The sequence below is a fragment of the Chryseobacterium scophthalmum genome, assembly GCF_900143185.1.
In the GTDB taxonomy this organism is placed as follows: Bacteria; Bacteroidota; Bacteroidia; order Flavobacteriales; family Weeksellaceae; genus Chryseobacterium; species Chryseobacterium scophthalmum.
Map to the genome: position 1 here is coordinate 115,344 of NZ_FSRQ01000004.1, position 115,343 is coordinate 230,686.

The following is a 115,343-nucleotide window of genomic DNA, read 5'->3' on the forward strand; positions in this document are numbered from 1 at the left end:
GTTCGGGGAAACGTTCTCAGTCTTTTGAATATATTTTGAAATATTCCGGACGTTTTAATAATGAAAAAGATTACGGGAATATTATTCTTAAAGCTAAATCTGCCGGAGAATTTGTACGACTAAAAGATGTTGCCGATATCGAATTTGGTTCTTCGATGTACGATATTTATTCTACATTGAACGGAAAACCATCTGCAGCGATTACGGTAAAACAATCTTACGGATCAAATGCGAGTGACGTTATCAAAAATGTAAAAACCTTAATGGCTCAATTAGAGAAAACCAACTTCCCGAAAGGAATGCATTACGACATCAGTTATGACGTTTCAAGATTCTTGGATGCATCAATTGAAAAAGTTGTTCATACTTTATTTGAAGCCTTTATTTTGGTGGCAATCGTGGTATTTTTATTCTTGGGAGATTGGCGTTCAACATTGATTCCGGCAATTGCAGTTCCGGTTTCATTGGTAGGAACTTTTGCAGTAATGTCCGCATTTGGAATTACTTTAAATATGATTTCGCTTTTCGCTTTGGTAATGGCAATTGGTGTCGTCGTCGATGATGCGATCGTCGTAATTGAAGCAGTTCACGCTAAAATGGAAGAAAAAGGTCTTTCCGCATTAAAAGCAACTGAAGAAGCAATGCACGAAATCAGTGGAGCAATTATCGCAATCACTTTGGTAATGGCGGCTGTATTTATTCCGGTAGCATTTATGTCGGGTCCGGTGGGAGTTTTCTACCGTCAGTTCTCGATTACAATGGCTTCATCGATTATTCTTTCTGGAGTTGTTGCTTTGACTTTAACTCCGGCTTTATGTGCTTTAATTTTAAAAAATAACCACGGAAAGGCTAGAAAGAAAGGTCCTATTACGATTCTTTTAGATAAATTCAATGGTTTATTTAACAAAGGAGCTGGGAAATATGAAAAGTTATTGAATAAAACAGTAACTAAAAAATTTATTACACTTCCTTTGTTATTGATCTTCTGTGCTTGTACTTACTTTTTAAGCAACTCATTGCCTTCAGGATTTATTCCTAGTGAAGATCAGGGGATGATTTATGGGATTATCCAGACTCCTCCTGGTTCAACATTAGAAAGAACGAATCAGATTGCAAGAGAGTTGTTGAAAGAATCTGAAGATATTGATGGTGTACAGTCTGTTTCATCTTTGGCTGGTTACGAAATTCTTACAGAAGGAACAGGTTCAAACTCTGGAACGTGTTTGATCAACCTTAAAAGTTGGGAAGAACGTTCAGAGTCTGCCGCCGAAATCATCGAAAAATTGGAAGAAAAAGCTAAAAATATTCCGGGAGCGAATATTGAATTCTTCCAACCGCCTTCTATTCCTGGTTATGGTGCTGCAGGTGGTTTTGAATTAAGACTTCTCGATAAAGCCGGAAGTGGTGATTACCAAAAAATGGAGCAGGTAAGTACTGATTTTGTAAAAGAATTGAAGAAACGTCCTGAATTAGGTTCCGCATTTACCTTCTATTCTGCGAGTTTCCCTCAATATATGCTTAAAATCGATAATGATTTGGCCGAACAAAAAGGGGTAAGCATAGAAAAAGCAATGGATAATCTTTCCACCTTGATTGGTTCAAACTACGAAACAAGTTTCATCCGTTTTGATAGACCTTATAAAGTAATTGTTCAGGCTGGTCCGCAATATCGTGCTTTACCGAGTGATTTGTTGAAATTATATGTAAAAAACGATAAAGATCAGATGGTCCCGTATTCAGATTTTATGCATTTAGAAAAAGTATATGGTCTTTCAGAGATTACGAGACATAATATGTACAATTCTTCCGAAGTAAGTGGAACTCCGGCTCCAGGTTACAGTTCCGGACAGGCGATTAAAGCTATTCAGGAAGTTGCCGATAAAACGTTACCAAGAGGTTTCGGAATCGACTGGGCGGGAATTTCAAAAGATGAAGTAGGCCGTGGAAACGAAGCGGTTTATATCTTCTTGATCTGTTTAGGATTTGTTTATTTAATTCTTTCTGCGCAGTATGAAAGCTTTATTCTTCCTTTACCGGTAATCCTTTCTTTACCTACAGGTATTTTCGGAGCATTTTTATGTCTAAAACTTTTAGGTTTAGAAAACAACATCTATGCACAGGTTGCAATGGTCATGTTGATCGGACTTTTAGGTAAAAATGCGGTATTGATTATTGAATTTGCCGTTCAGAAAAAAGCGGAAGAAGGAATTTCGGTGACGAAAGCAGCAATTGAAGGAGCAGCAGTTCGTTTCAGACCTATTTTGATGACTTCATTTGCATTTGTTGCAGGATTAATTCCTTTGGTAATGGCAACCGGACCGGGAGCTGTAGGAAACAGAACTATCGGAACTGCTGCTGCAGGAGGAATGCTTTTAGGAACCGTTTTCGGACTGATGATTATTCCAGGATTATATTACATTTTCGGGACCATTGCCGATAAAACAAGATTGGCAAAATATGAAGAAGAAAATCCTTTAACAGAACAAACAGAACCTTATCAACACGATGATAAACATGAAGATTTATAATAAATATATTGCTGCCATTGCCGTATCGCTTGTTTTAGCAAGTTGTAAAGCTCCGATGGCAACGGTGATTCAGGACGACGTAAAAAATAATATTCCTGAGAATTTTAAGCAAGATGAACAGCAGGATGTTAATAACAACAGCGGAACAACACCTTGGAGACAGTTTTTTACCGATCCGAATCTGGTAAGTTTAATTGAAACTTCTCTTAAAAATAATCAGGAGTTGATGATCACGCTTCAGGAGATCGAGATCGCCAAAAGTGGGGTCGTTGCTAAAAAAGGAAAGCTTTCTCCAACTGTAAGAGCAGGTTTAGGAGCAGGAGTAAAAAAAGCGGGTCGTTACACCAGCGAAGGAGCAGGTGATGCTTCAACGGAAATCGAGCCAGGAAAAGAAATGCCCGATCCGCTTGGGAATTTCGAAGGAGGTTTGATGGCCAACTGGGAAATCGACATCTGGAAAAAACTCAGAAATGAGAAAGATGCTGCCGTTGCGCATTATCTTTCAACCGTTGAAGGAAAGAATTTTGTGCTTTCTAATCTGATCGAGGAAGTTGCCGATAATTATTACGAATTATTGGCGTTGGATAATCAGCTGGATATTATTCAGCAATATATCAAACTGCAGACGAGAGCTTTAGAAATTTCAAAAATTCAGAAACAAGCAGCTGCAGCAACTGAATTGGCAGTGAAAAAGTTTGAAGCTGAATTGGCAAAATCAAAAGCGACAGAATACACAATTCGTCAGCAGATTACTGAAAAAGAAAATCAGATCAATGCGCTTTGTGGTCGTTATCCGCAACCGATCGTAAGAACTAAGGAAAGCTTTATGTCGACCATTCCACAAACGGTTTACACGGGAATTCCATCTCAGTTATTAGCAAACCGTCCTGATATTAAACAGGCTGAATTAGAATTAAAAGCTGCAAAATTAGATGTTGAAGCGGCAAGAAAAGAATTCTATCCAAGTTTAGAAATTTCTGCAACTTTAGGATTGGAAGCTTTTAAACCTTCTTATTTAGTTAAAATGCCGGAATCAATTGCTTACAATTTGGTTGGAGAATTGGCTGGTCCACTGATTAACAAAAGTGCGATTAAAGCAAATTTCCAAACAGCAGATGCGAAACAGATTCAGGCTTTGTATGAATATGACAAAACCATTCTGAATGCGTACTTAGACATCTCAAACTTAATGTCTAAAGTGAAAAATATCGATCAGTATTATCAGTTAAAATCTCAGGAAACACAAGCTTTAGACCAATCTATTGATATTGCCAATCAGCTTTTCAAAAATTCGAGAGCAGACTATCTGGAAGTTTTACTCAACCAAAGAGACGCTTTAGATGCGAAAATGGAATTGATCGAAGCCAAAGAAAAGCAGTTAAGTACTGTAGTTGACATCTACAAAAGTTTAGGTGGCGGCTGGAAATAGGTTTAGTTTTTTTATTCATATCATTATTTCATTCGTTGAAGTCCGGTTCTAATTTTTTAGAGCCGGACTTTTTTATTGAAAATAATTTATATCGAAATAAAACGCGTCAAGTTTTGGCGCATTACAGCTATAGCTTTGCAGTATAAAATATTGAGAGTTATGGAAATCCCGTTTTATTTAAGCTTCAGAGAATTTGAAAATGATTATTATAACAATCTTGAAAACTGGTTTGAAAACAATCGAAATACCAATGAGACCGATTTTCTTCTTCATCTGAAAGAGATGTATAAGCCGTATTTATGCTATAATTTTTCGAAAGACAGATTACAGGCAGATGCAGTGATCGAAATAAATAATTGTTTCTTTCCATATCATGAAAACTTTGGAATTTCTTTTAATATAAATCATGAAAACGCTAAAAATTTCAAAACCGGAATCAGCAATATTTCTGAAATAAAAAGCATCACGATGATGGAATATGCTCAACATATTTTAGACAGAATCCATCAATATTTTCAGAAAAATAAAATTTCAATGAAAGAAAATGAAACGATTCTGGATTACATCAATCATTATGAATTGATCACTGCAAAAGAAAAAACTGGCTATTATCCTAACTATGATTTGCATCAGAAAAAACTTCCGTTTTTAAAGGCTTTTCTTCCTCGCTTCGGAAGTACGGTGGATATGTCTTTATACCGAAATTTTTATTTTTCAGTGGTACGAATTGCAGATTTCATAGACTCAAAATTGAATGAAGTTCAGGCTTTTGATCAAAGTATTTATAGTGAATTAAAATCTGAAGCAATGATAAAAGTTCACATGAGAGGTCATAGTTTTTTGACTATTTGCAATTGATTTTTTTTTTAGGAGCTTAATCCCGCTTTCCGCACTCGCTATTTTTTAGTTTCGGCGGCGGCTTTGCCGCCGCCGAATCCAAAAAAATGAGCTCAAACAATTGCTCCAATCGGGGCTAAGAAATGAGGTTTCCAAAACCCGAATTTAAAAATTAAAACAAATTGCCCGATTTAGAAAAGAAATAAAAGATTAATCCATTAAATAAAATTCCCATTGCTTGGAAGCGGTTAAGCTAATAACCAATTACAATAAATAATCCGCACGGGTTTTGGGAATTTTAGGATTAATTATTAATTTTTAGCGAAAGATTCCAGTTTTGAACTTTTGTTTCTTTTGCTTTAAAATGAAAGAATATTTATTGAACATTCATACACATCATTATATTGTCGAAATGCATTTTGAGCTATTAAATTTGAAAAGTTTTGTAAGTCATTCTGATTTTCTCGACTTAGGAAGCTGAAGCGTTAAGAAAATTAAAAATTAATCCGTTAAAAAATTCCCACTGTTTGAGTGCGGGACAAAATTAAGAACCCAATCACTAATATATGATCCGCACGAGTTTTGGGGATTTTAGGATTAATTATTAATTTTTAGCGAAAGATTCCAGTCTTGAATTTTTGGTCCGTTTGCTTCAAGGCAAAAGGACGAAATAATCAAATTTGAATTACTAAGTAGAAACAATTTTTATAGAACAGGTTCATTTCAAGCAAAAAACCAGATCAATTGATCTGGTTTTTGTTTTTGTAGAGAAGATGGGATTCGAACCCACGATACAGTTACCCGTATACCACCTTTCCAGGGTGGCTCCTTCAACCACTCGGACACCTCTCTATGTTTGAAGACTGCAAAAATAGGCTATTTTATTGAATCTACAAATTCTTAATTTAAAATTACTCGCTTATTTCTCCACAGATATTTCTTGCAAAATTATCGGCAAAACTTCCGTGATAATTAGGATTGTCAATAAGATGCATTGCCTTAGTAATCGCAGATTCTGCGGTCATATCTCTTCCGCTGATTGCGCCGATTCTTGAGAAAATATTAGAGTTCTCGTATTTTCCAAACGATATTCCGCCTGAAATACACTGACTTACCACTACGATTTCGGTTCCGTTATTTCTGATTTGCTGTAAAGTTTCCAAGGTTTTTTCGCTGCTGAAAATTGTTCCCGAACCAAAAACCTGTAAAATCAAAACCTTCATTTTCGGAATTTCTTTAAAATGATTCAGCTTCATTCCCGGGAAAATTCTCCAGAACAAAACATCTTCAGAAATATGTTCATCTACATGAAATTCAATTCTGCCGTCACAACGGAAAAGATTATCCTTATCAATTTTTAAATGAACTCCAGATTGTCCTAAAATAGGGTAGTTTGGACTTGCATACGCATCAAAATACTCCGCTGAATATTTTAAAGTACGGTTTCCTCTCAATAATTTATATTCAAAATAGATCGCAACTTCCTGAATAACCGCATCGTTTTGTTCATACAGACTTGCATAATACAAACTCGTCAGAAGATTTTCTTTGGCGTCAGTTCTCAAATCTCCAATTGGAAGTTGTGAACCGGTTAAAATAACGGGTTTTGTCAAACCTTTCAACATAAAACTCAATGCAGAAGCAGTATAAGACATCGTATCTGTCCCGTGAAGAATCAGGAAGCCGTCATATTTCTTATAATTGTCGAATATTAAATTGGCAATCATTCTCCATTCTTCAGGTCCCATATCGGATGAGTCGAGCGGTTGTGCAAAAGGATGTACGAAAACTTCGCATTCCATCAATTTCATTTCGGGCATTTTCTCAAAAATATTTCCGAAATCAAAGGCACGGAGACTTCCGGTTTCGTAATCTTTTTCCATACCAATCGTTCCGCCGGTATAAATCAGAAGGACTTTTCGCTTCATTTTTTTATTTAAATTAAAGATTTTGAGTTTCTTTTCAGGTTCAGAATTTCAAAATTACGTTAATTTGCAAAGATTTGAAAGAAGATGAAAGATTTAGAGAAAACTTACGAGTATTTACAGCAATTTTTAACGGAAGAAAGATTAAGAAAAATCGAACATTTTGCTCCTGAAAGTTCAGATTTTATACTTCCGGTGATTGAAGATGTTTATCAATTCAGAAACGCAGCGGCAATTGTACGTTCTGTTGAAGCCTGTGGTTTTCATAAAGTTGTTGCTTTGCAGGAAGAGCATAGTTTTGAGCCGAATTTAAAAGTCACAAAAGGAGCAGATACGTGGGTTGAAGTAGAAAGACTTCCAAGAAATATGGAGTCTTTTCAGAATATTAAAGACAGAGGTTATAAAATGGTGGCTGTTTCTTTAGAAAAAAATGCAAAATTTTTACCTGAATACGAAATTACCAAACCGATTGCTTTGGTTTTCGGAACTGAAATGGAAGGCGTTTCTGAAGAAATTTTAGATTTTGCAGATGAAACTTTGGCGATTCCAATGTATGGTTTTACAAGAAGTTTTAATGTTTCTGTTGCTGCCTCAATTTGTATGTATGAATTAAAGCAAAAGCTTATAAAATCGAATATTGATTATAAATTAAATGAGGAAAAACTCCTGAGAATGAAAATTCGTTGGGCAGTAAACTCGATGAGAAGCGGGAATCAGGTTTTTGAAAAATATTTAAAAGACAATAATTTTAGCTTTTAAAAGTTATTATTAAAATTTTAAATCATCATGGCGAGATTATTGCTTGTTTTATTTTTGCTTTTATCCGGTAGTGTATTCTCTCAATTGAAATTTGATACGCTCTCTCATAGAAAATTAAAAACTACGGTTACTCCTGCAATATTAGCTGGTTATCATTATGCAGGTGATGCAAAAGATAATACAGAAACATTCAGAGCGTCGCAAATGCACATCATTGAAGTTGTTTTTGCCAAAGTCATTGAGTATGGAGGAAATCACGGTGCTGCAAAAGTATATTATGCAGGAAGTGATTTTATTTTTAATAACCGATATGATTTTTTTATGGCTCCAAAAATCGGAGTAAGCTCAAGTGCAGGAATTGCATTGGGTGCAGAAGTGCAATTCCAGACTAATTTTGAAAAAGTAATTCCGCGAGTAATGCCATATTTTGGATTTGGCGGCGGTGGCGGAAAACTGACTGTCGGATATAATTTTAGACTATTAAAAGCCGAAAATTTTCCGATCAATACTCTTCAGGTAGGAATTACCTGGCCGATAAAAAGGTTTAAGGAGAAAATTATTTAATCATCTTATTATAGTTCCAGGCGGCAACAAAAACTCCGGCAGTTTCTGTTCTCAATCTTTGATTTCCTAATGAAACCGCTTTGATTCCTTTTTCTGCTAAAAATAGAATTTCCTTATCCGAGAAATCACCTTCAGGACCAATCAGAAAAGTATAGTTTTCTAATTTTGGAATTTCATTTAAAGCGATTCTCTCTAAATTTTCATTACAATGAGCCACAAAAGTGGTTTCAGAATCAATCGTTTTAAGAAAGTCCTGAATTTTAATCAAATCATTTATAACAGGAAAATGAAATCTCAAACTTTGCTTTGAGGCTGCAATTGCCTGTTTCCTGATTTTATCAATATTCAGATTTTTACGTTCGGTTTTTTCGGTTTGAAGAATCGTAATTTCAGAAATTCCCATTTCTACGGCTTTTTCTACGAAAAACTCGATACGGTCAATATTTTTTGTTGGAGCAATGGCAATGTGAAGCTTAGGACTGAAATCTGGAGTTTCCGTTTTAATTTCAACAACTTCAATTCCTGCTTTTTTACCTTCAATAATCAATGTTCCGGAAGCAAGATTTCCCTTTCCGTCAGTCACATGTATTTCTTCACCGTCTTTCATACGAAGAACTTTTACAATGTGTTGCTGTTCTTCGTCATTGATGATTGCTTTTCCGTTATTGATTTCTCCAAAAAAAAGTTTCATAAAATGGAATATTTAGAATCTGTCTGAGTTTAATTAAGTTAATATTCTTTAAAAAAAGATTTCATTTTCACTTATAAATGCTACTCCGGTTTTTATCGTGGTATAAATATCGCCTTCACAATCTCTGTAAGAACACATGTAGATTTCCTCAATCCAAACATTATTCATAAAAATCATATTCAGATATTCATTTTTTCTTAAATTATTTTTGATGGATAAATAATCTCCTTCTTTTGGTTCGAAATCAAAACTGAAAACATTTTCAGAATTTATTTTCTCAATAATTTCTTCTTTTATATTTTGAATATATCCAATTTCTGAACTCGCCATTAAATAATCTTCGTCTTCAGATGGTTCTGTCACTTCATTTTTCTCGGTAATGGTTTCTAAAACCCAATAATATTTTGAGTTCTTTTTAGATTGTGTTCCCAGTACTTTTTCTTCTAATAATATCTTCATTATAAATCGTATTTTGAGGTTGCTGTTGTTCTTAAATCTGTAAATTCTCCTCTTTCAAATTTAAGCTGAGCAACCATTGCAATCATTGCTGCGTTATCGGTAGTATATTCAAATTTTGGAATGTAAATATTCCAGCCTAATTTTTCGTGATTGTCCTGCATTACTTTTCTCAATGCTGAATTGGCAGAAACTCCACCGGCAATCGCAACTTCTTTTATGTTTAAATCTTTTGCAGCTTTTTCTAATTTATTCATTAAAATTTCGATGATACATTTCTGAACCGAGGCGCAAAGATCATTCATATTTTCTTTAATGAAATCAGGGTTTTTCTTGACTTCTTTCTGAATAAAATATAAAACCGAAGTTTTAATTCCGCTAAAAGAATAATCGTAGTTGTCTAATTTAGGTTTATTAAATTTAAAAGCATCAGGATTTCCTTCCTTGGCTAATCTATCAATGATTGGACCTGCAGGATAATCTAAATCAAAAATTTTCCCGATTTTATCAAAAGCTTCACCCGCTGCATCATCAATTGTTTTTCCGATAATTTCCATGTCAAAATAATCTTTTACCAAGACAATCATCGTATGTCCGCCACTTACGGTTAGACACAAAAACGGGAACTTTGGCGGCACAGGATTTGCATCGTCAATGAAATGCGCTAAAATATGCGCCTGAAGGTGATTTACTTCTATTAAAGGAACATCTAAACTCATAGCGAGCGACTTAGCAAAAGAAGTTCCTACAAGCAAAGAACCCAAAAGTCCGGGACCTCTGGTAAAGCCTATGGCTGAAATTGCATTTTGTTGTATATTTGCTTTGAGTATAGATTTTTCAACTACAGGAATAATATTCTGCTGATGGGCACGAGAAGCCAGCTCTGGAACTACACCACCATATTCTTTGTGGATTTCCTGATTGGCTGCAATGTTTGAAAGAATAGAATTTCCTTTGATAATAGCTGCTGAAGTGTCATCGCAAGATGATTCGATACCTAAAATTATAGAGTCGCTCATAATAATGGCAAAGTTAGAGAATAATAACGAAAATGAGAACAAAAAATCGGTAGCTGAAAACCTGGGAGATCAGGTACAAAAGACCGTAGAAAATGTTCAGGAGACTGTGAAAGAGGCTTCTGAGCTGGCTTCAGACGCTATAAATCACCCAATAGATACCGCACAAGAATTTGGTAAACAGGCAGCTAAAGATGTTGTAAGCTATTCTTGGTGGGCAAAACTTTTATTGATTCTTTTCTGGACGCTTCTTTCAATTATCGTTCTTGTTTTTATTGCAATTAACTTACCGGTTACCAAAAGATGGGCTGCAGATCAGGCTTTACAGATTGTCAACAGAGATTTTAAAGCTAAAATGTCTACCGAAAGTGTAGAGGTCGATTTCTTTGGAGATGTTACCATTAAAGGTTTAAGGATAAAAGATTATAAAAATCTAGACTTTATTAAAGCAAGAGAGTTTAAAGCCAATTCCGATTGGTTTTCTTTGGCAACCAATATAGGGAAAAACAATTCTTTAAGTTTTAACGGTTTGACGCTTAATGATGCAGACATTAAAGTAATTACGTATAAAGGCGACAGTATTTCAAACTTCATCCGTTTTACACAACTTTTTGACAGCGGTAAAAAGAAAGACCCTAAAAAGCCACCTTTCCAACTGAACGCACGTTTAGAAATTTTAAATTCAAAAGTTTCTATTGTTAATCAAAATTCTCCGGGAGAACCAGGGAAATGGTTGACAGCGACTAATGTAAATCTGATTGCTCCAAAAGTTAAAGTTAATGGCGCAAATATTAATGCCCGAATTGACAATTTTACTTTCATCACCAAAAGATGGGGGAAATCTCATTTTGTAGAAACTTTTTCTACCGATTTTTCAATGACCGAAGATTTTCTGGCTTTGGGGGATCTTACTTTAAATACCGATCATTCGCTTCTTCAGGGAGATATTAAATTTAATTTAAATAAAGGTTCGTGGGCAGATTTTACCAACAAAGTAAAGTGGGACATGAATATGAAACTGGGAAGCCAGATAAGTGGTTATGATATTTCTTATTTTGTGACCAACTGGGATAATTTTATTCCATTTAATGCAAGCGGAAAAATGACGGGGCCGTTAAATCATTTTACTTTAGAAAACTTTCTGATCAGAAATCCTTCGGTAAATATTGCAACAAAAAAACTGAAAGCCAATCATTTGCTGAAAGGTGATTTCACGATAGAAACTGAAAACCTTTCAGCAGATTTTACGTATAAAGATTTGAAAGCAATGATGCCGACTTTCGTTTCCTCAAAGATGAAAAACTTTGCGGATGATTTCGGTAAACTAAAATATAGCGGAACTGCGAAAGTAACTCCGAAGCAGGTTTATGTTTCTTCAGGAAATCTGATGACAGGAATCGGACAGGCAAAAATTTCTAATTTTTACTTAACAGATTACAGCTCACCTTTACCTAAATATAAAGGATACGCCGAAGTTAATGACTTAAATACTTCCGTCATTACCAAAAGCAAAGCAGTTGGTTTGATTTCTGGTAAATTTAATTTAGATGGACAAAGTTTTGATGTCAATACAATGCGTCTGAGTACAAAATCTCAAATTTCCAGCATTGAAATCATGAATAAAGAAATCAATAATGTGGTTTTGGATGGTCTTTTAGATCATAAAAAATACAACGGATTGATTACCGTAAATGACGAACAGGCAAAAGCAACAGTAAAAGGTTTAATAGATTTCAGTACCTCAAGAATTTCTGCCAATGTAGATGCTGATGTTGCTTATTTAAATATGAATTATTTTACCGACAAAGCTGGAAGTCAGATTGTAAGTGGTAGAGTAAACGGGAAAATGGCAATGTCAAATATCAATGATTTGAATTTGGATGTTGAAGCCTCCAATGTAAATTTCGCAACAGCAGATCAAAAATATCATATTCCGAATGCTAAGCTGAAAACTTTTGTGGAAGGTGGAAGCCGTTCTATTTTGGTTGATGCTCCGGGCGCAGTAAACGGAAAAATTTCGGGGAAATATAATCTTGCTGATTTGGCAGGAATGGTTGAAAATGGTTTAGGGAAAATTTTGGTTGGTCCTGAACCAAGAAAATTATACCGCGGACAAACTTTCGCCATGGATTTTGATGTTGAACAAGGTTTGGTTGCCTATTTTATGCCGGATTTAAAACTTCCTCAAGGCGCGAAAGTGGAAGGAGAATATGACGGTAATTCAAATAATCTGATCTTAAATCTGGATGCAGCTTCTCTGAAATACATTATGACAAAAAAGGAGGAGATTACTGAAGCAGATCGTGCTTTGGCAGAAGCAAATCCTGATTATAAAATTGATGATAGAGTAGCGGTTACAAGAGACAGCGCCATGGTTGACAGTGTGATGGTGAGAATTAATACTGCCAATACTGAACAACAGCTTTATGCAAAAATAAGCAGACTCGAATACAATAAAAATATTCTGAAGGATGTAATACTTACTGGCAAAAATGAGAATAATTCAGTTTTAAGAATTGCTACCAATTTTAAACATGGAAGTCCGGAAGATGAACTGAATGAAACTCTGAAAGATTATGCGATTAATTTTAATCAGTCCACGAATCCTGCAGGAGATTATGTATTCAGATTTGAACCTACTGAAGTCAATTTAAATAATGTGAAATGGTCAATAGACACAAGTCCGGAGCTCGATCATTATATAAGTTACCGTAGAAAAACATCTGATTTTGAAATTCATAATTTAAAAATTTATTCAGACGATAGCTCATTACTTGTTAACGAATCTATCTTTAAATCTATTAAAGATTTTTATGTGGATGCGGAAGTTCAGAACTTTGCCATAGAAAAACTTTTAGAAATGCAGTCGGGCGGAAATCCTATGGATATTAAAGGTTTGGCCAATGGAAATGTGAAAATCAAGATGGATAAAAACACATTGCAACCTTTGGTTGATCTTACTGTAGACAACATCATGATGAATGGCAATGATATGGGAGATGTGACGATTTCTGCAGTCAACGGCTTTTCTCTGAACGTTTACGATGTTGATGTAAGAGTTGCTTCAGCGGGAGTAATTGGAAATAATAATCTGCATTTAACAGGAACGGTTAATAACAATACACCATCTCCAACCATTGATTTAACAACAGAATTAAGAGATTTTGATCTTGCATTTACGCAACAGTTTGTACAAAGTATTTTTGGAAATTTAAGAGGAAAAGCAACGGGTGATCTGAAAATCAACGGTACTCTTAAAAATTTAGATTACAGCGGTGATATTGCTTTAAAAGAATTTGGTTTAAAATTATTATTTACAGGAGTTGATTACTCGTTTGATGATACGGTGATTCCGCTTTCTAAAGGTTTGGCGATTTTAAACAATATTGGAGTTCACGACGGAAGATCAAATTCTTCAGGATCAATTTCGGGGGCGATACAGTTTGAAACTTTATCTTCAATGGGAGTCAACCTCGTTATGAGAGCCGATAATTTATTAATGCTAAATACAACTCAGAAAGACTATGATCTATTTTGGGGAAGAGTTTACGGACAAGGCGATTTATATGTCGACGGACCTGTTTCTGCTTTAAATCTTTCTACTCCAAACATGAAAGCTCTAAATGGAAGTACATTTACTTTCAACTCAAGTTCTACTTCTAATGTTGAGGAATTTAAAATGTTGAGGTTTTTGAAGGAAGGAAAAGATGGCTTAGTTACTTTAGAAGAAAAGAAAAAGACCGGCGCCAATATGAATATCGATTTCAGTTTGGATGTTGATAAAGGTACCACGGTAAACGTTCTGGTAGGTGATGATGTTGGAAATATTACGGTGAAAGGAATGGCGAATAATCTGAGATTTCAGATGAGCCGACAAGGAAATATTGCCATGAACGGATCTTATATGGTCGACAGTGGAACTTTTGTGTCTAAAGCGATTCTTAACAGAACTTTCCAGATTCAGAAAAACAGCAGCATCAGATGGGATGGTGATGCAATGAAGCCAGCTTTGGATATTTCTGCCAATTATGTGAGAATGGTTTCCAATGCTGGAGATTATTTAAATATGGGACAATTACAGCCAATCAGTGTACTGTTGCAGGCAAATATTACCAATACCTTAAATGATCCTAAAGTTGCATTAAATGTAACCGCACTTGATGTTTCGAGTCAGGTGAAAGAAACTTTGGCAGCGAAAATTAATCAAACAGAAGGTGAAAATGTCTTACAGTTTGGTTCTATTTTGTTGCTGAATATGTTTAATGTAACTAATTCGGGAGGTGGGCTAAATATAGATGCTGCAGGAATTGCGGAATCTTCCGGTTATAATATGCTATTAAAACAATTGGGTTCTGTTTTGAATACAGTAAGTAACGAATTTCAAATTGATTTGAATTACGTAAAAGGAAACGATCAGTTTTCTAACAGTGGAGACAGAGCAAATGCCGGAGTAAGTTTTGATTTATCACCAAGAATTACGGTAAAAACAGGTTTGGGAATCCCACTTTCAAGAACAGAAAATACTAGTAACAATTATCTCTCTGGTGAAGGGTCTGTAGAATATGATATTTCTAAGAAAAACGACGGTACACTGGTCTTGAGAGGTTATTCTAAACCCACCAACATCGGAATGGGTGTAGGAACTGTAGGTACTAATGGTTCTGCAAATCAGGCTTATGGTGGTGGTATCGTTTGGAGTAAAAGCTTTAATTCTTTGTTCAAAAAGAAGAAAAAAGACAAAAAGTCAGCTACTGACAAAGTTGAAATAAAAACAGATTCTGTAAAATCAAGTGGCAAATAGCTGTAAATTTTTAATGATTTTTATCATACGTGTTAATTATTGTTAATATTTGATATTATTTTTTTAGTTTAATTATTTTTTTTAATTTTGTAAAAAATTTATTGATTTTTTAGGAAAAATATAATTTCACTAATATGAACTATCAACTGGACGAAATAGACAAGAAAATTCTTGATTTCTTAGTAGAAAACACAAGAATGCCTTTTACAGAAATTGCTAAGCAGATGGATGTTTCTGCGGGTACAATTCACGTAAGAGTGAAGAAAATGGAAGATGCAGGTATTATTTTAGGATCATCTCTTAATCTTGATTATGGTAAACTAGATTACCATTTCACAGCTTTTATCGGAATTCTTTTAACAAAATCAAACCGTACGCAAGAGGTTTTGAAAGAGTTAGGAACAATTCCAAACGTTATCGAAGCAAGTGTTATCTCTGGAAAATACAACATTTTCTGCAAGGTAAGAGCTAAAAATACAAACGACGCAAAAAGAATCATCTATCAGATTGACGATATTCAGGACGTAATGAGAACTGAATCTATGATCTCTATGGAAGAATTCTTAAGCGATAAAAACAGGTTGATCAACGCAATCTCAATTTAATCGAATTTTAGACGATATAAATACTAAAGAACTTATGAAATCATTCATAAGTTCTTTATTTTTGCAGTATGGAAAAGGAATATAAAGAATATAGCTATTTTGATGTAGATCCGAAGAAAGGATGGGGTTTTATTTTGGCTTTGGCTTCTCTGCTTTTGTTTACAGTTATGGGCATGGGAATCGATATTGACGAGTATCTTCAGCATGAGTACCTCAATATACCAAGATGGTATTTCTACGTGATTTTCACGATCGATGCTTTGATGATTATAAGTCTTGTTCTGATGTTTTTTTACAGAAAAATAGGGATGTTTGCCTTTCCTGTGTTATTGGTTCTTCATTTCCTGATGCATAATTATTATTTGTCAACTTTCTTATATACGGATGTCACCAATCTTTTCCTTTTTACAGGATTTGGAATGTTGGCAATTATTCCAAAGTGGAAATTTTTCAAATAATCTTTTAAAGATATTTTTATAAATAAAAGCCGGCACTCGTCGGCTTTTTTAATGTAATCTTATCTTAAATGTATCAAAGAGACTAATGAATGAATTGCTCCGTAGGAGCAAAATCTGTGTAGCAATAGGATAGAATGAATACTTAATATGCGCTCCGTAGGAGCGCTACCTTTGTAATCAAATAAAAAAGCATCCAAATTTTGGATGCTTTTCAATAGTATCGAGGATAATATTATGCTAAAATTCTTTTCACCGCTTCTTTTACAGCAGCAGAGTCAATTTTATATTTTTTCATTAATTCAGCTGGTGTAGCAGATTCTCCGAAAGTATCGTTAACCGCAACAAATTCCTGTCTTGTAGGTCTTTTTCTTGCCAACATTCCTGCAACTGATTCACCTAATCCACCTAAGTAATTATGTTCTTCAGCAGTTACAATTTTACCTGTCTTTTCAACAGATTTTAAGATGATTTCTTCGTCTAAAGGTTTAATTGTATGAATGTTGATTACTTCACAAGAAATCCCTTCTTTCTCTAATTCATCTGCAGCAACCAAAGATTCCCAAACTAAGTGACCTGTTGCAACAATCGTTACATCAGTTCCTTCTTGCAAAAGAATTCCTTTTCCGATTTCGAAAGGCATATCTTCCGGAATGAATACAGGAACAGTTGGTCTACCAAATCTTAAATATACAGGACCGTGGTGGTCTGCAATTGCCAATGTTGCAGCTTTTGTCTGGTTGTAGTCACAAGGATTAATTACCGTCATTCCAGGAAGCATTTTCATCATCCCGATGTCTTCTAAAACCTGGTGTGTTGCTCCGTCTTCTCCTAAAGTAAGACCTGCGTGAGAAGCACAAATTTTTACATTTTTATCTGAATATGCAATTGACTGACGAATTTGGTCATACACTCTTGATGTAGAGAAGTTAGCAAAAGTTCCGGTAAAAGGAATTTTTCCCGTGATGCTTAAACCTGCAGCAAGACCCATCATATTTGCTTCTGCGATACCAACTTGGTAAAATCTTTCAGGAGCTTTTTCGATGAATTTTTCCATTTTCAAAGAACCGATAAGATCTGCACACAATGCAACTACATTTGGGTTTTTATCAGCCAATTCAGCTAAACCAGCCCCAAAACCTGAACGTGTATCTTTTTTTTCTGTATATGTATATTTCATGAGAATTTAAATTTTGATAATTGATAAATGATGTGTGATCAATGATATTGAATCGTATCATTTATCGATGATAATTTATCATTTATAATTAATAATCAGCTGGAGCTTCTAAATACAATTGTTTGAAAGCAGTATCCAATTGCTCGTCATTTGGAGCTTTTCCGTGCCAAGCGTGAGTTCCCATCATGAAATCTACACCAGCTCCCATTTCTGTATGAAGGATAATTACTACTGGTTTTCCTTTTCCTGTTTCAGTTTTTGCTAATTCTAAAATTGCAATTACAGCTTCAAGATCGTTACCGTTTTTCTCTTCCAAAACTGTCCATCCGAAAGATTCCAGTTTTGCATGAAGATTTCCTAATGAAAGTACATTTTCTGTGCTTCCGTCAATTTGCTGTCCGTTGTAATCGATGGTAGAAATAATGTTGTCTACTTTGTTTGCTGCAGCATACATCAAAGCTTCCCAGATCTGTCCTTCCTGCAATTCTCCATCTCCGTGAAGAGAGTAAACCAAAGAGGTATCACCATCTAATTTTTTCCCCTGTGCAACACCTAAAGCTACAGAAAGACCTTGTCCTAGAGATCCAGAAGCAATTCTTACTCCTTCCAAACCTTCGTGAGTGGTTGGGTGACCTTGCAATCTTGAATCTAATTTTCTGAAAGTTTTCAATTCGTCCACCGGAAAGAAGTCGAATCTAGCCAATGTAGAATAGAAAACTGGCGAAATATGTCCGTTTGAAAGATAGAAGTGATCTTCATTTTTACCTTCCATTGTGAAAGGAAGATTGTAGTTCATTACTTTACCATACAATGCTGTGAAGTACTCAGTACAGCCCAAACTTCCACCTGGATGCCCTGAATTTACAGCGTGAACCATTCTTAAAATGTCTCTTCTGATTTGTGTTGTAAGAGATTTCAGCTCTTCAATACTTTTACTCATATATTAGGATTTATTTGCATGCAAATTTACAATTTTTTGTCGGCTTATGGAAATGCAAAAATCCGGACTTTGAATCCGGATCTTATTATGCTTCACTTTGAGAAAATTTAGATCATTAAACAAAGTTTTTATTATGACAAATCTCGCAGCCCGACTTGAGCGGAGCTCTTTTTGTGAAACAAAAAAGCGGGAGCGGAAGGCGGAAAAGCTGCCCAAATTATTCTAAACTACTTTCAAATAATTTTTATTCTTCACCAGCCACAATCCAATGAAAGTTAGTAATCCGTTAAGAATAATCAGTTCTACGCCAATTCGATAATCTGTATAAGTTGTTACAGCTAAATTAATAAGATAAGTAATAACGGGAGCCAAAAGCGTTACGGAAAGAATTGAATATTTTTTTGAAATTTTAAATTTGGTGAAAATTCCGAAGGCAAAAAGTCCTAAAAGAGGTCCGTACGTGTAACCAGCGATTTCCATGATTAAATAAACAATCGACTTGTCATTCATTGCTTTGAAAACCATAATTAAAATAAAGAAAACAACCGTAAAGATCAAGTGAACTTTCATTCTCAAGCGTTTTTTCTCTTTTTCAGTTTTGCTTTTGTCTTCATTAAGATTTAAAAGGTCAACGCAATATGAACTAGTCACCGCCGTTAAAGCTCCATCCGCAGAAGGGAATAAAGCGGAAATTAACCCAATAATAAAGATGACCGAAATGATCATTGGAAAATGCCCTTGAAGAGATAAAGATGGGAATAAATCGTCGCCCATTACGTTCTTGATATTTCCTGCAGCATCTTTGAATCCAAAAATATTAGAAACGACTTCTTTTCCATCTACCATATTTGTGATTTGAGAATATTCTGCCCCATTTTGTAAAGCAAAAAGATAAAGCAAACCTCCTAAAAATAGAAATGCAAGATTTACAAAAAGCAAAGTTCCCGCAAAAGTTAACATGTTTTTCTTTGAATTCTGAAGATTGTCAACTGAGATATTTTTCTGCATCATTTCCTGATCCAATCCGGTCATTGCGATGGTAATAAAAATTCCGCCTAAAATAGTTTTGAGGAAAAATGTCTTGGAATTCGGATCAAAATTGATGAAATGAGTATAATTTTTCTGTTCTAAGATCGTGTAAGCTTCGCCAAAAGATAAATTTAAATTGGATAAAATGTAAATAATACATGCAATTAAACTGATGATCATAAACGAAGTCTGCAATGTATCGGTAATGACGATCGTTTTTACACCGCCTTCAAAAGTATACAAAAGCACCATTAATAGAAGCGCCAAAGCGGTTACCCAAAACGGAACGCCTAAACCTTCCAATAAAAATATCTGTAAAACATTGACTACCAAATATAATCTTGCCGTCGCTCCGATTGCTCTTGAAACGATGAAAAATACAGAACCAATTTTGTGTGCTTCTACATTGAATCTTTTTCCTAAATAGGTGTAGATCGAGGTCAGATTCATCTTATAATAGAGTGGAAGTAATATTGCTGCCACAATAAAATAACCGATGAAGAACCCGATCACCATCATGTAATATTCAAAGCCGCCGAAAATATATTCGCTTCCGGTCATTTTACCGACCGTTCCAGGAACGGAAATAAACGTAACTCCACTTAAGCTGGTTCCGATCATCCCGAAAGCAACGAGCCACCATTTACTTTTTTTGTTTCCAATGAAAAAAGATTGGTTATCAGAATTTCGGCTCGTAAAATAAGAGATCACCAAAAGACCAATGAAATAAACAAAAACAAATAGCAAAAGTATAGTTCCGGAATTCATGTTTACAATTTAAATTTCAGCAAATATAGTTTTTTTTCGAATGTAGCGGATGTTGGATGTTTAATGATGAAAGTTTTGGATAAATTGTAATTTACATGAACTAAGATTTGATCTAAAATAAAAGATCCGTGAAGAAAAAACTTTAAAATCAATTATAATTCTTTCTTCACGGAGATAGATAACTTGTGAATTTTTTTGTCACCAATGCACGAATTTTTGTTTAATGAAAATAGTAACGGTTAAATTCGTGTATTCGTGGCGATCTATTTTCTTCTCACAGATTGCACAGATTAGCACAGATTTTATTCTCAATCATCTGCGAAAACCTGCGAGATCTGTGGGAGTTTAATATCCCGCTTTATAAAACATCACGCAAGTCTTCGTTTTTCTGGAAAGTTGCTTTTGCAAACGGACAAAGAGGAATAATCTTTTTACCATTTTCTCTTGCAAATTCTACCGCTTTTATCAGCATTTCTTTTCCTACACCTTTTCCGTTGTAGGCTTCTTCAACTTCGGTGTGATCGATGATGAATCGGTCTTCACCTGCCCAAGTATAGGTCATTAATCCCGCTCTTCTTCCATCGATCAATGCTTCAAAGCTTCCGTGTTTTTCGTCGTTGTTTTGTTTTACGTCTATCATATTTAAGAAAATTTGGTTTGTATTTCTATTTCGTTATTTAACATTTTGTGTACCGGACAAGCATCTGCAATGGTGTGAAGCCTTTTCAGTTGTTCTTCACTCAAATCATTTCCTTCAAAACTAATGTTTCTTTTAAAAACTGCTAATTTTGTTAAAGGAAAATTTTCCAGTTCTACTTCTACGTCGATTTTTTCAACGTCCCATTCTTTTCTCTCGATGTACATTCTTAAAGTGGCTGCAGTACAGCTTGCCAAAGAAGTTGCAAGAATTTCAAAAGGATTAAACCCCTTGTTTTGTCCGCCTTTGTCGATGGGTTCGTCAGTGATCAGACTGTTTTCGCCTGCGACAACTTCCGTGTAATATTTTGTTTTGCCTAAACTAGCTTTTACAGTTACAGCCATATTTTTGTTAGATGTTAGATGTTAGATGTTAGATGTTAGATGTTAGATGTTAGAAGATCTTTGATCTTCCAAACTTATGTGTTCTTTATCAACATTATTATTTTACTTAAAAACCTATGTGACTTATATGTCTAAAGCTTTTGTGCCTTTTGTGGTTAAAAAAGTCCCACAGATTTCACAGATTCTCACATATCTTAATTAAGCAATCTGATTTTTAAAACTTTCTATTTTATTATTTAAATCGTTCAGCATTTCAGGATTGATAACTCCGCTTTCCAAATCGAAATTTTCGTAAAATTTAGGTAATGAAAAAGTTTCTTTTACCTCTGCAGCAAACTGCGGGAAGAAAGTTTTTGCAGTATTCATTACATTTCCACCGCCATAACCTCCCGGAGAAGTACTCATCAAAAACATCGGTTTATTTTGAAAAACTTTTACATTGATCCTCGAAGCCCAGTCGAATACATTTTTAAAAGCCGCCGAATAAGAACGGTTATGCTCTGCTAAAGAACAGATAATGACATCGCATTCTTCAAATTGCTTTAAAAAATTATGCGCTTCATCCGGAAAACCTTTCTTTTCAAGATCAACAGAAAATACAGGCATCGTGAAATCATTAAGATCGATTAAATTAATCTCGTGTTCCTGAAAGTTTTTCAGAACAAATTTTACCAGCTCTCTGTTGATAGATGTGGAAGAAGTACTTCCTGCAAATGCTAATATTTTCATGTTTATTTGTTTTAAATTTAAAAAAAGAAAATCCTGAATTATTTATTTTTTCGCTGAATCTTCTTTTACTTTTTCCAGATAATCGTTTTCCAGTTCTTTAAGCCTTTTAAAATAATTTTCTTTATCCATAAACAACTTTGGGTTGTAAGGATCTCCTTCTTTTCGCTTTTTATGAAGATCAAACTGACTTGCATGTGAAGCTACCCAAACATCGAAATTTATTTTTTTCATCGCTTCAAAAGTATATCCATAATCTTTTTGAATAGTAGGATATTTCTTTACATCCGAGAATTTATGGTCAATAATAATTGAAGGTAAATTGGCGATCAAAACTTTATAGTTTTTATTTCCTTCTTTGGTTTCAAATAAAAAACTGCAAGATCCTTTTGTATGACCGGGATGATGAAGTAAGGTTAATACTGAATTTCCCAATTTTATTTTAGCATTATTTTTTAAAAGAAGATCAGGATGTACAGGTTCGAAAGTTACTCCGTATTTTCCCATTTCGTAGTCAGATTTCCCACCACTTTTAAGTTCTGAAGCATCTTTTTCGTCAACATAAAGTTTTGCACCGGTCTCTTTTTTTATTTGAGCCATTGCTCCCATGTGATCATAATGAGCCTGCGTTAAGGTAAGAATTTTAATGTCTTTATACTTAAAACCCAACTTTTCGATATTTTTTTTAATGGTAGAATAAGAATCTGCCAAACCTGTGTTGATCAAAATATTGCCTTTATCGGTCACGATGAGATAAGATGCAAGATCGTAAGTTCCTACATAATACAAATTACCCACAATTTTGAAAGGTTCGTAATCTTTTGACCATTCTGCCGGATTATTTTTAGGCTCTGTTACGGTTTGTGCAGTTCCAAAAAAAGATAGACATAGTAAAAATAAAAGTGTCAGGTTTTTCATCTGTAAAATCGAACTGTTTATAAAATATTGTTTTATTTTCTGTTTAAAATGGCTTTAGGAAGCGGAACATATTCCTCTTCATCTCCGGGAACCAAAGGAAAAGCATCGTGATTCTGGTCATTCCAGTTTACTTTTGCTTCGTCAATTATTTCTTTGTCTGAATTTACAAAATTCCAGAAAATGAAACGTTCTTCATCAAAAGGTTCGCCTCCGAAAAGATAAACGGTTCCGTTTTCACTCATTTCAAACTCACAAAGTTGCGTGTTTTTGGCGATCAGCAATTGTTTTGAACCGTAAGAATTATCTTCAATATTTACCGTTCCGTCTAAAACATACATCGCTGCTTCACCGTAAAGATCTTTTCCGATGCTGATCTTCTGTGCAGTTTTAGTTTTAATTTCGATAAAAAATAATTTACTGTGAACTGGAACGGGAGATCTTTTATCGAAAGCTTCACCAGCAATCAATTTATACTGAATGTCGCCATCTTCCCAAACAGGAAGTTCGTTGGCTTCAATATGATGAAAAGTAGGTTCGCTTTGTTCCAAATGTTTTGGAAGACCTACCCAAATTTGAAAACCATGAAGTTTTTTATCTGTATTCCTTAAATATTCAGGAGTTCTTTCTGAGTGTACCACGCCTTTTCCGGCAGTCATCCAGTTCACAGCGCCCGGTTTTATTTCAAGAGCGCTTCCAATGCTGTCTCTGTGAAAAATAGATCCTTCTAAAAGATAGGTTAAAGTAGAAAGACCAATGTGTGGATGTGGCGGAACATCAAGATTCTGATAATCTTTTAATTCTGCAGGTCCCATGTGATCGATAAAAACGAAAGGACCAACCGCTCTTTTTTCACGGAAAGGCAATAATCTTCCCACTAAAAAGTTTCCGATATCTGCGGATTTTTCTTCTAATATAAGTCCGATATTTGACATAAATATTGTGATTTTAGTTTTTGTGGATAGCTAATTTAATTAAAATTTATTCTATTTAAGGCTACTTTAATAAAAATTAAAGTTTATCGTAGCCTTCAAATTTTTCGTCTACAATACGTTTCCAATCTGGATTTTTTTTGATGTATGCAAAAACATATGGACAAAACGGAAGCAGCTTTTTGCCACTTTCTTCAATATAGATCAACGTTTTTTCAACGACTGCAGCGGCAGCTCCGGTTCCTGCTAATTCCGGCTCAGCTTCTGTATGAATTAAAGCGAATCGCTGACTTGTTTCTTTATAATCGATAAAAGCAAAATGACCGTTTACTTCGATCTCAAATCTCTTTTTATCTTCGTTTTTTACTAATGGAATGTTTTCAAATTCTGGTTTCATGATGTTTATATTTTTTAAGTTTTATAAAAGAGAATAATGTTTGTCATCCTGAAAGGATCTTGACTTTCAAAAAATAAGGTTAGATTCCTGCGGAGTGACAAACATTATTCTAATTTTTATGAATATGATTTTATTTAATTAGTCTTCCAAATACCCGAATTTTCCGGTATTGAAATCTTCAAAAGCCTGCATGATCTCTTCTCTGCTGTTCATTACAAAAGGGCCATGAGGGAAAATGGGTTCATTTAAAGGTTCGCCACTTAGAATTAATATTACAGAATCTTCTGTTGCTTCAATCGTAAAGCTTTCGCCTTTATTTTTAAACAAAACTAAATGGTCAGTTTTTATTTTTTCTTCACCATTCACTAAGATGTTTCCTTCAATCACTAACGCCGCGGTATTAAAATTGGCAGGAAAATTAAATTCTGCTTTTCCTCCTGATTTTAATTTAGCATTCATCAAATTCACGGGACTGAATGTAGAGGCAGAACCTTTTATATTTTGATATTCTCCGGCGATGATTTCCACAAACCCGTTTTCACCTAGATCTGCTTTTTTTATTTCTGAGTTTTTAATGGCCTGATATTTTGGCGCACTCATTTTATCTTTTGCAGGAAGGTTTACCCAAAGCTGTACCATCTGAAAAATTCCTCCGGTTTTTGACCATTCTTTTTCGTGATATTCTTTATGTAAAATTCCGCTTGCAGCAGTCATCCACTGTATATCTCCTTCACCAATAATACCACCGCCTCCTGCACTGTCGTGATGTTCTACTTTTCCTTGGTAAGCAATGGTTACTGTTTCAAAACCTCTGTGTGGATGTACACCAACTCCGCGAGGTGTTTCTGAACCGTTAAAATGAAATTTAGAATTATAATCAAGCATGATAAACGGATCCATTCTTTTCATATCTAAATGATAAGCACCCGGAATAAAATTGTGCACTCTGAAACCATCACCTACAAAATGAGCAGGTTTTGGTGGAACTACGATCTCTATTTTTTTTGTTGTCATAATAGATGTTTTAATTTTAAACAAAATTAGAACAGTCTGAAGAGAATTACATTGATGTGTGGTAAGTAAGTTTGAGGGTTGGAGCGTTTTAGTGAAAGAGTGTTTTTTTTTCTCTCGCAGATTGGGCAAATTTTGCAGATTTTAAAAATGTAATCACCTGCTGAATATATCTAATCCATGAAACTTCTATAAATAATAAAAATTTAAAAAGCTCTAAATTGAAATTTTATTCCTGAGACTTCATGTTTCTGCCGTCGAACGTGTGAAGTCTTCTGAAAACTAAACTTGATAAAATGGTTAAAATTCCTACGGTAAGGAAAGTGTAGCGAAATGCGTTGTGAGTTTCATGTTTAATTAATTCGGGGCTGTTTTCGTAAATTTTTAAAACAATTAAACCAAAAGCAATTCCAAATCCGATGGCTAACTGTTGATTCACGGAAATCAAAGAATTTCCGCTGCTTGTTTGAAAATTTCGTAGATCTGCGATAGAAATGGTATTCATCGATGTAAACTGGATTGAATTGAAAAATCCTAAAATAGCGATCACAGGAACAAACCAGAAAATAGAAGTATGGATATCCGGAATGGCAAGGCAACAAATTAAAACTCCGATAATAAATGTATTCACCATCAAAGTTCTTCTATAACCAAATTTATTTAAAATTTTAATGACGGAAGATTTTCCAAACATTGCTGTTAAAGCCATTGGTGCAATAATCCAACCTGAAGTTACGGCTGATTGACCGTACGCGATCTGAATCATCAAAGGAAGCAATAATGGAACCGAGCTGATCCCTAATCTCGTCGCAAGATTTCCTACAATCCCAACACGGAATGTACGAACCTGAAATAAGCTTAAAGGAAAAATAGGATTGTTACCTCTTTTTGCGTGTCGGTAATAATAATACAGGAACAAAAATCCTAAAATGAAAACGAGTAAAACCGGTGTAATATTCTGCATATCTCCGAAAAGTTCCAGTGAAACAGAAAGCAAGAGAGAAGCTGCTGCAAAGATCATAAAACCTTTCAGGTCAAAATCAGTTTCCCGGGAGTTGTAATTGGGCATATATTTTAAGCCTAAAATAATTCCTAAAACCCCAATCGGAATATTAATGAGAAAAATCCAATGCCATGAAAGATAATCTACCATATAACCTCCTACAAGCGGACCGAGAACCGGACCAATTAAAGCAGGAACTATTGCAAAATTCATAGCTTTAAGCAATTCATTTCGGTTGAAAGTTTTTATTAAAGCCAGTTTTCCAACAGGAGTCATCAAACTTCCACCAACTCCTTGGATCACCCTTGAAATCACCAAATGCGTAAGATTTTGTGAAAGCGCACAAAATACAGAGCCTAAACTAAAAAGCACCAAAGCAAAGATGAAAACTCTTCTCGTTCCGAAACGGTCGGCCAAAAATCCGCTTGCGGGCATGAAAACCGCTAATGTTAAAACATAACTGATAATGGCATTCTGCATATTCAACGGAGATTCATTTAGATCTCTTGCAATCGAAGGAAGGGAAGTATTCAGGATCGTAGAATCGAGCATCTGCATAAAAATAGCAGTCGCTAAGATCAGCGGAAGAACTTTTTTTACAGTTTGGCGTGGAGAAGTTTGTGTGGGCATTTATCGAAAAATTGATATGATTTGCCATACCAATTTACGAAAAATTACAGGACGAAAGTTTTTAAGCTTAACATAATTACAGACTCATATGAATCAACGGGTAATCTTTACCCTAACCATCTTTCTCTGACCTTCCGATTTTTCTGAATCCCATTTTTTCATAAAATCCTATTGCCTCCGGATTTTGCTCGTTCTTAAAGTTTACAAGTAAGAGTCTTGAGGATGTGATCTACTCGTATAAGTTTTTACTAAATTTGTCAAACAAAAGAAATGGTAGAAATATTGAGGCAAATAAATTTGCTGTTTGAAGCCTAAAAAGATCTTCATCTAATCAACCTGATAAATAATGAAAATTTTAAAGATATTTTTATTTTTAATGTTGGTGCCGATTTTTTGTCTTTCACAGATGAAAACCGGCACTTTTTCGGATTGGGAAATTCAGCAACAGAAAGAAGCAAAGCCTACAATTATTCACATTTATACCGATTGGTGCGCCATCTGCAAGATTGAATCTTTTCAATTAAATAAAGATAAAGAATTGGTTGAAATAATTAATGAGAATTTTGATTTCATCAATTTTGAAGCTGAAAAAACAAAAGAAAAAATCATTTTTCAAGGGAAAGAATTCAATTATTTACCCAACGGAAACTCCGGAATTCATGAACTGGCTTTGGCTTTATCTAAAAATAAAACTCAACCCATTTATCCGCTGTGGATCATTTTAAATAAAAATCAGGAGTTGGTGTATTATCATGAAGGAAAAATCAAATCAAATGATTTGAAACAAAAACTTGATGAAATCTTAAAACTTTAATTTTATTTCTCGCAGATTTTGCTGATTTAGCAGATGATTGTATAAAGATTTTAAAAAAAGAAATCTGCATTATTCGCAAAATCTGCGATAGAAATTATTCTGCATCAATCAACACCGCCAATTGAATACAAGCTTCGTCAGAACGATTGCTCCAGGCGTGATTGGTCCCTCTTTGGATAACAATATCTCCGGCTTTCAACAGCGTTTCTCTTTCTTCCATGATCAAATACAATTCTCCGGAAAGTATAATGATGTAATCTAAAGTCTGAGTTTGATGCATCATCGGGTGAGGTTCTCCAACTTTGAATTCTAGACCCAGATCTTTGTCAGGCGGAATAGAAACATATCTGAAGTACGTTCCATTTTTCGGTGTTTGCGGAAATCCTGTGTTGGGAATTTGAGTCTCAAAATCTAAACTTACAGGCATTTTCTGAGTATTCCAGATGTCCGAAATAATCAAGCCCGGAAGATGTTCTACAACATTTTCAATTGGTTGATCTTCGATGATGGTTGATCTTCCGTTCTCAATTCCTGTTACAATTCTTCTTGGTATTTTATTCATGAGTCATTATTAATTTATTTCCTTGGGTTTGATTGTTTTTTAGCATCGAATGAGCTTTCAAGACTGTTTCCAGAGAAAGACTTCCTATATTTTTATAATTGGGAGGAGTGATGATCTCGTGTTCAATCAATTTTGAAATTTCATTTAAACTGTTTTGATAATACTGATAATTCTTGGTCATTGCATATGCATAATTTGAAATATTCATGATTATATTTCCTTTATTGAAAAGCGTTTCGCGCGATTGTTTATTGGTTAAAGCCGTTACATCGACATAAGTTCCATTGATCTGTAGAACTTTTGCGGTGATTTCTGACATATAATTTCCAACCAGATCAATTCCAACATCAAAAAAATGATTGTTATTGGCATTGAGAATATTTCCGACCAGATTTTCGTTCTTATAATTAATTATTTGATGGTCTTTCAATCCCATTTTCAATAGAATGTTTCTGTTTTCTTCAGTTCCGACCGTTGCAGTTATGTTGCTGAAATTATGAGCCAATAAAAGTTTAATTAAAAAAGATCCAACACCGCCAACGGCTCCTGTAATGAAAACAGAGTCATTTTGGTCAAACTTTAAACGATTGAAAATCTGTAAAGCAGTCATTCCAACTGACGGAATTGCGGCTGCCTGTTCAAAAGAAATGTTTTTAGGTTTCAAGGCTACGATCGCTTCCGGAACAGCGATGAATTCTGTATAAGTTCCATTGCTTCCCATAGAACCACTTCCACAAAAAACTTCATCTCCAATATTGAATTGAGTAACATCGTTGCCTTTGTCGACAATGATCCCTGAAAGTTCACGTCCTAAAATTGAGGAGTTGATGAGCTTTCTTTCCAACTCGTTTTCCAGCATTTGATAATCGATCGGATTAAAACCGCTGGCTTTAATTTGTATTAAAACTTCGTTACTTTTTGGTTCAGGTTTTTCGACAAAGCCATCTTCCAATTGTAAATTTTTATTTAAAATAACTACTTTCATAATTCTCCATTGAAGTACAAATGTAGAAACAGAATAGTTTATATTTGTTATTAGTTAACTCTTGGTAACTAGTAACATTAAAGTAACTATCGATGGCAAAGATCATAGAAAACGGAGTAGAAAGGGAAGCGAATTGTACAGAAGAACTATTCGCAATGCGCGACAGTCTAGATGTTTTAGGTGGGAAATGGAAGCTGATGATTCTACGATATTTAACCAATCGTACAGATCAAAATATTCATTTCAAAAAACTGGAAAGAGGAATTGACGGGATTTCCACAAAAATGTTGAGCAAAGAATTGAAAGAGCTGGAAATAAATTTATTGATCACCCGAACGATTCAGGATACAAAACCGATCACCGTAACATATGCTGTTACAGAATATGGGAAATCTGTTTTTCCGGTTACTGAAACTTTGGTGAATTGGGGACTGATCCACCGTGAAAAAATTAAGGAATCGATGAGCTCTTGAGAATCAGGATTTTATTGGAGTAAATATAAGATCTCTCGCAGATTAGGTTGATTTAGCAGATGATCCTTTCTGAAAAAATATGTGCTATCTGCAAAACCTGCGAGAGAAACTAAAAAATAATTTTATTAAGATCAGTTTTTATCTAACCAGGAATTGACGAGTTCAGAATGGTCTTTAACCCATTCCTTAGCTGTAGTTTCTTTGTTTTTGCTGTTTTCCATTTTAGTCAGGAGATCGGTCATGGTTTGGTCATCAAAATACATTTTCGAAAAGAACTGCGTTAATTCCGGATGGTCTTTTCCAAAACATTTTCTGCTGTAGGTTTTAATTTTTTCTGCTTCCCCAAATGTTTTTTTGGGATCATCAAGAAATTTTAATTTCATTTTACCAAACATCCAATGAGGTTGCCATCCAGCAATAACAATCCATTCTTTACGTTTTATAGCATTCTGAAGTTCGGTAATCATAGTGATTGTAGAAGAATTGATCTGTCTATAATTTAATTTGTAATCAATAATGGCTCTGTCTGTTGCAGCGGTCATTCCGGCTCCTTTTTCTATACCGATGATCCTGTTTTTGAATTTTTCCTCATATTTTGGTAATTCTTCAATAGATTTTATGGGAATATAATCGGGAACTACTAAACCGATCTTTCCGTTGTCGTAATTTGTTCCAAGGTTGGTCAACTCCGGGAACTTAGCTATTTTACTTGCATGAGTATAAGGTAACCAAACTCCCAGAAAAAGGTCTGTGTCTTCGTTATTCATTGAAGCTAAAATCATATCTGTGGAAGCTTTCTGAATGACAACATGATAACCCTGTTCATCCAAAATAGCTTTTACAACGTGTGTCATTGCGACGTCTTCTGCCCAACCATCAACCATTCCAATGTTGATGTATTTGGAATTTTTTATGTTTTTACAAGAATTAAATACTCCTAAAACGAGAACAGAAGTAAGTAATAATATATAATTTATTCTTTTCATTTTGCTGTTTTTTTCTTTACAAATCCTTGAGTGATCCGGTCGAGAATAATGGCTAAAATCACGACTGATAAACCACTTTCAAATCCTAAACCGATATCCAGATTATTAATTCCTTCCAAAACTTTTTCACCCAAACCACCTGCTGCGATCATTCCAGCGATTACAACCATTGATAATGATAATAAAATAGTTTGATTGATCCCTGCTAAAATTGTGTTCGTAGCCAAAGGAAGTTCTACTTTAAATAAGATTTGACGATTGGTGGCTCCGAAAGCTCGGGCTGCTTCTACAATATCTTTAGGGACAGATTCAATTCCCAATGTCGTTAAACGTACTGCAGGTGGCATCGCAAAAATGATCGTTGCAAATGCACCGGGAACTTTACCGATACTGAAAAATAATACAGCAGGAATTAAGTAAACAAAAGCAGGCATTGTCTGCATTAAATCGAGTAATGGGCGAATAACTTTTGCCGCAAATTGATTTTTTGCTGCCCATATTCCAAGAGGAACAGACAGAATTAACGCGGTAAGTGTTGCCACAAAAATAAGTGCTAATGTTTCCATGGTTTCTTTCCAGAATCCCATTAAAAATATTAAAGTAAGTCCGGCTGCCGTCATAATGGCGGTTCCTTTTCCTGCTTTCCATAAAGCTAATAACGTGAAAAGTAGAATGATGATGTAAAAAGGCGTGTTGACTAAAGCCCATTCAATTCCTAAGATTGAGGAGTTGCCGACATTTTTTATGACGTCAAAGAAAGGTTTTGCGTTATCGGTGAGCCAATTGATAGCAGTTTCTACATATTGACCTATATCTATAGTTTTATTCATCTTATTGGTTGTTTGCGATTTCTTTTAATTCAATGATCTCTTCTTCATTATATTTGGTAGCCTCGATGATGAGTGATAATTGAGTGACCAGTCCTAAAAATTTATTGGTTTCATCTACCACAGCGATCGCTGATTTGCTTCCCGAAATTAAAGGGAGCATTTCTTCAACGGTGGCTTCCTGATATACCGAAGGAACATTACTGTTAATAACCGATTCAACAGTTGGTTCTTTTTTCTTTGCGATTTGAACAATATCACTCAGCGTCACAAAACCCAGAAATTTATTTTGAAGATCTACGACTGGTAAAGTTTCCAAACCTGTGGTTCTCATTTTTCTGAGGGCACCTTCCGGACCATCTTTTCTGAAACGAACTACAGTTGGCTTGTCGAACATTAGAGATTTCGCTGTAATAATCGTTTTACGGTCAACTTTTTCTACAAAAGCTTTTACATAATCACTTGCCGGATTGGTTAAAATATCTTCTGCAGTTCCTATTTGTTCGATGACACCGTCTTTCATAATAACAATTCGGTCTCCGATCTTGATGGCTTCATCCAGATCATGAGTAATAAAGACGATCGTTTTCTTTAGAGTTTCCTGTAATTCGAGAAGCTGATCCTGCATTTCAGATTTTATCAGCGGGTCGAGTGCTGAGAAAGCCTCATCCATCAACAAAACTTCGGGATCGTTTGCTAAAGCTCTTGCCAATCCCACTCTTTGCTGCATACCTCCTGAAAGCTGTGAAGGCAATTGATTTTCAAAACCATTTAAACCAACGATATCTAATGCTTTTTGTGCTTTTTCCTCACGAATCGTTTTGCTTTCTCCGCGTATTTCGAGTCCGAAAGCAGCATTGCTTAAAACAGTATGATGAGGTAGCAACCCAAATTTTTGAAATACCATACTCATTTCTGTTCTTCTTACTTCTAGAAGGTCTTTATTATTTTTATCGGTAATATTATCGTTATTGATATATACTTTTCCTGCTGTCGGCTCATTCAGTCTGTTCAGACAACGCAGCAAAGTTGATTTTCCGCTTCCTGAAAGTCCCATAATGACAAAGAATTCCCCTTCATAAATTTCAAAGCTGGCTTTGTTAATTCCCACCGTGCATCCAGTTTTTTCAAGAATCTCTTTTTTAGAAAGACCTTTATCCAGAAGTTCTAACGCTTTTTCTTTATTTTTCCCGAAAATTATTGTCAGATCTTCAACTTTAAGTTTTACTTTTAGATTAGTATCAATTGTATCCATATTCAGATTTTGTTAATGTATTTGAAAATAAGAAATTGAGACAACGATGCTTTGATGAGTGATATCACCGCATGCAAAAATGTTCAGTATGATTTTTACAGTAAAATCTTTTTTAATAACAAATAACATACAAAATCATATCAAATGAATGATCGTGTTTATTGTCTTCAAAAGGTTTTACTTTGACAAAGAATGTATTACGTAAAAAAAGAAATCAATCTTTTTTAAATTGAATCAAAGAATAATTATCATCAGGATAATTAAAGATATTTGCCAGAACAACTCGAATTTATGATTATGCTGAAAGCATAAAAAAAGCTGTACATCAATTTCTTATGACGGTGCAAATTTACGGATTTTATATTTAATGAAAATTTTAGATTGTAATATATTGAATTACAATTGGTTATTTTTAATATGTTTTATGATTTGAAGAAAGCTGAATTTTGTATAAACGATAGAAAAAATGCTGTTCTCAATAATAAATATTTTTGGACTAAATTATTTTAACAAAACAGCAATAATCGCCAAAATTGCAGGCAAAGCTTGAACAAAAAATATTTTCTTAGTTGCAGAAATGGCACCATAAATTCCTGCAATCGCTATACAGCCCAAGAAAAATAAAGCAATATTGGTTTGCCATCTTTCATCTTCAATAAAAAAAGACCAGATCAATCCTGCTGCCAAAAAACCATTGTATAAACCTTGATTGGCGGCCAAACCTTTTGTGGGTTTAAACATTTCGGCAGGTAAAGCAGCTTTGAAAACTTCCTTTCCTTTCGTTTCCCACGCAAACATTTCCATCCAGAGAATGTAAAGATGTTCCAGAGCGACAACTGCGATTAAGATTTTAGCAACGATTTCCATGATTTATTGTTTGTTATTGTAAAACTAAAAAAATAAAGTTAAGTTTGGTTACACAATTTAAAAAATGGAAACTTTTAAAGCGCATTTAGATAAATTTATTACCATCAGTGACGAAGAATTTACTTCTGTATTTTCTTTTTTCCATGTTTTAAAAACAAAAAAGAAAGAAAATCTGATGCTTGAAGGAGATGTTTGTAAATTCAAATATTTCGTTCTTGAAGGTTGTCTGAGAAAGTTTTTTGTAAATGAAAAAGGGGTGGAACAAACCACAGAATTCGCCATCGAAAACTGGTGGATTTCCGACACTTTTGCTTTTGAAAAACAGGTGAAAACAGATTTTAATATTCAGTCTGTTGAAAATTCTATGATTTTGGCGATTGATTTCCATTCTCAGGAATTGTTGTTGCAAAAACATCCGGTGATGGAACGTTATTTCAGAATGGTTTATCAAACTGCTTATGCAGCTGCCGAAAAAAGAATTCGCTATATTTATGAGATGACGAAAGAGGAATATTACGTGCATTTCAGTACTTTGTATCCTTGGTTTATCCAAAGAATTCCGCAATATTTACTGGCTTCATTTTTAGGTTTTACACCGGAATATTTAAGTGAAATCAGAGCAAAATTACGTTCTTAAACCAGTTTAAGATTTTTACGATTCTTAATTCGCAACTTTGTCCTGTTCATAAAAACAAACGCAATGACAGGCAAAGATTCTATATTTCCACAGTTATTTTTAAGATTGGCAATTTCGGTGACAATGCTTTCTGCAATTGCAGACAGATTCGGTTTTTGGGGTGACAACTCAGCTTGGGAAAATTGGGAAAACTTCGAAAAATACACTCGACAATTAACGTTTTTTCTTCCTGAAACTTTAAGTACATTTTCAGCTTACACGGCTACTTTTTTAGAAATACTTTTTCCATTGATGTTGATCTTAGGTTTCAAAACAAAAATCGCAGCTTACGGAACCGGAATTTTATTGCTTGTTTTCGCCTTATCAATGAGCATTGCTTTAGGGATAAAAGCGCCTTTGGATTATTCGGTTTGGGTAGGAAGCGCAGCGGCTTTTTTATTGGCAACACAGAAAGAATTTTATTTTTCAATAGATACATTAACTAAAAAATCATAAACAGTATGAGTGCAAGAATTAATATGGCAACTGTAGACACGGCCGCTTACAAAGCAATGATGGGATTGGAAGGATATCTTCAAACCATTTCTTTAAACCATATTCAGAAAGAATTAATCAAAATCAGAGCGTCGCAAATCAACGGATGTGCTTTTTGTCTGGATATGCATACAAAAGATGCAAAGAAATACGGCGAAACTCCTCAAAGAATTTATCTTTTGAATGCATGGAGAGAAGCGTTGGAGCTTTATACGGAAGAAGAACAGGTACTTTTAGCAATGACTGAAGAGATTACTTTGATTAGCAAAAAAGGTTTGACTGAAGAAACGTATTATAAGGCTAAGCAATTATTTGATGAAGGTCAGATTGCTCAAATTATCATGGCAATTGTTACCATAAATGCTTGGAACAGAATTGCAATTTCTACACATTTGCCAATTGCAAAGTAAAATTTTAAATCGATTAAATTATTAACGAAAATCGCTTCCCAATTATTGAGAAGCGATTTTTTTTGCCATTACCACGATCGAAGTAATCTTTTAAAAATTTGAGATTGCTTCATTTTGTTTGCAATGAAAAATGTTATATTGATCAAAGTTGAGATAGCTCAGAATTAATAAAATTCAATTCTTCCTGAGATAGATCGAAAGACATCGCTTTTGCATTTTCAATGGATTGTTGAGCGTTTCTTGCTCCTGCTAAAACTACTGAAATTGCGGGTTGTAAAGTTGTCCAACGCAATACCAGTTGAGAAAGAGTAGCTCCTTTGTCTTGTGCAATAGGTTCTATTTTTTCTAAGAAATTTTTTACTTTATCTAAATCGAATTGTGAGAAATATCCGTTTCTGTGATCGTTTTCTTTTAATTGATCTTCTTTAAAATATTTTCCGGTTAAAAGGCCTCTTTCCATTGGACTGTAAACGATAATTCCCGAATTATTTTCTAAAGAATAGGGAACTAAATCATTTTCAATTACCCGGTTCAGCATGCTGTAAGAAACCTGATTGCTTGCTAATTTGAATGTTTGATTGGCTTCTTCCATTTGCTCAACAGAATAATTACTAACACCTGCTGCACGAATTTTTCCTTGTTGAATCAGCAATTCCATCGCTTCCATCGTTTCACTGATCGGAGTTGTAGAATCTGGCCAATGCAATTGTAAAAGATCAATGTGATCTGTTCCCAATCTTTTTAAACTTTCCTCAACTTCTTTGATAATGTTTTCTTTTGAAGCAAACTTGTACACGGGAATTATTTTGCCGTCATCATTTGCATCGAAGAAAAATTCACCTTTTCCATTATTGCTTCCATCCCAAACCAATCCGAATTTTGTTAACAACTGAATTTTCGAACGGTCTTTTCCTTTGATAGCTTCACCGATCATTTCCTCACTCAATCCGAAACCATAAAAAGGTGCGGTGTCAATGGAAGTTACACCATGATCTAGAGAAGCATGAATTGAGTTGATTGAATCTTGTTTTTCATTTCCACCCCACATATTGCCACCGATTGCGAACGCTCCGTGAGTGATCACTGAAAGTTCTAGATCTGTGTTTCCTAATTTTCTATATTGCATTTTTGTTCTAATTTTTAAATTTATTTAACCACAAAAATTTTCCATTTCGTTTGTCATTCCGTAGGAATCTCAGCAGAATCAATTTAATCTTAAGAGCTTAGATTCCTACGGAATGACAAAAGGATGGTCAAATAATTATGTATTATTTTTTTAATTCCTTTAAAATAGCCTCTCCCACACTTTTTGCAGATTGCGGATTTTGTCCTGTAATTACTCTTTGGTCTGTCACGACATGATTTTGCCAAAGTCCAGATTTTTCAAATTTTGCATCTCTTTCTTTCAATTTATCTTCCAAAAGGAAAGGAACTACGTTTGTTAATTTTACTTCAGCTTCCTCTTCATTGGTAAAAGCGTTGATTTTTTTACCATCAACCAAATATTTACCGTTATCCAATTTAATATTGACCAAACCGGCCGGACCGTGACAAACTGCAGCTACAATTCCTCCATTCTCATAAATTTTTGAAGCAATTTTTGATAATTCTGTATTGTCTGCAAAATCCCACATTGCGCCGTGACCTCCTGCATAAAAAATGGTAGAATAATCATTTGGATTTACTTGTGAAGGCTGTAAAGATTGGTCGATTTTACTTTTGTCTTTACTTTCCCAAAACTCTTTGTTGGCAGGGTCTTTTAAATCAAATCCATCAACAGGCGGAGTTCCGCCTTTCGGGCTTACAAAATCAATTTCGTAACCGGCTTTGTGAAGAACTTCCCAAGGATGCGAAACTTCACCAAGATAATATCCGGTTTCTTCGCCGGTGTCACCTTTTTTGTCATGACTGGTCACGACAAACAGAATTTTCTTTTTCATATTTTTAGATTTTTTGGTTTGTGATTGTACGAATCCTACTGTAAATAATGCAAGAATTAATAATGCTAATTTTTTCATATTTAATAATTTTTTTACCATTAAGAGAATTTAAGAAGTTTAGAATATATAAGATGTAGCTGCGTTTTAAGCGTGTGATTTTAAAAAAAATCTGTTGATTTTCCTTAATTAATCTTAACATCTTAAATTCTCTTAATGGTTTAATGTTTAAATAATTTCGGTTAAATAAATCTGTGGTTTTTCCTGCAACTTTTCATCAACCAAATCTCCAAAGGCTTTAATGTAAGGTTGCTCATTATGCTGTTTCAATCCTTCTTTGCTTTTCCATATTTCGTAGAAAACAAAATGATTTTTATCTTCAATTCCTTGATGAAGCGTATATAATTCGTTGGCTTCTTCTTTTCTGGTTTCTGTTACCATATTTTGAAGAACTACCAAAACTTCGGTTCTGTGCTCTTCTTTTGCTTTTATTATTGCGGTAAGATAGATTTTCATTAGACTAATTGTGGTTTTAATTCTTTTTCAAAAACGTTTGTAAGATGTTCTCTGTATAATTTCATATCGCGCTCGATATTTGCATTTTTCTCTACATCATGGAAGTGGAAACTTTCCATTTTTTCTAAAGAAACGAATGCATTCATTCTGTGAAAACCAAATAATGGTCCATTGTCTACACTTGTTTCATTGAAAAATTCTCCGGGAAGAGTGAAGGCTGTTTCCGGCGCATTCCAGCTTGTAGTAACCATATATTTTCTTCCGCCCAACATTCCTCCGGTTCCGTAGTTGATTTTTGGATTTTCAGAAGTTCTACCGTCACTCATGTAAATTCCTTTTGCATGACCGGCTGTAAAAACTTCATCGATATATTTTTTCAAACCATTCGGCAACTGAAACCACCAAATCGGAGTGTGATAAATGATATAATCTGCCCAGACAAATTTTTCTACTTCCTCATTTTTATTGTAATTGTCGCTTACATTGCTGATTTGCACTTCTACATTTTCGAAATTTTTTAAAACTTCCAATGTGTTTTCTGCAATAGTCTGATTATATTTTCCTCCTGAATGTCCGAAGTTTTGTCCACCGTTGATGATTAATACTTTTTTCATTTTGTATGATTGTTTAAATTTTACTCTGCAAAGTTATGTCGGGAATTTGTATAATTAAAATAATATAAATTATATTAAACTATCAGAATAATGATGTTTAAAAATGTTGATTTTAAAAACTCTTCATTTATTGCGAAGCAAATTTATTATTGCATTTTATCTTTTACGAATTCCATTTTCATGGTTAAAAGTCATAGTTTGTCTGTATTAAAATTATTTTCTGTCATGTAAATTTGTTTGATAATTAAAAGAATAATGATTCAAATTGCGGTTTTTGGTGATGTGCATGGAAATCTTCCAGCTTTGGAGGCGGTTTTAAATGATATTGAAGAAAGAGGAATTCGTCAAAAATTTTGTTTGGGAGACCTCGTAGATTTTGCTCCTTGGGGAAATGAAGTAATTGAAAAAATGAAGAGTCTGAACATTCCTTGTTTAATGGGAAATCATGATGAGAGAATTGCTTTTGATATCTCTGTAATTCCTTTAAGCAAGCATTCTGAAGAAGAAACAGCTGCAAGATTTTTAGCTATTGATCACTCCAAAAAATATATTACAAAAGAAAACAAAACATTTTTATCAGAATTGCCTTTTAATTTAAAACTAAATTATAAGATAGGCGAAAAACATTGGAATATTCAGTTGGTGCATTCCAGTTTAGAAAGTAATGATACTTATTTGTATGAATCAGAAAATGATGAGGTTTTTCAAAATATGCTCAGTGAATCTCAATCTGATGTAATTATGATGGGACACACTCATGTTTCATTTAAAAAATATTTTAATGGAAAATGGGCAATTAACAGTGGTTCTGTTGGTCGCTCGAGAGAAGAAAACCGTTTGGCTTCTTATGTAATACTGACTTTGGATGAAGAAAAAATCACTCCTGAAATTATTCAATTAGATTATCCGCTTGAAAAAGTTGCTCAGGAAATCGAGAAAAGTGAGATCCCGAATTATTATGCTTCTTTCCTAAGAAACGAAAAACTATCAGTATTCTGATTATTTCGTAATTTTGTATCATAATTAAAATAACTAGTATGGTTAATTTAGAATGGTACCGCACTTTTAAAGCGATTTATAAAACCGGAACGTTAACCGGAGCGGCAGATTCTCTGTTTATTTCGCAACCCGGAGTAAGTTTGCATTTAGGCTCATTGGAAGCGTATGTTGGATACAAATTATTTGACAGAACCGGAAGAAAAATGATTCCAACTGAGAGAGGAAAGGTTTTGTTTAATGCAATTTCAGAACCTTTGACAAAACTTGAAGAAGTTGAAAAAAACTTTCAGAAATCTACCGAAAAACATACGCCAACCATCAGTGTCGGAATGTGTTTTGAGACTTTTCAAACTACTTTAGAACAGTATGTTTCGACGCTGGATTTTAATTTAATTATCAGTTTTGGTGAGTATCCTGAAATGCTCGACCAGTTGGATAAAGGAATTTTAGATTTAATTATCACTCCTAAAAAAGGAACATCGCCCAATATTCTGCACGAAGCATTTTCTTCTGAACAAATTATTTTGGTAGGCGGAAAAGATATTGATACAGAAAGTTTTGGTGAGGTTTTAAAAACCAAAGATTTTCAAAAAATTGAAAGCTGGCTGAAAAACGAAAAATGGTACGGTACAACTGGTGATATGGAACATCTTTTTCAGTTTTGGCTAATGAATTTCGGGCATAAACCTAATTTCAGACCCAATTATATTGTTCCAAACTTAAATTCGATTATCCGTTGTCTGAAAGGCGGAACGGGATTGGCCGTTGTTCCTGATTTTTTATGTAAAAATGAAATTGAAAGTGGTGAAATACAACTGATTTGGGAAGGCGATAAAAAACTTGAAAACACTCTTTACTTTGGCTGCAGAAAAAAGACAATGTATCAATCTGAAATCGACCACATCAAAGGACTTTTCAGACAGGTGATGAGTGGAGTTGAGGTTTAATTTTTAGTGATTTTTTTTGTTGTACAAGAAATAAAAAATCAGTTTTTTGTACTAAAAAGGTTTGTTTTGAGATTGCTTTACTTCAACAAGTTCGATAAAAGCTCACTGCAACTTCTCGCAATGACGATAATAATTCCCCTCCTTTGGAGGGGTGGCGAAAATTTCAAAGAAATTTTTGACGGGGTGGTTCTTTAACTTCAAGATTTTTCACACTATAATTTTTATTCTGCAAGGATCTAAATTTTTATGATAAAGATTCGTATAGGGATTCCTACAGAATGACAAACTGTGTATTTATGACAGAATTTGAAATGAAAGACCGAAAATCTAGCCCAGATTGCAGTGAAAATCCTTTTTTTGAAAAAAAAGATTGTAACGAAAAGCGGGAAAAAGCTCCTAAAAAGTACGGAAGATGAAAGCGGGAATTTTATAGGTTTGAAAATAGATTTCTCCTTTGTCGAAATGACAAACTCAATGTAGAAAAAGCTTCGAAAAATAAATTTCATTATCTTTGCATCACACAAAACCCAAAACATCAGACATGTAGAATTTAATTTCTTTCAAATTTAATAAACAATAACGGAAAATGTTATTGCAGTTTAACCTTACTAAAAGAAAGAAATTATGCTTTTTCTACATAATATATCCTTTGGGTTTCCAGCGGGGAATCTGCTTTTTAATTCTATCAATTTAACGATACCTACTCATTCAAAATCGGCTTTGGTCGGAAGTAACGGCATGGGGAAATCTACCTTGCTGAAAATTATTGCAAACGAAATTGAACCTTTGGCAGGAAATGTCAATATTCATGGAGATATTTTCTATGTTCCACAGATGTTTGGAAATTTTAATGATTTGACGGTTGCGGAATGTTTGAAAATCGATCAAAAACTTGATGCACTTCAAAAAATAACCAATGGCAAAGTGGATGAAATTTATTTTGAAACTTTAAATGATGATTGGGACATTGAAGAACGCTGTCAAAATGCCTTGAAATATTGGAAACTTGAAGATTTAGATTTAAACCAAACTTTGGAAAGTTTGAGTGGCGGACAAAAAACAAAGGTTTTTCTTGCAGGAATTCAAATCAATCAGCCTGAAATTATTTTACTCGACGAACCTACGAATCATCTCGATTTGGAAGGTCGAAATCTGTTGTACGATTTTATTGAAAAAACAAATTCAACGGTTGTGATTGTGAGTCATGACCGAACTTTGCTGAATTTAGTTGATACTATTTTTGAACTGAGCAATCAGGGGATTTCAACATATGGAGGAAATTATGATTTTTATGCCGAACAAAAAGCAATTGAAAATGAAGCTTTGCAAAACGATATTCATTCTAAAGAACGTGCTTTGAAAAAAGCTAAAGAAAAGGAACGTGAAACTTTGGAACGCAAGCAAAAACTCGATGCACGAGGAAAAGGAAAGCAGGAAAAATCGGGTGTTGCAAGAATTATGATGAATACACTTCGTAATAATGCGGAGAAAAATTCCTCAAAATTAAAGTCTGTTCATGCCGAGAAAATCAATGATATTTCTGGTGATTTGCGGGATTTGCGTTCGTCGGTGAGAAATGCTGACCAGATGAAAGTGAATTTTAATGATTCGAATTTGCATTCGGGAAAAATCTTGATTTCGGCGGCGGAAATTAATTTTAAATATCATGAAGAAAATCTTTGGAAAGAAAATCTCAATCTTGAAATCCGAAGTGGAGACCGAATTTCTATCAAAGGTTCGAATGGTTCTGGGAAAACGACTTTGATAAAACTGTTGTTGGGAGATTTGCAACCTTTTGTCGGAACTATTTCGAAGTCAGAGTTTCAGACAATTTATATTGACCAAGAATATTCTTTAATTGATAGAAATGCAACGGTTTATGAATTTGCTGAAAAGTTCAATGATAATGCAATGCCGGAATCTGAAGTGAAAACTTTGCTTTCAAGATTTTTATTTGGAAAGGAAACCTGGGATAAAATAGGTGATGTTCTGAGCGGTGGAGAACGTCTGCGACTTTTGCTTTGCGGACTTTCCATCAGTAATAAAGCTCCCGATATGATTATTCTCGATGAACCTACGAATAATTTAGACCTTCAAAACGTGGAAATTCTGACGAATTCTATTAAGGATTATCATGGAACTTTGCTGGTGATTTCGCATGATGAAGTTTTTTTGGATGAGATTTGTGTAAGTTGTGAGATTTTGTTGAAATTTTAATTATTATTTATTGTCGTAAAATTTAAAAACGAATGATAAATTATTCAATTTTGTCATTCGTTTTTAATATAGTTGGTATTTTCAATTAGAAATTTTATTAACCATCAGATTCATATAAATAATCATTTAATTTATTAGGTATTGTTAAAAATTTTGGATTATTTATTCTTATATCTTCTTTTATCTTGATGAAAAAATCTTCATCTAAAAATAATTTGCTAGATAAGTTATGAATCATTCTGTAATCGCTGAAAAATTTATTGTCTTCCCATGCTTTTCCATATCCTGAAACCCAATTATAGAATAACATAACTTGTTCAAAATTGCTGAGTTGAGCTCTGAGTAATTGTAAATATTTTCTTTTATTTGTATAGTCAATAATCTTATTATCATAATTAACAACGAATTTAACTGTATGATACAAATGTCTGTAGTAATGTCCTAGATTATTTTCATGTCCTTCAAATAACGGAAATGTAGATTTAATAGTAATACCATCAATTTCGTTAGATGATTGTTTTGTTTTAACTGTTCTATCTATAAATTCAGTTTTATGTATATTTTTAATTGCTAAAAGTTCATTAAAAAATTTATCCTCTTTTTCTAAACCGTTAAAAAATGTTTTATATGCTTCATCAAAAGCAATTTCTTTATCAAAATTAATTTTTAGAATGGTTTTATAAGCAATTTCTAATTCATTTGAGAAATAAATAAATACGTCTCTTCCCTTTATTTCATTATAAGATTTAGTCCAATTAATGTGTACTCCAGCTGAAGTTCTATTTGAAACTAAAGTGGTTTGTTCGATTTGAATTTCATTTACATTTTCTTTATGTAGTCTTAGCATTTCATAAAAATGAGATTCAAATTGTTGAACTTTAAATTGATTAGTAATTTGCTTATTAGCAACGAATTGAATATAGAATGCTAAAAAGGTTATAAAAGCTGCGCTTAGACCTATTATTGGATTCATAATTCCTCCAAAATAGTCGCCAAATTCATTAGCGTCTAAAATCCTCTTGTTTGATATTAAATAATTTTTATAATCCATTGAGCATTCTGTATTTATGAAGTAATTAATTAAATAAAAGCTACAAATAAATAGTAAAAGAATGCTAATAATTGCGAGAATAGTTGTAATTGTCTTATCGAATTTCATGGATATTAATTGTTTTAATTCCAAATATATATAATAATGTTATTAATAAAAAAAGGTAAACCGTAATGATTTCCACCCCACCCAAAAATAAAAATTTCTTCGTAACTTTATAAATGGGAGTAGCTGAAGTTATTTTATTTTAAAAGTTTCAAAATCCATTGATGAATTTCATTCAACACGTTTTCTCTGATTTCTTCATTCAGTATTTCATGACGCATTTCAGGATATATTTTCATATCTACATTTTTAAATCCGTCGAGCTTTAAATTATCAACAGTCTTCGTCACGCCTTTTCCAAAATCTCCGATGGGGTCATTTTGCCCGCTTACAAAAAGAAAAGGGAAGGACTTCGGAATGGTTTGTGCCCAATTTCTCGCAGTTGCTTTTTTATATATATTGAATAACGCATAAAACGCATTGTTGGTGAACGGAATTCCACAAAGTTCATCCTTAGAAAACGCATTTCTATTGGCTAGATTCAGGCTGAGCCAGCTTGTATCGCTAAAATCTTTATCTTTTTTAAATTGTTTGTTGTTGACAATATTAAAAATGTTATTGAAAAAAGTTCGTTTTTGAGGAGCTAGTTTATTAGCTAAAGAAAAATAGGTTTTCACCAAATTAATTCCTGTTAAAGGTCCGCCCGTTCCTGTAATAATAGCACCGGAAAACTTATTGCTTGTTTTTTGAAGAAGACACCGCGTAATAAAAGAACCCATCGAATGTCCCAAAATGAAATGTGGAACATCAGGATATTGCTCCATCAGAAATTTGCTCATCTTTTCGGCATCAGTAATCAGTTTTTCATCCGGATTGTTGCGTTGAAAAAATCCAATATCTTTCTTTTCTTTTACCGATTTTCCGTGTCCTAAATGGTCATAAGTCAACACCGCAAATCCTCGATTGGCAAAATATTCTGCAATTTCTGAATATCTTCCACTGTGTTCCTGCATCCCATGAACGACTTGTAAGGTTGCTTTTACAGGAATTTCTTCGGGATAAAATAAAGTGTAAAAGAGTTGGGTTTGATTGGTGGTATTTTCAGATAAGTATCCTGATTTTTGTAGTGATTTCATGGTGTGGATTATCTTTGGTGGATAATCAAAGATATGGTAATTATGGGAAAGTTTAAGTTTAATAGAAATTCTGACGAATTCTATTAAGGATTATCATGGAACTTTGGTGGTGATTTTGCGTGATGGGAGCCTTTGGAGAATATTGGAGTGAATGGTGAGGTTATTTTGTATTAAAAAATGTCTTTGTAAGCTCTAAACCTCATAGGTTTTTAAAACCTGTGAGGTTTGTTTCCCTAAACATGTTATTTGTCATTCCGCAGGAATCTAAGCTGTTGAAAGGTTTATACGGAATGATAATGATTATTGAGACTCTTGTAAAAGTGTAAACTCACAATATGGATACTTGTTGATAAGTTCAACAAGTACATTATAAAGGTAGTCATTAAATCGGTTTCCTAAATTCAAGGGTAATTTTTTAAATTTCTTTTGGAGTTGTTCTTTATTATAATAGTGATATGAGTTCTCTTTGTTTTGATTTGTAAGAACATATTGAACTTTATATTTCAAAAGAAGTGAAATTACTCCCTCCTTATCATCTTCATGAAGTTTATTAATTACCCAACTATAATTGTCTTTCCAAATATCGTAATCTTTTTGAAAAATTCGGACTAATCTTTCTTTATTTAATTTATTTATAACGTCAATTCTTGCTGTTTTACTTCCAAAAGCACTTCCATAATTGACTATTCTTCCATCTTTTTTAATAATAAACATTGGACCTTGTCCGATAAGCATGTCTTCAAAATCTGCAGTCATCAAAAATTCTTTTGATTGATATGAAAAATAAAATAAATCTTCAAAATTTTCTGCATATTCTTCAACAACATCTACATCATCACCAATGTTTTCTAAAAGATATTCTCTTGCTATTTTTAAATATTCATCTTTTGAGTTTTCTTGCATTTTATTTTACGTATTTTTTGTGAAGATTGTTTAAGAATTTTGTGCGGTTGAAGTTTTTAACAAAACCTGAGTTTTCGCCTTTTTTGAGTTGAATAATTAAATTAGATTTTATTTTCATCGTTAATTTGGAATATTCATTTCTTGACCATGCTTGTAGTACTTTAATGTATAAGAAGGTTTTGTGCCAACAATTATCTTTACAAAAACCCCTATTTGGTAATCTAAATTATTATCATAATCTTCAGAAGTGTAACTTTTAAGCTTTAAGTCATCATAAACAAAAGGAATGTTACTTGAACTTTTTTTAACTTCTATTATACATAAATTATATTTTAGGCTACCTCGTTTATGTATAATTATATCTGGAAATACAGCTCGATTTGTATATTCTTTTTCTAAATCATTTTCTTCTTTTTCCTTTAATAATTTTAAAGCCTTTAATTCTGATTTGAGAATTGAAATTGACTTTCTTTCGTTATCTCTAGTGATATCTCCGTTATATTCACAATCAATATCTAAGTCGTAGCCATTAAATTCATTCTGTATATAAAGAGCAAGTTTATGACAAATTGATTGTTCACTTAAATCCTTTTCTATTAACCAGTAATCTTTTTCTATAAGGGATTTTAAAGAGTTTTCTATTTTTTCTATTATAAATTCGTCTTGCATTTTACTTGTAATCAATTTATCTCAAATTTAAAAAATAAATGTTTAACGAAAAATTTCTCAACAAGATGATTTCCACCCCACCAAAAAATAAAATCTATCACAAATTTGCCCACCCAATTTTTTAAAAGTAATTTTGCATGAATCTAAAATAAAAGTAAAATATGTCAACTTACGTAGTTGTAGGTCTTCAATATGGAGATGAAGGTAAAGGAAAAATAACGGATGTTTTATCGGCAAAATCAGATTATGTAGTGCGTTTCCAAGGAGGCGACAACGCTGGTCACACGGTTTATGTAGGCGATGAAAAGTTTGTTTTGCACCTTCTTCCATCGGGAGTTCTTCAGTGCAAAGGGAAGTGTATCATTGCCAATGGAGTAGTGGTAAATCCTAAATCTTTCATTAAGGAGGTGAATCAGATCGAAAGCAAAAACATGAGAACTGATCACATTTTCATCAGCAGAAGAGCGCATGTCATCATGCCTTACCACATTCTTTTGGATACTTACCGTGAGGAAGAGCACGGAGGAACGCAAATCGGGACTACTAAAAAAGGAATCGGACCATGTTATGAAGATAAGATTGCAAGAATCGGTATCAGAATGGTAGATCTTTTGAATCCTGAGATTTTAAGAGATAAAATTGAGAAAAACTTAAAAGTTAAAAACTCTCTTTTCGAAAAATATTACGGAAAACCGACTTTGGATGTTGAAGAGATCTACAATGAATATTTAGAGATCGGGAAGCAACTTCAAGATAGAATCGTAGATACTGAATTAGAATTAAACGAAGCCATCAGAGACGGTAAAAACGTATTGTTTGAAGGAGCGCAAGCTTTGATGTTAGACATCGACTTCGGAACATATCCTTACGTTACTTCATCTTCTCCTTCAACTGGAGGAGTTTGTACAGGAGCGGGAGTTCCGCCAACTTCACTTCAAAACTTGATTGGTGTTGCAAAAGCATACTGTACAAGAGTTGGAAACGGACCTTTCCCATCTGAATTAGACAACGAATTGGGTGAGAAAATCAGACAGATCGGTGGTGAATTCGGAGCAACTACAGGTAGACCAAGAAGAACAGGTTGGTTAGACCTTGTTTCTTTGAAGCACGCTTGTATGATCAATGGGATCAATAACTTGGTAATTACGAAATTAGATGTTCTTACAGGAATTGAAAACCTTAAAATCGTTACTCATTACAAAACTGAAGACGGAAAAATCATCGATTATTTCACCTCTTCAACAGAAAAATTATACAACTACGAACCAATCTATCAAGATCTACCGGGTTGGAACGAAGACTTGACGAAAGTAAGAAGCTACGACGAGCTTCCTGATACTGCTCAAAAATACATCGAGTTTATCGAGAAGTATTTAGGAATCAACGTATACTTGGTTTCTGTAGGTCCTGAAAGAAGTCAGAACATCATCAGAAAAGAATTGTTCTAAGGAATATTTTCAAATAAATAAAAAAGAGACTGTCAATTCGATAGTCTCTTTTTTTTGTCATTGCGAGAAGTAATAGCAAGCCTGTGCTGAGCTTGTCGAAGCAAAGCAATCTCAAACATACATAAATAAATCCTGTCATTCAAAACGAAGCGAAAGCGCAGTGAAGAATCTAAAAACTATCAACTAATAAACAACAACCAAAAACTAATCTTTTAGAAGCTATTTCCCGCTGTCCACTATATCTTTTTTGTTTTTCCAAACTTATTCCCTTTGCCAAAAAACAAAAAAGGATGTCGTTCCCATCGGGGCTAGGAAAGTGGGTTTCTTTTAAAAATTAAGGTTGAGCGAGTTTTTTTCGCATTCTAAAACCACCCCGTCAAAAATTCTTCCGAATTTTCGCCACCCCTCCAAAGGAGGGGAATTAAAAAAGCTGTTTCAATCATGATGTTTATTCTCAATCATGTAACTTCCATCAACCATCAACTATCAACTATGAATCATCACCCAACTTCAAAAACCTTATTCATAAAATAGTTAAATTTTAAACTTTAACACTGATTTTGATATAAAGTTAAGTTTTTGTTAATTTTTTGGCAGAAATTTTGATAGTGCTTTAAAGATTATTTCAAATAGTATTGAAAACTGATAATCTATATATTAACAATTTTAATTTTATAGTAATGAAACACCTAGAACACAACCAGGAATTTCGACTGAACGAAATCCTTTTCGAAAACCGTAACAAAGCGTATGGTGCGTATGTATTAAGAACAGAATCAGACAGGATTTTAACCAAAGCATTTTTTATAGGTGTCGGTTTATTGGCTGCGGTTTCTATTATTCCAACTGTAATTTCTGCTTTTCAATCAACTGAGTCGGAGCCAACTGGAACAACACAAGGACCCATTGTATTGGTCATCCCGGATGAACCTGTTGTAAAACCACCTGAAAAAGTGACTCCACCTGAAAAGGTAACACCACCGCCTCCGAGTGTAAAACAATATAATGCTACAATTGCTACCCCTACAAGAAATGCAGATGAGAGTAATATTGTAAAAGATATTCCGAAAGATGCAGTTGCTGGTGTGAAGAATGATTTTATAGCGCCACCTGCAACACCAGGTGTTCATATTCCTGCCGCTTCAGATTCTGGATCTGGAACAATTGTTCCGCCAAAGATTGTTATACCAACTGATCCGGGACCTGATAATTCAGTAAAAGGAACAGATGAATTAAGTGTAACAGCTAAATTCGAAGGCGGTATCGATGCTTTCAGAAATAAAGTGATGAATAAGTTTGATGTTTCTGCTTTTCAAGATGAAGGAACTGTAAATACAACAGTTACTTTTATTGTAGAAAGAGACGGAACCATTTCTGATATTAAAACCAACGGAAAAGATGCTTCTTTCAACGCAGAAGCAATCAGAACCATTAAAGCCGTAAAAGGAAAATGGGAGCCTGGTAAAAATAAAAAAGGGGAATCTGTAAGAAGTTATTTTAAGTTTCCAATTACCATGAAATTTGATAATTAATATCTTAAACGCGAATCTCAATAGTTATCCACAAAGATTTATTTTTGTGGATAATTTTTTTTATGTCTAAAATGCTTGTTAACAATATTTTAACTCTATTTTAGTTTTAGTCGTTCCCCAAGAGCAGAGAAAAAAGTGTATTTTTGAAGCTTAAAGTTTGAGCAATGGCAAAAATTATAGGTATCGCTAATCAGAAAGGTGGAGTAGGAAAGACTACTACTGCCGTAAATTTAGCTGCAGCATTAGGAGTTTTAGAAAAGAAAATCTTAATCATTGATGCAGATCCACAGGCAAATGCAACATCAGGTCTTGGTGTGGAAGATGTGCCGTATTCTACCTATAATCTTTTGGAACACAGTGTTGAAACAAGAAACTGTATTCAGCGAACAACAACTCCGAATCTGGATATCGTACCTTCTCACATCGATTTGGTAGCTGCTGAAATTGAATTGGTAGACAAAGATAACCGTGAGTACATGCTGAAAAAAGCATTGGAAGAAGTAAGAGACGATTACGATTATATCATCATCGACTGTGCTCCGAGTTTAGGTTTAATTACAGTGAATGCTTTAACGGCTGCAGATTCTGTAATTATCCCAATTCAGTGTGAGTATTTTGCTTTGGAAGGTCTTGGAAAACTTTTGAACACGATTAAAAATGTTCAGAAAATCCATAATAAAGATTTAGATATCGAAGGATTATTGTTAACGATGTATGATAGCCGTTTAAGACTTTCAAATCAGGTGGTGGAAGAAGTAAACTCACACTTCCCAGAAATGGTTTTTGAAACAATTATCAGCAGAAATGTAAGATTAAGTGAAGCGCCAAGTTTTGGTGAAAGTATCTTGAACTATGATGCTGAAAGTAAAGGAGCGATCCAATACATTCAGCTTGCAGAAGAAGTTTTGTTGAGAAACGAAAAATTAGTAAAAAATTAAAAGCATTAGCCAATAGCTGTAATATAATATGAAGGACAAAAAAAGAGCGATGGGACGTGGTTTGGGAGCAATTTTAAGTGCAGAATCAAAGGCTACGGTCAATACAGCAACTGATGAAGGAGCAGATAAATTTGTAGGAAACATCATGGAAGTTTCCATCGAAGATATCTATCCAAACCCGACACAGCCAAGAACTTATTTTGACGAAAAAGCATTAAACGAACTTGCACAGTCGATTACAAACTTAGGCGTTATTCAGCCTATTACGTTAAGAAAAGACGGTGAAAAGTTTGAAATTATTTCTGGGGAAAGACGTTTCAGAGCGAGTAAAATTGCGGGATTAACGACGATTCCGGCATACATTCGTTTGGTGAATGATCAGGAGCTTCTTGAAATGGCTCTTGTGGAAAATATTCAGCGTGAAGATCTTGATGCTATCGAGATTGCACTTACTTATCACAGACTTTTGGAGGAAATTGGTCTTACTCAGGAAAATTTAAGCCAAAGAATCGGAAGAGACAGAAGTACGATTACCAATTCAATCAGATTGTTGAGGTTGAGTCCGGATATTCAGAATGCAATCCGTAGCGGAGAAATTTCTGCAGGTCACGGTAGGGCGATCATCAGTCTTGAAAATGAAGAGCATCAGCAAACTTTATTTGATTTAATTATCAAAGAAAAACTGAATGTACGTCAGTCTGAACAAGCAGCTGCTGCTTTGAAAAATCCAAAATCTCCGGCAGCTAAAAGAGCAAAAGCTGAGCTTTCTAATAATTATAAAAGAGCACAGAAAACGATTGCAGATATTCTTGATGTAAAAGTTGAGATAAAAACAACAGGAACCGGTAAAAAAGGCAAGATTGTTTTAGATTTTAAAAATGAAGATGAGCTGGAATATATTTTATCTCATATTAAATAAATGAAAAAAATAGTTTTCATCTTTTTACTTTTTTTATCAGGGCTGGCTTTATCGCAAACCAATCCAAGAGATACGATCAGATTAGAGCATTATGCGACTGATAGTATTCCTGCTGTAAAGCCCCAAGCTGAAGCTAAAGTTGTTGAAGATATCGAAAAAGCAAATGCACCTGCATCTTTAAAAGTAAAAAAACTGAATCCTACAAAAGCAGGTCTGTATTCTGCGGTGTTACCGGGATTAGGGCAGGTTTACAATAAAAAATACTGGAAAGTTCCTGTTGTTTTAGGAGCAGTAGGAACCGGAGTTGGTATTGCAGTCTGGAACCAAAATCAGTATAAAAAGTACCGTGAATATTACATTGCAAAACTTAATGGTGCTCAAAATGACTTCCTGGACAGAAATCCGACTCTTGATAAAGTGGCATTAGGAAATGCACAAGACAGAGTGAAAAGACAGAGAGATTATGCAATTGCAATTACAGGTTTAATTTATATTTTAAATATCGTAGATGCTGTTGTAGATGCACATTTGTATGAAGGTCGTAAAGATCCTGATCTAACATTAGCTCCTGCGGTAATCTATGATGATTTTAATACTAATCCTCCAAAAACAGGTTTAGCATTAAGTTTCAGATTCTAAAAAGATAATAAATAGTAAGATAATAAGTTTTAAAATTTTATGAAAATAGCATTAGTTGGATACGGAAGAATGGGGAAGATTATCGATGAGATTGCCTTAAAAAGAGGGCATGAAGTTGTTGCCCGACTGAAAGAAACTCCGACCGCTGAAAACCTTAATAATCCTGATGTGGTGATTGAGTTTTCACTTCCTGAAGTGGCTTTTGATAATATTAAAGCTTGTCTTGAAAATAAAATTCCGGTAATCTGTGGAACAACAGGCTGGCTGGAAAGAAAATCTGAAGTTGAACAGTTAGCCGTTGAAAACGAAACTGCATTTTTATATGGCTCAAATTTCAGTTTAGGCGTAAATTTATTTTTTGCTTTAAACGAAAAACTCGCAGATTTAATGAAAAATGTGGATGAATATTCTTGCCAGTTGGAAGAGATTCATCACATTCATAAGCTTGATGCTCCGAGCGGAACTGCTATTTCTTTAGCAGAAGGAATCATTAAGAATAATAATAAATTTGATGCATGGAAATTGGAAGAAACTCAGGACAAAAACTTGGGTATTTTTGCCATCCGTGAAAATGAAGTTCCGGGAACTCACTCTGTTTATTACAGAAGTGAAGTAGACGAGATTGAAATAAAACACACCGCATACAACAGAAATGGCTTTGCTTTGGGAGCTGTAGTTGCTGCAGAATGGATTAAAGATAAAAAAGGAAACTTTACAATGAAAGATGTTTTAGGGCTCTAGATTTGTAACAAAATCCCTACATTGCAAACTAATAATAGAGAATTTGTATAAGAATCTATTACTTATTACACATAGCTCATTAATCATAATTACAGATTAGGCACAAAAATTTATGAATTATTTTTTAACGTACACAGTTTATGTTCTCATTTTATCAGTATTGATGGGGATTTCCACTTGGAAGCTGTTTAAGAAATTAGGGTATAGTCCGTTATTCGCATTTATCCCTTTCTATAATTATTTCATTATTCTTAAAGAAACGAAACACCCGAAATGGTGGGCAATCTTATCATATTTACCAATTGTAGGTCCTATTATGATGAGTGTTTTTCATTTGTATTTAATGAAGAAATTCGGGAAAAATCTATTCAAAGATCAGTTATTGACTGTGATTTTGCCGTTTATCTATATGGCAACGGTAAACTACTCTAAAGATACCGAGATTGAAGACGAAAATGATTTGTATCTAACGGAAGAAGAGAAAAACGCAAAAAAGAAAGATACCTTTATGGGATCAATCACTTTTGCGGTTGTTTTTGCAACGATCATCCACGTTTTTGTAACACAACCTTTCGGAATTCCTACCGGTTCAATGGAAAGAACTTTATTGGTTGGAGATTTCCTTTTTGTAAATAAATGGAGCTACGGTTACAGATTGCCTATGCGTCCTGTAGCCATTCCTTTCTTACAAGGAACAATAATGGATACCGGTGAACCAGGAAATCCTAAAGACGATCCTAAATCATATGTTGAAGGAATAAAATTACCTTACGAAAGAATTTTCCAATTCAGCAAACCTCAGAGAAATGATATTGTCGTTTTCAACTATCCAAGAGATTCTGTGCATGTTTCACTAGACAGAGCAGATCCTTATGTAAAAAGATTAGTTGCTGTTGCAGGCGATACTTTTGAAATGAGAGATGGTAGACTTTTCGTTAACGGAAAACCGGAAACTGTTTTAGGAGATCAGGAAGTTCAGCACAGATATATTGTAAACACAGGAAGTCAGTTAGATATTCCAAGTTTATATAATACATTTGGATTTTTACCCGTTCAGGAAGGACAGAATGAAAAAGGAGGATTTGTATATTATTTTCAAGGGTTAACTGCAAAAACAGCTGCGGAAATTAAAAAACTTCCTCAGGTAATTGATATGCAGGAGCATATTCAGCCAAAAGGAGAATCAGCGATTGCATATCGTGATGAAACAAGAACTAAAATTGATACCACGAATTCTATTTTCCCAATTAATAGCGGATGGAATCAGGATCAATACGGTCCGCTAAAAATTCCTAAAAAAGGTGATGTAGTTACTGTTAATCAGCAAACGTTACCGGAATATCAGTGGATTATTAAAAACTACGAACATAATTCGTTAGAAAATAAAAACGGAAAAATTTTCATCAACGGAAAAGAAACCAATCAATATACTATTCAACAGGATTATTATATGATGGTGGGAGACAACAGAGATGCTTCTTTAGATGCGAGATTCTTTGGTTTTGTTCCTGAAGAAAATATTGTTGGAAGACCGATGTTTACCTGGATGAGTTTACAGGGAGCTTTTAAAGATTCAAGCTCATCTTATCAGGCTCCATTCAAAATCCGTTGGGACAGAATGTTTAAAGCAACCAATACAGGAGAAGCCAACAAAACTTCGTATTGGTGGATTGCAGCAATGATACTTGTTCTTTTCTTTGGCTGGGAATATTTTATGAAATTATTCGGAAAGAAGAAAAAAGAAGACGAGATATAATTAAAATTTAAAAATAAATAAAATGAAGTGTTTGAAAAAATGCTTCATTTTTCTATATAATAGTTATGCAGAATATATTATTACCGGTATTTTATTTACCCCCTATTTCATGGTTTTCAGAATTTTTGAATGTTGAAAATGAAGTGGTGTTTGAACAGTTTGAAAGTTTTCCTAAACAGACTTTTAGAAATCGTACCAATATTTATGGAGCCAACGGCAGACTTTCATTAATTATCCCAATTGTTCATAATGGAAATCGTGAATTCAAAGATACGGAAATGTCTTACCGCGAAGATTGGCAAAAAATTCACTGGAAATCTATTAAAACAGTATATCAAGGTTCGCCATATTTTGAATACTATGAGGACAAATTAGAAAAGCTATTTGAAAAGAAAGAAAAATTTCTGTTAGATTTCAATTTAAAAAGTATAGAAATCGTTCAAAATCTTCTAAAGACAGAAAAGGCATACTCTTTGAATGAAGAATATATCAAAAATCCTGAAGAGGTTAATTTCAGAGAAAAGTTTTCTGCAAAAAAGACTTCAGAATACGAAATGGCTGAATATTTTCAGACATTCTCAGATAAACTAGGATTTTTGCATGACTTATCGATTGTGGATCTTATTTGTAACAAAGGCCCGGAATCGATGACTTATATTAAAAATATTAAAAAATTATAATCAAACGAAGCTGTAGAATTGGTGAAATGCCTATGAATATTGCTTTTACAGATGATTATTAAATTAATAAATAAATTCTACATATGAAAAAGGTAATATTAGCCGCAGTTTTTTTAGCAGGCTTTACTTATTCATCAGCTCAGCAAACTCCTGCAGTTGATCCAAAAGAAAACAAAGACTTAATGACTTGGTATCATAAAGATTTTGCGACGACAAAAGTTTATGGTGTTAATACTGAAAATGCATACAAATTTTTAGAATCGAAAGGTTTAAAACCTAAAACGGTAGTTGTTGGTGTTTTGGATAGCGGAGTTCAGGTAGATCATCCTGGATTGGTGAAAAATATGTGGACAAATCCTAATGAAGTTCCAAACAACGGTAAAGACGATGACGGAAATGGCTACATTGACGATGTTCACGGATGGAATTTTATTGGCGGAAAAAATGGTGATATCGGTATAGATAATATGGAAGTTACCAGAGTTGTAGCAAAATACAAACCTGTTTTTGAAGGCGACAATTCTACTCAAAACAAAGCAAATCAGGCAAAAATGCCGGAAGAATTTGCATTGTATATGAAATCGAAAGAGCTTTTCACTAAAAAAAGTATTGATGCAAGACAGAGTTTTCAGCGTTATACGATGATTAACGAATCTATTCCATCAATGGCTACGATTTTAGGAGGACAGCCATTAACTGCTGAAACTCTTAAAAATAAAAAACCTTCTACTCAGTTGGAAGCTGTAGCATTAGAAATTCTTAGTAATATTGCTAAAAGTCCTGAATTTGCAGGAAAATCAGCAGCAGAAATAGAACCTAAGCTTAAAGAAGAGGTTAAAGGAGCTTTAGATCACTTTGGTCCGATGGCTAAACAATACGATCTTAATTATGACCCAAGAGCAGAAATTGTAGGTGATAATTATGATGATTATTCTGAAAAAAATTATGGAAATAATCATTACCAAGGTCCGGATGCAGAGCATGGAACGCATGTTTCAGGAATTATTGCAGGTTTACCACAAGGAAAAGAAGTACAGTACGGAGTTGCATCAAGAGTTGCAAAAATTATGTCTGTAAGAACGGTTCCTAACGGAGATGAGAGAGATAAAGATGTTGCTAATGCAATAAGATATGCAGTAGATAACGGAGCGAAAATTTTAAATATGAGTTTCGGAAAACCTGTTTCGCCGGGTAAAAACGTAGTTTGGGATGCATTTCAATATGCTCAGGATAAAGGTGTTCTTCTAGTAAAAGCTGCCGGAAACGAAAACGAAGACGTTGCAGAACACTTGGCTTATCCTACCAATTTTAAAAATATTACAGACGACGCTCCTTTCGTAAATAATGTTATGGTTGTGGGAGCAAGTACCAACAGAAATAACGAATTAAGAGCTGATTTCTCAAATTACAATAAAAAAATGGTGAATGTATTTGCACCGGGAGAAGAGATTTATTCTACGGTTCCTACGAACGAATACAGTTATCAGCAAGGAACTTCTATGGCTTCACCTGTAGCCGCAGGAGCAGCAGCGGTATTATTGGCTTATATGCCAAACCTTAAACCTGCACAGATTATTGAAGCTTTAGTAAAAACAAGCAATGCAAGTACTGAAAATGAATTCGGAGAAAAATCTCAGGCAGGTGGAGTAATCGACGTGAAAAAAGCTGCAGAGTATGCATATAATAATTTCTACGATGGAAAATCGAATACTGTAAAAACAAAAACGATAAAAAAAGCGAGACCTGCTAAGAAGTCTGTAAAGAGATAACAATCAGATAGATTGAATATAATTTAAATAGAGCCTGAGTTTTTTCAGGCTTTATTTTTTTGAATAAAGTAAAATTTGGCATGGTTTTTTGTATTATCTTTAATGTTAAAATAATAAAACTACAATATGAAAAAGTTACTACTTGCAGGTATAGTGGGAACCTCACTTTTTGCAGTGTCTTGTTCCACAGTAAACAAAGCTAAAGATGCACAAAATGTAAGATCAGAATTTCTTAAAATGAAAGGCGATTGGCAGATTGTAAGCATCAATTACGATAAGCAGTACAAAATCAAGCCTTTTGATGAAGGCGCAGATGCACAATGTTTTGTAGGAAGTCACTGGAGATTTATTCCCAATAACTATTCTGGCTCTTATACATTAAACGGAGGTGGTTCTTGCCCAAGTGTAATTCAGGCAATAAAAGTTGATATTAAAGGAGATACTTTTACCTTTAAAAAAATTGCAGACGGTACAAAAGCTAAACAAAATACAGCAGGATATACTTTAACTGTAATTAATAATTCAACAGACCAGTTTTCTTTAGAACAAAATGTGCCATTCGACGGAAATAATATCAGAGTTGTTTACAACTTCGAAAGAACAGGAATGGACTACACTAAATAATTAATAAAAATATTTTAAAATGAAATTTAATAAAACATATATAGCAGCATTATTCTTATCATCAGCTTTGTTGTTAACAAGTTGTGAAGCAGTGCAAAATTCTAATCACCAACAAAGAGGTACTGCAGCCGGAGTTGCTTCAGGAGCGGTAATTGGTGGGATATTAGGAAATAATGTTGGAAAAGGTAAAAACGCAGCATTAGGAGCTGTTTTAGGAGGTATTATCGGTGGTGTTGCTGGTAACGTTATCGGTAACAAAATGGATAAGCAGGCAAAAGATATCAAAGAAACTTTACCTGGTGCAGAAGTAGAAAGAGTAGGAGACGGTATTAAGATTACAATGAACGAAAGTATTGTAACTTTTGCATTTGATTCTTCAGATCTTACAGCACTTGCCAAAACAAACTTAGATAAATTAACGAAAGTTTTAGTAGATAATCCTGATACAAACATCAATATTTACGGGCATACTGACAGCAAAGGAGCAGATGATTACAACCAAAGACTATCTGAAAGAAGAGCTAATTCTGTAAAATCTTATTTGATGACTAAAGGAATTGCATCAAGCAGATTGTTCGCTTTAGGTGAAGGAGAATCTATGCCGGTTGCTTCAAACGATACAGATGCAGGAAGAGCTAAAAACAGAAGAGTAGAGTTTGCAATTACAGCAAATGAAAAAATGATTAACGACGCACAACAAGGTCAATAGTTATTTAACATATAAATATTATTTCTTAAACCGCTTTGGCGGTTTTTTTGTATTTTTATACCTGATTTTTTTATCATAAATCGTTATTTTTGCAATCGAAACCACATTAATGAAGAAATATTTAAAACTCCTTCGGGTAGAACAATGGGTAAAAAATCTTTTTGTATTTGTTCCGCTTTTTTTCTCGGGTAATGTTAAAAACCTAGATTTACTTAGTAAAAGTATTTTTGCATTCATCATATTTTCTCTGGCTGCAGGTGTTGTTTATATTCTTAATGATTATAACGATATTGAAGCAGACCAAAAACACCCCGAAAAAAGAAGACGTCCGCTTGCAAGCGGAGCTGTTTCAAAGAAAACAGCAATAAGCATTCTGATTGGTTTAATGATTGTGGATGTAGCTCTTATTTTATTCGCACAATTTTATTTTCATCGTCCAATCTGGAAATTTGCTTTCATTATCGCATTTTATTTTGTGATGAATCTTGCGTATACATTCAAGTTGAAGCATGTTCCGATTATTGATATTTTTATCATTGCTATAGGTTTCGTCCTTCGTGTACAGGCAGGAGGTTACATTACAGGAATTTTTATTTCGCAGTGGGCGACTTTACTGACCTTTGTTTTGGCATTGGTTTTAGCAATAGGAAAACGCAGAGGAGAGCTTATTAATGCACAGATTTCAGGGAAGACCAGAAAATCTTTAGATGGTTATAATGTACAATTTGCAGACATTGCACTTTCTATTTCTGTAACTTTAGCAATAGTTTGTTATCTTATGTTTACACTTTCTCCCGAAGTGCAGCTCAAATCTCACTCGAGTATTTTTTATACCGTAATATTTGTTGTTTTTGCATTTCTAAGATATTTGCAGCAGACATTGGTTTATAATCGTACAGAATCTCCAACAAAAATTTTATACCGGGATCGGTATATTCAGATTACTTTGGTTTTGTGGGTGATCTCGTTTTTAATATTGATTTATTTTAAGCACAGTATTATTAATTTTAATTTACTGTAATTATGAAGCCAAATTTCATACAAAAAGTTACTAACTGGGGCAATTTTCCTATTGTGGAAAAAGAGATGAAGTCGGAAGACAGCTTCAGAAAGATTAAAGAATTCGTACAGAATCATAACGAGGTTATTGCAAGAGGAAACGGAAGATGTTATGGTGATGCCTCATTGGGCGAAAGTATTTTTTCCACTAAAAAATTAAATAAATTCATCAGTTTTGACCGTTTAAACGGAATTATAGAATGTGAATCGGGTATTTTGCTGTCTGATGTTTTAGAAATATCAGTTCCGCAAGGATATTTTCTTTATGTAACGCCTGGAACAAAATTTATTTCAATTGGTGGTGCTATTGCATCTGATGTTCATGGGAAAAATCATCATTCTGAAGGTTGCTTTTCAGAATATGTGATCGATTTTAAATTGATGACAGAAAATGGCGACATTATTATCTGTTCAAAAGAAGAAAATTCCGAAAAATTCTATGCAACAATCGGTGGAATGGGACTTACAGGAATTATTCTTTCGGCTCGATTTAAGCTTAAAAATATAGAAACAGCCTACATTCGTCAGGAAAGTATTAAAGCTGAAAATTTAGACGAAATATTCAGATTGTTTGATGAAAGCGAAAGCTGGACTTACACTGTTGCCTGGATCGATTGTTTACAAAAAGGAAAAGATATCGGAAGAAGTATTTTGATGAGAGGTGAACATGCTTTTGCGCACGAACTTCCTCAAAAGTTTTCTAAAAATCCTTTACGATTAAAGAAAAAGTTTTCTCCGACTGTACCGTTTTATTTTCCGGGATTTGTTTTGAATGCTCTTACTGTAAAGCTTTTTAATCTGTTATATTTTAAAAGACAGACCAAAAAAGAGGTGAAGAATTTTATCGATTACGAAACATATTTCTATCCGCTGGATGCGATTAATGATTGGAATAAAATCTACGGTAAATCAGGTTTTATTCAGTATCAAATGGTGATTCCAAAGGAAAATGGAAAAGAAGGAATGAAAAAAATTCTTGAAACCATTGCCAACAGCGGAAACGGTTCTTTCCTTGCTGTCTTAAAATTATTCGGAAAAAATAATCCTGAAGCATACAATTCTTTTCCAATTGAGGGATATACTCTTGCGTTAGATTTTAAGGTAAATTCTAAGCTGAAAAAACTGGTCGAACAATTAGATCAAACCGTGCAGGAATTCGGTGGGAGAATTTATCTTACCAAAGACAGCATGAGCAAATCTTCGCTGACCGATTATCTTAAAAATGTAGAAAGTTCGAAATTTGTGTCTTTACAGCACAAAAGAATCTTAAATAATAAGTAAAAATGATAGTTCTCGGAAGTACCTCTGAAGTAGCGCAGGCTTTTGTGGAAAAAGCTTTGCAGGAAGGCGAAAAATATGAAAGGATTTATCTTTTTACCTCAAACAAAGAAGCAACAGAACGTTTTGCAAAACATATCGATGTGAAATTTTTGCAGCAATCTGAAATCATTGAGCTTGATTTAACAAAAGAAATTAATTATTTTGATTTCGATCATGTCAATTCTAATGTTTTGTTCTGTGCGACCGGATATTTGGGTGAAAGTACCGAAGATGGCCTTTATGACAATAAAAATACAGAACGGATTATTGATATTAATTATTCAAAACTGGTTCCTGTAATTAATTATTTTGCACAGAAATTTGAAAGCAGAAGATCTGGAACAATCATTGGTCTTTCGTCGGTTGCGGGTGATCGCGGTAGACAGAGTAATTTTATTTACGGAAGTGCAAAAGCGGCTTTTACAGCTTATTTGAGCGGTCTTAGAAATTATCTTTTTGAAAAAAAGGTTCATGTTTTAACGGTGAAACCCGGTTTTATGGCAACAAAAATGACCGAAGGTTTACCATTAAATCCTAAATTAACAGCAACTCCGAAACAAGCGGCTGAATGTATTTACAAGGCTTTCAAAAAACAAAAGAATGTTGCATACGTTTTACCGATTTGGGGCGTTATTATGATGATCATCAGAAATATCCCTGAATTTATATTTAAAAAATTAAAGCTTTAACTGTAGCATGAAAAAATTGTATTGTTTTGATTTTGACGGAACTATTACCTATAAAGATACGATGTTTATGTATCTTAAATTTTATAATCCATCCAAGTTCCGGGTGCAGTTTTTGAAGCATATTCCGCTTTTTATTTTATTAAAATTAAAATTAGCAGAGACTGAAAAAGTAAAGAAAAGCTTCATCGGTTCTGTGTTGAAAGGTCAGCTTCAATCTAAAATTGAGGAGAAATCGAAACAATTTTTTGAGGAAAATTATCCTAAAATCGTTAGAGAAAATGCTTTAGAATTCATTAAAAATATAGATAGAGAAAATACACAAAGTCTTATGGTGACAGCTTCTCTTGATATTTGGGCTAAACCTTTTGCAGAAAAATTACAGATGAATCTTGTTTCTACAAAGGCAGAGTTCAAAAATGGGATTTTTACAGGCAATTTTATAGGCAAAAACTGCAACGGTTTAGAAAAATTGGAGCGTATAAAAAAAGAAATTTCAGACAGTAAGTACGATAAAATCATAGCGTTCGGAGATACGTCGGGAGATAAACCGATGCTGAAATGGGCAAATGAGGGTCATTACCAATTTTTTCATTAATTTTGAAGGATTAATAAAAGTAAAATGAATAAACTGCTGATTTTTTGTTTTGCAACCCTAATGAGTTGCACAAGCACAATTGCACAAAAATCTGAAGATATGCAGAGTAAAGCTGAAATTATAAAGTCTGAGTCGCAAGGTGGAACCGAACAGCCCGGCTTTGTAATCATCAAAAATGAACAGGAATTTCAGAATGTAATACAATCTAAACAGGGAACTTCTCTTGTAGAAGTAGGAACTGAGCCTGTGATGAAATATCCTGCATTTCCGGTTGGTAAGAAGGTAGTTGTGTATAATCTAGGTTCATTCAGATCTGGTGATCATACCATAAGAGAAATAAAAAGTATTTCTGTAAAAGATAATGTGTTGTATGTAGAAGTTCCGATGTATGAATCTGGCGGAATGGAAATTCAGGTGCTTTCAAATCCTTGGTTTATCTTTACAGTTCCTTCAAATTATCAATTCACTTCAGTACAATTAAAATCTTCAAAATAAAAAATGAATAAAATATATTTAGATAACGCTGCTACAACGCCTCTTTCAGAAGAAGTAATCGATGCGATGGTTGATACGATGAAAATGAATTTCGGAAATCCTTCTTCAACTCACAGTTTTGGTCAGGAAGCGAAGATTCTTATAGAAAATGTAAGAAGGCAGGTTGCAGATTATCTACATGTAACTCCGGCTGAGATTATTTTTACCTCTTGTGGTACAGAATCTAATAATATGATTATCAAATCAAGTGTTGAACATCTTGGTATTGAAAGAATCATAAGCTCTCCTATGGAGCACAAATGTGTTTCTGAGAGTATTCTGGATATGAAAAATAGAAAAGGAGTAGATGTTGCTTATATTCGTCCTAATGAAAAGGGAGATATTGATTTGGCTAAATTAGAAGAGCTACTTAAAAATTCAGATAAAAAAACATTGGTGAGCTTAATGCATGCCAATAACGAAATCGGAAATATCGTTGATGTTAAGAAAATTGCTCAGCTTTGCAAAGAAAACAATGCACTTTTCCATTCTGATACCGTTCAGACGATGGCGCACATGAATCTTGATTTCTCAGATATTCCTGTTGATTTTGCATCTTGCAGTGCTCATAAATTTCATGGTCCGAAAGGAATTGGTTTCGCATTTATCAGAAAATCGAGTGGTTTAAAAGGAATTATTACAGGTGGTCCTCAAGAAAGAAGCTTGAGAGCAGGAACAGAAAATGTTGCCGGTATTGCAGGTTTAGGAAAAGCCCTGGAGCTTTCATTAAATAATATGGAAGCTTATACAGAACACATGCAGACTATTAAACAATACACAATTGACAGAGTTTCCGCAGAAATTCCGGGAGTGAAGTTTAACGGTAGAAGTTCTGAAGCAGATAACAGTTTGTATACTGTCGTAAGTCTTTTACTTCCTTACAAAAATCCTTTAATCGGATTACAGCTTGATATGAAAGGAATTGCTGTATCACAAGGAAGTGCATGTTCTTCGGGAGCATCAAAACCTTCTATGGTAATGATGATGGTACTTTCTGAGGATGAAATGGATGATTGTACACCTTTGCGTGTCTCTTTCAGCCACATGACGACAAAAGATGATATTGATACTTTTGTGACTGCTTTAAAAGAGATTTCTAAAGATTTTGTTATAGAAAATACAAATGTTGAGCATAGATAGGCTTTTCATTTTAAAGTAGTAATTTTGAATTAGAAAAATAAGAAAGAATATTAATAATTAAAAGATAAAAAAATGGCTTTAGAAATTACGGATAGCTCGTTTCAGGAAACGGTTTTAAAATCAGACAAACCGGTATTGGTAGACTTTTGGGCAGTATGGTGCGGACCGTGCAGAACTTTAGGACCAATCATCGAAGAAGTTGCAACAGATTTTGAAGGTAAAGCTGTCGTAGGAAAAGTAGACGTGGATAACAACCAGGAAATTTCTATGCAATACGGAATCAGAAATATCCCTACAGTTCTTATTTTCAAGAACGGTGAAGTAGTAGATAAATTGGTTGGTGTAACTCCAAAAGAGGTAATTGCTGAGAAATTAAGCGCACACTTATAAAAAAATCGCTTTGATAATGAATGCTTTCCGTTTTGGGAAGCATTTTTTATTTCTAAAAGTTTGCAGAATTATTAAAAAATTGTATTTTTGCAACCACAATAACGGAAGATACTTCTGGAAGTTGTAAAAGATCCGGTAGTTCAGCTGGTTAGAATGCCGCCCTGTCACGGCGGAGGTCGCGGGTTCGAGTCCCGTCCGGATCGCATAAAAAGCTTTAAAACATTTGTTTTAAAGCTTTTTTATTTTGTGTACTTTAAGGGTGAAAATAGCACTATAAATTAAGAACTAATTCGGCAGCCTTGAGCTAAGATTTATTTTAAATAAACATTGAAAAATTAAAAAAAAACAAAATAAGTCTGAAAAAAAAATATATCTTTAAAAAAAAATCAAATAACAAAATTAAACTTTATAAGAAGTGGTGATATGGATTTTGATAAGCTAGCTATCTAAAACTACTGTTGTTATTAGTAATAATGTTATTTATTAGGTATTAGTTAATATGAGTAGAATTTCCCTGTTTTTAAATGTCTTTTTTTTACTTTTTATAAATTTTTTTCATTCTCAAAAGCTATACTTTGAAAAAGTAGACTTGGGAAATCCAGAATTTGAAACTAAGTTAATTACACTTAGTAAGAAGCTTATTAAAGTATATACAGAAAAGGATTCTCTTAAATATGCTGATAATTATTTCAGGCTTCAAGTGCTAAATAAGGACTATGATGGTGCAATAAATACACTAAATAAAATAAGATATCCATATGTAAATTCTTATCCGTACTACGCAAAAACGGTTGGATTTCAATTTGAACAATATATTTTAGCAAAACAAATATCCAATTCCGGTAATTTTACGTCAAACTATGAACAGATTTTCACAAAAAATTATCAAAAATTGCCTTTATTGGCAAAGCAACTTATCCCCGAATCGTTTAAATTCAAAGAAGGGTTTAGTAAAAAAGAAGTTCAAAAAATTTTAAAAGACAGTATTATGCAAGATAGCATATCTATAAAAAATGCAGTCTTACTTTGTAAACATTTTAATTATCATACTCTGATTAGTGAAACTTTTTCGACAGCCATTCCTCTTTTAAAAAAATTAGAGAATGAAGAATTTTTTGTAAAAGATAGCGTTGTCGTAAAAACAAAAAAAGGAAATGAGATTACCCTTTTCTATGTGTTTGATAAAAAAATAAAGCGCCCAAAACCCTCTATTTTACATTTTTCAACTTATATAGGTAATAATGATTATTTTATTTCTGCAGCAAAGATAAATGCAGACAGAGGGTATAATATTATATATGCTTTTAGTAGAGGTATTTATTTAAGTAAAGATGAAATTAATCCGTTTGAGTTTGAAGTTGAAGATGTGAATGAAGTAATAGACTGGATTACCAAGCAAACTTGGAGTGATGGAAAAGTTGGCATGATTGGAGGAAGTTATGATGGTTTCAGTCAATGGGCGGCAACAAAAAATCTGCATCCGGCTTTAAAAACTATTATTCCTGCAGCTTCTGTAGGCTTTGGAATCGATTTTCCGATGTTTAATAATTGTTTTAGTCCATATATGTTACGATGGTTAACTCATGTAAAGAAAAAAACAGATTTCGACATTTTTGAGAATGAGAAAAAATGGCTTTCTGTTTATAATACTTATTATAAAACAGGAGTTGCTTTTAATAAACTAGACAGTATATATGGTAAAACAAATTCCGTTTTTCAAACATGGCTAAAACATCCTTCATTTGACAGTTATTGGCAATCTAAACTCCCATACAAACGAGATTTTACCAAAATTAATATTCCGGTTTTAACAGTTACAGGATATTATGATGTTGACCAAAGAGGAGCTATGTATTATTATGATAATCATCTTAAATACAATAAAAATGCAAATCATTATTTTGTGATCGGTCCTTATGGACACAATGAAGCAGTTTCGGGAGCGCCATCGGAAGAATATAAAGGATATAAAATAGACTCTGTGGCAAATATTGATTTAAAAGAAATTTCTCTTCAGTGGTTTGATTATATTTTGAAAGGTCAAAAAAAGCCCGAGTTTTTAAAAGATAAAGTCAATTATCAGGTAATGGGAACGAATCAGTGGAAAAGTGCATCATCCATAGATAAGATCAGCAATAAAAAACTGAAACTATATTTAAATAAAACCAAACTGCAAGCATCAAAATCTAATCTTGATTTTATTTCTCAAACAATAGATTTCCGTAAAAGAGAAGATACTTTACAAAATTTTGATGATGAAAAAATACTTGATAGTCTCATAAATAAAGCCGACTTAAAAGACAAGATTGTTTTTGAAAGTGATGCTTTTGATACTTCTTTTGAAATTAACGGTAGTATTACAGGTAAAGTAAAAGCTGCCATTAACAAAAAGGATATGGATATCACCATTAGTGCGTATGAAAAATTACCTTCAGGAAAATATTTTAAATTATCTCATGAATATTATGCCAGAGCAAGTTATACAAAAGATAATACAAAAAGAAAATTACTAAACCCGGGGAAAATAGAAACAATACCTGTACACAACACTTTTTTTACTAGTAGAAAAATTGACAAAGGAAGTAAATTGATTATAATTTTAGGTATTAGAAAGAATCCTGATGGGCAAATCAACTACGGTACAGGAAAAGATGTAAGCGAAGAAACAATAGCCGATGCCAAAGAACCTTTGGAAATAAAATGGTATAATGATAGTTATGTTGAATTTCCAATCTCAGAAAAATAAAAAACACATCAATTTATAACTGGATATTTTCGAGAGAAAACGATATTTCAAAGTGTTTTTTATTCGCTATGATGCCCCGAAACCACATTTATGAAAATAACAAAAAATCTCCCAACAGAAAGTTTTTTTGCATGATATTATCGTTTAGTGATTTTTAAAAACTAAAAAGTTTTTTAATTTCTTCCTGATCTCTTTGGTTGCGTTTTCTGATTTTTAATACAAAATAGAAGAAGAATCCAAAAATAATGACTCCCGATAACACAGCAGCCCAAATAAGAAAATGATAATGGGTAATCATATCTTTACTTTTTTTCTGAGATTCAAAATTATGAATATCAAGAGCGTGATTGATAGAGCTTAATTCGTTTTGCTCTCTTTTGAGACGAGTTTCGAGATATTTTTTGCTATAAACTTGATAAAGATTTTGCTTTCCCATTGCCAGATAATTATCAGCCATTTCTCTATGAATTCCTTCATTAAGGGTAAGATCTCCGATGTTTTTACTGAGTTTTTCTGCCTGTAACAAAAGATCCAAAGCAGCTTGGTTTTGGTGTTTTTCTTTTGGTATTTCAGACATTCCTTTCAGGGCAAAAGCTTCCAAGCTATTGGCTTTGATGGAACGGGCAAAGTCGATTGATTTTTGAAAGGCTTTTTGAGCATTCTTAGATTCGTTAATCATCATGTAACATGCTCCAATATTATAATAAACAATACTTTGGTTATAAAAGGTTGTTTTTTGATCCGGAACTTTTTTAAAGTTTTTAATAGCAATTAAAAACTCCTGAAGAGCAATTTCAGGGTTTGCCTGGCTTTTATAAATCATACCTCTTAAGGCAAAACTTTTGGCAGTTTCAAAATGTTTTAAAGAAAGATCTTCCGGAAGTTCAGCCAGATATTTGTCTACTTCGTCGAGTGTTTCAATACTTTTGCTCAAAAGATCCATTTGCTGAAACTGCATTGCAGCCGTCATCAAAACGGAAGTTTGTATTTTGGGATCATTGGTTTTTTTTGCCAGTTCTCTAGCTTTATAGATATATTTTAATGATTCGTCAAAATCTCTTTTAGCAAATCCGGCAGTAGATAGAAGCAGATAGATTCGGATTAATTTCTTGGTATCTTTTTCCTTCTTAAGTAATTTTTCTCCGATTTTAATTACATTATCAGGATTATTGTAAATTTCCTGGTTGGCTTTCTTGATAATAATGCTTAATGAATCATCAGGTGTTTTTTGCCCTGAAACAGAAATGGTACAGAGTAAAAATGACAGCAAAAAAACGTGAATAACTAACTTCATGATCTTTTGTTTTTAATGATTTCCTGAATGTAATGATTAGGCGACATCCCAGTAACCGATTTGAATACGTTGGTAAATGCTCCGTGTGAAGAAAATCCAGAATATTCTGCGAGATAGCTTACTTTATAGTTGAGAAAAGCCGGATCGTTTTTTAATAAACTGGCAATATGATTGATTCTTAATTCATTGATATAAGCGTTAAAATTTTTCCCTTTATTGCTATTGATTACCTCAGAAAGATATTTTGTATTGATTTCTGTTTGTGCAGATAAAATAGAAATCGACATATTTTTGCTTAAAAAATTGGCAGACAGTTCCCATTCTTGAAGTTTTTGTAAGATTTCGTCTTCTTTTTCTTTTGAAACTTTTGAAGATTCTTTTTCTGTATTTTTCTGTTCTTTCTCTATTTTATTTTTTAACTGTATAGATTTTTCTCTTTCTTTTTGTTTTTCAAAAAAAGCAAGTTGTTTTTTCAGGTCTTTACTTCTTCGTGATTCGTAAAGAAAATAGGCGATAATTCCCAAAACAAAAAATAGAACAATGATGGATGTATTTCTGAATTGTCTTATTTTGTTTTGTTTCTGAATTTCAAAATTCTTTTTGTTATAGGTTTCTACCAATTTTACGATGTACTGTATTCCTTCCTTTTTGTTGGCATCCAGCTTTGCTTTCAGATCTGTATAGAGATTGTTGTAATAATGATATTTTTCATTATTATTCAGTGCTAAATAATTTTTTGTAAATAATTCGTAAAAAATGATTTTGATATTATTGTAAGGTAGGTTTTCGATTTGTAAACGTCCGTTTTCTAAGCTTTTGATAGCAGTATCATAATCTTCTTTCTGAAAATAATAATGAGAGAGGTTTTCGTAAGCAAAAGCTGTAATAAAAGGATAATCTCCATTGTTTTTCACTTCATTAATAACCTCATCAAGCAGTTTTTTTGCTTTCTCCAATTTATTTTGTTTAATGAGATAAGAAGCTCTGAAAATCTTATTTTCCCAGATTAAAATAAGATTTTCTTTATTGCGTCCGGTAAGATATTGATCGCTTGTGTTAAGGTCTTGAAGGGCCTCCTGATAATTTCTTGTAATTCCGAAGTTGATCGACTGAAGCTGATACAATTTTGCAATTGTAGTTTTTATCTTCATATCTCGGCTTTTCAATAAATCTTGATTTTGTAAAATATTGGAAATTATCTTTTTAGATTGATTGTAGAGTCCAAGATTTTGGTATTGGTCGGCAAGGCTGTATTCACTGAAGAGATGGATGAAGTGCAATTGCCCATTTTTTTTAATGCTCTCTTCTTCTTCTTTCTGATTGTAAATATTTAACGACTGTACATAATTTCCCTGCATCGCATAAGCTTGTGAAAGGATATTTCTTAAAACAATTTTATGCTCGAGATTTTTATCGCTGATTAAAAGGCTTTGCGAATAGCTGATGCAATCCTCCGGATTTTGATATAATTTCTGAAAAGATTTGTCTGTTAAAATACTAAAATCCGGACCTTTTTGCCCACAGATAAATAGCGGAAATAGAAACATTAAAAATAATAAAAAGACATTATTTTTTAGAGTTTTTTTACAGTTAAAATAGTTTTCTGTCTTGTTTTTCACGATGATTTCGATTAACTGTCTCTTGATTGTTTTGTTTTATAATATATTGGTTTTTAGTATTTTGTGATTTTAATTCTTGTAAATTCAATGAATTCTGCAAGCCTGTTTTTTCATATAGGACAAATATAACACTAATATTGTTTAAATCTTTAAGCGGACTGAAAATTTAGATTTACTCTAAAATTTTGATGAACAAAGTAGAAAATGCAGAGGTGAAAAAAGCTTAATAATTGTACGCTATTAATTACATGTTTAATTTTAAAAATAGAACTACAATGAGAAAACATTATCTCTTTTGGATGATCTTACTTCTTCCTTTTTTTAAGCTGGATGCACAGACTTACTGTACACCAACTACAGGAACATCCACCACATATTATTTAAAAAATGCAATATTTTCGGATCAGGGAGCTTTGTATTACGACGCAACCTCGCATCAAGCATATGTAAACAATTCTGCAACTCAGATGGTAACGTCTTATCCGGGCGGAACTGTAAAAGTACATATGGAATTCGGTGGAAGTGGAACCAAAGCTCTTGTTTGGGTAGACTGGAATGGCAATGGAGATTTTAATGATTTCTACGAAAATCCTATAGGAATATCTGGCTATTCAATTGTTGATGACCAATTCTTTATTCCGCCAGCTCAAGCACCGGGAATTTACAGAATAAGAGTACAGACCGGGACAACTCTTTCTGCAACATCAAATCCTTGTGGTCCTAATACCAACGGTAATTTTGTAGATTTTAGTTTAAAAATCGATCCAACACCTACTTGTTTCGTTCCTTCAAAATTAGTATCTTCAAATTTAACCAACAACACTGCTACTATTTCTTGGGATTCCCCGACAACGGTTCCGGGTAATGGTTACGAATATTATTATACTTCGTCAAATGTGGTACCGGATGCTTCTACACCTGCTTCTGGAATCAGCACAACGACTTCTGCATCTATTAGCGGATTGGCATCGTTTACTACCTATTATTACTATGTAAGATCGGTTTGTAGTGTTTCAGATAAAAGTGCATGGTCTTTACGAGGAACATTTAAAACAAAATGTGATCCGCAAACCGCAATGTTTGAAAATTTTGATCTGCTTGCTAACGGAGCATATAATGCAGATTGCTGGGATAGAATTGTATTAGGCACAGGTTACTATAGTATTGCTTCCAGTGGGGTAAATAATACAAAAACAATGACTCTAAGTGCTAGTTCACCCGCTAATACAGTAATTGCGGTACTTCCGAAGTTTAGTAATGTGAGCGCAGGAACGCATTGGTTGAGATTTAAAGCTAAGGTCAATGCAGGAACTGGAGTAATGGATGTTGGTTATGTGACGAATGATACCGATGCTGCATCATTTATTAACATTCAATCACTAAGTATGAGTAATACAGTGTTTGATGGCTATGAATACACCGTATTGATACCAACTACCGTGCCGGTTAATGCAAGATTGGCGATAAGACATGGCGGTATAGCTACTGCAATTCTGTATTTGGATAATGTATATTGGGAGCCAAAAGCAACTTGCTTTGCGCCAACTAATGTTGTCTTGTCTAATGTAACCAGTGCGACGGTAGATGTTGCATGGACGGCTTCTACACCTACACCTGCAATGGGTTATGATATTTATTACAGCACAAGTAATACACCTCCTACAGGAACAACAGTACCTAATTTAACAGGAATAACTGCAAATTCTCATACAATACAAGGTCTTAATTCTGCGACGACATATTATATTTGGGTAAGATCAAGATGCAGTACAACGGATCAAAGTTTGTGGTCGAATATTAGCTCTGCATTAACACTTTGTGCACCAAAAACAAATCTTTTTGAAAATTTTGATACTTATAATACTGGGTTAATAACGAATGCTACATGTTGGGGTAGGTTGGTTACAGGAATAGCGAGTGTAAATATTAATGGAACAGGCGCATATTCTGGAACTAAACATATTATGCAGAGGCCACTTAATGCTTCAGCTATGGCGATTCTTCCTGAATTGAGCAATATTAGCGCAGGAACTCATTCTTTGACGTTTAGAGCATATTGCAGCGCAAATACAGGAGTGATGAAGGTAGGGTATGTAACGAATCCAACAGATATTGCATCATTTGTATTAATTCAGAGTTTAAATATTACAAACACTTCTTATGCAACAGCAAGTGAATATAGTGTAGAGGTACCTAATACTGTACCTGCTACAGCAAGATTAGCAATATATACAGACAGCGGAAATCTTATTTATTATTATGATGATATTTCTTGGGCACCAACGGTTGCATTGGGTGTGAACGAAATTTCTGCAAAACAAGATGTTGTTATTTATCCGAATCCATTTACCGATATCATTACTATTTCTGGGGATGTAGAATTGCAGTCGGTTATGGTATATGATCTTTCAGGAAAAATGATTAAACAACTGAAAGGATCTGAAAAAACAATTTCATTACACGATCTTATATCAGGTGTGTATATGGTAAAATTGAATATGAAGAATGGAAATTCTAAAACTATAAAAGCAGTTAAAAAGTAAATATGTTGCTTCTGTCATAAATAGCGGCGAGTAGTAGCGCCGCTTTTATGGCAGTTTTTATCAGATACCAAGCCAACAATTTCTTTTTTACTCCAAATAAATTTTAAGAAAACAAAATTTCACACTCTAAATATTTAATTATATGAAAAAATATTACTTGTTTTGGATGGTTTTTCTTCTTCCGTTTTTATCGGTGAAAGCACAGACATATTGTGTTCCAAATGCTGGAACATCAACCACCTATTATTTAAAAAATGCTCATTTTTCAGATCAGGGAGCTTTGTATTACAATGCAACAGCATACCAAGCTTATGTAGACAATTCTGCTGGTGAGATGGTAACTTCTTACCCAGGAGGTACTGTAAATGTACATTTGGATTTTGCCGGAAGCGGAACAAAAGCTCTTGTATGGGTAGACTGGAATGCGAATGGAGATTTCAATGATTTCTATGAAAATCCAATAGGGGTATCGGGTTATTCAATGGTTGATGATCAATTTTTTGTTCCAATAGCTCAAGCACCGGGAATTTACAGAATAAGAGTACAGACAGGAACAAATCTTAATACCTCGCCAAATCCTTGTGGTCCTAATACCAGTAATAATGGCAACTTTGTAGACTTTAGTTTAAAAATTGAACCTGCTGCACCGACCTGCTTTGTTCCTTCAGCTTTAGCTTCTGGTAATATTACAACAAATACGGCTACTTTATCTTGGACTTCTCCTGCTGTTGCGCCAGGAAATGGATATGAATATTATTATTCATCTTCTGCAACGCCTCCAACTGCTTCAACATCAGCATTAGGAACCAGTGCAACGACTTCTGCACCAATCGGTGGATTAGCATCGTTTACTACTTACTATTACTATATAAGATCGGTTTGCAGTACTTCAGATAAAAGCGCTTGGTCTTTAAGGGGAACATTTAAAACAAAATGCGATCCTGTAATGTCTATGTTTGAGAATTTCGAAGCTCCGGCAAACGGATCGATCAATGTAGACTGTTGGGACAGAATTGTTTTAGGAAACGGCACCCAAAATATTTCCGGTACAGTTGGGGTGAACAACTCTAAAGGAATGTATCAATATGCCAATGGTGCAGCCAATACAGTGATTGCGGTTCTTCCGGCTTTCGGCAATGTGAGTGCAGGAACGCACTGGCTTAGATTTAAAGCTAAAGTGAGTACCGGAACAGGAATATTAGCTGTGGGTTATGTAACCAATGATACAGATGCATCTACTTTTGTAAATATTCAGTCTGTAAGTATAAACAATACTACGATGGATGGATACGAGTATTCGGTAATTGTACCAAATACGGTTCCTGCAAATGCAAGATTGGCAATAAGACATGGCGGTGTACCTAATACGTTAATCTATTGGGATAATGTATATTGGGAGCCAAAACCTACTTGCTTTGTACCCACTAATATTGTTTTATCTAATACAACCAGTGCGAGTGTAGATATTGGCTGGACAGTTCCCACGCCTGCTCCAGCAATGGGATATGATATTTATTACAGCACAAACAACACGCCTCCAACTGCGACTACAGTACCGAATATAACAGGAACAACAGCAAACCCTTATACATTACAGGGATTGAATGCCGCAACGACCTATTATATTTGGGTAAGATCAAGATGTGACGCAACAGATCAAAGTGCTTGGTCAAATATCAGTTCTGTACTGACGCTGTGTGCGCCACAAACTTCTTTTTTTGAAAATTTCGAAGCATACAATAATGGATTAATTACCAATGTTCCTTGTTGGGGAAGATTGGTTACAGGAAGCGGCATCGTAAATCTTAATGCATATGGAAGTGGTTATTCTGGTACTAAACAGATTTTCCAGAGACCAGTTACAGGATCATCAATGGCTATTTTGCCTGAGCTAAGTAATATTAATGCAGGCACTCATTCATTAAAATTCAGAGCGTATTGTAGTGCGAATACCGGTAAAATGAAAATTGGTTATGTAACAGATCCGGCAGACATCAATTCTTTTGTACAGATCCAGAGTCTTGATATCACCAATACCTCTTATGCGGGAGCAAGCGAATATAGTGTGCCTGTACCCAATACAGTTCCTGCTAATGCAAAGCTTGCCATATTCACCACATTCAGTGAAGGTGGTAACGTGATCTATTATTATGATGATGTGTCTTGGGAACCTACTGTCGCTTTAGGAGTACATGAGTTGATGACGAAAGACGATCTTTCTGTTTATCCTAATCCTTTTAAAGACCAGATCACTATTTCTGGAGACCTTCCATTACAGTCTGTAACAATCTATGATGCTTCAGGTAAAATAGTAAAAGAGATAAAAGGAAATGCAAGAACAATTTCATTACAGCAAATCCCCTCCGGAATATATATAATGAAACTCATCATGAAAAATGGGAGTTCAAAAACGATAAAAACAGTTAAAAATTAGAATTAGACCTCTGCTATTTTAAAGCGGTGATCTTTTTCACCGCTTTTTGAGCAGATTTTCAACACCTCAAAAACAAAAATTAAATATGGCCGAAAACTCTATCCACTTTTTTTATAAAAACAAAAATATTCAATGATCTCCCCCAATATTTCTCCTCATAAAAAACAATGGCATGCTTTACCAAAAAAGTTTTTGTTTATTTTTTTATTGATCTTTTTTGCCAGCAATCTGCTTTTTTCGCAAAAAGATACCGAACATTGGTTCGCACCCATGATGTCTAGGCTTAATCGTAATAATGATAGACAAGCTTTATTTTTATCGACAGATTCGGGAACGCCTTTTACTGCTACCATTTATAATAATAACACAGCGATTGGAACAGTAACCATTAGCAAGGGAAATCCGCAGTCATTCGACATTCCTATGGATTTGATGATCGCAGATTCTCCGACAGACGTATTCAAAGTTACCAACAGAGGTTTGTATGTAAAAGGAGAGAAACCTTTTTTCTGTACGTTTAGATTTTCAACCAAAGCACACGCCGAAATTTTGACATCCAAAGGAAAAGCAGCGATCGGGACAAAATTTTATACGGCTTACTGCCCTATCAGTGCTTTAGGAGGGGGGTATAATTTTACTGGTGGTATTTTAGCAACAGAAGATAATACAACGGTAACCGTTTCGGGTTATGATCCTTCCGTTCAGTTTTCTAATGGAAACACAGGAGCAACCCATCCAACAATGACTTTTACTTTAAATAAAGGACAGTCTTACATCATAGAAGGAATAGGAAATATTCCGGGAAATCAAACAGGGTTTATCGGAGCTAAAATAGTTGCCAATAAACCGATAACAGTTACCAACGGAAATTTTAATGGTCAAACAGTTAATGTAAATGACAACGGAGGGGATATTTATATGGACCAGTCTATTCCTGCAGAACGATTGGGAGATGAATATATATTGATGAAAGGAGTAGCCCTTTTAGCAGAAAATACGGAAGGTGCTGTAGTTGTTGCAACAGAAAATAATACACAAGTTTATCTTAATGATGAAACGGCTCCTATTGCTACATTAAATGAGGGACAATTTTATAGAATTAACTCTACAGGATATGTCAGCCAGAATTTTAGCGGACATTATAACATGCGGATAAAAAGTACCAAAAGGATCTATGTCTATCAGCTAATGGCAGGAACTCTTTCAAAAAGTGACCTTAACGGCGGAGCCAATTACATCCCACCACTTAGTTGCTTTCTTCCCAAGGAAATAGATGAAATAGGCATGATCGATGTGATGCCTCATTATACAACTTTTACGCCTACTGTTAAGCTAAATATCATTACTGAAACGGGTGCAACAGTATCTGTGAATAATACTGTTTTATCAGGAATTCAGGGGCCTTATCCTGTTACCGGAAATCCAAACTGGCAAACATATTCTGTAAATAATGCCACAGGTAATATTACAGTGAAATCTACAAAAGCAGTGACTGCAGGTATTGCAGCAGGTGATGGTGCTGTAGGTTACGGTAGTTATTATGCAGGGTTCTCTTCTGTTCCTGTTATTGCTAAAAAGAACGGAAACTGTATTCCGGGAATGATCTTGGAAGTAGATGATAGCTATATTTCTTATCAATGGAACTTTAACGGAAATCCAATTCCTGGAGCAACGACCAATACATACAGCCCAACTCAGGCAGGAAGTTATACAGCAACTGTATCGGCAGGAGGAACTTGTCCCCCTGCAACAACTCCTGTTTTTGAGGTGGTAATGCCTCCACAAATCCCTTCTTTACTTACCGATAAAGTGATCTGTATTGATGAAAGAACAACTTTAGATGCCGGTTATGGTTTTGAATCTTATGAATGGAGCACGGGAGCAACTACACAATCTATATCTAATGTAGCAGTAGGAAATTATTGGGTTATTTTAGGATATAACGGTTGTTTCAGCAAAAAGGAAGTTTCTGTAAAACCGGTGCCTCATCCTGTGATTAAAAGAATTACTTCTGACTACAATCAAACTGTATTGATAGTAGAGGGAGGAAAACCACCTTATAGGTATTCCATAAATAATACTAACTGGCAAAGTTCTAATGTGTTTACTAATCTTCCGAACGGACAGAATAAGTTTTATGTAAAAGATGCTTACAACTGTGAACCGATACAGGTAGAAATGACACTTATCAATATTATTAATGCGATTACTCCAAACGGAGATAACATTAACGATGTGATTTCCTATGCAAATCTTGCTTATAAAAAAGATATGTCTTTTTCAGTGTATGACAGGTATGGAAATCAGGTTTTTAAAGGAACTGCCTTCAACAACTATACATGGGACGGAAAATTCAGCAATAAAAAAATGCTCACAGGAAGCTATTGGTACGAAATATCCTGGAAAGAGCCCAGCCAGCAAAACGCTATTATAAAGTATACAGGCTGGATCCTAGTGAAAAACAAAAATTAATCATTACAAAGTACTGTTAACTGTAAAAATTATGAAGAAGACGATATTATTTTTTATACTTCTCTTTTTTTCCTTTTATGTAAAGGCACAAAGAGATACCGAACATTGGTTTGCTCCAATGAAGCAAAGTTATTTTACCGACACCAATAAGCAGGCTTTGTTTTTATCAACAGATTCTACAGTTCCTTTTGCTGTAAATATCTATAATAACAACATACTTTTAGGAACTGTTACAATTAGTAAAGGTAGTCCTGTTTTGTACGATATTCCTAAAGATTTTATGATGACAAACCTTCAGTCGGGAGCATTCGCTATAACCAGCAGAGGGCTTTATGTAAAAGGGGAAAAACCATTTTTCTGTACATTCAGATTTTCAGTAGATAAGCATGGAGAAATTCTTACCTCTAAAGGTAAAGCGGGAATTGGAACAAAATTTTATGCAGGATATGCACCATTATCGGTTACTAATCCTAGTTTTAACTTTACCAGCGGGATATTGGCTACCGAAGATAATACTACAGTAACAATATCTGGCTACAATTCTTCTGTTAAGTTTTCTAATGGAACCATAGGAGCAAGTAATCCCACGATGACTTTTACTTTGAACAAAGGACAGTCTTATGTTATTGAGGGAAATGGAGATGTTGCAGGCAATTTAACAGGTTTTATTGGTGCAAAAATAGTAGCTAATAAACCGGTTTCTGTAACCAACGGAAATTTTAACGGGCAGCATACATTAATTGGAAATGGAGCAGGAGGACTTGATATTTACATGGATCAATCTATCCCTATAGAGCGATTGGGTGATGAATATATTTTGATGAAAGGAATGGCACCGCTTTCTTATGAGTTGGAAGGCGCTGTTGTGGTTGCTACAGAAAACGGTACCCAAGTTTATGTGAATGATGAAACTACTCCAATCGCTACCCTGAATGAAGGACAGTTTTACCGGATTGGATCTACGTCTTTTATCAGTCAGAATTTCAGCGGGCATTACAATATGCGAATCAAGAGCACCAAGAAAATTTATGTTTATCAGCTGATGTCCGGAGGTGGTGCAGGAACATATTACAATACTGGAGGAGCCAATTATATTCCGCCAGTTAACTGTTTTCTTCCTAAAAAAATTGATGAAATAGGTCTTATTAATAAGTTACCTTATTTTACAGCTATTGATCCTAAAGTCAGACTCAATATTATTACAGAATCTGGTGCAACAGTATCTGTGAATGGAACAGTATTGTCAGGAATTCAGGGACCTTATCCCGTTACAGGAAATCCAAATTGGCAAACTTACTCTGTAGAAAATGTCACGGGTAATATTACAGTACAATCTACAAAAGCGGTAACTGCAGGTATTGCAGCAGGTCATGAAGCTGTTGGTTACGGTGGGTATTTCGCCGGATTTTCTTCCATTCCTGTTATTGCTAAAACTAATGGAAATTGTATTCCGGGAATGATTCTGGAAGTGGATGACAGCTATGCAACCTATCAGTGGAATTTTAATGGAAACCCAATTCCGGGAGCAACAACCAATACATACAGCCCGACTCATGCAGGAAATTATACGGTTACCGTATCGGTGGGAGGAACGTGTCCTCCTGCGACAACTCCTGTATTTGAAGTGGTAATGCCTCCACAAATCCCGAGTTTACTTACTGATAAAGTAATCTGTATTGATGAAAGAACAACTTTGGATGCTGGTTCTGGTTTCGAATCTTATGAATGGAGCACAGGAGAAACTACACAAACTCTTTCTAATGTAGGAGTCGGAAAATATTCGGTTACATTAAAATATAATGGTTGTTTCAACACTTATGATGTTGAGGTAAAAGCAGCACCGAAACCTGTTATTCAAAACATTGACCTTCAAAATAACACCGCAACCATTACCACAATTGGTGGAAAGTCACCTTATTCGTATTCAATCAATGGTATCAATTGGCAAAGTTCTAATGTATTTACCAATCTTCCGAACGGGCAGAATACGTTTTATGTAAAAGATGCCTATAACTGTGAACCTGTAAAGGTAGAGCTTACGCTTATCAATATTATTAATGCAATTACTCCAAACGGAGATAATATTAATGATAAGATTTCTTATTCAGACCTTAAGTACAAGAAAGATTTATCTTTTTCAGTGTACGACAGATACGGAAATCAGGTTTTCAAAGGAACTGCTTTTAATAATTATACATGGGACGGAAAATCCAGCAACAAAAAAATGCTCACAGGAAGCTATTGGTATGAAATATCTTGGAAGGAACCCAGTCAGCAAAACGCTATTGTAAAATATACAGGCTGGATTTTGGTAAAAAACATGAATTAATATTCGAAATAACAAAACTTTTAATAATCGCAATATCTGCAACAGCATAAGTTTGTTGAAAACTGCTGTAGATGATAGGGCATAATTTACCTTATAATTTATGAAAAGAATACTATTACTACTAATATTGTCTTTTTTCTCTACTTCTATATGGGCACAAAGAGATACCGATCATTGGTTTGCTCCGATGGCAGGAAGTTTGGCTAACGGAAGCCCTAAACAGGCTTTATTTTTATCTACAGATAGCACGGTCCCATTTCCTGTTACGATTTACAATAATAATATTGTGATAGGAACAGTAACCATCAGTAAAGGAAGCCCGCAAACATTTGATGTCCCACTAAATTTGATGTTGGGTCAAAATCCTGCTGATGCAATGAGCATAAAAACCAGAGGGCTTTATCTTCATGGTGATCTTCCATTTTTCGCAACCTACAGGTTTTCGGAAGTTAATCATGGTGAAATTTTAACATCGAAAGGAAAAGCAGGCATCGGTACAAAGTTTCATGCTGTTTATGCTCCGCTGATGAACAATAGCAACACTTTAAATTTTACGTGTGGAATTTTAGCGACCGAAGATAATACACAGGTTAAGGTTTCTGGGTATGCAATGACAACATGGTTTTACAATAATTTTAACGGGCTTACCCATCCTACGATCACCATTAATTTAAATAAAGGCCAATCTTATATTTTTGCAGGATACGCTACAAAACCAGGAAATAAAGATGGCTTTATTGGAGCTAAAATAGAATCTACAAAACCGGTATCTGTCACCAACGGAAACTTTCGTGGGCAATTTGGGTTGACACCTCCTTATAATGGAGAAGATATCATCATGGATCAGTCTGTACCAGTAGAACGATTAGGAAATGAATTTGTTCTTATTAAAGGAATGGGAAACCTGCTTCCGGAAATTGAAGGTGCTATTATCGTAGCAACTGAAAATAATACCGAGATCAGATTAAACAATAATCCTGCTCCTGTAGCAACATTGAATGAAGGTCAATATTACCGTGTCACTGCGATGAATTATCTAGTAAATGGTCCGGGTCATCTTAATATGTATATCAAATCAAGCAAAAATGTTTATGTATATCAGCTTTTGTCGGGTACTCAGGATAATGATGCTACAGAAGGGTTTAATTATATGCCTCCTTTAAATTGTTTTTTGCCTAAAACGATTGACGAAATAGGGAAAATTGGAGAAATGCCTTATTCTACGGCTTTCAATCCGCCACTTTTTGTAAAATTGAATATTCTTACGCAAACTGGAGCAACAGTATTGGTAAATAATCTGCCTACAACGGCAGCACAAGGACCTTTCCCGGTAACAGGAACTCCCGACTGGGTTTCTTATTCTATTCCTAATATTTCTGGGAATGTTACGGTGACCTCTACAAAAGCAGTAACAGCAGGAATCGCCGGAGGAAGCGGGAATTTAGGTTATGGAGGTTATTTTGCAGGATTTAATTCCATTCCTGTGATCAGAAAAACGACAGGAGACTGTGTTCCCGGAATGGTTTTGGAAGTACAAGCCGGTTTTGCTCATTACCAATGGAATCTTAACGGAAATCCAATTCCTGGAGCTAATTTAAATACATATACACCTACACAGGGAGGGAGCTATACTGTATCAGTTACCGAAGGTACTTGTGTGCCTCTTACAACATATCCTTACAAAGTATATTCATGTTTGGCAAATACGGTAACACCATTAAATATTTGTGCGACAGGGGTACCCATTACAATTACGCCTGCTTTTACAAACTCTGCACAAATTCCGGTTCCTGGTACAGTTCAAATTATTACGCCACCGGCGAATGGAACTTTAGCAGTAAACCCAGCAACGGGTATTTTAACCTATACAGCAAATGTAGGAACAACAACCGATACTTTTACCTACAAATTTTGTGGAAACGATCCGAACTTTACAGACTGTGAACAGGTAAAAGTAAACATTACAGTAGTTCCTTTGGTATTAACCGATACTACAATAAGCGCATGTGGAGTGAACGGAATTGGTCTTTTTGATTTAACTGCCGCCAATGTGGGTGCGCCTCTTACTGCGATAAAAAAATATTATCCTACTTTGGCAGATCTTAATGCAAATAGCAACGAGATTATTCCTGCGAATGCATATCCATCGGCAGTTCCTGCTACAGTTTTTGTAAAAGTAACTACCGCAGATGGGTGTACCGAGAATGCAAAAATTACACTTCAGTTTTTCCCTAGAGTCGTGGTAATGGATGCTGTTTTAAATGGATGTTTCAACGAAAATAATCCAAATACGGCAACTTTTGATTTAACTGCCGCTAACGTTACAACGACCATCCCGTCAACAAGAACATATTACCCGACATTGCTTGATGCAACCAACGGAACCAGTGAAATCATTCCTGCTACAAGCTATATTTCGCCAAATGGTTTTGTATATGTAAAAGTGACCTCAGCTAACGGCTGTTTTGATTTTGCGAAGATTACACTCAATGTTATTCCTCCAAAACCTTCAAGTGTTTTAATAGATAAAATGATTTGTCCGGACGCTTTTACTACGTTAGATGCAGGACCAGGCTATAATTCTTATTTATGGAGTACAGGTGCAACAACTCAGGCTATACAAAATGTTCCTGTGGGAGATTATTGGGTTATCTTAGAATTTAATGGCTGTAAAACCAAGCAGTTTGTAAAAGTACATGCTTTTCCGCTTCCAAAAATTAAAAAAATAAATGTTAGCAATAACACAGCAACAGTGATTGCAGAAGGTGGTACAGCTCCTTACCGATATTCTAACGATGGATTTTTCTGGCAAGATTCTAATGTATTTACAAACCTTCCTCGTGGTAAAAATATATTTTATGTAAAAGATATCAACGATTGTGCTCCGGTTCAGGCTCAAATCACAGTTCCAAACCTTGTGAATGCAATTACGCCCAACGGAGACGGGAGAAACGACACTTTAGATTATTCGGCATTGGCTTACCTTAAAGATTTAAAAATCTTAATCTTCAACAGATATGGTCATATGATTTATTCTTCAGATGTAGATAAAACCTATAAATGGGACGGGAAAATTGGCGGAATGCCAATAAGCACCGGAACGTATTGGTACGAAATAAAATGGACAGAGCCAGAAACTCAGGTGTCTGTAATGTTTGCCGATTGGATTTTGGTGAAAAACAGAGAATAATACAGTAGAGTATTAGGGATTGATGAAGAGGGTTAGTTTTGTTTTGAGGCTGTCTTCTGGGAAAAGACAGCCTCTTTTTTTAACATTTATCAAAATCTTAATTAAAGCAGTGAAATTTATTTTACTGCTTTTTTTTATATTATTACTATCTTATTTTAAAATAAATATTAAAATTAATAATCGTGTATAGGTAATTAATATTTAAAATAATAATTTCGCCCAGATTATTTACACAAACTGAAAAAATAAAATGCATCATTCTATATTATTGGTTTTAGGACTTTTGTTTTCTGTGTTTATGCTGGTCATGTTGGCTCAGCGTATCAAAGTGGCTTATCCTATTTTTCTCGTTATTGCGGGTTTAGGAATCAGTTTTATTCCGGGAATTCCACATGTAGGTTTAGATCCGGAAATCATATTTCTGATATTTTTACCACCATTATTATATGAAGCGGCTTGGTACACTTCATGGACAGATTTTTGGAAATGGAAACGCCCAATTGCTTTGCTGGCTTTTGGTTTGGTATTTTTTACTTCAACAATCGTTGCTTACTTTACCTCTTCTTTCATTCCTGGGTTTACGCTTGCTTTAGGATTTCTTTTGGGTGGAATTATTTCTCCGCCCGATGCAGTTGCAGCAGCTACCGTTTTAAAAGGAATGGGAGTTCCGAAAAGATTGATGACGATTTTGGAAGGTGAAAGTTTGGTAAATGATGCCTCATCGTTAATTGTTTTTAAATTCGCTTTACTTGCCGTTATTACCGGGACTTTTTCAATGCAGGAAGCAACGGGACAGTTTTTCTTAGTTGCAGGAATGGGGATTGTTGTCGGTCTTGTCGGAGCGCATATTATGTATATCATTCACAGGTTTTTACCGACAACTCCGGCAATTGATGCGGCTTTAACGGTAATGACGCCTTATATTTTATTTCTCTCGGCAGAGCAGTTTCACTTTTCAGGAGTAATGGCAGTGGTTACGGGAGGATTATTTATTTCGTGGCGTTCCCATGAGATTTTTAAAACTGGAAGCACAAGATTAAATATGCTTGGAGTTTGGACGACGTTAATTTTCGTGATGAATGCTGTTGTTTTCGTATTGATCGGATTGGAGCTTCCCCAGATTGTTGAATCTCTGGGAAATTATTCAGTTTGGCAAGGCGTAAAATATGGAGCAATTGTAAGTTTAATCATTATTTTACTAAGATTTTTATGGGTTTTTCCTATTGCCCATATTCCGAGATGGTTGAGTTCAAAAGCGAGACAAGATCCTTCTCCGGGTTGGAAAGGCCCTGTTGTAATCAGTTGGGCGGGAATGAGAGGAGTTGTTTCATTGGCGACTGCGCTTTCAATTCCGTTTTATCTGGATAATAAAGGAACACTTTTTCCACAGCGTGATCTTATTATTTTTATCACCTTCGTTGTGATATTTATTACTTTGGTTTTTCAGGGTTTAACTTTACCTTTTATCATTAAATTAATTAAACTTAAAGAAATAGATAATATCGCTCCTGAAGAAGAGCAAAAAACAGGAATTCAGCTTATTTTAGACAATACTGCACTTCAGATAGTCAATAAGAAATATGAAGGTGAATTAAATGATAATGAACTGGTTGCTTTTTATAAATCTAATTTAGAATCTGATATTCAGGTTGCCAATAAACGATTGGAGTCTTTAGAATGTGACGAAACTGAACATCGGGAAATCAAAAAATATCATCATCTGCTTTTAGAAATTTACGCTATTCAAAGAAAAGAATTATTCAGAATGAGAAAAGAAAAACTTTTTTCAGATGAAGAAATCCGTAAAGCCGAGCTTCAGCTCGATTTGAATGAACTGAAAATCATAGGAGGAGGTCATTAACTTTTTGCATATTTAAAATACTAAACGCAAAGATTTAGTAAATGAGTAAAGCTTTTAAGAAGCAAAGACGGCAACAAGTTGCGATTAAGCTTGAAAAACGTGCGCTTAAAATCAATTTATTATAAATAATGCAGAAAAAATGAAACCTTTGCGTTTAGAATTTTAAATATTAATAAAAGCGGATATTCAATTAATTTAAAAACATGAATACAAATTCTCATTACAAGCTTCAGCATTTCATTCCCTGGACGCGTGCTAAAATTTACAAAATGCTCGTGTTGAGTATCATTCCCACGCTTCTTTTTTATTTTTTAGAATTAAACTGGTTGGCAATTCCTTGGGTTCCTATTGCATTGTTGGGAACAGCAACCGCTTTCATTTCGGGATTTAAAAATACACAAACCTACAACCGAACCTGGGAAGCGAGACAGATTTACGGAGCAATTATCAACAGCAGTCGTGCGTTCGGAATTATGGTGAAAGATTTTATAAGGAATAATGATAAACTGAAAGAAGCTGAACTTCATACTGAAATTATTTACCGCCATTTTGCATGGCTTACTGCTATGAGATTTCAGTTGAGAGAAACCAAAAGCTGGGAAAATGTAAAAGTAAGAAGTTACTACAAAGAATATCTGAAATATTACAAAGTTCCGGAGTGGGAGAGTGATTTGTCGGAAGAGCTTAAACCTTTTCTTTCTGAAAAAGAGCAGGGTTATATTTTATCGACCAAAAACAGAGCGACACAAATTCTCGCCATTCAGTCAGAACATTTGAGAAAGCTTAATGAGGAGGGCTTAATATCAGATTACAATTATGTGGCTTTAGAAAATCAGCTGAAAGATCTTTATGATCAACAGGGAAAATGTGAGCGGATTAAAAACTTTCCGTACCCGAGACAGTTTACAAGCATCAATTTATATTTTACCAATATGTTGTGTTTTTTGTTACCGTTTGGTTTTTTGGGAGAGTTTTCTAAAATGATTGATAAATTTGGTGAGCATATTATTTGGCTTACTATTCCTTTCACTGTTTTGGTGGGTTGGGTGTTCCTTGTTTTGGAGCAAATCGGTGAAAGTACCGAAAATCCTTTTGAAGGAAATCCTAATGATGTTCCGATCACTCAGATTTCAAGAAATATTGAGATTGATCTTCGGGAAATGCTTGGTGAAACGGATCTTCCACCTGCATTGCAACCTGTCAATAACATTTTAATGTAATATTTTATCTAAACTTTAAGTCTGTAATTAATCAGATTAAATGATTTCTTAAAAATAATACGATTGATACTCTGTAATTTATCTCTAATTCTAATAAAATTAATAATTATAGTTTGCAGATAATGAAAAAAGCTATATATTTGCAACCACAATAACGGAAGATAATTCTTCCAGGCATTGCAAAAGATCCGGTAGTTCAGCTGGTTAGAATGCCGCCCTGTCACGGCGGAGGTCGCGGGTTCGAGTCCCGTCCGGATCGCATAAGTTTTACAATTTTAACTTTAAAAAAATTGATCCGGTAGTTCAGCTGGTTAGAATGCCGCCCTGTCACGGCGGAGGTCGCGGGTTCGAGTCCCGTCCGGATCGCAACTACAATATCAAAGTAGTACAAAAAGCTTTAAAACGTATGTTTTAAAGCTTTTTTTGTTTTATGTCTGTTCAAAGAGAACTAAAAAAGCATAATCTGAAAGTGACCTATTCAGTGACCTGTTGAAATAGGTTAAAAAGGTCACTGGAAATTCAGACAAACCCTTTTCAGCAGCTGGTTCAGCAACTGAACATCTTGTGTTAAGTTTTTACTAAGGTTAATTTTAAATCTCAAAAGCTAAACGATATGAACAAGACATTCAATTTACTTTTCTATGTGAAGAAATCGAAAATCAATTCTGTAGGAGAGTCTCCTATTTATTTGCGGATTACCATCGACGGCAAAATAACCGAAATAAGCACAAAGCGTACAGTAAAGCCTACGAAATGGAATTCTGCAATGCAGAAGGTTAGTGGCTCTTCGGAAGAATGCAGATCCCTTAATTATTATTTGAAAACATTTGAGCAAAAAGTTTACGATACCTATCACGAATTAATCAGAGATAAGGAAGCCGTAACTTCTGAGGCTATTAAGAATAAGTTAGTAGGTAGAGGTAGAATAACCCGAACACTCATTCCCGTTTTTCAGGATCATAATGATCGAATGGAGAAACTTATAGACAAAGAATTTGCCCAAGGAACGTTAACCCGTTATAAGACCTGTCTGAAACATACCAAAGATTTTTTGAAATGGAAATATAGTATTACCGACATTGAAATAAAAAAGATCGATTATGCTTTTCTAAACGATTTTGAATTTTTTTTAAGGACTGAAAGATCCTGTAATAATAATTCTGCAGTAAAATATATCAAGAATTTTGGTAAGATTATACGTATCTGTCTTGCAAATGGATGGATGGAAAGAGATCCTTTTATGAACTATCATTCTAAGTTTAATGAAGTGACAAGAATGTTCCTTAATGAAAAGGAGATAGAAGTACTTTTTGCCAAAGATTTTAAAAATGAGAGATTGTCTTTGGTAAGAGATATTTTTCTGTTCAGCTGTTTCACCGGACTAGCGTACATTGATACTCAAAAACTAACATATCAAAATATCAATTTGGGACTTGATGGCTCTCAATGGATTTATACAAAACGTCAGAAAACTAAAACTACTTCTAATATTCCCTTACTTTCTCAAACAGAGAAAATTATTGAAAAATACAAAAATCATCCAGTATGTCTTAATAATGGAAAGTTGCTGCCTATTCTGAGTAATCAAAAGATGAATGCATATCTTAAGGAGATTGCCGACCTGTGCGGAATTAACAAAGAATTGACCTATCATATTGCACGACATACCTTTGCAACAACGATAACTTTATCTAATGGGGTTTCCATTGAAAGTGTTAGTAAAATGCTAGGTCACAAGAGCATTAAGACAACACAGCATTATGCGAAAATACTTGATAAAAAAGTCAGTGAGGATATGATGGAATTGAAGCAAAAATTTACTAATAAGGAAATTGTTGTAATTTTTTAGGTAACTCATTTTTGCTGAAGGATTCTTGATAATTGTAATAATAAAGATTATCTACTGAACTCTGGAAAAAACCTTAATTTCAAGGAAATCGGACTGCGTTTTCCCATCATCTATGTGAAACACTCTTTCGATTTTTATTGATTTATAATAGCTAATTAATTGAAATCTGTGAGTATCATTTATATGTTATTTAATAAGTAATGTATTAAAAAAATGCTCAGCAAAAATAAAACAGTGGTGACTATGAGCAAGAAAATGTTGTTCTCGTAAAATGTATTATTATTAATACGTTTTTTGTTATTGTAGTAATTAATATATGAAAATAATAAAACTATAGCTCCAACAATGACAATTACAATCCCTACAAGACTGGAATGTCCATTTTGAGCGTGCACTGTGTTTTTAGCTTCTGCAACTAAAGGTATCTGCTTAAGAAATAGGGAAAATTTAACTAGTATGAATCCGAAACCCATCAATGCTATCGATGTTCGCATCCACGCAAGAAATGTTCTTTCATTTGCCAAATGTTCACTGGTATGATTTGGTTTATCTTTATTCATATCTTATTCAAAATTTATCTTATGCCTACAATAGCTAACAATACCAAATTTACAAATTAAGTTTGAAATAGATTTTTTATCTATTAGCAATTTGCAACAAAATAAAATGTTCTAGGTTACATATTGACGGTTTATATTCAGAAGAAATATATTATATTAGAAGAAATATTTTTGCAATGGAACATACTGAATTTTCTTCCGATGTCATTTCTTCACAGGAATTACTTGATAAGCTTTACCAAAATGGTAATATAAAAACCTACCGGGAAGGTGAAATCATTTTAGATGAAAATGCTTCGATCCGATCTATACCAATTGTAATGAAGGGATTGTTGAAAGTAATACGAACGGAAGAAGATGGAAGAGAAATATTATTATACTATATTAAAGCAGGTGAAAGCTGCATTATGTCTTTTCTTGGTGGAATGCATAATGAAAAGAGTATTGTAAAGGCAGAAGTTGAAGAAGATTCCGAGATACTTTTCTTACCTGTAGAAAAGGTTTCGCTCTTTATCAAAGAATATCCGGAATGGCTGGACTATATTTTCAGACTATATCACAAACGCTTTGAAGAATTACTGGATATTATTAATGCTATAGCTTTTAAAAAGGTAGATGAGCGACTACTAAATCTTCTTACTAAAAAAGCAGAAATAGCAAATTCAAATACTATAGTCGTTACTCACGAGCAGCTTGCGAATGAACTTGGAACAGTAAGAGTTGTTGTTTCCCGACTTCTAAAGCAATTGGAAGATTCTGGAAAAGTGAAATTGGGAAGAAACAAAATTATTTTTTCAGATCTGAACTAAAATTTTCTTATGTAACAAAAGTAGCGGTGCAGTAAAATAGAAATATCCATTTTTGTCATATAAAATTAAAGAGATGGAAATTTTCGGATACATTGCCGCAATATTTATTGGTATTTCCTTAGGGCTGATAGGAGGAGGGGGAAGTATTCTTACTGTGCCTGTCTTAGTATATCTCTTTGGTATAGATGCCTTCGTAGCCACAGAATATTCACTTTTCATAGTTGGAATCAGCAGTGTGGTAGGTTCATTTTCCTACTTTAAGAAAGGGCTGGTTAATATAAAAACAGCTTTGGTTTTTGGTGTCCCGTCAATAATATCTATTTTTTTGACCAGAAATTTTATTTTGCCACTGATTCCTGATGAAGTTCTTACAATCAGTACTTTAGTGGTTACCAAAGATATCTTATTACTTCTGATTTTTGCATTATTAATGATTCTCGCATCGTACAAAATGATTCAAAGTAGAGTAGCGCCGCAGATAGAATCGATTCATTTTAATAAAAATAACAATCTTTTGGCAGCAGGGCAAGGGTCGGTTGTCGGGGTGCTTACTGGTTTGGTCGGTGCGGGTGGTGGCTTTATGATTATTCCTGCACTCGTCAATTTGCTCAAGACACCAATGAAGGTAGCCATCGGTACCTCGCTTGTCATCATTTCCCTGAATTCCCTTATCGGATTTTTCACTTCAATGCACAACGTCCCGATCAACTGGAAACTACTTGCAACGGTCTCATCCATTTCCATAGTGGGGATTATTATAGGAGCACAATTGTCAAAAAAAATAGACGGTAGAAAACTCAAACCTGCTTTCGGCTGGTTCATCTTAATAATGGGAATTTACATTATTGTAAGAGAGCTTTTAATGTAGCTTTTGAGCATCTTTTGCAGCGTGAGTTTGTCGGAAAATTATTGCATCCAGGTTCGCTGATTCTCAATAAAAGAATTCAGTTATTTTTATTCGAAAAATCTATTTTGTATTTTAGAAAAGAGAAATAAACTGCTCTGTAACAAAAGTAACCGTATATGTAATCTTAAACATATATTTTTGAAATAAATTAATTAAAATGATAGAAGTTATAAAACAACCCTGGCCGTGGTATATTGCGGGTCCGTTAATAGGGCTTACAGTTCCGGCTTTGCTGATACTGGGTAACAAATCTTTTGGAATCAGTTCATCTTTAAGGCATATTTGCGCAGCGTGTATTCCAGCCAACATTATTTTTTTCAAATACGACTGGAAAAAAGAACTCTGGAATTTGTTTTTCGTTTTTGGGATTTTGCTCGGTGGAGTTGTCGCATCTCAATTCCTTATGAATCCTGGAGAATTATCGATTAATCCGAATCTGAAAGCCGAACTTGCAACCTACGGAATTACCGATTACAGCAATCTCGTTCCTGCTCAATTGATGAATTTTGCGAGTCTTTTAACGATAAAAGGTTTCATTACTATGGTTGTCGGTGGATTTTTGGTAGGTTTCGGAACCCGTTATGCAGGTGGTTGTACCAGTGGACACGCCATTATGGGATTGGCAAATTTGCAGTTACCATCACTTATTGCCACAATATGCTTTATGGCAGGAGGTTTTCTAATGGCGAACGTGATTTTGCCGATAATTCTTTCACTTTAATTTAAAAAAATATGGCAACAGAAAAAGATATACGTCATCAGGACAGCGTTTGCACCAACGAAAGTCATCTTACTCACAAATGGTATTACAATCTTAAATACCTTTTGGTAGGAATTGTATTTGGGATTGTATTTGTAAAAGCAGAAATCATCAGCTGGTTCAGGATTCAGGAGATGTTCCGTTTGCAGTCGTTTTTTATGTACGGCGTAATCGGTAGTGCAGTTCTTACAGGAATGATTTCAGTGTTTATTATTAAGAAATTCAACATCAAAACAATTTACGGGGAAAGGATTTCAATTACACCGAAGAAATTTAACAAAGGACAAATCTATGGCGGGCTGATTTTTGGATTTGGCTGGGCAATGACGGGTGCCTGTCCGGGACCTCTTTTCGCACAGATTGGAACAGGTGCATTGGCTGTTGGAGTTACTTTGCTGAGTGCCATTTTTGGAACTTGGGTCTATGGATATTTGAGGGATAAATTGCCCCACTAATATATTTTCAGTAAAAATCTAATCGTAAGAGACTGATTCAATTTTGAATCAGTCTCTTTTTTACAATATTATTTGATGACTGTTGTTAATATTGAGGTATTTTGAGTTTATTTTTAAATTATTTTATATTTTATGCTTAGTTTTTAGCTTATGTAACAAATGTTACTTACTGTTTTTATCAGATTATTTAGCTTTACAAATCATCAAAAAGTCTGGCTATGGAAAATCATTTTCAAATCATCATTATCGGAGCAGGAACAGGAGGAATTATGACTGCTGCTTCTCTCATAAATACCAATGAATCCCTCAATGTTCTCATCATAGACCCTTCCGAGAAACATTATTACCAACCAGCGTGGACTCTCGTAGGAGCTGGAACTTACGATTTTAAAGACACAGCAAGACAGACAAAAGATTTAATTCCCAATGGTGTAACCTGGCTTAAAAACAAGGTTACAGAAATTCATCCCGAACAAAACAAGATTTCTGCAGATAATGGCACGAGTTATTCTTACGAATATCTCGTGGTTGCACCTGGGCTGGTGAATAATCTTTCTCTGGTAGAAGGTTTAGAAGAGGCGGTGAAAACGGGTATTGTTTGCAGTAACTATATAGATCCCGAGTTTACGTGGAAATCTCTTCAGAGCTTTAAAGGAGGAAATGCGCTGTTCACTTTGCCTACAACGCCCATCAAATGTGGAGGCGCGCCGCAAAAGATAATGTATCTTGCCGCAGATTATTTTAGGAGAAAAGGTATTTCAGATAAGGTAAAAATTACTTTTGCGCTTCCCGGTGGTGTTATTTTTGGCGTAAAAGAAGTCGCTGAAACGTTGATGAAAGTCATTTACCGTTACCATATCGATTTAAAAACACTGCACGGACTTTTTAAGATTGACCCGGTGAATAAAATTGCCTATTTCAAAAACGAAGATCGTATTGTTGAGATTCCGTTTAATTTTCTTCATCTTGCGCCGCCACAGGAAGCTCCACGTTTTATTAAAAATTCAGTTTTAGCTAATGAGGCAGGCTGGCTTGATGTTGATATTAACAGTCTTCAGCACAATAAATTTCAAAATATTTTCGGAGTAGGAGATGTAGCCGGACTTCCAACTGCAAAAACTGGTGCTGCAATTCGAAAACAAGTTCCTGTAGTGGTTTTAATCTCATCAATATGATTTTAGGTGCAAAACCAGATAACAAATCTTATAATGGATATTCTTCGTGCCCGCTTGTAACAGGTTACGGAAAAATGGTTTTGGCAGAATTTAACTATAAAAATGAGTTCACACCAGACCCGAATCTCAAAAAGATGCTCATTTCAGACAGTTCAAAAGAGCATTGGAGACTTTGGATTCTCAAGAAATATATTCTCCCGTATCTCTATTGGAACAAAATGCTGAAAGGAAAAGAAGTTTGAAATGTATACCAAAAAAGTTACGTCAATAATTTTGGTGTTTGCTTTTTCAATGGTTAAAACGCAATCTGTTAATTTAGATAATCGTGATAAAGTCATCATCTCAGGAAATCTACGAAACTTTTTGATGTCAACAGACAATCTTACAGGTACCGATTATTGGGCAGATGCTTTAGCAGGAAATTTAAAGGTTGAATACAAACCCGTAAAACGTATTTCCATTGGAGTTTCTGCTTCGTATCTTTCTAAAGTTGCATCATCAGATTTGGAAGAAAAGGATTTGAAATCCGGAAAATCTTCCAAGTGGGAACGGGAACTTTTTGACTTATCTTCTCCTCAGAATCTTTATGCCGTTTCAAGGCTTAATCAGTTGTATTTACAATACGAGAAAGGGAAATCAAAATTTACGATAGGAAAAATTCCGATTAAATATTCTCCGCTTATCAATCCAAGTGACGGCAGAATGTTACCTATAGAATATGGCGGATTGAGCTGGAATTTTACTTCCGGTAAATCACAGGTTGATGTAGCATTGCTGAATTCTGTTTCAATGCGTTCAAATTCAGAATGGTCAAAAATGAAAGACGCAATCGGAGTATTGGATAACGGATTTCAACCAGACAGCTCAAAAGCAGATTATCTCAGTGAAAATAACAGCACAGGTGTTGCCATCTTTCACTACGGAAGAAAATTTCGAATTGCAGATATTAATTTTTACAACATACATTTAGATAAAACACTCAATACATCTTGGTTTCAGCTGGGTTTAAATTTTCCTAAATGGGATTTTGGGTTGATTTACAGTTATCAGATTCCGGATTCTTACCAAAGTCGATTAAAATATTACGAAAGATATGTCCAGCCAGATGAAAACGGTCAGGTTGCAAGTTTTTTGTTTCGATATAAGATCAAAAATTTCGCTTTGGAGTTTGCTTATTCTAAAGCATTTGATACCGGCAGATTTTTATTTCCGAAAGAATTGGGAAGAGATCAGTTTTTCACATCGCTTCCGAGAAGCAGATTGGAAGGTTTTGGAAATGTTGATATTATAAAAGTTTCGGTCTTATTTCATCATGGAAAATGGTCGGCTCACTCAGATTTTAGCATCAGCAACGGAGTTTCCGAAAATGATTTTAAAAATAATAAGTACAATACAGATGATTTTTTGCAATGGAATAGCTTTGTCGCTTACAAAGTCAGTCATAAACTGGAAGTTGATTTGCTTTACATTTTTAAAAGAAATCTGCAAAGCTCAAACCCAATTGCAGTCTATCAAAAGACCAATTATAATCAGTTAAATTTAATTACGAATTATTGGTTTTGAAAAATTTAACTTATGTAACAAAAGTAGCGGTATAACACTTTGTAAACCCCGAAATTTGTACTATAATATTAAAAAAGTATAACCCTAAAAAATTACATTATGTTTTTTCAGCATATTTATGATAAGAGCCTTGCGCAGGCTAGCTATTTAATAGGATGTCAGGCAAAAGGTGAAGCCATTGTTATCGATGCCAAAAGAGATATCGATACCTATCTTCAGATTGCCAAAGAAAATAATCTCACGATTACACATATTACAGAAACTCATATTCACGCCGATTTTTTGTCGGGTTCTAGAGAACTTGCGGAAGTGACGGGTGCAAAAATGTATCTTTCGGATGAAGGTGGTGAAGATTGGCAATATCAGTTTCCACATACCGGATTAACGAATGGAGATATCATTAAAGTTGGAAATTTAACTTTAAAAGTCATTCACACGCCGGGACATACGCCGGAAAGCATCAGCTTTTTATTGACCGATCATCCTGCAACGGACGAACCGGTGATGATTTTTACAGGAGATTTTGTTTTTGTGGGAGATATAGGAAGACCAGATTTATTGGAGAAGGCGGCCGGAATTACAGGAACTCAGGAAAAAGGAGCGAAAGAAATGTTTCATTCTGTTCAGGATTTTAGCAGATTGCGGGAGTTTATCCAAGTTTGGCCGGGACACGGTGCAGGTTCGGCTTGCGGAAAAGCTTTGGGTGCAGTTCCGAGTTCAACGGTAGGTTATGAAAAAATCAGAAACTGGGCTTTTCAATATGAAGAAGATGAGGAAGGTTTTGTAGAATATCTGCTGGAAGGACAGCCGGAACCTCCAAAATATTTTGCAATGATGAAAAAACTCAACAAAGTGGAAAGACCTTTATTAAAAGAAGTTCCAAAACATCCGAAACTTTCCAAAGAAGAATTTTTGAAAGCTTATCAAAATGGAGTTAAAATTATAGACACGAGAAATAAAGTAGATTTTGCCCAAGGTTTTATACCAAACAGCATCAATATTCAGGGTAATAATTCATTTTCCACGTGGATGGGATGGATTGTCAATTATTCCGAGCCGTTTATTTTGGTTGCTCAGGAAGAACAAATGGAAGATCTTACCAGAAAACTGATGAGAATCGGGATGGATCAAATGATGGGCTATATTGATGACGTGAAAAATTTAGACTTAGAATTACAGACTGCCGATATTATTGATATTGAGGAATTCAAATCTTATCTGAACAGAGATAATATTCAGGTGGTTGATGTAAGAAATAAAACCGAATATGACGCAGGACGTATTGAGAATGCTGAGAATGTCTTTGTGGGAACTTTGGAGGATAATCTGGATAAAATTTCCCATGAAAAACCAATTGTAATTCATTGTCAAAGTGGCGACAGAGCAGCAATTGCCTATTCTCTACTGAAGAAAAACGGTTTTGAGAACGTCAAAAATTTCTCTGGCGGAATGAAAGAATGGACAGAAAAAGCAAACCCTGTAAAAAATTAAGATGGATTTATTATCAATGTTATTCGGAAAAAAAGACAATGCTGCGCTGGAAACTGCGTTGGGAGAAGGTGCTTTTTTGGTAGATGTAAGAACGCCCGTAGAATTTGCTTCGGGAAGTGCTGAAGGGGCTGTTAATATACCTTTGGATGTCGTCAAAGACCAGATTTCCAAGTTCAGGAATAAGAAAAACATCATTGTTTTCTGTAGAAGTGGAAACCGTAGCGCAATGGCAAAAGGAACATTGGAACGAAACGGAATCACGAATGTTCTCAACGGTGGCAGTGTACAGAATATGATAAAACTAACGGAACAATAATGAAAGATTTTTGGGACGAAAGATACCGCCAGTCAGATTTTGTGTACGGAGATCAACCAAATATCTATTTTGCCGAAAAATTGGCTGAACTCACTCCCGGAAAAGCTCTTTTTCCTGCTGAAGGAGAGGGTAGGAATGCTGTTTATGCGGCAATTCAGGGTTTTGAAGTTGAGGCTTTTGACCAAAGTGAAGAAGGCAAAAAGAAAGCGATGCAGCTTGCTGAAATAAACTCGGTGAAAATAAATTACACAACGGTTTCGGCAGATACAATAGGTTATAAAAAAGAAAGTTTTGACCTTTTAGTAATGGTTTTTGCCCATTTTCCTGAAATATTGAGGCGGGATTTGCACAGATGGTTTTCATCGCTTGTGAAGAAAGGTGGGGGAATTATTCTGGAAGGTTTCAGTAAAGAGCATTCTAAATTTCAAGACGAAAATCCAAATGCAGGCGGACCAAAACATTGGGAAATGCTTTATGATTTAGAAGAACTGAAAACTGATTTTTCCGATTTCGATTTTCAGGAAGCATATATTTCCGAAACCATACTGAGTGAAGGCGCTTATCACAAAGGAAAAGCTTCGGTTGTACGCTTTTTTGGTACAAAAAGATAAAGAAAAGTATGGATAATTTATTTAAAAACTGGAACTTTGTAAGGTTGCTTCGTCTGGCAATGGGAATTTTCCTTGTTGTAGAAGCCACACAATCTGGAATGTGGATTTTGGTGGCTGTCGGAATGGTTTTTGTTGTAATGCCACTATTCAATATCGGCTGTTGTGCTGCGGGAAACTGTTCTGTCCCAACAAGAAATTCAAAAAAAAATGGGGATAAGGTTGAATATGAAGAAATCAAATAAAATCTGAAAAATGAATAAATTTCAGGAACTAATCAGTCAGGAGAAACCCGTATTGGTAGATTTCTTTGCAGAATGGTGCGGTCCATGCAAAATGCAGGCGCCTATTCTTCAGGATCTCAAAAAGAATATTGGTGATGTAGCAAGCATTGTTAAAATTGACATCGACAAAAACCAGGCGGTTGCCTCGCAATTCGGAATCCGAAGTGTTCCTACTTTGATGATCTTGAAAAATGGAGAAGTAAAATGGAAACAATCCGGTGTTTTTCAGGCGGATGAACTGGAAAGATTAATCAAGCAAAACCTTTAAAATGTATAAAAACCTAATCGTTGTATTTTTTCTCATCGCAATTACAGGATGCGGAAAAGCTCAGAGTAACAAAAGCGAGAGCAGTCTTCCTGCCAAAGAATTTTCTAAAAAATTGGACCAGACCAAAGATGCACAATTGGTTGATGTAAGAACACCTGGAGAATTTCGTAACGGTCATCTTAAAAGTGCAATGAACATCGACTGGAATGCAGATGACTTCACAGAGAAAGCAAAAGCGCTCGATAAGGATAAACCTGTATTTGTGTATTGTATGAGCGGACCCAGAAGTACGGCCGCCGCTGCAAAACTTCAGGAAATCGGTTTTAAAAATGTATATGAAATGCAGGGAGGAATGATGAAGTGGAGGAACGCTGAGCTTCCGGAGATCAAAGCATCAACTGCTACAGGAATTAGTCTTGCCCAGTATAAGGAAATGTTGAAAAGCAATACTCCCGTTCTGGTGGATTTTTATGCAGAATGGTGCGCTCCCTGCAAAAAGATGGAGCCTTACCTTAAAAAGATGGCTGCTGAAATGCCGGATAAGGTGAAAATTTTAAGAATAGATGCAGATGCAAATACAGAACTCTGCAAAGAACTGAATGTTTCTGCACTACCGGTCCTGAAGCTGTATAAAAACGATAAATTAGTCTGGGATAATTTAGGTTTTGCAACAGAGCAGGAAGTGAAAAACAAGATTGCACAATAATGTATTTCATATAAATTCTGTTAATGTTTTTGACCTTAGTAATTAAAAATTTATATTTGCAGGAATGACTTATCAGAAATTAAATACCAATCATATAATGAAAAGCGTTATTGCAATGTTTTTCATTATATGTATTTTAATTTCTTCCTGCGCTGTAAAATACGGTATCAAAAACCTACTCAGTCTGCAGCCTTCCGCTAAAAGTCATACCTCCGCACCAAAGGAGAAATTTACCACCAACACAACCACGGCCTCTGTCTGCAACTTTTGCAAGGAAAGAGAAATTACCGCTAAAAATGATACCCATTTTTCAGTGGCGGAATTTCAGGAGCTTGCTGCATTTACATTCATTCTATTTGCAGGGGCATTTCTGTTTATAAATCTTAGAGAACATCCATTTTACAGTACTTCCAAAATTGGAATTACGGTTCCCATCTTCATACAATACCGCAAACTTATCATTTGATTTAAAATTTAATTGGTCTCTTCTTGTAGAGACTCAAACGATTGATTTTAAATTTTTATTAATCCTTATCGGAATCATTTCGGTAACTGTTAATCTTTCATACAATGATAAGAAAAAGTCTTTCAGTCCTTATTTTTGGGCTGATTACTCAGCAGTCTGTCCTTTATGCCCAGCAAGAATCACTTTTGGGTAAAATATGGACAGAAACACAAAAAAACTATTCAGGGATCCGTGCAGCCGAGTCTGCAATAGAATCTTCAGAATATAACGAAGAGACAGTAAAATCCAAGGCATTACCACAGGTAAAGCTTCAATATCAAAATACCTACGGAACATTAGAGGGAAGCAGTGGTGGTTTTTTCCCACAGTCCGGTTTTTTTAATGTTTCCGGAAACAGGAATTCGGGCTCCTCTTTATCCTCAAACAATTTCGGCTCAGCCATTGCGGAGTACGAGATCTACAACTTCGGGCGTCAGAGATCCGAGGAAAGATCAGCAAATGAGTTCACACAAAAGCTCAGGACAGATAAAGAATCCTATTTGCTGAGGCTCAAAAAATTGCTATCACAACGTTATCTTGACTATGTCTTTAATGGCGCCAAGCTCAGATGGGCAGAGAGAAACTCGACGAGGCTCGAAGAAATCCACAGTTCAAGCAAAGCCCTTTCGCGTGCCGGTCTCAAACCGGAAGCAGATTCTGTACTTACCTATTCATCGTACGTTCAGGCATTGGCAATGCAAGATAATTGGTTTGGAAAGCAGCAGGCAGCCACAGAAAAACTTAAGGAATTTTACATTGATAATTTTAAAGTAGAGGATTACCAGGTCAGTCATTTTCTTGACCCTGAAATAAATTCTTTTAACAGTGAGAAGGTTAATCCATCACATCCTTTTTTAAAGTCCATCCATCAGGAGTCCGAATACTATCAGACCAAAGCGGAAACAGAGAGAAGATCATCACTTCCGTCGCTTAAGATCTTGGGAGGTTATGCTTACAGAGGTTCAGGATCCGATCCATATGGCAATGTCTCAGGGAAATTTACCGATGGTTTCTCCAATTCTGCCAACAATGCTCTTGTTGGACTTGGATTGACGTGGAATATCAGCAGTCTTCATACGAACAGGCAAAAAGCCAATATGCTGTCAAAAGAAGCGGAACGTCTGGGTTATCTCGAAAACCAGTATCAGCTATCAATGCAGACTGAGATTAAAGCCCTTGAAAGCAGGATTGTAGAACAGCAAAAACAACTTAAGAAAGAAAGTGCTTCTGTGAAAGGCGCATCAGATGCCTACGAAATGTATGTAGCAAGATACAAGAGTGGTCTTATTACCCTCACTGAACTGTTACAGATCCGTCAGATTCTTGAAAATGCAGAAAAAAGTCAGATCGATGCCGCAAAAGAATTCTGGGAGCAGGTCATAGCAAAGGCTGAACTCACCGGCGATTTTGATTATTTATTTACCCAACTTTAAAATTTTAGAATGAATTTAATACGTTTTGCGCTCAGAAAGCCCATTGCCGTCATGGTCGTTTTCCTGTCGGTCATTGTGCTTTCGCTTACAGCTATAAAAAAAATAAAAGTAGATATTTTCCCGGAGGTAGAGTTGCCGTCAATGTATATTGCGATGCCTTACGGAGGGCTTTCACCTCAATATATGGATGGTTTTATGTCCAATGAATTTCAAAAAGTTTTACTCTTTGTGAATGGTGTCAAGAATATTGATTTCAAAAGTGTTCAGGGACTGACCTTAATGAAACTGACCTTTTATCCAGGCACCGATATGGCGCAGGCTGCAGGTGAGGTTTCCACGCAGGTTTCACGGGCAATGGGATTTTTACCACCCGGTGCAGTACCGCCTATGGTTGTGCGGTTTGACGGTAATTCACTCCCGGTCGGTCAACTTGTCTTTGAAAGTGACAATCACTCTGTAACAGAGCTTCAGACAATGGTCCTAACCAAAATCCGGCCGATGTTTGTTGAGATTCCCGGTATTACGGCTCCGGCACCTTTTGGGGGTAACATCCGTTCGATCGTTGTAAATATTGACCCGGCTGCAATGCAGAGTAACGGACTAAGTCCGGAAGAAATTACTTTGGCGATCACAAAAAGCAGCCATCCTTCGCCAGCAGGAAATATCAGAATGGGCGAAACGAATTATATGGCACCGATCAATTCCATAGCCAAAGATCCTGCGGAGTTTCTTAAAATCCCGATAAAGACCCAAGACGGTAGAACTCTTTACGTGGGTGATGTAGCCAATGTTCAGGATGGAGCTGACCAGACATCTGGATATGCATTGGTCAATGGGAAACGCTCTGTGTATCTCCCGGTGATCAAAAAATCAGATGCTTCAACACTGACAGCAGTTGAAAATCTAAAAAAAGCAATGCCAAAACTGAGAGATCAGCTTCCGGATGATGTGAAGGTGAGTTATGAATTTGACCAGTCAAAATATATTGAACGTTCCCTTTCAAATCTAATTCATGAAGGACTTTTGGGTGCACTTTTTACAGGACTGGTCATTATTCTTTTCCTTGGTGACCTTCGAGGTGCACTGATCGTGGTCTTTACAATTCCCATAGCAATATTAACAGCCGTCTGTGTGCTCTATTTTGCAGGATATACTATTAATATAATGACCTTGAGTGGGTTAGCCCTATCCATCGGAATTTTGGTAGATGAAGCTACGGTCACGATCGAGAATATCCACCAGCATATGGAAATGAGGAAAACCAAACCCAAAGCCATTCTTGATGCAGTACTTGAAATTTCCATTCCGAAGGTGCTGATATTATTATGTATTCTGGCCGTTCTTACGCCTGCCTTCATTATGACGGGCATTCCAAAAGATATGTTTCTTCCGCTTTCTTTTGCAGTTGCATTCGCAATGATAGCTTCCTTTCTGGCATCCCAGACCTTCGTTCCGATCCTGGCTAACTGGATGATGAAGAATAAGCATATTGAGAAGCATTATGTTAAAAACAGGAGTTTTTTCTATCGATTCAGAACGGGCTACAGTCACAAAATGAGAAAATGGTCGGGAAGGACTTTGGTATTGTTTTCGGCCTATATCATTTTCTCGGGCCTTTTAATATTTTTAATGATGCGCTCATTGGGAACCGATATTATGCCTCTTTCCAACAGCGGTGATTTTCAGATGAGAATTGATGCGCCACAGGGAAGCCGTCTGGAGAAAACTGAAAAGCTGGTGAAGGATATTCTCAAAGATATTGAAGGTATTTTGCCGGAAAATGCGGTCAGCATCAGTTCGGCCTATGTCGGTTTACATCCGGCAGCAACGCCGATCAATCCCATATTTCTTTTCACCAACGGAACACACCAGTCTGTTTTGCAGGTTTCTGTAAATAAGGAGATCTTTTCAGGGTCTATGGAAGATCTGAAAGAAAAGATCCGCAAGAAGATTGCTGAAAAGCATCCTGAAGCACAAATCAATTTTGAACCGATGGAACTTACCGAAAAAATTATTGGACAGGGATCGATGACCCCGATAGAAATCAAGGTAGGATCTCCGAATCTGAAACTGGCGGCATCTCACGCAAAAAAAATAGAGGAAAAGCTGAAAAGCAACGATTTCCTGCGAGACGTCCGCATTGCAGAGCCACTTCAATATCCGACGTTACAGATCAACGTAGACCGAAATCTCGCTGCGCAGTTCGGACTGACGATGCAGGATGTGACACGCAGTCTTGTGACCGCTACCTCTTCAACCCGCTACACCGACAAGAACCTCTGGGTCGACCCAAAATCAGGACTTGTCTTTCAGACACAGGTCCAGATTCCAGAAAGTATAATGAACTCTGAAGAGATCCTGAAATCACTTCCACTGAAAAAAGACAGCCCGAGACCCGTTCTTGAAGATATCGCTACAGTTAAAAAAACGACCGCACCTGCACAGGTCAACCGAAAGGGACCTATGAGATATGTAACAATTATCGGAAATGTGTACGGAAAAGACCTGGGCTCTGCTTCCAAAGCGGTAAAAAATGCCATCAGTGAGACCGGAAAACCTCCAAAAAGTGTTTCTGTCTGGACAGAAGGCACACTGCAGCTACTGGATGATACACTCGACAGTCTTGCAATGGGACTTTTGGCGGCAGTACTAGCGATATTCCTAATGCTTTCTGCTTATTATCAGTCATTTAAAGTACCTTTTGTTGTTCTTTCCGTGATTCCTTCCGTGATCGTGGGAAGTCTTGTTTTGATTTTCATTACCGGCAGTACGCTCAACCTCCAGTCATATATGGGGATGATTATGTCCATCGGTGTTTCGGTTTCAAATGCCGTATTACTTATCAATCAGGCAGAGTACTACCGTAAACATTACCATATCAGTGCGCTTCATTCTGCGAGAATGGCAGCGGCGTCCAGACTCCGCCCTGTACTGATGACCGCTTTGGCGATGCTTGCCGGGATGATTCCTATGGCAATCGGTATCGGGGAAGGTTCTGAGCAGGTTGCTCCACTTGGTAGAGCTGTTATCGGTGGTATCATCGCATCCACTCTTACCATTCTGCTTTTGGTTCCGCATTTTTTTGCAGCAGTAATGTCCAATGCAGGACATTCAAATCCTTCCTTGGATCCGGAAGATGAGGAAAGTAAATTTTTCGTACAATCTTAAATAATTAAAAAATAATGAAAATCATCAATAAAATAAAATACATCTTCATTCCGGTCGTTCTTTTGGGAATGGCTTCCTGCTCGGGCGAAAAGGAAAGTAAAAATGAAACAAAAAAAACAGTTCAGCCTGCTCGGTCTTTCGTGACCACAGAAATCAAGCTGATAAATCCCACTTATCAGATTTCCGTTCCAGGCGAACTGAAACCTTATGAATCGGTGCAGATCTTTGCGAAGGTTGCCGGATTTATCAAGAAAATTTATGTTGACAGAGGTTCAGTTGTGACCAAAGGTCAGCTTCTTGCAGTTCTGGAAGCACCAGAAATGAATCAGGATTACCTATCCGATAAATCTTCACAGCAGAAAACATACACCGACTATCTTTATGCTAAACAGGCTTTTGAGCGATTGCAGGACGCGGCCAGTACAAAAGGAGCTGTTGCCGACATAGAACTGGATAGGGCTAAAAGCATTATGCAGAGTTCCAAAGCAACATACGAGGCATCAAAAGCGGGCACCGGTAGGTCTTCACAGATGAATCAGTACCTTAGGATCACGGCACCTTTCAGTGGTGTGATAATGGATAGGAATCTGTCGGTAGGAGCCTTGGTTGGTCCCAATTCAGGAATGGCTCTTTTCAGTATTGCTCAGAAAAATAAGCTGAGACTGACGGTATCTCTTCCTGAAAAACATGCATCAAGTGTCAATGAGGGGATAGTGGCGCAATTTACGGTCAACTCTATCCCGGGAAAAAATTTTGAAGCGCATCTTTCAAGGAATTCCGGTGTTATCAGTCAGGAAAACCGTTCGATGACCCTTGAGTTTGACGTTCCAAATCCGGGCACTGTCTTAAAAGGGGGGGAATATGCACAGGTCCAGCTCAATCTGAAAAGAAGTGCACCTACATTTTTTGTACCCACGAAAAGTATTCTGCAGACTCAATCCGGAACCTTTGTGATGACCTTCAATGATAATACGGTAAGCAGAGTTGCTGTGAAAGAAGGAATCACCTACGAAAAAATGACCGAGGTCTTTGGTGCACTATTCGGCCATGACAAAGTTCTAGTAAAACCTTCCGAAGAAATTGAGGAAGGAAAGATATCAACCCCAAAAAAAAATAAATAATGATAACGACCTTAAAATTTAAAACACCTATTTTCATTCTTATGATGACCCTGTTTTCTTTTTCTTTGAGTGCGATGCAATCAAGAGTTGAGAATCAGGATGGGCCCATCCCACAAAATAATGTAAATGATAATGAGGATATCATCTTAATCGATGAGAACGGAAAGAAAATTGCTTTGAGTGAACTGAAAGGGAAGGTGGTCTTTGTAAATTTCTGGGCCACATGGTGCAGGCCTTGTGTCGAAGAAATGCCGAGCATCAGAGACCTGAAAGACAAATTCAAGGGAAATGACAATATCGTTTTTGTCCTTCTCAATGTGGAAGCCAACCTGACAAAGTCTAAGAAATTTATGAAGGATAAAAACTACGATCTTCCGGTGTATGTAGCAGCAGACACTATTCCTTCGCAGTACTTTCAGGGAGCAATTCCGACGACTTTGATCTTTAATAAAAAAGGAGAACTCGAAGCACAGATGCAGGGAGGGCAAGATTTTGACCGACCTGAGATTTATGAAGCGCTGAAAAAGTTAACCGGACAATAATTTATTAAAATAAGAACAATGGAAAAATTTAAAATATGGCTTCGGAAGAACTGGAGTACGGCACTTTTGGTGTCAATATTCATCGTGTTGCTTGTGAGTCCCGATGCAAAAGCCTGGCTGATGCGCCAGATCATCTCTACCGGTCTTATGAACTCAAAGATTGAAGAAAAGGAAACAGAGCCGGCCGTTGAGTCGACTCCTTTGTCCAGTACTGAAAACTTCAGTGTCAGAAATGATAAAGGTGAGATCATCAATACTTCTGACCTCAAGGGAAAAGTGGTATTTATTAACTTCTGGGCGTCCTGGTGCCCGCCTTGCCGTGCGGAATTCCCTTCGATTCAGACATTCTACGACCGATTTAAATCCAATAAAGATCTTGTTTTTCTTACAGTCAATCTGGATGAGCAGACCGCCTTGGGTAAGATGTATCTTGAAAAAGAACAATTCACTGTTCCGTTTTTAGTTGCAGAAGGTTCGATTCCAACTGCTTTTTTTAATGGTTCACTTCCTACGACCGTCGTTTTGGACAGATCAGGAAAAATTAGGATGCATCATGCGGGAATGGCAGACTACAGCAAAGAATCATTCTATCAAGAAATCAATCAACTTTTAAATGAAAAATAATGAAAAACTTAATTAAGATATTGACCTTCTCAGTTTTCCTGACAGGGTTTATGGGTTTTGCGCAAAAGGCAACAGTTTACGAACCTGCAAAATCTATTAATAAGGAGTACAAGGCTTTGTATGTGATCAATGAAGGTGATGACCAGAAAATCAGAGTCATTATCAGAAATATCAATAACGCGATGGAAGATCCCAGGCTGAAAGGCAAACTGAAGGTCGAACTGCTGGCCTTTGGGGGCGGAGTGGAAATGTTCAGAAAGAAAAACCCCTACGGGGAACTTCTTACAGGTCTGCAAGATAAGGGGGTAGTGATGGTACAGTGCGAAAATACCCTTCGTGAAAAAAAGATCGAAAAGTCCGAATTATTTGAGTTTGTAAATTACACCCCCAGCGGAAACGGGGAAATGATTTTGAGACAGGATGAAGGATGGGCAATAGTTAAACCCTAAAATTGGAAATTATGAAATTATCAATAGGATTCATCAACGATGTGCACGGCTATATGGAACCCCATCCAGAGCTGTTTTATGACTATCAGAAAGAATATGTTAAAAGTGCAGGAGGTTATGCCAGAATTCAGACCATCTTCAAAAAGATCAGGGCAGAAAATCCGAACGCATTGCTCTTTGACGGAGGGGATACGTTTCACGGAACAGTTCCGGTGGTACAGTCGAAAGGAGAGGTCTTGATTCCCATACTTAACCAACTTGGATTTGATGCAATGGTAGGACACTGGGACTTTGCCTATACACCAAGACATCTGTTAAAACTGGAAAGCCAGCTCAATTATCCCGTCTTGGGCTGCAATGTTTTTGATGAGCAGGGAAAACGATTTCTACTACCTTACAAAATATCTGAAATTGGAGGACTCAAAATTGGTATAATCGGGATCTGTTCCAATATTATCGATAAGACAATGCCGGAGAAGTTCAGTGAAGGCATAACGGTGACCGATGGAATTGAAGAGACGAATCAATGCGTCAGAGAATTAAGAGAGGATGCTGTGGACATTATTATTCTTTTGTCGCACAATGGTTATCCGCAAGATATCGAACTGCTCAAAAAAGTGGAAGGAATCGATATTTGTCTCAGTGCACACACCCATAACAGGATGTACGAAGCAGAAAAAGCAGGAAACTGCATTATCATCCAATGTGGCTGCCACGGATCATTTGTAGGAAATCTAAAGCTTGATGTCGAAAATGGAATGATTACACATTTTGATTACAAGATCATTGAAACTGACGACAGTATTGATGAAGATGTAGAAGTTAAAGATCTGGTGGAAAAAAGTCTACAGTCTTTTGCTGAAATGAAAAGTACAGTATTGGGGACGACAGAACATATTTTGCACCGCTATTCCACGCTGTCTTCTACTATGGATGACTTTCTTCTGTCTGCCGTCAATTTTGCGACGGACGTTGAGATCTCCTTTTCCAACGGATGGCGCTATGGTGCACCTATAAATGTCGGAAATATTACCCTCTGGGACTTATACAAAATCGTGCCGATGAATCCGCCTATTTCCACCACAGAGCTTACTGGAAAAGAGATCTTTGAAATGTTAGAAGAAAATCTGGAGCGGACCTTTTCCGCAGAGCCGATGAAACAAATGGGAGGTTATGTTAAGCGTTGCAACGGATTGAGAATTTTGATGCGCATTGAAAATCCGCCGGGTTACAGAATTCAGGAAATCTATTTTCAGGGAAGACATTTACAAAAAGACAAGGTTTACAAAGTTGCTTTCCTCACCGAGCAGGATGTTCCAAAGAAATATGGGAAAAACCGCACAGAGACAGGATCTAATGCCATAACAGCAATGACATATTATCTTGAGAATAATTTTCACATTGAAAGATCTGAAGATTCTTTTCTTTTGGTCTGAAATAAAGGCAGAAGATCCGAAGATCCTCTGCCTTTTATTTTATGTGCTGGGCAATTACGATGATTGAATGTTGCTATAAGATCAGGCTGTTGATAAAGTTTTCCAGATTAGTAAATCCTGTTAGAGTGATGACTGATCCGTCTGCGGCATCATTCAAGTTCAGTCTGTTTTATTATTAATATAATCTAAAAATATTTGTAAAAATAAAGTAGGTTTTATATCGTAGGAAATCTGTGAGATATTAATCGTTCAAATTGAAATTTTCCACAATATTTTTTTAAGAGATAAACTACAACGAGTCTCTAGTAATAAACTTCCTATAAAAATCATTGAACTCAAAAATATTATATGTAAAAAATTCGTGTAAGTATTGCTCTACCCTTTCAATTTTTGTCATTGGCTTGTAAGTTTATTTATAGATTTAGATTACCAATCCATATTTGCTGAGTTATCAAATATTCCCTGCAAATGATCACAAAATTTTTCCATAATATCATTATCGTGCATTGCAGATTCATACATCCCATTGCTTGCATAAGGTAATATTGTGATCAAACCTTGCCCTTGGGTATATGTGAGTGCAGGTTTTAAATTGCTGCTATTCATATCAGAGATAAAAGATTCTATCAAACATATAACTTCATTATCTTTAAATTCCAGTGTGCCTTGAAAAGAAAACCTATTTTTAGTCTTATTAAAGTTCATCATTACTGGTACAGCACCGGCTCCGGAATGAAAGTGGAATGCATTGCCGTCTTTTCCAAATGCACCGTGAGCAACAAAGTTCCTTACCTGATTCCTTATCATCAGTAATTCAATATAATATTCCTTTAACATATCGTCAGATATGACAGTATTGAATTTAGTTTTCCATTCGGCATCGATTAATTTTGTGACTTCTTCCCCTGTTTTTATTTTTTGTGTAAGGATAGCAAGATGAATAAATAGATGTTCTGTCCAGCTAAAAAATGATTCAATAGTTGAAATTGCTAACCATTTTGTGCTTTGCCGTATCTTGTAGTAATTTTTGGAACCTAGAACAAAAGTGCCATCAATAGAAATCCTTTCTTTAGATAATTTTTCTAGTTTCTTATTTTCTGATTTATATAGATTTAGAAAATAGTTAAATCGTTCAAATAAATATCCATTATTATTTACAATATTTATTTCGGAACTCTTGATAGCCTCTGCTGCCAAGTGGTTAAAATATGGTCTTGAAGATTTTATCGCACCGTTAATTTTCTTAGTAATTATTTTCGCATCTTCTTCATCTTCCTTATTTTGAATAAAAACCCCAACTCCCATTTTCCTGTGTTCAATCAGAAATGCTTTACCATTAAAATCAATTGGAATAGACCAAGCCAGCTTTTCAGATCTTCCTGTGTCTTTGAAACCTAATAAATTTACAAATAGAAAATAAACTAAGTAGTAATCCTGTATCTCCCTTCCTGCATCACTTCTTTCAGCAAAAAATAATAGTTTTTCGTTTGCTTTTGTATTATCATCGACTTGCTTTATTGGAAATAATATTTTCAGGGCATTTTCTTTGTATTTTTCAATATTCATATTCTATTTTTATGCAGGTAGTTGGGTTTTCATTTTCCGGCTTTAAGCATCTTCAATGATTTAGATAAAATAATTTTAAACTATTTTAATGTGTTTTTTATATAATAAATCTAATGTATCTAAGTTCAAAATTCGAATTAATTCTTATCGATTCAACTGGCGCATTAAGATATTTGGCTAGGACTGTCTTTAATCCATTTTCATTATACCCATCAATATAATACTTCGATATTTCTTTTTTAATATCATTTCCGTTAAAGATTATTGATTCGATCACCTGGACTATTCTATCTCCAAAACCATCGTTTGTTGTTTTTTGGCTGCATTTAATTTCAATATTTATTGTCTGCGAATTTGGTAAAAATAATACAGAGTAATCCTGTTGAATTAAAATACCATTTATGAAATCGAATGATTGATTGAATGCTGGATTATCTCTTAATTTAAAAATTTCTTCTCTATAATTTCCTTTAAAATTATTAAATCTGAATTCACCTTTGCTGTCGTAATACATTTCAAATAGAATTCCATTTAGAATATGATTCTCGGAGTTTATTTGAAAATCTAGTAGTGACCTATTAAGATTTTCAAAAAATGTCATAGCGGAATTTGCCCCACCAATAGCGCATTGTAATAAATTTCTTCCTAAAATGAACATTTGGTCCTTATCTAATTGACTTACTGGTATTGTTATTAAATAATCAATTGCAGGATTTTGTTTGTACCAATTGTAGGTCTTTAGTTCTTTAATTTTTTTGTAAAATTCTGAATCTTCATAATAATTTTCATCTTTCAAAACATTCGGATTATAAGGTAGGCTTAAAATATTTAGCTTTTGATGTTTGTAAAAGTAAAAATCACCAATTAATGAGGTGTGTTCCCAAGTTGTTTGTCTTCCTCCTGACAATGCAAAAACTGTCTTTCTTACAGATTTAAATAGATCTTCGACAGCTATCCTTTCGGACGAGAGGTGCTTTATTAGTGAGCCCGTATAAATACTATTATTCTCATATCCGACATCTAAAGCACCTTCATTTGGAGATGTTGAAAATGCTATTAGTGATCCTTTAGGAGCTATAATTGGACTAAATCCAAGTGCAGTCCCGCGACCAAATGATCTTCTGCAAGCATCTAATATCACTATGTTTAATTTAGTAGGATTTTGCCTGTATATGTCAAATAAATCATTTAAAGTAATACAATTTTGTTTTGCCACATATTTATTTTCAGGAGGAATTTGCGAATCGATACTCGCCAAAAAATTCTCTCCATCTACTTCGAATCCGTGACCTGCAAAATAAAAAATAGATGCATCAAAATCTTTTAGTAAGTCGCTATATTCTTGTAAAATTTCAACTATGTTTTTTTGATCGATATTTAGATATAATTTTACCTCATAATTGTAATCTTTAAAGATTCCAGCAATTTGATTTGCATCATTTTCTCCGTTAGTTAATTCATTTCCTTTAAAGTAGTTGTTATTGCCAATTATAATTGCTAATGTTTTCATATATCTAAGTCGATTTTGGATGTTTTTAAAATATTCGTTGATAAAATGTAGAAAATTAGAATTTTGCAAGCTATTCTGATTACCTAAAAGGATAACCTTTAAACAATCAACTTGTGTTTTTCGATATTGATATTCTCCATCACTTTAGACCTCAATATACAAAAGATATTGTTAGAAAATTACGGTTTCCTCTCAATATGAAAAAAGTTTGTCGCGACAATAACGCAACCAGAATATTTAAATTTGGCAAAATAAAAGAATTGTGTTTTACTAATATGCAAGGTAACACACAGTAATAATATGAGCCGGTCTTATTCTTCTAATAAACCTGAATTTTTGGTAAGAAAAACTTTTATAATTTCATCTGAATTAAAATTATCAGAATTGTGTGTTTCCTGATTGTTGTTACTCCCTTCCCTTGAAAGATTTTCATCAAAAGTTAAATTGAGTTTTGAAGTCTTTCCCTTAGTCATAACATTTGAAGATAGATCTAACTTTTCATAATACTTTGCAATTCCTTGTGGCTGTGTTTCAGCGAAAATTAATGGTGGGCAAAGTGAATAAATTAATTCTTCACCCTGAAGTAAAACTTCATCTTCTTTATGGCAAGGTATGTAAAACTGAATGTACGAATCTTGGTAATAAAGTTTAATCCAGTGAGAAGGCAATTTACTTTCTAAATTTCTTTTTTTGAAAATTAATACATAGGGAAATTTTACATTAAAACCAGATGCCCCCCTATGAATCTGTTTGGCATGCTGTACAAAATAAGCCTCATTGTTATTTCTCATCAGAAAATCAAAACAGAATTTATAGTTGTCTACTTCAACATCAGGAATTACAGTCAAGGCAATTTTCAGTAAACATTTAAAAATGTTAATCGGTATATAAGGATTATGTATAACGTTAAATTCTATAATACCTCCATCTAATTTTTTTTAATTACCCCTTGTTTATTTGATTCTATATCAATGCCATGAAAACCATTAAAACTATTTTTTTTAGCTACAATATTACCATCGTATGATTTAAATGTTGGAGGAGTTTGTGCTCCTAAGGCATTAACACTTCTATTCAAACCTAAAAAATTTGCCATATCACTTTCGAAACCTGAGAAATGATTGTTACACTTATCACATTCGTAATCTGACACCCCAGAATTATTTCCAAATAATCTTGAAATAATGTGAGGCTTGCTTTTAAAGGTTGTTGCATCGGACTTTTTACCACAGAAGCGACAGATTCTTTCTGATATTTTTTTTAGAGGACGCCTTTGATTATTTATTGGAGGAGTATACATACTTTTTAATTGATAATCCTTATCAAAAGCTTTTAGATGCTCAATATTTCCAGAGTATGTATATATGTTCATTAGTTATCCGTATTATTTTTCATTAACTTTAAATAACTTCGATTTTTACTACCTCACTACTAACCACTTTTGTATTTGTATCATTCATCTTCTGTCTAATTGTAACTTTAATTTTATCATTCTTAGGAGTAGGAAAATTCATTAAATCTGAAATATTTTTAAAATCAAAGGCTTTACAAAGTAATGTTATATGACGAGTAGAATATTTATGTCGCTGTGTTAATGACTCCACATTACTAACAAAACTTTTGGCCAAACCCATTTTTAGGCTAAGCTGATCTTTGCTTAGTTTTTTTGCTTTGCGAATGTTTCTTACGTGATTAATAAAATCCAAATCGAATTGTGTTGTTTCTAAATAAGTAATTTGTTCCATATATTTTTAAAAAAAATAACCCAATATGTTGGGTGTTAAATAAATATTTATTATTTTTGCTTTAGCGAATAAATCATTAACCTTCAACAAGGTAAAATGAACGATGTATCTCGAATCAAAAAGACCAATTTTCCATCGAGAACCTCGTGAAATCGCTCCATGTCTAAAAGTTTCTTACTTTTGTATACGGCATGCGAGCGGTTCTCACGTATACTTTAGGTGGAAACTTTAATCTTCGGTTTAAAGTGGGTTGGTCGCCCTGATTCTAGAGTGTGAGACCGCCGCATGCTATTTTTGCGTATAATTCTCATATCTAAAAGCATCGTTCCATATATAAAAATAATATTTATGAGGACGACATTTTCAACCATTCTTCTAATTTGCCCACCGGAGTAGTCCGCCAGCATAACAGAAAAAAAATACGGCTTTATCCCAGTTTTGCTTGCAAAATGCTGGATTGGTATTACCTGGCTATTATCGACAAACTCCGAAATTCCTTTAAAAGTAAAAGGAAAGCCAGACTACAATTTAATCTCGCACATTAAAAGTACTCGCTTTCTTTTGATATTCCAAATTATTTTCAGAACGAAGGGAATTTAATACTGAAGACAAAAAAATTCAACGGTCTGAATAATGCAGATGGTTACGGCTGTTTTTAGATTTCAATAGAATGTTTTCTTATTAGAAATGACACTTTACAATGAGTAAACTCATTGCGGCTTTACAGCTTACACGGGACACAATTTCATTCATATTATTTCAAGATGTGCTTGGGAAGGAGGTTTTGATATGTCCTTACTGAAGCTTCCTCCCAAGCATCATCAAGTAGATACGCTGAAAACATATTCAAGAAACAGAAAGTAGAATGTAACCATAGAAAAAGAAAAGCCCTTTCCACAAAAGTTGACCGCTAGCGTAGGAAAGAGCAAAGTCTAACGAATTAAACCTATTCAAAAGTATGAAAAAAAACTTTTGCAGCCTAAGTCATCTTCAATTGGCTTTTGGCTTCACCTTGCTCGTCTCCGGCGTAGCAATAGGGCAGATGCGCACCATTACAGGCACTGTCTCGGAAAATAACCAGCCAGTCAAAGGAGTTTCCGTATTCCAGGAGGGTAGTGAAGAAGTGGCTGTGACCAATGCAGCAGGCGTTTACCGTGTTCAGGTATCGGGAGAGAACCCCGTAATTATTTACCGCCATCCGGACTATCCCGAACGAAAAATCACTTTAGGCAGTAGGATAAACGTCAATATCTCATTAGGTAAAGAAAAAGAGATAGAGGAAGTCGTTCTCAACGCAGGGTATTATAAAGTCAAAGACAAAGAAAGAACAGGAAGCATTGCCAAAGTCTCTTCAAAAGACATCGAAAACCAACCTGTTATCAATGTGCTTTCCGCTGCACAGGGTAGAATGTCGGGCGTGAGCATTACCCAAAATTCAGGAGTTCCGGGCGGAGGATTTGATATTCAGATCAGAGGGAAGAACAGCATCCGAAGAGAAGGAAATGAACCATTGTATATTATTGATGGTGTTCCAATTCTTTCAGAAACTCCCTCGTTGTACAGTGCTGCAATTTTACCATACGCTACCATAAATCCTCTAAATTCCATCAATCCCAATGATATAGAAAGCTTCGAGGTATTGAAAGATGCCGATGCCACGGCAATCTACGGATCACGAGGTGCCAACGGAGTCATCATTGTGACGACCAAAAAAGGAAGAAAAGGAAGAACCGATTTCAAGATTAATACCTCTTATTCTCTCAGTACGGTAGCCAACCGATTGAAGCTGCTGAACACTGATGAGTATATTAAGATCAGAAAAGAAGCATTTCAGAATGACGGCATCTCCACAATTCCTGCGGCAGCGTATGATTTCAACGGTGTGTGGGATCAGACCCGAAACACCGACTGGCAAAAAGAACTCATTGGTAATACGGCAGATGCGTCTGTAGTCCAGCTTTCTTTAAGCGGAGGTTCTGAAAACACCTCCTACTTAATCAGCTACGGACATAACGAACAGACAACGGTATTTCCTGCAGATTTCAGATACAAAACTAATAATCTAACAGGGAATTTCAGTTACAGAACACCTGATAAAAAACTGGAAGTCAATCTCAGCAATACCTTTTCGTTTCAAAGTAACAATGTCCTGAATGATGATTTAACAAAGAGAAGTTTAACTCTTAGTCCGAATGCTCCAGCACTCTACAATCAGGATGGTTCATTGAATTGGGAGAACAATACGTTTACGAATCCTCTGGGTGTTTTCAAAAGCGAATATCTCAATTCTAGCAATTTTTTAAACAGTGGAGCGCAGATTTCGTACCGCTTATTTCCGTTCATTACACTAAAATTCAACGGAGGTTTAACGTATCAGAATTTTGAAGAGTTTTCATTGAAGCCCCACACGATGTACAATCCCTCATCAGGATTGACGAGTGCCAATTCCACATCTTTTAAAAACAATTCTTCCACATTCTCTTATATTCTGGAACCGCAATTGGTTGCCAATCAAAGCTGGGGAAACCACAGCCTCGAAATGTTGTTGGGAACAACCTTACAGCAGTCTGAAACCAATCAGGGTTCTATACAGGGCTATGGCTTTGAGAGCAATGCCTTGATTCAGAATTTGGGAGCAGCTAAAACAAAAGTCATCAGCGACCAGGTCAGAAATCAGTATTACTACAATGCTGCGTTTGCAAGAATCAATTATCAATTCATGAAAAGATACATTGTCAACCTTACCGGAAGACGGGACGGTTCAAGCCGTTTTGGTCCCGACAATCGTTTCGGAAACTTTGGAGCGGTAGGTGCAGCATGGCTTATTTCAGAAGAAAGCTGGATGAAAAATGTTCGATGGCTGAGCTTTGCGAAAATCAGAGGAAGTGTCGGAACTTCCGGAAATGACAGGATCGGAGATTATCAGTATCTCAATACCTATACAATCTCATCCAACATCTACAACAACATCACAGCTCTGAATCCTTCAAGACTTTATAATCCCAATTTCAGCTGGGAGAAAACATTAAAGAAAGAAATAGCACTGGAATTATCATTTCTGAAAAGCAGAATTAATTTTTCAGCAGCATATTACAACAATACATCATCCAATCAATTGGTGGGTATTCCACTGCCTGCTACGACAGGATTTGCTACGATACAGTCCAATCTTCCTGCAAAGGTTCAGAATACAGGTTGGGAGTTTGAGGCATCAATGCAGGTTTTGAGACAAAGCAAGTTTAAATACGACACGTCATTCAATCTTTCTGTACCACAGAGTAAATTATTGGAGTTTCCGAATCTGGAAGGATCAACGTATGCCAATCAATATGTTTTAGGATATCCGATGTCACTCGTCAAAGTCTATCAGTTTGAAGGGGTAAATCCTTCCACCGGTTTATACCAATTTACCGACTTTGACGGAGACGGAAAGATTAATTCTCCCAATGACAATAAAGTGATTGAAAGAATAGGCGTGAGATTTTTCGGAGGCTGGTCAAGTAATTTCCGTTACGGACAATGGTCGGCATCATTTCTTTGGCAATTTGTAAAGCAGAGAAACTGGAATTACAACCGTCAGATGCTGGTGCCGGGATCAATGAACAATCAGCCTGTGGAAGTCTTGGATGTTTGGTCTCCTTCAAATCCTTCTGGAATGTATATGCCGTACAGTTCGGGAGCCAATGCTCAAAAGAATGCTTCACACGTTTTATTCCAGAATTCTACTGCTGCGATTGGTGATGCATCATTCATCAGACTGAAAAATGTACAGCTTAATTACAGCATTCCCGTTCAGAAATTCGGAATCAGAGAAGCAATGATTTATGTGCAGGGACAAAACCTCTTGACCTTTACAAAATATTTCGGTGTCGATCCTGAATTTGTACTGACCGGATATTTACCGCCACTGAAGACCTATTCAATGGGCTTTCAGTTGACTTTTTAAAAAGGGTTAAGCTTTTAGTATTTCAAAATTGAATCCATATTATAAAAAAAGTTTTTATAAGAATTAAGAATAAATCTTTAGCTAATGTAAGACTTATCCTTAAAGAATTTGAGACTTTATGAATGGATGTTTTCCATTGCGAAAATTGAAAATCAGATGATGTGAAATTTTCACATTCTAAGCATTGAATAAAAATTAAATCTTTAAAAAATTGAAAAAATGAAAATAAGAATAGAACATACTATTGTGGCAGCTATAATATCCGCCGTACTGACTACCGTTATTTCCTGTGAAAAATTCGTAGAAACTGATTTTCCCAATAACCAGCTTCCGAC

The 115,343-nt window shown here is 35.0% G+C and carries 102 protein-coding genes, 4 tRNA genes and 1 pseudogene (2 of these 107 cut by a window edge); 68 read left to right on the plus strand and 39 right to left on the minus strand.

Features of this window, described 5'->3' with window-relative positions; genetic code table 11:
- The 3 genes from BUR17_RS17205 to BUR17_RS17215 form a co-directional block, all read left to right on the plus strand.
- Positions 1-2,528, plus strand: the 3' portion of a protein-coding gene (locus tag BUR17_RS17205) for an efflux RND transporter permease subunit (protein ID WP_074231822.1). The gene continues 667 nt to the left of window position 1, outside the view; the window shows 2,528 of its 3,195 coding nt (coding positions 668-3,195); the start codon falls outside the window, past its left edge; its stop codon occupies positions 2,526-2,528.
- A complete protein-coding gene (locus tag BUR17_RS17210; protein WP_074231921.1) occupies positions 2,515-3,957 on the plus strand; it encodes a TolC family protein in 1,443 nt (480 codons plus the stop codon). The genes BUR17_RS17205 and BUR17_RS17210 overlap by 14 nt, the downstream gene beginning before the upstream one ends.
- Before the next feature lie 159 nt (positions 3,958-4,116).
- Positions 4,117-4,815 carry a hypothetical protein gene (locus tag BUR17_RS17215; RefSeq protein WP_074231823.1) on the plus strand — a complete coding sequence of 233 codons (699 nt, stop codon included), beginning with the start codon at positions 4,117-4,119 and terminating at the stop codon, positions 4,813-4,815.
- A gap of 744 nt (positions 4,816-5,559) precedes the next feature.
- Here the strand turns inward: BUR17_RS17215 and BUR17_RS17220 are convergent.
- Together BUR17_RS17220 and BUR17_RS17225 are read right to left on the minus strand one after the other, a co-directional pair.
- A tRNA-Ser gene (locus BUR17_RS17220) sits at positions 5,560-5,646 on the minus strand.
- A gap of 59 nt (positions 5,647-5,705) precedes the next feature.
- Positions 5,706-6,722, minus strand: a complete 1,017-nt coding sequence (locus tag BUR17_RS17225) for an asparaginase (RefSeq protein ID WP_074231824.1) — start codon at positions 6,720-6,722, stop codon at positions 5,706-5,708.
- 84 nt (positions 6,723-6,806) lie between these two features.
- Here BUR17_RS17225 and BUR17_RS17230 point away from each other — a divergent pair, with 84 nt between their 5' ends.
- Together BUR17_RS17230 and BUR17_RS17235 are read left to right on the plus strand one after the other, a co-directional pair.
- Positions 6,807-7,478, plus strand: a complete 672-nt coding sequence (locus BUR17_RS17230; protein WP_074231825.1) for a TrmH family RNA methyltransferase — start codon at positions 6,807-6,809, stop codon at positions 7,476-7,478.
- A gap of 27 nt (positions 7,479-7,505) precedes the next feature.
- Positions 7,506-8,042, plus strand: a complete 537-nt coding sequence (locus BUR17_RS17235; protein ID WP_074231826.1) for a hypothetical protein — start codon at positions 7,506-7,508, stop codon at positions 8,040-8,042.
- Here the strand turns inward: BUR17_RS17235 and BUR17_RS17240 are convergent.
- Genes BUR17_RS17240 through tsaD form a run of 3 tightly spaced genes read right to left on the minus strand, consistent with a single transcriptional unit; the run spans position 8,035 to position 10,208 of the window.
- Positions 8,035-8,733 carry an RsmE family RNA methyltransferase gene (locus tag BUR17_RS17240; protein WP_074231827.1) on the minus strand — a complete coding sequence of 233 codons (699 nt, stop codon included), beginning with the start codon at positions 8,731-8,733 and terminating at the stop codon, positions 8,035-8,037. The two genes, BUR17_RS17235 and BUR17_RS17240, sit on opposite strands and share 8 nt — an antisense overlap.
- Positions 8,734-8,781: 48 nt before the next feature.
- Positions 8,782-9,192, minus strand: a complete 411-nt coding sequence (locus tag BUR17_RS17245) for a hypothetical protein (RefSeq protein ID WP_074231828.1) — start codon at positions 9,190-9,192, stop codon at positions 8,782-8,784.
- Positions 9,192-10,208: a tRNA (adenosine(37)-N6)-threonylcarbamoyltransferase complex transferase subunit TsaD gene (gene tsaD / locus BUR17_RS17250; RefSeq protein ID WP_074231829.1), complete on the minus strand. Its 1,017-nt coding sequence runs from the start codon at positions 10,206-10,208 to the stop codon at positions 9,192-9,194. The genes BUR17_RS17245 and tsaD overlap by 1 nt, the downstream gene beginning before the upstream one ends.
- 4 nt (positions 10,209-10,212) lie before the next feature.
- Between tsaD and BUR17_RS17255 the strand changes: the two genes are divergently transcribed.
- The 3 genes from BUR17_RS17255 (at position 10,213) to BUR17_RS17265 (ending at position 16,069) form a co-directional block, all read left to right on the plus strand.
- A complete protein-coding gene (locus tag BUR17_RS17255; RefSeq protein WP_074231830.1) occupies positions 10,213-15,006 on the plus strand; it encodes a translocation/assembly module TamB domain-containing protein in 4,794 nt (1,597 codons plus the stop codon).
- Positions 15,007-15,140: 134 nt separating this feature from the next.
- The gene (locus tag BUR17_RS17260) at positions 15,141-15,611 is read left to right on the plus strand and encodes an Lrp/AsnC family transcriptional regulator (RefSeq protein WP_066678756.1); all 471 of its coding nucleotides are present in this window, start codon (positions 15,141-15,143) and stop codon (positions 15,609-15,611) included.
- A 68-nt stretch (positions 15,612-15,679) separates the two neighbouring features.
- On the plus strand, positions 15,680-16,069 hold the full coding sequence (locus BUR17_RS17265) for a hypothetical protein (RefSeq protein ID WP_074231831.1): 390 nt from the start codon (positions 15,680-15,682) through the stop codon (positions 16,067-16,069).
- A gap of 232 nt (positions 16,070-16,301) precedes the next feature.
- Here BUR17_RS17265 and BUR17_RS17270 read toward each other — a convergent pair whose 3' ends face one another.
- From BUR17_RS17270 to BUR17_RS17280, 3 genes are all read right to left on the minus strand, one after another.
- Positions 16,302-17,246, minus strand: a complete 945-nt coding sequence (locus tag BUR17_RS17270) for a transketolase family protein (protein ID WP_074231832.1) — start codon at positions 17,244-17,246, stop codon at positions 16,302-16,304.
- 88 nt (positions 17,247-17,334) lie between these two features.
- Entirely contained in the window at positions 17,335-18,186 is an 852-nt protein-coding gene (locus BUR17_RS17275; RefSeq protein ID WP_066678764.1) for a transketolase, read from the minus strand.
- Positions 18,187-18,408: 222 nt separating this feature from the next.
- On the minus strand, positions 18,409-19,983 hold the full coding sequence (locus BUR17_RS17280) for a sodium:solute symporter (protein WP_074231833.1): 1,575 nt from the start codon (positions 19,981-19,983) through the stop codon (positions 18,409-18,411).
- Positions 19,984-20,206: 223 nt separating this feature from the next.
- Between BUR17_RS17280 and BUR17_RS21155 the strand changes: the two genes are divergently transcribed.
- Positions 20,207-20,332 (plus strand): hypothetical protein, encoded by a 126-nt coding sequence (locus BUR17_RS21155; protein WP_262484513.1) that lies wholly within the window; start codon positions 20,207-20,209, stop codon positions 20,330-20,332.
- Positions 20,333-20,341: 9 nt separating this feature from the next.
- Here the strand turns inward: BUR17_RS21155 and BUR17_RS17285 are convergent, their stop codons facing one another.
- The 8 genes from BUR17_RS17285 to BUR17_RS17320 form a co-directional block, all read right to left on the minus strand.
- Positions 20,342-20,623, minus strand: a complete 282-nt coding sequence (locus BUR17_RS17285) for a GNAT family N-acetyltransferase (RefSeq protein WP_185114093.1) — start codon at positions 20,621-20,623, stop codon at positions 20,342-20,344.
- A gap of 2 nt (positions 20,624-20,625) precedes the next feature.
- The gene (locus BUR17_RS17290; RefSeq protein WP_074231834.1) at positions 20,626-21,024 is read right to left on the minus strand and encodes an OsmC family protein; all 399 of its coding nucleotides are present in this window, start codon (positions 21,022-21,024) and stop codon (positions 20,626-20,628) included.
- A 198-nt stretch (positions 21,025-21,222) separates the two neighbouring features.
- Entirely contained in the window at positions 21,223-21,753 is a 531-nt protein-coding gene (locus BUR17_RS17295) for an NADPH-dependent FMN reductase (protein ID WP_074231835.1), read from the minus strand.
- Positions 21,754-21,795: 42 nt separating this feature from the next.
- Positions 21,796-22,668, minus strand: coding sequence for a CPS family subclass B3 metallo-beta-lactamase (gene blaCPS, locus BUR17_RS17300; RefSeq protein WP_074231836.1), 873 nt, complete (start codon positions 22,666-22,668; stop codon positions 21,796-21,798).
- Between the two features lie 32 nt (positions 22,669-22,700).
- Entirely contained in the window at positions 22,701-23,600 is a 900-nt protein-coding gene (locus BUR17_RS17305; RefSeq protein ID WP_074231837.1) for a pirin family protein, read from the minus strand.
- A gap of 76 nt (positions 23,601-23,676) precedes the next feature.
- Positions 23,677-23,994: a GNAT family N-acetyltransferase gene (locus tag BUR17_RS17310; RefSeq protein ID WP_074231838.1), complete on the minus strand. Its 318-nt coding sequence runs from the start codon at positions 23,992-23,994 to the stop codon at positions 23,677-23,679.
- A 138-nt stretch (positions 23,995-24,132) separates the two neighbouring features.
- Positions 24,133-25,008, minus strand: coding sequence for a pirin family protein (locus tag BUR17_RS17315; protein WP_074231839.1), 876 nt, complete (start codon positions 25,006-25,008; stop codon positions 24,133-24,135).
- Positions 25,009-25,234: 226 nt separating this feature from the next.
- The gene (locus BUR17_RS17320; protein WP_074231840.1) at positions 25,235-26,638 is read right to left on the minus strand and encodes an MFS transporter; all 1,404 of its coding nucleotides are present in this window, start codon (positions 26,636-26,638) and stop codon (positions 25,235-25,237) included.
- A gap of 406 nt (positions 26,639-27,044) precedes the next feature.
- On the opposite strand from BUR17_RS17320, the gene BUR17_RS17330 reads away from it, so the two are divergent.
- A complete protein-coding gene (locus BUR17_RS17330; protein WP_228418824.1) occupies positions 27,045-27,452 on the plus strand; it encodes a thioredoxin domain-containing protein in 408 nt (135 codons plus the stop codon).
- Positions 27,453-27,546: 94 nt separating this feature from the next.
- On the opposite strand, the gene BUR17_RS17335 is transcribed toward BUR17_RS17330, so the two are convergent.
- Positions 27,547-28,014 carry a cupin domain-containing protein gene (locus BUR17_RS17335; protein ID WP_074231841.1) on the minus strand — a complete coding sequence of 156 codons (468 nt, stop codon included), beginning with the start codon at positions 28,012-28,014 and terminating at the stop codon, positions 27,547-27,549.
- Complete coding sequence (locus tag BUR17_RS17340) at positions 28,007-28,999, minus strand: NADP-dependent oxidoreductase (protein WP_074231842.1); 993 nt, start codon at positions 28,997-28,999, stop codon at positions 28,007-28,009. Before BUR17_RS17340 ends, BUR17_RS17335 begins: the two co-directional genes overlap by 8 nt.
- A 92-nt stretch (positions 29,000-29,091) precedes the next feature.
- Here BUR17_RS17340 and BUR17_RS17345 point away from each other — a divergent pair, with 92 nt between their 5' ends.
- A complete protein-coding gene (locus BUR17_RS17345; RefSeq protein ID WP_074231843.1) occupies positions 29,092-29,472 on the plus strand; it encodes a winged helix-turn-helix transcriptional regulator in 381 nt (126 codons plus the stop codon).
- Positions 29,473-29,603: 131 nt separating this feature from the next.
- Here the strand turns inward: BUR17_RS17345 and BUR17_RS17350 are convergent, their stop codons facing one another.
- From BUR17_RS17350 to BUR17_RS17365, 4 genes are all read right to left on the minus strand, one after another.
- Positions 29,604-30,458 (minus strand): glycine betaine ABC transporter substrate-binding protein, encoded by an 855-nt coding sequence (locus BUR17_RS17350; protein WP_074231844.1) that lies wholly within the window; start codon positions 30,456-30,458, stop codon positions 29,604-29,606.
- Positions 30,455-31,288 (minus strand): ABC transporter permease, encoded by an 834-nt coding sequence (locus tag BUR17_RS17355; protein WP_074231845.1) that lies wholly within the window; start codon positions 31,286-31,288, stop codon positions 30,455-30,457. Before BUR17_RS17355 ends, BUR17_RS17350 begins: the two co-directional genes overlap by 4 nt.
- A gap of 1 nt (position 31,289) precedes the next feature.
- Positions 31,290-32,540 carry a quaternary amine ABC transporter ATP-binding protein gene (locus BUR17_RS17360; protein WP_074231846.1) on the minus strand — a complete coding sequence of 417 codons (1,251 nt, stop codon included), beginning with the start codon at positions 32,538-32,540 and terminating at the stop codon, positions 31,290-31,292.
- 501 nt (positions 32,541-33,041) lie between these two features.
- Entirely contained in the window at positions 33,042-33,407 is a 366-nt protein-coding gene (locus BUR17_RS17365) for a DUF1304 domain-containing protein (RefSeq protein WP_074231847.1), read from the minus strand.
- 64 nt (positions 33,408-33,471) lie between these two features.
- Between BUR17_RS17365 and BUR17_RS17370 the strand changes: the two genes are divergently transcribed.
- The 3 genes from BUR17_RS17370 to BUR17_RS17380 all read left to right on the plus strand — a co-directional run bounded on the left by BUR17_RS17370 (position 33,472) and on the right by BUR17_RS17380 (position 34,988).
- The gene (locus BUR17_RS17370) at positions 33,472-34,044 is read left to right on the plus strand and encodes a Crp/Fnr family transcriptional regulator (RefSeq protein WP_074231848.1); all 573 of its coding nucleotides are present in this window, start codon (positions 33,472-33,474) and stop codon (positions 34,042-34,044) included.
- A gap of 63 nt (positions 34,045-34,107) precedes the next feature.
- On the plus strand, positions 34,108-34,539 hold the full coding sequence (locus BUR17_RS17375) for a DoxX family protein (RefSeq protein WP_074231849.1): 432 nt from the start codon (positions 34,108-34,110) through the stop codon (positions 34,537-34,539).
- Between the two features lie 5 nt (positions 34,540-34,544).
- On the plus strand, positions 34,545-34,988 hold the full coding sequence (locus BUR17_RS17380; RefSeq protein ID WP_074231850.1) for a carboxymuconolactone decarboxylase family protein: 444 nt from the start codon (positions 34,545-34,547) through the stop codon (positions 34,986-34,988).
- A gap of 142 nt (positions 34,989-35,130) precedes the next feature.
- Here BUR17_RS17380 and BUR17_RS17385 read toward each other — a convergent pair whose 3' ends face one another.
- From BUR17_RS17385 to BUR17_RS17400, 4 genes are all read right to left on the minus strand, one after another.
- Positions 35,131-36,114: an aldo/keto reductase gene (locus BUR17_RS17385; RefSeq protein ID WP_074231851.1), complete on the minus strand. Its 984-nt coding sequence runs from the start codon at positions 36,112-36,114 to the stop codon at positions 35,131-35,133.
- A 142-nt stretch (positions 36,115-36,256) separates the two neighbouring features.
- The gene (locus BUR17_RS17390; RefSeq protein WP_228418827.1) at positions 36,257-37,006 is read right to left on the minus strand and encodes a type 1 glutamine amidotransferase domain-containing protein; all 750 of its coding nucleotides are present in this window, start codon (positions 37,004-37,006) and stop codon (positions 36,257-36,259) included.
- A 147-nt stretch (positions 37,007-37,153) separates the two neighbouring features.
- Complete coding sequence (locus tag BUR17_RS17395; RefSeq protein ID WP_074231852.1) at positions 37,154-37,441, minus strand: putative quinol monooxygenase; 288 nt, start codon at positions 37,439-37,441, stop codon at positions 37,154-37,156.
- Positions 37,441-38,055: an NAD(P)H-dependent oxidoreductase gene (locus BUR17_RS17400; protein WP_074231853.1), complete on the minus strand. Its 615-nt coding sequence runs from the start codon at positions 38,053-38,055 to the stop codon at positions 37,441-37,443. The genes BUR17_RS17395 and BUR17_RS17400 overlap by 1 nt, the downstream gene beginning before the upstream one ends.
- Before the next feature lie 255 nt (positions 38,056-38,310).
- On the opposite strand from BUR17_RS17400, the gene BUR17_RS17405 reads away from it, so the two are divergent.
- The 3 genes from BUR17_RS17405 (at position 38,311) to BUR17_RS17415 (ending at position 42,218) form a co-directional block, all read left to right on the plus strand.
- Positions 38,311-39,054 (plus strand): metallophosphoesterase family protein, encoded by a 744-nt coding sequence (locus tag BUR17_RS17405; RefSeq protein WP_074231854.1) that lies wholly within the window; start codon positions 38,311-38,313, stop codon positions 39,052-39,054.
- 38 nt (positions 39,055-39,092) lie between these two features.
- Positions 39,093-40,001 carry a LysR family transcriptional regulator gene (locus BUR17_RS17410; protein ID WP_074231855.1) on the plus strand — a complete coding sequence of 303 codons (909 nt, stop codon included), beginning with the start codon at positions 39,093-39,095 and terminating at the stop codon, positions 39,999-40,001.
- 624 nt (positions 40,002-40,625) lie between these two features.
- On the plus strand, positions 40,626-42,218 hold the full coding sequence (locus tag BUR17_RS17415) for an ABC-F family ATP-binding cassette domain-containing protein (protein ID WP_074231856.1): 1,593 nt from the start codon (positions 40,626-40,628) through the stop codon (positions 42,216-42,218).
- Positions 42,219-42,315: 97 nt separating this feature from the next.
- Here BUR17_RS17415 and BUR17_RS17420 read toward each other — a convergent pair whose 3' ends face one another.
- From BUR17_RS17420 to BUR17_RS17435, 4 genes are all read right to left on the minus strand, one after another.
- Positions 42,316-43,269 (minus strand): putative phage abortive infection protein, encoded by a 954-nt coding sequence (locus BUR17_RS17420; RefSeq protein WP_074231857.1) that lies wholly within the window; start codon positions 43,267-43,269, stop codon positions 42,316-42,318.
- Between the two features lie 242 nt (positions 43,270-43,511).
- Positions 43,512-44,450, minus strand: a complete 939-nt coding sequence (locus tag BUR17_RS17425) for an alpha/beta fold hydrolase (RefSeq protein WP_074231858.1) — start codon at positions 44,448-44,450, stop codon at positions 43,512-43,514.
- Between the two features lie 300 nt (positions 44,451-44,750).
- On the minus strand, positions 44,751-45,353 hold the full coding sequence (locus BUR17_RS17430) for a YrhB domain-containing protein (protein WP_074231859.1): 603 nt from the start codon (positions 45,351-45,353) through the stop codon (positions 44,751-44,753).
- A gap of 120 nt (positions 45,354-45,473) precedes the next feature.
- Positions 45,474-46,022, minus strand: a complete 549-nt coding sequence (locus tag BUR17_RS17435) for a hypothetical protein (protein WP_074231860.1) — start codon at positions 46,020-46,022, stop codon at positions 45,474-45,476.
- A 161-nt stretch (positions 46,023-46,183) separates the two neighbouring features.
- On the opposite strand from BUR17_RS17435, the gene BUR17_RS17440 reads away from it, so the two are divergent.
- From BUR17_RS17440 to BUR17_RS17535, 20 genes are all read left to right on the plus strand, one after another.
- The gene (locus BUR17_RS17440) at positions 46,184-47,470 is read left to right on the plus strand and encodes an adenylosuccinate synthase (RefSeq protein WP_074231861.1); all 1,287 of its coding nucleotides are present in this window, start codon (positions 46,184-46,186) and stop codon (positions 47,468-47,470) included.
- Positions 47,471-48,150: 680 nt separating this feature from the next.
- Positions 48,151-49,002 (plus strand): energy transducer TonB, encoded by an 852-nt coding sequence (locus tag BUR17_RS17445; protein ID WP_074231862.1) that lies wholly within the window; start codon positions 48,151-48,153, stop codon positions 49,000-49,002.
- 164 nt (positions 49,003-49,166) lie between these two features.
- Positions 49,167-49,940 (plus strand): ParA family protein, encoded by a 774-nt coding sequence (locus BUR17_RS17450; RefSeq protein ID WP_074231863.1) that lies wholly within the window; start codon positions 49,167-49,169, stop codon positions 49,938-49,940.
- 28 nt (positions 49,941-49,968) lie between these two features.
- Entirely contained in the window at positions 49,969-50,859 is an 891-nt protein-coding gene (locus tag BUR17_RS17455) for a ParB/RepB/Spo0J family partition protein (protein ID WP_074231864.1), read from the plus strand.
- Complete coding sequence (locus BUR17_RS17460; protein ID WP_074231865.1) at positions 50,860-51,498, plus strand: DUF5683 domain-containing protein; 639 nt, start codon at positions 50,860-50,862, stop codon at positions 51,496-51,498. It begins immediately after the preceding gene.
- Between the two features lie 39 nt (positions 51,499-51,537).
- Positions 51,538-52,239, plus strand: a complete 702-nt coding sequence (gene dapB / locus BUR17_RS17465; protein ID WP_074231866.1) for a 4-hydroxy-tetrahydrodipicolinate reductase — start codon at positions 51,538-51,540, stop codon at positions 52,237-52,239.
- 112 nt (positions 52,240-52,351) lie between these two features.
- Entirely contained in the window at positions 52,352-53,995 is a 1,644-nt protein-coding gene (gene lepB, locus BUR17_RS17470; protein ID WP_074231867.1) for a signal peptidase I, read from the plus strand.
- 65 nt (positions 53,996-54,060) lie between these two features.
- Positions 54,061-54,675 carry a WbqC family protein gene (locus BUR17_RS17475; RefSeq protein WP_074231868.1) on the plus strand — a complete coding sequence of 205 codons (615 nt, stop codon included), beginning with the start codon at positions 54,061-54,063 and terminating at the stop codon, positions 54,673-54,675.
- An 83-nt stretch (positions 54,676-54,758) separates the two neighbouring features.
- The gene (locus BUR17_RS17480) at positions 54,759-56,444 is read left to right on the plus strand and encodes a S8 family serine peptidase (protein ID WP_074231869.1); all 1,686 of its coding nucleotides are present in this window, start codon (positions 54,759-54,761) and stop codon (positions 56,442-56,444) included.
- Between the two features lie 126 nt (positions 56,445-56,570).
- On the plus strand, positions 56,571-57,068 hold the full coding sequence (locus BUR17_RS17485) for a lipocalin family protein (protein ID WP_074231870.1): 498 nt from the start codon (positions 56,571-56,573) through the stop codon (positions 57,066-57,068).
- Positions 57,069-57,087: 19 nt separating this feature from the next.
- The gene (locus BUR17_RS17490) at positions 57,088-57,777 is read left to right on the plus strand and encodes an OmpA family protein (protein WP_074231871.1); all 690 of its coding nucleotides are present in this window, start codon (positions 57,088-57,090) and stop codon (positions 57,775-57,777) included.
- A 109-nt stretch (positions 57,778-57,886) separates the two neighbouring features.
- Positions 57,887-58,798, plus strand: coding sequence for a UbiA prenyltransferase family protein (locus BUR17_RS17495; RefSeq protein ID WP_074231872.1), 912 nt, complete (start codon positions 57,887-57,889; stop codon positions 58,796-58,798).
- A 2-nt stretch (positions 58,799-58,800) separates the two neighbouring features.
- Positions 58,801-60,117 carry an FAD-binding oxidoreductase gene (locus BUR17_RS17500; RefSeq protein ID WP_074231873.1) on the plus strand — a complete coding sequence of 439 codons (1,317 nt, stop codon included), beginning with the start codon at positions 58,801-58,803 and terminating at the stop codon, positions 60,115-60,117.
- A 2-nt stretch (positions 60,118-60,119) separates the two neighbouring features.
- A complete protein-coding gene (locus BUR17_RS17505) occupies positions 60,120-60,845 on the plus strand; it encodes an SDR family NAD(P)-dependent oxidoreductase (RefSeq protein WP_074231874.1) in 726 nt (241 codons plus the stop codon).
- Positions 60,846-60,852: 7 nt separating this feature from the next.
- Positions 60,853-61,440: an HAD-IB family hydrolase gene (locus tag BUR17_RS17510; protein ID WP_074231875.1), complete on the plus strand. Its 588-nt coding sequence runs from the start codon at positions 60,853-60,855 to the stop codon at positions 61,438-61,440.
- A 24-nt stretch (positions 61,441-61,464) separates the two neighbouring features.
- On the plus strand, positions 61,465-61,935 hold the full coding sequence (locus BUR17_RS17515) for a hypothetical protein (protein WP_074231876.1): 471 nt from the start codon (positions 61,465-61,467) through the stop codon (positions 61,933-61,935).
- A gap of 3 nt (positions 61,936-61,938) precedes the next feature.
- Positions 61,939-63,114 (plus strand): cysteine desulfurase family protein, encoded by a 1,176-nt coding sequence (locus BUR17_RS17520; protein WP_074231877.1) that lies wholly within the window; start codon positions 61,939-61,941, stop codon positions 63,112-63,114.
- Between the two features lie 72 nt (positions 63,115-63,186).
- Positions 63,187-63,504 carry a thioredoxin gene (gene trxA, locus BUR17_RS17525; RefSeq protein WP_034682284.1) on the plus strand — a complete coding sequence of 106 codons (318 nt, stop codon included), beginning with the start codon at positions 63,187-63,189 and terminating at the stop codon, positions 63,502-63,504.
- A gap of 129 nt (positions 63,505-63,633) precedes the next feature.
- Positions 63,634-63,707: transfer RNA gene (locus BUR17_RS17530), tRNA-Asp, on the plus strand.
- Between the two features lie 386 nt (positions 63,708-64,093).
- Entirely contained in the window at positions 64,094-66,250 is a 2,157-nt protein-coding gene (locus BUR17_RS17535; RefSeq protein WP_159437611.1) for a CocE/NonD family hydrolase, read from the plus strand.
- A 154-nt stretch (positions 66,251-66,404) separates the two neighbouring features.
- Here the strand turns inward: BUR17_RS17535 and BUR17_RS17540 are convergent, their stop codons facing one another.
- Together BUR17_RS17540 and BUR17_RS17545 are read right to left on the minus strand one after the other, a co-directional pair.
- Positions 66,405-67,544 carry a tetratricopeptide repeat protein gene (locus BUR17_RS17540; protein WP_074231879.1) on the minus strand — a complete coding sequence of 380 codons (1,140 nt, stop codon included), beginning with the start codon at positions 67,542-67,544 and terminating at the stop codon, positions 66,405-66,407.
- Positions 67,541-69,163 (minus strand): helix-turn-helix domain-containing protein, encoded by a 1,623-nt coding sequence (locus BUR17_RS17545; protein WP_228418830.1) that lies wholly within the window; start codon positions 69,161-69,163, stop codon positions 67,541-67,543. Before BUR17_RS17545 ends, BUR17_RS17540 begins: the two co-directional genes overlap by 4 nt.
- A 275-nt stretch (positions 69,164-69,438) precedes the next feature.
- Here BUR17_RS17545 and BUR17_RS17550 point away from each other — a divergent pair, with 275 nt between their 5' ends.
- The 10 genes from BUR17_RS17550 (at position 69,439) to BUR17_RS17595 (ending at position 87,061) form a co-directional block, all read left to right on the plus strand.
- Complete coding sequence (locus BUR17_RS17550; protein ID WP_159437612.1) at positions 69,439-71,706, plus strand: fibronectin type III domain-containing protein; 2,268 nt, start codon at positions 69,439-69,441, stop codon at positions 71,704-71,706.
- A gap of 142 nt (positions 71,707-71,848) precedes the next feature.
- Entirely contained in the window at positions 71,849-74,140 is a 2,292-nt protein-coding gene (locus BUR17_RS17555) for a T9SS type A sorting domain-containing protein (RefSeq protein WP_074231882.1), read from the plus strand.
- Positions 74,141-74,410: 270 nt separating this feature from the next.
- Complete coding sequence (locus BUR17_RS17560) at positions 74,411-76,612, plus strand: T9SS type B sorting domain-containing protein (protein WP_084550766.1); 2,202 nt, start codon at positions 74,411-74,413, stop codon at positions 76,610-76,612.
- Positions 76,613-76,643: 31 nt separating this feature from the next.
- Positions 76,644-78,941: a T9SS type B sorting domain-containing protein gene (locus BUR17_RS17565; protein ID WP_074231884.1), complete on the plus strand. Its 2,298-nt coding sequence runs from the start codon at positions 76,644-76,646 to the stop codon at positions 78,939-78,941.
- Between the two features lie 100 nt (positions 78,942-79,041).
- Entirely contained in the window at positions 79,042-82,131 is a 3,090-nt protein-coding gene (locus tag BUR17_RS17570) for a T9SS type B sorting domain-containing protein (RefSeq protein WP_074231885.1), read from the plus strand.
- A 250-nt stretch (positions 82,132-82,381) separates the two neighbouring features.
- Complete coding sequence (locus BUR17_RS17575) at positions 82,382-83,992, plus strand: Na+/H+ antiporter (protein ID WP_074231886.1); 1,611 nt, start codon at positions 82,382-82,384, stop codon at positions 83,990-83,992.
- Between the two features lie 203 nt (positions 83,993-84,195).
- On the plus strand, positions 84,196-85,212 hold the full coding sequence (locus BUR17_RS17580; RefSeq protein ID WP_074231887.1) for a bestrophin family protein: 1,017 nt from the start codon (positions 84,196-84,198) through the stop codon (positions 85,210-85,212).
- Between the two features lie 185 nt (positions 85,213-85,397).
- Positions 85,398-85,471: transfer RNA gene (locus BUR17_RS17585), tRNA-Asp, on the plus strand.
- A gap of 33 nt (positions 85,472-85,504) precedes the next feature.
- A tRNA-Asp gene (locus tag BUR17_RS17590) sits at positions 85,505-85,578 on the plus strand.
- A 247-nt stretch (positions 85,579-85,825) separates the two neighbouring features.
- Positions 85,826-87,061 (plus strand): site-specific integrase, encoded by a 1,236-nt coding sequence (locus tag BUR17_RS17595; protein ID WP_034741491.1) that lies wholly within the window; start codon positions 85,826-85,828, stop codon positions 87,059-87,061.
- A gap of 179 nt (positions 87,062-87,240) precedes the next feature.
- Here BUR17_RS17595 and BUR17_RS21265 read toward each other — a convergent pair whose 3' ends face one another.
- Positions 87,241-87,621, minus strand: a complete 381-nt coding sequence (locus tag BUR17_RS21265; protein WP_034741488.1) for a YidH family protein — start codon at positions 87,619-87,621, stop codon at positions 87,241-87,243.
- 176 nt (positions 87,622-87,797) lie between these two features.
- Between BUR17_RS21265 and BUR17_RS17605 the strand changes: the two genes are divergently transcribed.
- The 12 genes and pseudogenes from BUR17_RS17605 (at position 87,798) to BUR17_RS17660 (ending at position 96,963) form a co-directional block, all read left to right on the plus strand.
- Positions 87,798-88,430 (plus strand): Crp/Fnr family transcriptional regulator, encoded by a 633-nt coding sequence (locus BUR17_RS17605; RefSeq protein ID WP_034741485.1) that lies wholly within the window; start codon positions 87,798-87,800, stop codon positions 88,428-88,430.
- A 73-nt stretch (positions 88,431-88,503) separates the two neighbouring features.
- Entirely contained in the window at positions 88,504-89,298 is a 795-nt protein-coding gene (locus tag BUR17_RS17610) for a sulfite exporter TauE/SafE family protein (protein WP_034741481.1), read from the plus strand.
- Positions 89,299-89,494: 196 nt separating this feature from the next.
- A complete protein-coding gene (locus BUR17_RS17615; protein ID WP_034741478.1) occupies positions 89,495-90,058 on the plus strand; it encodes a YeeE/YedE family protein in 564 nt (187 codons plus the stop codon).
- A gap of 11 nt (positions 90,059-90,069) precedes the next feature.
- Entirely contained in the window at positions 90,070-90,552 is a 483-nt protein-coding gene (locus BUR17_RS17620; protein WP_034741476.1) for a DUF6691 family protein, read from the plus strand.
- A 218-nt stretch (positions 90,553-90,770) separates the two neighbouring features.
- A pseudogene (locus BUR17_RS17625) lies at positions 90,771-91,969 on the plus strand (NAD(P)/FAD-dependent oxidoreductase).
- A gap of 1 nt (position 91,970) precedes the next feature.
- Positions 91,971-93,290, plus strand: a complete 1,320-nt coding sequence (locus tag BUR17_RS17630; protein WP_034741471.1) for a hypothetical protein — start codon at positions 91,971-91,973, stop codon at positions 93,288-93,290.
- A 99-nt stretch (positions 93,291-93,389) separates the two neighbouring features.
- Positions 93,390-94,781 carry an MBL fold metallo-hydrolase gene (locus BUR17_RS17635; protein ID WP_034976041.1) on the plus strand — a complete coding sequence of 464 codons (1,392 nt, stop codon included), beginning with the start codon at positions 93,390-93,392 and terminating at the stop codon, positions 94,779-94,781.
- 1 nt (position 94,782) lies between these two features.
- Positions 94,783-95,097: a rhodanese-like domain-containing protein gene (locus BUR17_RS17640; protein WP_034741465.1), complete on the plus strand. Its 315-nt coding sequence runs from the start codon at positions 94,783-94,785 to the stop codon at positions 95,095-95,097.
- Positions 95,097-95,708 carry a class I SAM-dependent methyltransferase gene (locus BUR17_RS17645; RefSeq protein ID WP_034741462.1) on the plus strand — a complete coding sequence of 204 codons (612 nt, stop codon included), beginning with the start codon at positions 95,097-95,099 and terminating at the stop codon, positions 95,706-95,708. Before BUR17_RS17640 ends, BUR17_RS17645 begins: the two co-directional genes overlap by 1 nt.
- A gap of 8 nt (positions 95,709-95,716) precedes the next feature.
- Complete coding sequence (locus BUR17_RS17650) at positions 95,717-95,950, plus strand: hypothetical protein (RefSeq protein ID WP_034741459.1); 234 nt, start codon at positions 95,717-95,719, stop codon at positions 95,948-95,950.
- A 10-nt stretch (positions 95,951-95,960) separates the two neighbouring features.
- On the plus strand, positions 95,961-96,257 hold the full coding sequence (gene trxA / locus BUR17_RS17655) for a thioredoxin (RefSeq protein WP_034976039.1): 297 nt from the start codon (positions 95,961-95,963) through the stop codon (positions 96,255-96,257).
- Position 96,258: 1 nt separating this feature from the next.
- Positions 96,259-96,963: a thioredoxin domain-containing protein gene (locus BUR17_RS17660; protein ID WP_034741451.1), complete on the plus strand. Its 705-nt coding sequence runs from the start codon at positions 96,259-96,261 to the stop codon at positions 96,961-96,963.
- A 175-nt stretch (positions 96,964-97,138) separates the two neighbouring features.
- On the opposite strand, the gene BUR17_RS21160 is transcribed toward BUR17_RS17660, so the two are convergent.
- The gene (locus BUR17_RS21160) at positions 97,139-97,270 is read right to left on the minus strand and encodes a hypothetical protein (protein ID WP_262484514.1); all 132 of its coding nucleotides are present in this window, start codon (positions 97,268-97,270) and stop codon (positions 97,139-97,141) included.
- A 263-nt stretch (positions 97,271-97,533) separates the two neighbouring features.
- Here BUR17_RS21160 and BUR17_RS17670 point away from each other — a divergent pair, with 263 nt between their 5' ends.
- The 7 genes from BUR17_RS17670 to BUR17_RS17700 all read left to right on the plus strand — a co-directional run bounded on the left by BUR17_RS17670 (position 97,534) and on the right by BUR17_RS17700 (position 106,241).
- On the plus strand, positions 97,534-98,901 hold the full coding sequence (locus BUR17_RS17670; RefSeq protein ID WP_034741446.1) for a TolC family protein: 1,368 nt from the start codon (positions 97,534-97,536) through the stop codon (positions 98,899-98,901).
- Between the two features lie 9 nt (positions 98,902-98,910).
- Entirely contained in the window at positions 98,911-102,069 is a 3,159-nt protein-coding gene (locus BUR17_RS17675) for an efflux RND transporter permease subunit (RefSeq protein ID WP_034741443.1), read from the plus strand.
- Positions 102,070-102,083: 14 nt separating this feature from the next.
- Positions 102,084-103,190: an efflux RND transporter periplasmic adaptor subunit gene (locus BUR17_RS17680; RefSeq protein WP_042279168.1), complete on the plus strand. Its 1,107-nt coding sequence runs from the start codon at positions 102,084-102,086 to the stop codon at positions 103,188-103,190.
- Positions 103,190-103,732, plus strand: coding sequence for a TlpA family protein disulfide reductase (locus tag BUR17_RS17685; protein ID WP_034741440.1), 543 nt, complete (start codon positions 103,190-103,192; stop codon positions 103,730-103,732). Before BUR17_RS17680 ends, BUR17_RS17685 begins: the two co-directional genes overlap by 1 nt.
- Positions 103,733-103,879: 147 nt before the next feature.
- On the plus strand, positions 103,880-104,356 hold the full coding sequence (locus BUR17_RS17690; RefSeq protein ID WP_228418832.1) for a TlpA family protein disulfide reductase: 477 nt from the start codon (positions 103,880-103,882) through the stop codon (positions 104,354-104,356).
- On the plus strand, positions 104,356-104,805 hold the full coding sequence (locus tag BUR17_RS17695) for a DsrE family protein (RefSeq protein WP_034741435.1): 450 nt from the start codon (positions 104,356-104,358) through the stop codon (positions 104,803-104,805). Before BUR17_RS17690 ends, BUR17_RS17695 begins: the two co-directional genes overlap by 1 nt.
- A gap of 11 nt (positions 104,806-104,816) precedes the next feature.
- Positions 104,817-106,241, plus strand: coding sequence for a bifunctional metallophosphatase/5'-nucleotidase (locus tag BUR17_RS17700; protein ID WP_034741432.1), 1,425 nt, complete (start codon positions 104,817-104,819; stop codon positions 106,239-106,241).
- Between the two features lie 426 nt (positions 106,242-106,667).
- On the opposite strand, the gene BUR17_RS17705 is transcribed toward BUR17_RS17700, so the two are convergent.
- The 5 genes from BUR17_RS17705 to BUR17_RS17725 all read right to left on the minus strand — a co-directional run bounded on the left by BUR17_RS17705 (position 106,668) and on the right by BUR17_RS17725 (position 111,062).
- Positions 106,668-107,807, minus strand: coding sequence for a hypothetical protein (locus BUR17_RS17705; RefSeq protein ID WP_034976031.1), 1,140 nt, complete (start codon positions 107,805-107,807; stop codon positions 106,668-106,670).
- A 97-nt stretch (positions 107,808-107,904) separates the two neighbouring features.
- Positions 107,905-109,317, minus strand: a complete 1,413-nt coding sequence (locus tag BUR17_RS17710) for a caspase family protein (protein ID WP_034741428.1) — start codon at positions 109,315-109,317, stop codon at positions 107,905-107,907.
- A 311-nt stretch (positions 109,318-109,628) separates the two neighbouring features.
- Complete coding sequence (locus BUR17_RS17715; RefSeq protein WP_034741425.1) at positions 109,629-110,165, minus strand: hypothetical protein; 537 nt, start codon at positions 110,163-110,165, stop codon at positions 109,629-109,631.
- Positions 110,166-110,245: 80 nt separating this feature from the next.
- Positions 110,246-110,689 carry an HNH endonuclease gene (locus tag BUR17_RS17720; RefSeq protein ID WP_034741422.1) on the minus strand — a complete coding sequence of 148 codons (444 nt, stop codon included), beginning with the start codon at positions 110,687-110,689 and terminating at the stop codon, positions 110,246-110,248.
- A 28-nt stretch (positions 110,690-110,717) separates the two neighbouring features.
- Positions 110,718-111,062: a helix-turn-helix domain-containing protein gene (locus BUR17_RS17725; protein ID WP_034741419.1), complete on the minus strand. Its 345-nt coding sequence runs from the start codon at positions 111,060-111,062 to the stop codon at positions 110,718-110,720.
- Positions 111,063-112,020: 958 nt separating this feature from the next.
- Between BUR17_RS17725 and BUR17_RS17730 the strand changes: the two genes are divergently transcribed.
- Positions 112,021-115,008 (plus strand): SusC/RagA family TonB-linked outer membrane protein, encoded by a 2,988-nt coding sequence (locus BUR17_RS17730; protein WP_034741415.1) that lies wholly within the window; start codon positions 112,021-112,023, stop codon positions 115,006-115,008.
- Between the two features lie 219 nt (positions 115,009-115,227).
- On the plus strand, positions 115,228-115,343 hold the beginning of the coding sequence (locus BUR17_RS17735) for a RagB/SusD family nutrient uptake outer membrane protein (protein ID WP_034741412.1). It continues 1,270 nt past the right edge of the window; the window shows 116 of its 1,386 coding nt (coding positions 1-116); it begins with the start codon at positions 115,228-115,230; the stop codon falls past the right edge of the window.

Excerpts from the sequence above, each read along its gene's own strand:
- BUR17_RS17210 (WP_074231921.1), top strand. The coding sequence starts at position 2,515 with ATGAAGATTTATAATAAATATATTGCTGCCATTGCCGTATCGCTTGTT.
- BUR17_RS17215 (WP_074231823.1), top strand. The coding sequence starts at position 4,117 with ATGGAAATCCCGTTTTATTTAAGCTTCAGAGAATTTGAAAATGATTAT.
- BUR17_RS17225 (WP_074231824.1), bottom strand. The coding sequence starts at position 6,722 with ATGAAGCGAAAAGTCCTTCTGATTTATACCGGCGGAACGATTGGTATG.
- BUR17_RS17230 (WP_074231825.1), top strand. The coding sequence starts at position 6,807 with ATGAAAGATTTAGAGAAAACTTACGAGTATTTACAGCAATTTTTAACG.
- BUR17_RS17235 (WP_074231826.1), top strand. The coding sequence starts at position 7,506 with ATGGCGAGATTATTGCTTGTTTTATTTTTGCTTTTATCCGGTAGTGTA.
- BUR17_RS17240 (WP_074231827.1), bottom strand. The coding sequence starts at position 8,733 with ATGAAACTTTTTTTTGGAGAAATCAATAACGGAAAAGCAATCATCAAT.
- BUR17_RS17245 (WP_074231828.1), bottom strand. The coding sequence starts at position 9,192 with ATGAAGATATTATTAGAAGAAAAAGTACTGGGAACACAATCTAAAAAG.
- tsaD (WP_074231829.1), bottom strand. The coding sequence starts at position 10,208 with ATGAGCGACTCTATAATTTTAGGTATCGAATCATCTTGCGATGACACT.
- BUR17_RS17255 (WP_074231830.1), top strand. The coding sequence starts at position 10,213 with ATGGCAAAGTTAGAGAATAATAACGAAAATGAGAACAAAAAATCGGTA.
- BUR17_RS17260 (WP_066678756.1), top strand. The coding sequence starts at position 15,141 with ATGAACTATCAACTGGACGAAATAGACAAGAAAATTCTTGATTTCTTA.
- BUR17_RS17265 (WP_074231831.1), top strand. The coding sequence starts at position 15,680 with ATGGAAAAGGAATATAAAGAATATAGCTATTTTGATGTAGATCCGAAG.
- BUR17_RS17270 (WP_074231832.1), bottom strand. The coding sequence starts at position 17,246 with ATGAAATATACATATACAGAAAAAAAAGATACACGTTCAGGTTTTGGG.
- BUR17_RS17275 (WP_066678764.1), bottom strand. The coding sequence starts at position 18,186 with ATGAGTAAAAGTATTGAAGAGCTGAAATCTCTTACAACACAAATCAGA.
- BUR17_RS17280 (WP_074231833.1), bottom strand. The coding sequence starts at position 19,983 with ATGAATTCCGGAACTATACTTTTGCTATTTGTTTTTGTTTATTTCATT.
- BUR17_RS21155 (WP_262484513.1), top strand. The coding sequence starts at position 20,207 with ATGAAAATAGTAACGGTTAAATTCGTGTATTCGTGGCGATCTATTTTC.
- BUR17_RS17285 (WP_185114093.1), bottom strand. The coding sequence starts at position 20,623 with ATGATAGACGTAAAACAAAACAACGACGAAAAACACGGAAGCTTTGAA.
- BUR17_RS17290 (WP_074231834.1), bottom strand. The coding sequence starts at position 21,024 with ATGGCTGTAACTGTAAAAGCTAGTTTAGGCAAAACAAAATATTACACG.
- BUR17_RS17295 (WP_074231835.1), bottom strand. The coding sequence starts at position 21,753 with ATGAAAATATTAGCATTTGCAGGAAGTACTTCTTCCACATCTATCAAC.
- blaCPS (WP_074231836.1), bottom strand. The coding sequence starts at position 22,668 with ATGAAAAACCTGACACTTTTATTTTTACTATGTCTATCTTTTTTTGGA.
- BUR17_RS17305 (WP_074231837.1), bottom strand. The coding sequence starts at position 23,600 with ATGTCAAATATCGGACTTATATTAGAAGAAAAATCCGCAGATATCGGA.
- BUR17_RS17310 (WP_074231838.1), bottom strand. The coding sequence starts at position 23,994 with ATGAAACCAGAATTTGAAAACATTCCATTAGTAAAAAACGAAGATAAA.
- BUR17_RS17315 (WP_074231839.1), bottom strand. The coding sequence starts at position 25,008 with ATGACAACAAAAAAAATAGAGATCGTAGTTCCACCAAAACCTGCTCAT.
- BUR17_RS17320 (WP_074231840.1), bottom strand. The coding sequence starts at position 26,638 with ATGCCCACACAAACTTCTCCACGCCAAACTGTAAAAAAAGTTCTTCCG.
- BUR17_RS17330 (WP_228418824.1), top strand. The coding sequence starts at position 27,045 with ATGAAAACCGGCACTTTTTCGGATTGGGAAATTCAGCAACAGAAAGAA.
- BUR17_RS17335 (WP_074231841.1), bottom strand. The coding sequence starts at position 28,014 with ATGAATAAAATACCAAGAAGAATTGTAACAGGAATTGAGAACGGAAGA.
- BUR17_RS17340 (WP_074231842.1), bottom strand. The coding sequence starts at position 28,999 with ATGAAAGTAGTTATTTTAAATAAAAATTTACAATTGGAAGATGGCTTT.
- BUR17_RS17345 (WP_074231843.1), top strand. The coding sequence starts at position 29,092 with ATGGCAAAGATCATAGAAAACGGAGTAGAAAGGGAAGCGAATTGTACA.
- BUR17_RS17350 (WP_074231844.1), bottom strand. The coding sequence starts at position 30,458 with ATGAAAAGAATAAATTATATATTATTACTTACTTCTGTTCTCGTTTTA.
- BUR17_RS17355 (WP_074231845.1), bottom strand. The coding sequence starts at position 31,288 with ATGAATAAAACTATAGATATAGGTCAATATGTAGAAACTGCTATCAAT.
- BUR17_RS17360 (WP_074231846.1), bottom strand. The coding sequence starts at position 32,540 with ATGGATACAATTGATACTAATCTAAAAGTAAAACTTAAAGTTGAAGAT.
- BUR17_RS17365 (WP_074231847.1), bottom strand. The coding sequence starts at position 33,407 with ATGGAAATCGTTGCTAAAATCTTAATCGCAGTTGTCGCTCTGGAACAT.
- BUR17_RS17370 (WP_074231848.1), top strand. The coding sequence starts at position 33,472 with ATGGAAACTTTTAAAGCGCATTTAGATAAATTTATTACCATCAGTGAC.
- BUR17_RS17375 (WP_074231849.1), top strand. The coding sequence starts at position 34,108 with ATGACAGGCAAAGATTCTATATTTCCACAGTTATTTTTAAGATTGGCA.
- BUR17_RS17380 (WP_074231850.1), top strand. The coding sequence starts at position 34,545 with ATGAGTGCAAGAATTAATATGGCAACTGTAGACACGGCCGCTTACAAA.
- BUR17_RS17385 (WP_074231851.1), bottom strand. The coding sequence starts at position 36,114 with ATGCAATATAGAAAATTAGGAAACACAGATCTAGAACTTTCAGTGATC.
- BUR17_RS17390 (WP_228418827.1), bottom strand. The coding sequence starts at position 37,006 with ATGAAAAAATTAGCATTATTAATTCTTGCATTATTTACAGTAGGATTC.
- BUR17_RS17395 (WP_074231852.1), bottom strand. The coding sequence starts at position 37,441 with ATGAAAATCTATCTTACCGCAATAATAAAAGCAAAAGAAGAGCACAGA.
- BUR17_RS17400 (WP_074231853.1), bottom strand. The coding sequence starts at position 38,055 with ATGAAAAAAGTATTAATCATCAACGGTGGACAAAACTTCGGACATTCA.
- BUR17_RS17405 (WP_074231854.1), top strand. The coding sequence starts at position 38,311 with ATGATTCAAATTGCGGTTTTTGGTGATGTGCATGGAAATCTTCCAGCT.
- BUR17_RS17410 (WP_074231855.1), top strand. The coding sequence starts at position 39,093 with ATGGTTAATTTAGAATGGTACCGCACTTTTAAAGCGATTTATAAAACC.
- BUR17_RS17415 (WP_074231856.1), top strand. The coding sequence starts at position 40,626 with ATGCTTTTTCTACATAATATATCCTTTGGGTTTCCAGCGGGGAATCTG.
- BUR17_RS17420 (WP_074231857.1), bottom strand. The coding sequence starts at position 43,269 with ATGGATTATAAAAATTATTTAATATCAAACAAGAGGATTTTAGACGCT.
- BUR17_RS17425 (WP_074231858.1), bottom strand. The coding sequence starts at position 44,450 with ATGAAATCACTACAAAAATCAGGATACTTATCTGAAAATACCACCAAT.
- BUR17_RS17430 (WP_074231859.1), bottom strand. The coding sequence starts at position 45,353 with ATGCAAGAAAACTCAAAAGATGAATATTTAAAAATAGCAAGAGAATAT.
- BUR17_RS17435 (WP_074231860.1), bottom strand. The coding sequence starts at position 46,022 with ATGCAAGACGAATTTATAATAGAAAAAATAGAAAACTCTTTAAAATCC.
- BUR17_RS17440 (WP_074231861.1), top strand. The coding sequence starts at position 46,184 with ATGTCAACTTACGTAGTTGTAGGTCTTCAATATGGAGATGAAGGTAAA.
- BUR17_RS17445 (WP_074231862.1), top strand. The coding sequence starts at position 48,151 with ATGAAACACCTAGAACACAACCAGGAATTTCGACTGAACGAAATCCTT.
- BUR17_RS17450 (WP_074231863.1), top strand. The coding sequence starts at position 49,167 with ATGGCAAAAATTATAGGTATCGCTAATCAGAAAGGTGGAGTAGGAAAG.
- BUR17_RS17455 (WP_074231864.1), top strand. The coding sequence starts at position 49,969 with ATGAAGGACAAAAAAAGAGCGATGGGACGTGGTTTGGGAGCAATTTTA.
- BUR17_RS17460 (WP_074231865.1), top strand. The coding sequence starts at position 50,860 with ATGAAAAAAATAGTTTTCATCTTTTTACTTTTTTTATCAGGGCTGGCT.
- dapB (WP_074231866.1), top strand. The coding sequence starts at position 51,538 with ATGAAAATAGCATTAGTTGGATACGGAAGAATGGGGAAGATTATCGAT.
- lepB (WP_074231867.1), top strand. The coding sequence starts at position 52,352 with ATGAATTATTTTTTAACGTACACAGTTTATGTTCTCATTTTATCAGTA.
- BUR17_RS17475 (WP_074231868.1), top strand. The coding sequence starts at position 54,061 with ATGCAGAATATATTATTACCGGTATTTTATTTACCCCCTATTTCATGG.
- BUR17_RS17480 (WP_074231869.1), top strand. The coding sequence starts at position 54,759 with ATGAAAAAGGTAATATTAGCCGCAGTTTTTTTAGCAGGCTTTACTTAT.
- BUR17_RS17485 (WP_074231870.1), top strand. The coding sequence starts at position 56,571 with ATGAAAAAGTTACTACTTGCAGGTATAGTGGGAACCTCACTTTTTGCA.
- BUR17_RS17490 (WP_074231871.1), top strand. The coding sequence starts at position 57,088 with ATGAAATTTAATAAAACATATATAGCAGCATTATTCTTATCATCAGCT.
- BUR17_RS17495 (WP_074231872.1), top strand. The coding sequence starts at position 57,887 with ATGAAGAAATATTTAAAACTCCTTCGGGTAGAACAATGGGTAAAAAAT.
- BUR17_RS17500 (WP_074231873.1), top strand. The coding sequence starts at position 58,801 with ATGAAGCCAAATTTCATACAAAAAGTTACTAACTGGGGCAATTTTCCT.
- BUR17_RS17505 (WP_074231874.1), top strand. The coding sequence starts at position 60,120 with ATGATAGTTCTCGGAAGTACCTCTGAAGTAGCGCAGGCTTTTGTGGAA.
- BUR17_RS17510 (WP_074231875.1), top strand. The coding sequence starts at position 60,853 with ATGAAAAAATTGTATTGTTTTGATTTTGACGGAACTATTACCTATAAA.
- BUR17_RS17515 (WP_074231876.1), top strand. The coding sequence starts at position 61,465 with ATGAATAAACTGCTGATTTTTTGTTTTGCAACCCTAATGAGTTGCACA.
- BUR17_RS17520 (WP_074231877.1), top strand. The coding sequence starts at position 61,939 with ATGAATAAAATATATTTAGATAACGCTGCTACAACGCCTCTTTCAGAA.
- trxA (WP_034682284.1), top strand. The coding sequence starts at position 63,187 with ATGGCTTTAGAAATTACGGATAGCTCGTTTCAGGAAACGGTTTTAAAA.
- BUR17_RS17540 (WP_074231879.1), bottom strand. The coding sequence starts at position 67,544 with ATGAAGTTAGTTATTCACGTTTTTTTGCTGTCATTTTTACTCTGTACC.
- BUR17_RS17550 (WP_159437612.1), top strand. The coding sequence starts at position 69,439 with ATGAGAAAACATTATCTCTTTTGGATGATCTTACTTCTTCCTTTTTTT.
- BUR17_RS17555 (WP_074231882.1), top strand. The coding sequence starts at position 71,849 with ATGAAAAAATATTACTTGTTTTGGATGGTTTTTCTTCTTCCGTTTTTA.
- BUR17_RS17560 (WP_084550766.1), top strand. The coding sequence starts at position 74,411 with ATGATGTCTAGGCTTAATCGTAATAATGATAGACAAGCTTTATTTTTA.
- BUR17_RS17565 (WP_074231884.1), top strand. The coding sequence starts at position 76,644 with ATGAAGAAGACGATATTATTTTTTATACTTCTCTTTTTTTCCTTTTAT.
- BUR17_RS17570 (WP_074231885.1), top strand. The coding sequence starts at position 79,042 with ATGAAAAGAATACTATTACTACTAATATTGTCTTTTTTCTCTACTTCT.
- BUR17_RS17575 (WP_074231886.1), top strand. The coding sequence starts at position 82,382 with ATGCATCATTCTATATTATTGGTTTTAGGACTTTTGTTTTCTGTGTTT.
- BUR17_RS17580 (WP_074231887.1), top strand. The coding sequence starts at position 84,196 with ATGAATACAAATTCTCATTACAAGCTTCAGCATTTCATTCCCTGGACG.
- BUR17_RS17595 (WP_034741491.1), top strand. The coding sequence starts at position 85,826 with ATGAACAAGACATTCAATTTACTTTTCTATGTGAAGAAATCGAAAATC.
- BUR17_RS21265 (WP_034741488.1), bottom strand. The coding sequence starts at position 87,621 with ATGAATAAAGATAAACCAAATCATACCAGTGAACATTTGGCAAATGAA.
- BUR17_RS17605 (WP_034741485.1), top strand. The coding sequence starts at position 87,798 with ATGGAACATACTGAATTTTCTTCCGATGTCATTTCTTCACAGGAATTA.
- BUR17_RS17610 (WP_034741481.1), top strand. The coding sequence starts at position 88,504 with ATGGAAATTTTCGGATACATTGCCGCAATATTTATTGGTATTTCCTTA.
- BUR17_RS17615 (WP_034741478.1), top strand. The coding sequence starts at position 89,495 with ATGATAGAAGTTATAAAACAACCCTGGCCGTGGTATATTGCGGGTCCG.
- BUR17_RS17620 (WP_034741476.1), top strand. The coding sequence starts at position 90,070 with ATGGCAACAGAAAAAGATATACGTCATCAGGACAGCGTTTGCACCAAC.
- BUR17_RS17630 (WP_034741471.1), top strand. The coding sequence starts at position 91,971 with ATGTATACCAAAAAAGTTACGTCAATAATTTTGGTGTTTGCTTTTTCA.
- BUR17_RS17635 (WP_034976041.1), top strand. The coding sequence starts at position 93,390 with ATGTTTTTTCAGCATATTTATGATAAGAGCCTTGCGCAGGCTAGCTAT.
- BUR17_RS17640 (WP_034741465.1), top strand. The coding sequence starts at position 94,783 with ATGGATTTATTATCAATGTTATTCGGAAAAAAAGACAATGCTGCGCTG.
- BUR17_RS17645 (WP_034741462.1), top strand. The coding sequence starts at position 95,097 with ATGAAAGATTTTTGGGACGAAAGATACCGCCAGTCAGATTTTGTGTAC.
- BUR17_RS17650 (WP_034741459.1), top strand. The coding sequence starts at position 95,717 with ATGGATAATTTATTTAAAAACTGGAACTTTGTAAGGTTGCTTCGTCTG.
- trxA (WP_034976039.1), top strand. The coding sequence starts at position 95,961 with ATGAATAAATTTCAGGAACTAATCAGTCAGGAGAAACCCGTATTGGTA.
- BUR17_RS17660 (WP_034741451.1), top strand. The coding sequence starts at position 96,259 with ATGTATAAAAACCTAATCGTTGTATTTTTTCTCATCGCAATTACAGGA.
- BUR17_RS21160 (WP_262484514.1), bottom strand. The coding sequence starts at position 97,270 with ATGGGTATCATTTTTAGCGGTAATTTCTCTTTCCTTGCAAAAGTTGCA.
- BUR17_RS17670 (WP_034741446.1), top strand. The coding sequence starts at position 97,534 with ATGATAAGAAAAAGTCTTTCAGTCCTTATTTTTGGGCTGATTACTCAG.
- BUR17_RS17675 (WP_034741443.1), top strand. The coding sequence starts at position 98,911 with ATGAATTTAATACGTTTTGCGCTCAGAAAGCCCATTGCCGTCATGGTC.
- BUR17_RS17680 (WP_042279168.1), top strand. The coding sequence starts at position 102,084 with ATGAAAATCATCAATAAAATAAAATACATCTTCATTCCGGTCGTTCTT.
- BUR17_RS17685 (WP_034741440.1), top strand. The coding sequence starts at position 103,190 with ATGATAACGACCTTAAAATTTAAAACACCTATTTTCATTCTTATGATG.
- BUR17_RS17690 (WP_228418832.1), top strand. The coding sequence starts at position 103,880 with ATGAACTCAAAGATTGAAGAAAAGGAAACAGAGCCGGCCGTTGAGTCG.
- BUR17_RS17695 (WP_034741435.1), top strand. The coding sequence starts at position 104,356 with ATGAAAAACTTAATTAAGATATTGACCTTCTCAGTTTTCCTGACAGGG.
- BUR17_RS17700 (WP_034741432.1), top strand. The coding sequence starts at position 104,817 with ATGAAATTATCAATAGGATTCATCAACGATGTGCACGGCTATATGGAA.
- BUR17_RS17705 (WP_034976031.1), bottom strand. The coding sequence starts at position 107,807 with ATGAATATTGAAAAATACAAAGAAAATGCCCTGAAAATATTATTTCCA.
- BUR17_RS17710 (WP_034741428.1), bottom strand. The coding sequence starts at position 109,317 with ATGAAAACATTAGCAATTATAATTGGCAATAACAACTACTTTAAAGGA.
- BUR17_RS17720 (WP_034741422.1), bottom strand. The coding sequence starts at position 110,689 with ATGAACATATATACATACTCTGGAAATATTGAGCATCTAAAAGCTTTT.
- BUR17_RS17725 (WP_034741419.1), bottom strand. The coding sequence starts at position 111,062 with ATGGAACAAATTACTTATTTAGAAACAACACAATTCGATTTGGATTTT.
- BUR17_RS17730 (WP_034741415.1), top strand. The coding sequence starts at position 112,021 with ATGAAAAAAAACTTTTGCAGCCTAAGTCATCTTCAATTGGCTTTTGGC.